Source organism: Nocardioides acrostichi, from assembly GCF_015319165.1.
GTDB lineage: Bacteria > Actinomycetota > Actinomycetes > Propionibacteriales > Nocardioidaceae > Nocardioides > Nocardioides acrostichi.
In genome coordinates this window covers 511,294-611,457 of record NZ_JADIVZ010000002.1, presented here as the reverse complement: position 1 = coordinate 611,457, position 100,164 = coordinate 511,294, and the positions used below count along the sequence as shown (strand labels likewise).

The following is a 100,164-nucleotide window of genomic DNA, read 5'->3' as shown; positions in this document are numbered from 1 at the left end:
GTACAAGTCGACGGCCTGACGACGGAACTCCTCGGAGTAGTTCTTCCTGGCCATGATTCTCGGATCATCTCGCTTCCCCAGCACCAGATGCTGGATTCAGCGTGTCCAAGAACCGGGGTCAGGCCCCGACCTCCGTGGTGATTCAGGTGTGGGTGCGTGGTAGCTCCACACCTCACCCGGAGGTCTTCGTCATCGTCCAGCAGCCACGCCGGTGCCTAACGTCCGTGATCAGAACAGCTAGCGCTCCTCACGGCTCAACCACCGAACCCACCGGGTTTCGACACGCTCGTCGCTGGCGCTCCTCACGGCTCAACCACCGCACCCACCGGGTTTCGACACGCTCGTCGCTGGCGCTCCTCACGGCTCAACCACCGGTGGGGCTCGGTGGCACACGCACAACCGCAGGTGCAACCTGATCTGCGACCTCTAGCGTCGGCGGCGTGCCGGCGAGGGCCGGTGCCCGTCGCCTGCGAGAGCGGGGGCGGACTCAACCGAGAGGGAACAGCAGAGAACACGACCATGGAGAAGATCAACGCGAAGCTCATCAGCTGGGCTTCGATCCTCGAGCAGGGCACCCGCGACCAGGCGGTGACGACGGCACGCATGCCGTTCATCCACCCCCACGTCGCGCTCATGCCCGACGCGCACCTGGGCCTCGGCGCCACCGTGGGGTCGGTCATCCCGACCCTGGGCGCCGTGATGCCGGCTGCCGTCGGCGTCGACATCGGCTGCGGCATGATCGCCGTCCGCACCGAGTACAGCCGCGAGCAGCTGCCACAGAACCGGACGCCGGTGCGTGAGGCCATCGAGCGCGCCGTCCCGCTGTCGGCCGGTGCCTTCAACCGCAAGGTCAGCCGCGACCACACGCGGGCGCGGCTCGAGCAGCTCACCGTGCAGGCCGAGCAGGCGGACTTCGAGCCCGGTCGGTACGCCAAGCGGTGGGAGCTCCAGCTCGGCACCCTCGGCGCGGGCAATCCCCACTGAATCGAGCAGGGCATCGAGGTGACCGCTGACGAGGAGGAGCGGGTCTGGCTGTTCCTGCACTCGGGCTCCCGCGGCGTCGGCAACCGGATCGCGCAGCACCACATCGGCATCGCCCGCGAGCTGTGCGAGAAGTGGTGGATCGAGCTGCCGCACCGCGACCTCGCCTACCTCGTCGAGGGAACGGACGAGTTCGGCGCCTACATCGCGCAGATGCAGTGGGCGCAGCACTACGCCCTGCTCAACCGCGAGGAGATGATGGATCGAGTCGTGCGGCAGTTCGCCGAGTGGGTCGGGGCCACGTCTGCCGACGAGGTCGTGCGCAGCGAGGAGATCAACTGCCACCACAACTACACCGAGCGCGAGCGGCACTTCGGTCGTGACGTGTGGCTCTCCCGCAAGGGTGCGATCAACGCCGAGGCGGGTCGGCCCGGGCTGATCCCGGGCTCCATGGGGACGGCGTCCTACGTCGTGGTCGGCAAGGGCAACCCGGTGGCCCTGCAGTCGGCGCCGCACGGTGCGGGCCGGGCCTACAGCCGCAGCAAGGCGCGGCAGGCGTTCACCCGTGAGCAGCTGCGGGAGTCGATGGTCGGCATCGAGTACCGCGACACCGACGCCTTCCTCGACGAGATTCCGGCGGCCTACAAGCCCATCGACCAGGTGATGGCCGACGCCGCCGACCTTGTGGAGGTGCGGCACACGCTGCGGCAGCTGGTGAACGTCAAGGGCGACTGACGGCGGCTTCGACCCTCGGCGCGACGAACGGGCGGGCCCTCCCCCAGGAGAGCCCGCCCGTTCTGTGCGCGTCCAGACCGGTGCCGATCAGACCGGTGCCGACCAGACCGGTGCCGATCAGTGCATGAGCACGGGTGCGGCCTCGTCGTCCTCGTCGGGCACGGACTCCATGCCACGGGGCAGGAAGGCGATCGGCACACACGCCGCCACGAGGAGGGCGAAGCCGACCCACAGCGCGTGGCTGTAGGCGTCGGCCATGGCCACGGTGACGGCGTGGGCGAAGCCGTCGCCGAGCCGCTGCACCAGCTCGAGCGCGGCCTGGGGCGGAGTGCTGCCGCTCTGCTGGGCGGCGTCCACCGCGGAGGCGGCCGAGATGACGTCGGAGTCCCGCATCGAGCTCGTGAGCACGACCGTGAGGATCGCGACGCCCATCGAGGCGCTCACCTGCTGGGCAACGTTGAGCAGCGTGGACCCACGCGCGACCTGACTGGCCGGGAGCGTCTTCAGCGCCGAGGTGAACAGCGGCATCATCGTGCCGCCCATGCCCAGGCCCATGACGAAGAGGCAGAGCATGACGTGCCAGTAGGGCGTGTCCGCACCCGTGTTCATGGTCAGGCCACCCACGCCGAGCAGGATGCCGAGCATGCCGAACGGGACGATGCGCCCGATCGGCAGCCGGTCGGTGAGGTTGCCGGCGATCGGCATCGTGAGCATGGCGCCGAGACCCTGCGGCGCCACCAGCAGCCCGGCCTTGAGCACCGACTCACCACGCACCTGCTGGAAGTAGGTGGGCACGAGCAACTGGGTGCCGAAGAAGGCCATGATGAACAGGACCATCGTGAGGATCGAGACCGTGAGGTTGCGGTCGCGGAACAGCCGCAGGTCGAGCAGCGGGTGCCGCGGCTTGAAGCTGTAGAAGACGAACGTCACGAGGAGCGCCAGCCCGATCAGCGTGGGCACGAGCACGCGGGTCGCCTCGACGGTGCCCTTCTCAGGGATCGAGGAGACGCCGAAGAGGAAGAGCGCCAGCCCGGGCGACATCAGCAGCATGCCGACGAGGTCGAAGGTCTCGGTGGGCTCGGGGGCGTCCTTCGGCAGCACGGTGAACGCGTAGCCGAGGGCGACGACGCCGATGGGCAGGTTGATGAGGAAGACCCAGTGCCAGGAGAGGTTCTGGATCAAGACGCCGCCGAGGATCGGCCCCAGGATCGGGCCGAGCAGCATGGGGATGCCCAGGATGGCCATCAGGCGACCCATCCGGTGCGGACCGGCCGCCCGGGTCATGATCGTCATGCCCAGCGGCATCAGCATGCCGCCACCGAGCCCCTGAAGCACCCGGAAGGCGACCAGGCTCTCGATGTTCCACGCGGTGGCGCACAGCAGGGAGCCGAGCGTGAACAAGGCGATGGCGCTCATGTAGAGGCGCTTGGTACCGAACCGGTCGGCCGCCCACCCCGTGACCGGGATGACGGTGGCCAGCGCCAGCGTGTAGCCGGTCGCCGTCCAGGCGACGGTCGAGAGGTTGGGCTCGTCGAACACCTGCATGAAGGTGCGCTGGGCGACGTTGACGACGGTGATGTCGAGGATCGACATGATGGCGCCGAGCACGACCACGCCGGAGACGAGCAGGATCTCCTTGGTGATCTTGTCGTCGTCGGGGTCGACCACGACGGGGGATGCGGTGGCCTCAGCCATGAGTCTCCTTCGGGGGAAGGTGCAGGACGTCGCCTGCGAGGATGGGGCGCAGCGCGTCGATCAGCGCCTGCGCTTGCGGGTCGGGGATGCGGCGCACGATCGCGGCGAGCACGCGACGCTTGCCCTCCTTGTGCTCGTCGGTGATCTGCCAGCCGAGCGCCGAGAGTCGAATGTGCTTGACCCGCCGATCCTCGGCGCTCTCGTTGCGTTCGACCATGCCGTGCCGCACGAGGTGGTCGACCGCGCGACCGGCCGTGGCCGGTGAGATGCCGAGAGTGCGCGCGACGTCGCTGATGGGTACGGCCGTCTCGCGCTGTGCCAGCACGAACAGCGCTCGCACGTGGGTGATCGAGAGCTCCTTGTCGAGCAAGGCGTCGACCGACTCCGCCTGAGCCTGGGCGAAGACGCGGCCCATGAACGTCTCGAGGCTCTCGAGAAGCTCGTCGGCGATCGTGTGCACGTGTCAACGTTATCGATCATGCAACCATTTCACCAACGGAAGCATCTGTGACATGGGACACCCCGTCGGGCAGGACGTCCGGGCCTCACGTGCGGGCACGGCCGGGGCCTCGCTAGTCGGCCGCCCCGGATACGACCTGCCGCTCGTGATCGCGCGCGAAGCCGTGGTCGATGCCCCACAGCACGGCCTGGGTGCGGCTCTCGACGCCGATCTTGCGGTAGAGCGAGCGCACGTAGCTCTTGACGGTGTTCTTGCCGAGGAACGCGCGCTGACCCACCTGCTCGTTCGAGAGTCCCTGGCAGATGAGGGCCAGCACCTCGCCCTCGCGCGGGCTGAGCCCCTCGCGGTCGCCGGGCCAGCGGCCGACGTCGCCGTCGACCGGCTCCTCGTCGGCGGACGGAGGCCGCACGATGTCGCCCCGGGCGACGGCCTCGATGGCCGCCACGAGCTCCTCCGGAGAGGCGGACTTGGCGACGTACCCGTGAGCCCCGGCGGCGAGGGAGTCCTCGACCAGGCGTCGGTCGGTGTTCCAGCTGAACACCAGCAGGCGGGCCTGGCTGCCGGCCAGCATCGCGTCGGGACGCAGATCGCCCCCCTGAGCCTGGCCGAAGGTGTCGTAGAGGACGACGTCGACGTCGCTGAGCACGGGCATCGCGCTGTCGACCTCGACGACCTCGACCCGATCGGCGAAGGCGCTGAGCACGCTCGCCACCCCGGCCACCACGAGCACGTAGTCGTTGACCACCGCCACGCGCACCCGCTCACCGGCCTCCATGCCTGGCGAGCATAGGGCGACGCCGGGGGCGTACCTCAAACACCCCTGAGGGTGCATCGAGTCGACCACGCCGCCACACAGGATCGAGACGTGAGCTCACTTGTCGTCGAAGCCTGCCCTGCGACCGTCGTCCTGCCCGGGGCGGAGGGCTGTGTCGACTTCGTGGCGTCCCTGGCCGAGGAGGTGCCGACGGGTCCGGCCGACCTGAGCGCCGCCGTCGACTGGGCACGCGAGGTCGGACGCCGAGTGCCCCGCCCCGGCGAGGGTGCGACGGCGGTGCGCTGGTCGGTGCTGGCGACCGTGGCGGCCCGCGATCTGACCTGGGCACGGGTGCTCGAACCACATCTCGACGCGCTCGCCATCCTCGGCGAGGCCGACGAGCTGCACCTCTCGGGTCGCTACGAGACGTGGGGCGTGTGGGCCGCCGAAGGCGGCGACGCGCCGCTGGCGGCCCGGTGGGACGAGCGCTCGCGTAGCTGGCTGCTCGACGGCGTCAAGCCGTGGTGCTCGCTGGCCGCGGTGGTCGACCGCGGTCTGGTGACGGCCTGGGTCGACCACGGCAGTGCCCGCCGCATGTTCGCGGTCAGCACGAGCCACCCGGGTCTCTCGCACGTGGCGCAGTCATGGGTCTCGCGCGGCCTGGCTGACCTGCCGACGGCGTCCATCCGGTGCCGCGACGTGACCGCGCAACCGGTCGGCCGCACCGGCTGGTACCTGGACCGCCCCGGCTTCGCCTGGGGTGGGATCGGCGTCGCCGCGGTCTGGTACGGCGCCGCACTCGCACTGCTGGCCCGGTTGCAAGCCGCCTCGCGCGCTCGGCAACCCGACCAGATCGCGCTCATGCACCTCGGCGCCTCAGACGCCGCACTGACCGCCGCCGGCGCCCTGCTCGGCGCCGCCGCGCGCGAGGTCGACCACGAGGGACGGCACGGTGCGGACGGGTCAGAGTCCGCGATCCGGGCCGCCAGGGTGCGACACGTCGTGCACGACGCCGCCGAGGACGTGCTCGACCGGTGCGGCCACGCCCTCGGACCGGCGCCGCTCACCTACGACGAGGAGCACGCCCGGCGGGTCGCCGACCTCACCGTCTACCTGCGCCAGCACCACGCCGAGCGGGACTCCGCCGCGCTCGGCCGCGCCCTGCTCGAGACTCCTCACACCCTCGACCCCGGCGGCCGGTGACCGCGCAGGTGACGACGTTCGACCACCGCGACGCGGGCACCGCGCGGGAGTCGTGGCGCGGGGCACCGCAGTGGCAGGCCATGCCCGCCCTGGCGCCCGACTGGCTCGCCGAGCACGACCTCGTGTTGGTGGTGGCCGCACACCCCGACGACGAGACGTTGGGAGCGGGCGGGCTCCTGGCCCGCGCGGCCGCCGACGGCGTCCGCACCGAGGTCGTGGTGCTGACCGCCGGCGAGCGCAGCCACCCGGACTCTCCGACCCACTCCCCCGAGAGACTGGCCCGGCTGCGCCGCGAGGAGCTGCACGCGGCCGTGCGTGCCCTCTCGCCGCGGTGCGCCGCCGTGCTGCTCGGCCTGCCGGACGGCGAGGTCGCCGCCCACCTCGACCTCATCACCGCCCACGTCGTCGAACGCTTGCGCGGGGCCCGACGACCGCTGGTGGTGGCGCCCTGGCGGGGCGACGGGCATCCCGACCACGAGGCAGCCGGTCGGGCCGCCGCCACCGCCGCCCAGCGCACGGACGCCGACCTGCTGGAGTACCCGGTCTGGTTCTGGCACTGGGGCTCGCCGACCGACGCCCCGTGGGACGTCCTGCGTGCCCTGCCGCTGCGAGGACCGGAGCGCTCCGCGAAGTCGCGGGCCATGCAGGCCCACCTCACCCAGGTCGCCCCGCTCTCCTCCGCGCCGGGTGACGAGGTGCTGCTCTCCGAGACCTTCCTCGCGCACTTCTGCGACGACCACGAGGTGTTCGTGCAGGCGACACCGGGCGATACCGACGACACGGCGCTCGACGACCTGCACCATGAGGGCCGGGAGCCGTGGGGCGTCGACGAGCGCTGGTACGAGGAGCGCAAACGCGCGCTGGTGCTCGCCTGCCTGCCGTGGCGCGACCTGGGCGACGTGCTCGAGGTCGGGTGCTCCACCGGCTCGCTGGCCGAGTCGCTGGCCGGCCGCGCGGAGCGGGTACTGGCCATCGACTCCAGCCCTCAGGCCGTGGCTTCCGCCCGACGTCGGCTGCAGGCAGCGCCCCAGGTGCGCGTGGAGCGCCGTCGCGTGCCCCACGAGTGGCCGGAGGGCCGCTTCGACCTCGTCGTCTGCTCCGAGGTCGGCTACTTCCTCAGCCCCGTCGAGCTGCGAGGCCTCGTGGCGCGGGTACGGGACTCGCTCACGGCGGAGGCCGTGGTGCTGCTGTGCCACTGGCGGCACCCGGTGTACGGCTGGCCCCTGGACGCCGACGCCGTGCACACGGCGTTCGTCGACGACCTGACCGGGGACGGCACCGCCCGGGTCGCCGTGCGACACGTGGAGCGTGACGTCGAGGTCGTCGTCCTCGCCACGGGGGGCTGGCCGGTGGCCGATGAGTGAGCCGGGCGCGGGATTCTGGCACATCGGCGTCGTGGTGCCGGCGCACGACGAGGACGAGCTGCTGCCCGGCTGCCTGGCCGCTCTGGGCACCGCCAGCGCGTACGCGCAGCGGGTGCTGCCGGGCACGCGGGTCACGGTGCTCGTGGTGCTCGACCGTTGCACGGACGACTCGGAGGCCGTCTGCCGACGCGCTGCCGTGACCACGCTGGCGGTCGATGCCGGATCCGTGGGCGCGGCCCGACGTCTCGGTGTCGAGGCGGTCCAGTGGCCTGGCCCGGCGCACCGCGGCTGGCTGGCCTGCACGGACGCCGACACCGAGGTGCCCGCGGACTGGCTGGTCGCCCAGCTCCGCGCCGCCGACACCGGCGCCCGACTCCTGCTGGGAGCCGTCGAGCCGGATCCCACCGGCGTCGATCCCGCGCTCCTGCTGGCCTGGCACCGGCTGCATCCGGAGCCGGCCGGCGCCGCAGACCTGCGGGTGCACGGAGCCAACCTCGGCATCCGTCTCGACACCTACCGCCGACTCGGCGGCTTCCGCGACCTGGCCGAACACGAGGACGTCGACCTGGTCCGGCGTGCCCTCGCAGCCGGCGTCCGGCCGCGGCGGGGGAACACGGTGCGCACGTCGGCCCGGACGGCCGGGAGGACGCCCGGAGGGTTCGCGGGCTACCTGCGGGCTCTCGCCATCACCGCGTCCGGCGGCGGGGACGACCTGGAGCGGCCCGCCTGATCCGACTGGGCCGTGTCGTCAGTCGAGCAGGTGCCACTGCCCGTCGGAGACGACCTCGACCCGACCGTCGACGACGGTGAGCGCCGAGGCGTCGTCGAGCACGTACCCAGGCACGCCCACCTCGGCCCGCCAGCCGTGTGCCGTCTCGAGGGTGTTGGAGGGGAACACGTCGAGGTGCGGGAAGACCGAGAAGTCGACCAGGCCCAGGCCACGGTCGTCGTCGGACCAGTGCGCGAAGTCGCTGCCCACCCGCGGCGTGAGTGCCATGCTGCCGGCGCTGAGCCCGACCCACACGGTGTCGTGCAACTCGGGCAGCAGGTCGGCCAGGCGGGACTCGCGCAGCCAGTGGGTCAGATACGTGGCGTCACCCCCGTCGACGAGCAGGACGTCGGCCTCGCGCACCCACGGCATCCACCTCTCCGCGCCGATCGAGGGCAGCGCGGTGAGCTCCAGCAGACCCACCGACGCCCAGCCGAGCTGCGTCAACGTCGTCGACGTGCCGGTCACGAACCGGAATGCGGTGCCGGGGTCGCAGAACGGGTGGCCGTACGTGCCGGTCGGGATGCACAACGCCCTCGCCTGGTCGATCGGCTTGCCGAGCAGGTCGGCCAGGGCCGTCCGGATGCTCGGGGTGGTCACGCCGCCGGAGGTGAGCAGGAGCTTCATGCGCTCATTGTTGTCGCGCGGCCAGCGGCCGCAAGGCCGTGGCGATGACCATCATCGCGAGCTCGGCGAGCGTCTCAGCGGAACCGGGCGCCTCAGCGGAACAGCGGGAGTCCAGGCCGCTCGATCACCGGCCGTGCCTGGCGCGGGTTCGGCGGCGCGAGCGGCGGGCACTTCTTGTCGGCGACGCCGTCTTGTTCCGACCGCGGCGGCAGGGAGCCGTCCTTGAGCAGGTTCTTGACGGTGTCGTCGGTGCATGCGACGCCGTAGAGGCTCACCGCGTGCGAGGTGCCGCCGACGCCCTCGACCAGCGAGGCGGTCGGGAACAGCTGACGCACCTGGAGCGCACCGGAGAACGGCGTGGCCGCGTCGTAGGTCTCGTTGAGCAGCAGCACGGGGCCGGTGTACTCCGAGCCGTCGACGTCGACGGGGTCGGTCGAGGCGACCGGCCACGTGCGGCACGGCGCGTTGAACCAGGTGTTGCCCCACGCGTAGAACGGCGCCTGGTCGTGCACGGCCCAGGTGTCGTCGGCCCACGTTTGCCAGTCGCTGGGCCACGGCGCCTCGGAGCAGATGGTGCCGAGGTACATCGCGTAGCCGTTGTCGTCGCCCTTGGGCGCCCCGCCTCGGTAGATCCGCTTGACCGGATGCGCGTTGCCGTCGTGCTTGAGCACGTCGAGAGCGTGGCCCACCTGGAGCCAGGTGAGGTTGTAGTAGCCGGCGTAGAGGATCGCGTCGTCGAGCTCGTCGGGCCCGACGCCGATGATCGGCTTGTCGGTCAGTCGCGTACGGAGCGCGGCGATCCGCTTCTCGACCATCGCGCGGGTGCTACCGAGCCGGTAGGTGCCCTTGTGGTCGGCCAGCCAGGCGTAGAACTTGCGCACGGTCTTCTGGAAGGCGATGTCCTGGTCGAAGTTCGCCTGGTACCAGACACGGGTGGGGTCGACCACGCCGTCCATCACGATCGCCTTGAGCGAGTCGGGGTGCTCGGTGGCGTAGACCTGAGCGATGTAGGTGCCGTAGGAGAACCCGTAGAAGGTGATCTGCTCCTCGCCGATGGCCCGGCGCAGCATCTCGTAGTCCTCGACGTTGTCGGTGGTGCGGACGTGATCGAGCAGCTTGCGCCCGGAGCCCTTCTCGCCGCTGGCGCAGTCGGCGGCGTAGGTGTCGGTCTTGTCGCGCCACCAGGAGAGGATCGCCGGGCTCGAGGGCACGTAGGGCTTGCGGTCGAGGGTGTTGTAGTCGGGGTCGCAGGAGAGCACCGGTCGGCTGGAGCCGACGCCGCGGGGGTCCATGCCGTACCAGTCGTAACGGCTGGCGACCTTGCCGGGCACGTAGGCGCCCAGCACCGAGAGCGTCAGGCCGGACCCTCCGGGCCCGCCGGGGTTGGTGAACACCGCGCCCTTGAAGATCTTGGAGGTGTGCTTGACCCGCGAGACGGCCAGGTTGATCGTGCGCCCGGTCGGGTCGCTGTAGTCGAGCGGCACCGTGAGCACGCCGCACTGGGCACCGATGTCGTGCAGGTAGCCACCGGCGCAGCGGGTCCAGTGGATCGGCACCACCGGCGGCTCGGGTGCCTGCTTCACGTTCACCCCGGTCGACGGCGCGGGCGTGGCGGACGACGGCGCGAGACCGCCGAGACCCAGGGCCAGTGCGGCAGTGGTGACGGCGCAGGTGGCTGCGGCGAGGACGGACCGGATCGATCGAGTCGACATGGGGGCTCCCGAGGTCAGGCGGTGGCTGATGCTCTCACGACCCGGGCCGCCGGTCGAGAGCCTCGCAGGAGCGGGGTGCCCGGGCCGGCCGACACCACCTCAGCCGCGGCCGGCCACCGGCAGCGGGTCGGGGCCGAAGGGCTGCCGCTCACACGCGGCGACCCCGTGGCACGCGGCGAGGCGTTCGTAGCGCGCCCGGAGCTCGTCGCGCACCGGCACGTAGGCCGGCTTGCGCAGCGACCCGTCGGGCCGGATGAGGTTGTGCAGCTCGTGGGGGTCGAGGCGGTGGTCGTAGAGCTCCTCGACGCCGGTCCAGCGCACCAGCCACGTGTAGCGCGGCGTACGGACGCCGCGCCAGGCCCAGCCCATCGCGTCCAGCGCCCGCTCATCGGCGGTGCCGGCCTGGATCAGCTGCGTGCTCGACGTCTCTGCACTGCCGGTCAGCATGCGCAGCAGGGACTCGCCGTCCGTGCGCCCGCTCGCGCGCACGTCGTCCAGCGCGCCGGCGGCGTCGAGGAACGTCGGCGCGAGGTCGACCGTGGTCGCCGGCAGCAGGCTGGTGGCGCCTTCGGCGATGCCGGGCCCGCGCATCAGCAGCGGGATCTGGAGGTTCTCGGCGTAGGGCAGGTTCTTGCCCCACAGCCCGTGCTGCCCGAGCTCGTAGCCGTTGTCGGAGGTGTAGATCACCAGCGTCCGGTCGAGCACGCCGGCCCGCGCGAGCGCACGGACCATGCGCGCGTTGCTCTCGTCGATCGCCTGGAGGGAGCGCACCCGCTGCCGGAACCACTCGGTGCGCTCGGCGAGGTCGTGCTGGGGGGCTCGTCGCACCGACAGCGGCTTGTCGGAGACGTCCTCGGTGAGACCCGGGTCATGCCTGCTGGGGAGCTTGAGGTTCGCGAAGAGATCGGCGTGCCGGTCCGCCGGCACCGGCGGACCCCACCCGCGACCATCGACATAGGCGTCGTGGGGACCGACCTGGGAGATCCAGATGAAGAACGGACGACGCTTGACCGACCACCGCTGCACCATGCGCTGCGCGAGGGCCGTGTTGGTGTCGGTCACGTAGCCGGGCAGCACCTTGTCACCGACCGGCAGCTCGTAGTCGACGTCGGTGTACCCGTAGGAGCGCAGCAGTGTCGGGTTCCAGCGGTCCCAGCCCTCGGGCCGGGCACGGTGCTCCACGTAGCCGTTGAGCGGCTTGCCGATGAAGCCGGTGCGGTAGCCGGCCTGTTGGAGCCAGACGCCCAGGTTGTCGTCGAGATTGTGCCGCTTGAACGCCGAGAAGCCACCGAACGGGCCGTCGTTGTGGCGCACCCCGTTGTTCTGGGCGTACTCGCCGGTGAGGATCTCCGCACGCGCCGGGCAGCACAGCGGGTGCGGGTTGATCGCGTCGGTGAAGTCGATGCCGTGTCTGCCGAGCAGCCGCCGTGTCTTCGGCATCCACCTCATCTCGAGGTCGGTCTGGTCGTCGCTGCTGATGAAGAGGATGTTGGGCCGACCGTCCTCCAGCCCGGGGGCGGTCGGCGGCTCGTCGCCGCGGCGCTCGCCGGGAGCGCCGGCGCCGGGCTCGCCGTCGCGCCGACCCGCGGCCTGCGCACGGCGCTCGGCGGCGTCGTCGAGCGCCTCTCGCTGGCGCTGCTGCGCCCCGGCGTCGGCGCCCGGCTGCTGCGCCGAACCGGTGTCGTACTGCCAGATCACGAGACCGCCGCCGGCGACCCCGGCCAGCAGCAGGGTCACGAGTACGAGCCCGAGGGCGCGGCCTCGCGCGTCGACGATCCGGACCGCGGCGCGCCGGAGCCTGGGGAGGGAGTGCACGAAGAGAAGACGCACGGGAGGGGCCGGAGGTTGCAGTGAACCGTCTCTCGACCCGGGCCACTACCCTGGAGGGGTGAAGGCGCTCCTGCTCGAGAACATCCACCCGCTGGCCGTCGAGATCCTCACCGGTCGAGGCTTCGAGGTCGAACTGCTGTCGCACTCGATGAGCGAGGACGACCTCATCGCGGCGCTGCCCGGCGTGCACCTGCTCGGCATCCGTTCCAACACCCACGTCACCGAGCGGGTGCTCGACCACGCCCCCGACCTCCTCGGCCTCGGCTGCTTTTGCATCGGCACCAACCAGGTCGACCTGGCCGCGGCCGCAGCACGAGGCATCGGCGTCTTCAACGCGCCGTTCTCCAACACTCGCAGCGTGGTCGAGCTCGTCATCGCCGAGATCGTCATGCTCGCGCGGCGGCTGGCCGAGAAGACCGAGAAGATGCACGCCGGCGTGTGGGACAAGTCGGCCAAGGGCAGCCACGAGATCCGCGGGCGCACCCTGGGCATCGTGGGGTACGGCAACATCGGCACCCAGCTCTCCAACCTTGCCGAGGCGATGGGGCTGCGGGTCATCTTCTTCGACACCGCCGACCGTCTGGCCCACGGCAACGCCCGCCGCATGCGCACCCTCGACGAACTGCTCGAGCAGGCCGACGTCGTGTCGCTGCACGTTGACGGGCGACCCGGCAACGCGGGTCTCTTCGGCGCCGAGCAGTTCTCGAAGATGAAGCCGCGCTCGCTGTTCGTCAACGCCGCTCGCGGCATGGTGGTCGACACGGAGGCGCTGCGCGAGCAGATCCTCTCCGGGCACATCGCCGGTGCGGCGCTCGACGTGTTCCCGATCGAGCCCAAGGCGCAGGGCGACGCGTTCGAGTCGCCTCTGCGTGGCCTCGACAACGTCATCCTCACCCCGCACGTCGGCGGCTCGACGCAGGAGGCGCAGGAGGAGATCGGCTACTTCGTCGCCAACAAGCTCGCCGGGTTCGCCCTCGAGGGCCGCACCGAGCTGTCGGTCGACCTGCCCGCCGTCGCGGCCCCGGCCCTGGAGTCCGGGCACCGGATGGGCTTCCTACACGTCAACGTGCCGGGGGTGCTCGCCGAGGTGAACCAACTCGTCGCCGACTCCGGCGCCAATGTCACCGGCCAGTTCCTGGCGACCCAGGGAGAGCAGGGCTACGTCGTCACCGACACCTCCGACCCGCTGCCCGACGCGGTGATCGAGAAGCTCGCGGCCTCTGCCCAGGCGCTGTGGGTGCGGCGCTGGTCGGCATGAGCGAGCAGCCGGTACCTGCGGGCCAGCGGCCGGGCGATCCTCCCGTCGGCTGGATCGACTTCACGGTGCAGGGCAACCCCATGACCGCCAGCATGGTCACTCCGAGTGTGACCGTGAACGGCTACCCGGTGCCCATCCGCAACTACTCGACGACCCCGATCCCGATGCCGCCGGGACGCCACCGCGTCGAGGTCTCCTGCCAGTGGTTGCGGCGCTACGGCCAGGCCTCGCTCGACGTCGACGTGGCCGAGGGCCAGACCGTGCCCGTCTTCTACGCCCAGCCGCTGCACCAGTTCACAGCCGGTGCGATGGGGTTCGAGAAGCAGAAGCGACCCGGCAGGGCGAGCCTGTTGGCCCTCATCGCGGTCATCACCCTCCTGGTCGTCGGTGTCGTGCTGCTCGGGGTCTTGTAGATGCCGGGAGCGGTGTTCGGATCCGCCCGCCAGCAGCTCGGCGCGGCGCTGTTCGCCCGGGTCGCCGGGCCCGACGGCGACCGCGAGCGCGACCGCATCCACGGTCGCCCCGGGCCGCGATGGTTCCCCGCCGGCTCGGCCATCACCCGGGTGCACGGCGACGCCTCGATGTTCGTCGGCGGCGTGCGCGCGCTCCTGCTCCAGACCCTCCATCCTGCGGCGATGCGCGCCGTGGCCGAGCACAGCGGCTACCGCGGCGACCCGTGGGGCCGACTCGCCCGCACCTCGACGTTCCTGGCCACCACCACCTTCGGCCACGCGGCCGACGCCCAACGGGCCGTCGACGTGGTGCGCGCCGTGCACAGCACGATCGGCGGCACCATGCCCGACGGCAGCCCGTACGCCGCCTCCGACCCGCACCTGCTCCGTTGGGTGCACGTCGCCGAGGCCGAGTCCTTCCTGCGGGCCCACCAGGTCTACGGGGCGCGACCGCTCGACCAGGCGGGTCGCGACGAGTACGTCGCCCAGGTGGCCGAGGTCGGTGCCCGCCTCGGGGTGGTCGACCCGCCCCGCACGGAGGCCGACTTGGGTGCCGCCCTCGACGAGTTCCGTCCCGAGCTCGCCGGCACGCCCGAGGCGAGGGACGCCGTCCGGTTCCTGCTGCTCCAGCCTCCATTGCCGCTGCCCGCGCGAGCGCCGTACGGCGTGATCGCCGCCGCCGGTGTCGGCCTGATGCCGGCCTGGACCCGCTGGCCCCTGCGGTTGCCGTGGCTGCCCGTCAGCGAGCGCACCACCGTGCGCGCCCTGGGCACCCTGGCCACCGGCACGATCCGCTGGGCGATGGCCGAGCAGCCCGCCGCCCGCGCCTCCCGCCGCTGACCTGCCACGAGTTTTCCGCTGAGCCGTCACCAGTTTTCACGTGACCTGCCACGAGTTTTCCGCTGAGCCGTCACCAGTTTTCACGTGACCTGCCACGACTTTTGACGCTGGTGAAACTCGTGGCAGGTGGGTTGCAAACTAGCGACGGGTCACGTGAAAACTCGCGGCAGGTCAGCGGAAAACGGGTGGCAGGTGGGTGGGGTGGAGGCCTAGGGTCGATCGAGTGCCTGCTGATCCTGACGATCTGATCCGGGAGCGCGAGCACCTCGCGGAGTCCCGCCGTCAACTGCACCGCATGCGTGAGCGCACCGCCTCCCTCGACGCCTCGGCCGCCGCCGACTGGGTCTCGCGCGAGGTGCTGGAGTCGAGCATCGCGCGGCGCATGAAGGAACTGGCCGACGACCCCGCGGTGCCGATGTTCTTCGGGCGGCTCGACTACACGCACGGCGAGCACGGTGGCGAGTCGTTCCACGTCGGACGGCGCCACGTGACCGGCCCGGACGGCGACGCGCTCGTCGTCGACTGGCGGGCGCCGGTGAGCCGGCCCTTCTACCGCGCCAGCAGCGCCGAGCCGATGGGCGTGGGCCGACGGCGGCGCTACGGCTTCAACGCCGGGCTGCTCACCGCGTTGGAGGACGAGCACCTCGACCGCGGCGAGGGCACCGCGCACAGCGACATCTTGGAGTCCGAGATCGAGCGTCCGCGCGTCGGGCCCATGCGCGACATCGTGGCCACCATCCAGCCCGAACAGGACGACATCGTGCGCGCCGACCTCGCGTCGTCGCTGTGCGTGCAGGGCGCACCGGGCACCGGCAAGACCGCGGTCGGGCTGCACCGTGCCGCCTTCCTGCTCTACGCCCACCGCGAGCGACTGGCCCGCCAGGGCGTGCTGGTGGTCGGCCCGAACGACTCCTTCCTGCGCTACATCGCCGACGTGCTGCCCGCCCTCGGCGAGGTCGAGGCGACCCAGGCGACCATCACCGAGCTCGTGACCGCGGCCCTGCCCGAGGGAAGGCGAGTGCGGGGTTCGGACGACGCGGCGGTCGCGGTACTCAAGGGCGACGCCCGGATGGCCGAGGTGCTGCGGCGTGCCGTGTGGAGTGGTGTCGGCACGCCCTCCGAGGCGCTGGTCGTGCCGCGTGGGTCGCGCCGCTGGCGGGTGCCGGCCTACGAGCAGGAGGAGGTGCTCGCCGGGCTGCGCACCCGCGGGGTGCGCTATGGCGCCGCGGGGGCGATGCTCGCGCAGTCGCTCGCGCACCGGGTGCTGCTGCGCATGGAGGCCGGCGGTGAGTCACCCGACGACCGCGTGCAGGACGCCGTCGCCCGCTCGGCCCCGGTCAAGAAGCTGGTCAAGCAGCTGTGGCCGGCCGTGGTTCCCGAGCGCACCCTGCACGCCCTGCTCTCGGACGCCGAGACGCTGGCGGCTGTCTCCGACGGCGTCCTCAGCGCCGGCGAGCAGGCGCTGGTGCTGTGGGCCCAGCCGCCGCGCGGCCCGGGCACCGCCCGCTGGAGCGAGGCCGACGTGGTGCTGCTCGACGAGCTGCGCGACCTGATCGAGCGCACCCCCTCGGTGGGGCACCTCGTGGCCGACGAGGCCCAGGATCTCTCCCCCATGATGCTGCGCGCCCTGGCCCGCCGCTCGAGCACGGGCTCGGTCACCGTGCTCGGTGACCTCGCCCAGGCGACCACCCCCTGGGGCGCCCGCTCCTGGCACGAGGCGCTGACCCACCTGGGCAAGCCGGACGCCGTCGTCCAGCAGCTCACCCGCGGGTACCGCGTGCCCGCCCAGGTGATCGAGTACGCCGCCCGGCTGCTGCCGCACATCGCTCCCGACCTCGAGCCACCCGTCTCGGTGCGCCGCTCGCGCGGCGAGCTGGAGCTCGACCGGGTGCCGGACGTCGTCGCGGCGCTCCCGGCCGCGCTGACCCGGGTCGTGGCGCGCGAGGGGTCGGTGGGCGTCATCACGCCCGACGCCTTGGTCACGACCCTCGACCGAGCCCTGACCGGCAGCGAGCACCGCCTGCTCGGCGGGTCGGACGATGGGTCCGCACGGGTGGAGCTGGTGCCGGCCTCCCTGGCCAAGGGCCTGGAGTTCGACCACGTGCTGCTGGTGGAGCCGGCCGGCGTGGTGGCCGGCGAACCCGACCTGGTGACCGGGCTCAGACGGCTCTACGTCTGCCTGACCCGAGCGGTCACCTCGCTCACGATCCTGCACACCGACGACGTACCCGCGCAGCTCGGCGCGCCCTGAGGCGCAGCGGCCCTGCTCGACCTCGCTCAGCGCCATGGTCCGGGAAGCAGCACCTCGCGCCGCTCGACAGATCGGGGTTCAATGGGCGCGATGACTCCCCCGCAGCCTGCTGACGACGACCCCGACCCTCGAGCGTGGTGGCCGCTGGCCGACGCCGACGACCTGCGAGACGAGCTGGTCGCCGCGTGGCGCCGCGACGGCTACCACGATCTGCGGCACCTCACCGAGGTGCTGCGCCGACTCGACGAGCTGGACTCGGCCGGAGCCGCGTTCGAGCGGCTGCCGGTGTTGCTGGCGGCCTGGTTCCACGACGCCGTCTACGACGGCGAGCGCGACGCCGAGGAGCGGTCGGCGTGCTGGGCCGAGCGTGCACTCGACGGCCTCGTCGACCTCGCGACCGTCGACGAGGTGGCGCGGCTCGTGCGGCTGACCGAGACGCATCGACCCGACCCCGACGATGCCGAAGGCTGCGCCCTCTCCGACGCCGATCTGGCGATCCTGGCCTCGGACCCGGTGCGCTACGCCGAGTACGTCGCCGCCGTGCGCCGTGAGTATGCCCATCTCGACGACGACACCTTCGCCGCGGGCCGCGCCGAGGTACTGCACCACTTGGCCGCGAAGCCCACGCTGTTCCATACCGCACCCGCCCGGCGTCGGTGGGAGGAGCCGGCCCGTGCCAACCTGCGGGCAGAGCTCGATCGGCTCATGGCTCGCGTGGGCTGAGTCCCTGCTGCCGAGCCTGCTTCTGGCCCCGCTTCGCCCCGCGTCGCCGCAGCCCGGCGGCGTGCAACCGCCGCACGAGCTCGCGACTGCTCACGGGCTCGGCCCCGGCGGCCACGACGGCGTCGTAGCGCTCCGCGGGCACGTCGTAGTGGTCGCCGTCGAAGGCCCGCCTCGGCCAGCCGAGCGCCCCCGCGAACGCGTGCAGCTCCTCGAACGAGAGATCGCTGGCCAGATGCGACCACAGGCGTCCGTGCCCGCTCGCGTTGGGCGGATCGATGATGAGGCCCACCTGCGCAGGGTAGTGCGGCGGGTGTCGGCCGGGCGCGCCGCACCGGGGCTCCCCCGGTCGGCGCCCCTCGTCAGGTCCAGTCGATGTTGAGGTACTGGGTCTCCATGTACTCCAGCATCCCCACGCGTGCGCCCTCCCGGCCCAGCCCGCTCTCCTTCATCCCGCCGAAGGGTGCCGCCGGCTCGGAGATGAGGCCGCGGTTGATGCCGACCATCCCTGCGTCGATCGACTCCGCCAGCCGCAGGGCCCGCCCCAGGTCTCGGCTGAAGACGTAGGAGGCGAGGCCCAGCTCGGTCCCGTTCACCCAGCCGAGCAGCTCGGCATCGTCGCTCCACCGGACGATCGGGGCGACGGGCCCGAACAGCTCACGGTCGAGGATGGCCGCGTGCGGGGGCACCTCGACCAGGACGGTCGGCGCGAAGAACGAGCCGCTCCCCTCCGGGATCCGCGCACGGTGCGAGACACGTGCCCCCGATGCCACCGCGGCGTCGACGGTCCGTTGGAGCTCCTCCACCGCGAGCGCCGAGATCAGCGGACCGATCTCGGCGCCGGTCGCGGCGGGTCCGACCCGCAGCGCAGCGACGGCGGCTCCGAACCGGGCGACGAACTCGTCGTGGACCTCGCGATGGATGTAGAAGCGGTTGGCCGCGGTGCACGCCTGCCCGCTGTTGCGGAACTTCGCCGCGAGGGCACCGGCCACGGCGGCGTCCATGTCGGCGTCCTGGGTCACGACGAAGGCGGCGTTGCCGCCCAGTTCCATCGAGGGGTTGACGATGCGGTCGGCCATCTGCCTGAGCAGGATGGTCCCGACGCGGGTCGACCCGGTGAAGGACAGCTTGCGCACCGCGCGGCTGGCCAGCCAGGTCTCGGCGACGCCGGCGGCATCCGTGCTGGGCACGACGTTGACCACCCCGGGCGGCGCACCCGCCTCGTCGAGGAGACGCGCGATGGCCAGGGCGGTCAGCGGGGTCTCGGAGGCGGGGCGGAGCACGGTGGTGCAGCCCGCGGCGAGGGCCGGCGCGATCTTGCGCGTGACCATCGCAGCGGGGAAGTTCCAGGGCGTGACGAGGGCGGCGACCCCGACCGGTCGGTGGGTGACGACGATGCGGCTCGACCCGCCCGGCGCCGCGCCGTACTCCCCGCCCGCGCGCACGGCCTCGGAGGCGAACCACCGGAAGAACTCCGCCGCGTACTCGACCTCCGCGCGGGCGTCGTCGAGGGACTTGCCGTTCTCGCGCGAGATGAGGTCGGCCAGTTCCGGGAGATCGCGATGCATCAGCTCGAAGGCCGCGGACAACACATCGGCGCGCTCGCGCGCCGGCACCCGCCGCCAGTCCTCGAAGGCCGACTGCGCGGCCCGGACGGCGGCTTCGGCGTCGGTTCGGTCGCCGTCGGCGACGTGCGCGATCACCGATCCGTCGCTGGGGTCGGTGACCTCGAACGATCCGGCGTTCCCGGGGCCCCACCGGCCCCCCAGGTACAACCCCTGGACCTCGCCGGGGGGCGCGACTCCTCGTCTCATACGAACCGACCTCTCTGCATCGGGCGTGCACGGTGTGGTGGGGCCGCCGTGGGCGGTCCTGCCGACCGGCGTGACGGGGCGCGGCCCGCGGCCGCACGACGCTGCTTCGTGCTCACGCCGATCGACAGCCGGGGCACCGCTATGCCGTCTCCATGGCGTCGAGCACCTCGGCAGCGAGCCTGAAGGCCTCGAGCGCCGCCGGTCCGCCGGCGTAGAAGCCCACCTGCATCAGGACCTCCTTGATCTGGTCCCGGGTCACGCCGTTGTTCACCGCGCCGCGCACGTGCACCTTGAACTCGTGGCCCCGATTCAGCGACGCCATCATCGCGAGGTTGATCAGGCTGCGCTCCTGGCGGGTCAGCCCGGGCCGGTTCCACACGTCACCCCAGCAGTTGCGCGTGACGTACTCCTGGATCTCTCCGGTGAAGTCGGTGGCGGCAGCCAGGGACGCGTCGACGTGCGCGTCGCCGAGTACCGCCCGCCGGGTGGCCATACCTCGCTCGTAGAGGTCGTCGGTCATCTCTGTTCTCCTTCTCGTAGGGGTGGTTGGGTGTCTCGTGGGATCTGCGCGCCGGGAGCAGACCCCGGTGGACGGCCAGGCGGTGGCCCGGTCGCCGGGCTGGCTCTCACCAGTAGGAGCGGCCGCCGTCGACGACGACCGTCGACCCGGTCATGTACGAGGCGGCCGGGCCGCTCACCAGACAGATCACCTCGGCGATCTCCTCGGCGGTCGCAGCGCGTCCCAGCGCGTACTGCTCGAGCCGGCCGGTGTCTGCCTCGCCGAGCTCGGCGCGGGAGGGTGCCATCGGGGTCTCGACGAGGCCGGGGCACACGACGTTGACGCGGATCCCGTCGGGGCCGACCTGCTGGGCCAGCGTCTTGGAGAAGGCCACGACCCCGCCTTTGCTCGCCGCGTACGCGGTCAGGGTCGGCAGCAACGGCCGGAGGGCCACGCCCGAGGCGACCGTGACCACGGAGGGCCGGTCCCCCGACCTGAGGTGACCCAGCGCGGCACGGCAGACCAGGAAGGTGCCGGTCAGGTTCACCGCGATGACCTCCTGCCATCGTGCGAGGGAGGTCTGCTCCAGATCGAGGCGCTCCCCGAGGACGCCGGCCGTCGTCACCAGGGCATCGAGCCCCCCGAGCCTCGTCGCGGCCTCGTCGATGGCCCTTCCCACCGAGGCCTCGTCGGAGACGTCGATCTCGCCGGCCACGCCATCGATCTCCCCCGCGACCGCGCGGGCGCCCTCGAGGTCGCGATCGAGCACCGCCACGAGGCCGCCGGCCTCGGCGAGCCCACGGGCCACCGCCGCTCCGAGTCCTCCCGCGCCACCGACCACGACGCTGCGCCGCCGGCGCGGCTCCATGGTGCTCACAGCGCCAGGAACCCGCCGTCGACGGGCAGGTCGATGCCGGTCACGTAGGCCGCGTCGTCGGAGGCGAGGAACAGCGCCGCGCCCGCGACGTCCTCGACGGCTCCGACGCGGCGCAGCGGTACCCGGCCGAGCAGCGCGGCCAGCTCGTCCGCGTCGGTGCCGAGCCGCGACCCGCGCATGGGCGGGAACACCCCGGGGACGATGCAGTTCACCCGCACCCCCCGGGCTGCCGCCTGAACGGCCAGGGCCCTGGTCAGCTGTCGCACGGCGCCCTTGGAGGCGTGGTAGCCGACGTCGATCGCCGCGCTGCTGGTCGCGACGACGCCCGCGATGGAGCTGATCGTGATGATCGAGCCCCCGCGATCGCCCATGAGATCGAGCGCCGTGCGGCAGGCGAGCATCGTCCCGGTGGCGTTGACACCCATCAGCCGCTCCCAGGCCGTGCCCTCCTCGGTGTCGCCCGACACAGCGGTGCCCAACCCCGCGCTGCAGACCATGACGTCGAGGCGACCGTGAGCGGCGCGGACGTGAGCGCCCAGGCGATCCCACTCCGCGCTCGCGGTCACGTCGAAGCACAGCTGCTCGGCGCTGCCGCCGGCCTCGCGGACCGACTCGACGACCGCCCGCGCCTCCGGCTGCAACCGGTCGGTCACGACGACGTGGGCTCCCTCGGCGGCGAACCTGCGGACGATGCCGGCACCGAGCCCACCGGCTCCGCCGGTCACCACCGCCACCCGGCCCTCGAGACGCCCCGGTGCGGTCACCGTCACCTCGCGGCCGCCTCGACCTCGGCGAGGAACGGCTCGATGGTGGCCCACGTGAGGTCCGGGTGCGAGATGTTCGGCGAGTGCATCGTGTCCAGGGTGGCCGTGCGCACCTCGGGCGCCTCCTTGACGATGCGCTCCATCCAGTCCGGCTCGACGAGGTCGTCGCGGGATCCGTAGACCAGGAGCGTGGGGACGCCCGTGCCGTCCAGGTCGGCCGGATAGGTCGAGGGTGGACGCTCGGTCCTCAGGGTCTCGGGCACGGCGGTGTGGGGAGCGACCACGCTGGCGTAGTGACCGGGCTGAGCGGCCCACTGCAGGCGGTCGGCGATCTGCTGCTCCATCCCCTCATAGGGGTCGATCACCAGCTCCAGGATGCGGCGCATGTCCTCGGCCGTCCCGTCGAAGTGCCCGAGCTCGCTCAGCGCGCGGGCCGACCTCCACGGGCCCCCGGTGCCGCTGATGCTGGTGACCGAGGCGAATCGGGGGGCCCATCGCGGAGAAGTCTGTGCCTGCAGCAGGACCGAGCCCCCGAAGGAGTTGCCGATGGTGTGGACGGGTCGGTCGATCTCCAGGGCGTCGAGCAGCGCGAGCAGGTGTCGGGCGCGGAACTCGTAGGGCGACTGGTCGAGCTGGACGGCCTTGGCGCTCCCACCGAAGCCGAGCATGTCCGGGGCGATGACCCGGTACCGACGCGCGACGAGCGGCATCATCTCGCCCCACGTGACCTCCGCGCTCGCGCCCCATGCGCCGTCGTGGACGAGCAGGACGACGGGCGCGTCCGACGGGCCGGCGGTGAGGTACCGGGTGACGAATCCGTTGACCTCGAGGGTGTGGGCGTTGCTCGTCATGCCTGCTCCTTGGTGTGATGAATCGGGTGATCGTGTCGAAGGACGTAGTGCGCGGGATCGACGACCCGGGTACCTCTCCAGAAGTCGGCGGTACTGAGGGGCCACATGATCGGCGAGCGACCGTGCGCGTTCTTGTACCAACTGCTGACCGACGACCAGCCCCAGGCGCGCTGGGCGTTCGCGGCCACCAGCTCGCGCTGGTGCTCCTCGAAGATCTCCTCGCGCAGGCAGAGCGATGTCGCCCCCGTCTCCAGCAGCAGCCGGATCGACTCCGTGAAGTAGCGGACCTGCCGCTCGATGAAGTAGACGAGGTTGGCGTGGACCAGCACGCTGGTGTTGGGGCCGAAGAGCGTGAAGAAGTTCGGGAACCCGGGGATGGCCACGCCCATGTACGCCGCGGCGTCGCCGTCCCACTGGGAGTGCAGGTCGCGGCCGTCCTCGCCGACGACCGACATCGGCATCAAGAACTCCGAGGCCTTGAAACCCGTGCCCCACAAGAGGACGTCGGCCTCGATCAGCCGACCGTCTCGCAGGACGACGCCCTCGGGCACGATCCGTTCGATGGGGTCGCTCACCAGGTCGACGTCGTCGCGGGAGAGGAAGCGGATCCAGGTGCCGTCGTCGCGGACGATGCGCTTGGACGCCGGCGGATAGGCGGGCACGACGGCGCCGACGAGATCGGGCCGGTCGACCATCTGGTCGGTCAGGTAGGTGGTGAGGGTCTCGCGCAAAGCGTCGTTGGCAGCCGACACGGCCCGCTCGGTGGGCGGGTAGTCCGGGTCGACCGTCGCGGCCTCGAGATTGCCTCGCAGCTTGGGCAGGAAGATCGAGAACCGGTACCACCCTCGGTAGGTCGGCAGCTCCGAGAGCAGCCACCGCTCGTCGGCTCCGATGTCACGGCGCAGCTCCGGGGTCGGCTGCAGCCAGGGCGGCGTGCGCTGGAGGACGGTGACGTGGGCCGCGGCGTCTGCGACCGCCGGAGCGAACTGCAGGGCGCTGGCGCCGGTGCCGATCACCACGACCCGCCGATCGGTCAGGTCGACGCCGTGGTCCCACTCGGCGGAGTGGAAGGCGGGTCCGGCGAAGGTCTCCCGGCCCGGGATGTCGGGGATGGCGGGCCGGTTCAACTGCCCGACCGCACTCGCCACCGCCGTGAACGACTCCACTCGCTCGCCCGCCTGGTCGCGCAGCCTCATCTGCCAGGCGGCCTCCTCGGCGTCCCACTGAGCCGAGACCACCTCCGTGCCGAACCTGATGTGCTCCACCAGTCCCTCGGCCTTCGCGAACTCCTGGAGGTAGTGCAGGATCGCCTCTTGGCGGCAGAAATAGGAGGGCCAGTCCGAGGGCACGAACGAGTACGTGTAGATGTGGCTGGGCACATCGATGCGGCAGTCGGGGTAGGTGTTCTGGTACCACGTGCCGCCGAGATCCTCGGCACGCTCGAAGATCACGAACGGTACGCCGGCCTGTTTCATGCGCAGCGCGCCGAGCAGACCGGAGATGCCTGCTCCGATGATGGCCACCCGCACGGGTCGCTCGCCTGCCAGCTCGCGGTAGTCCCAGTCCGGGGCGTCGGGATCCTCGTCGTCCATGACCAGCACGCCGTCGAGCAAGGAGACTTCGTCCTCCTCCAGGGGCCCGGTGATCCACTCGGCGATCCCGCGCAGCACCTCGCGCGTCGGCCGAGCCGGCATCGACCCGCCCTGGTCGGCCAGGGACTCCAGCACGGAGAGCGCGTGCTCCCGAATCGCTCGGTCCACCTCCTCGGGGAGGCCGCTGAAGGGCAGTGCGAGCGGGTCCGGTCGCCACTCGGGCCGGAGCAGGCTCGTGTCCCCGGTGGCCTGGGCGACCAGCATCAACAGCGCGGGGGTCTGCGCGGCGTCGAGTCGACGTCGGACCTGGTCGAGGTCGGGTAACGACAGATGTGTGGGCGCCATGGTGGGCTCTCCTCTTCCGGGGCGTGGCTAGACGGCCACGCCGAGATGCTTTTCCTGGACCGAGGCGTCGGCGGCGAGAGCCGCCGCCGTCCCCGCGTAGGCGATCTGGCCGCGGCTGGACATCACGTAGGCGGTGTCGGCCAGCGCCAAGGCGAACCCGACACTCTGCTCGGTGAGCAGCAGCGACACGCCACTGCGCTTGAGCTCCTGGAGCATCCCCAGCAGCGACTCGGTGATCGCCGGGGCCAGCCCCTCGGTCGGCTCGTCCAAGACGAGCACGGTCGGATCCGTCACCAGTGCGCGCCCGATCGCGAGCATCTGCTGCTCACCGCCGCTGAGTCGGCCGGCCACGGAGCTACGGCGCTCGTGCAGCCGCGGGAAGCGCTCCCAGACTTCGGCGACCCGGGCACGATCGACCGCGGCGACCTGGAGGTTCTCCTCGACACTGAGGTTCTTGAACACCCGGCGCCCCTGGGGCACCACCGCCAGCCCTTGGCGAACGATGCGGTGGGCCGGCATCGCATCGATGCGCTCGCCGCGCAGGCGCACCTCACCCCTGCCTGGAGGCGTGAAGCCGCAGATGGTCCTCACCAGGGTGGTCTTGCCGACCCCGTTGCGGCCCAGGACCGCCGTGCACTGGCTCTCCGGTACCTCGATGCTCGTCCCCTGGAGCACGTAGCTCGTGCCGTACCAGGTGTGGACGTCGTTCGCCTGCAGGATCATGATCCGGCTCCCGCCGCGTGCTGGGTGCCCAGGTAGCGCTCACGGACGAGGTCGCTGGAGCGGACCTCCTCGGGAGTGCCCTCGAGCAGGATCGTCCCGTGGTCGAGCACGAGCAGCCGATCCACGGTGTTGAACATGACGTCCATGTCGTGCTCGATCAGCACGATGGTCAGGTCGCGGTCGAGGCGCTCCAGCAGGGGGATCATCCGCAGGCTCTCCTCGCCGGAGAGGCCGGCCGCCGGCTCGTCGAGCAGCAGGACGCGGGCCCGCGAGGTCAGCGCCATGACGATCTCGAGGACGCGCCGATGACCGTAGGCGATGGCCTTGACCTTGTGCTCGCGCAGGTCGATGAGCCCTGCCTCCGACAACAGCTCCCGGCTCCGCTCCACCAGGCCTCGTCGGCCTCGCAGTGACCCCAGCAGGCGCCACTCACCGCGGTTGCTGGCCACGAGTCCCAAGAGCACGTTCTCCTCCACGGTGAGCTCGTCGCAGAGGGCCACGATCTGGAAGGTCCGCCCCAGCCCCATCCGGGCCCGGCGATGCGCGGGCAACGTGGTCACGTCGCTCCCGCACAGCCGCACCGTGCCGGCGTCGGCAGGCAGGTAGCCGCTCAGGACGTTGAAGAGGGTCGTCTTGCCGGCGCCGTTCGGGCCGATGATCCCGCGGCGCTCGCCTCTGGCCACCGAGAAGCCGACGTCGCTGAGCACGCTGATGCCGCCGAAGGACTTGGAGAGGCCCGAGACCTCGAGCACGGGCTCAGCCATGGTGGGCCCCTTCCGTTTCGGTGACCTCGGCCTGTGCTGGCTCCACCCGTTGCTCGATGGCCTGCTCGGCGGCACGACGCCTCGGTCGCACCGTGTCGCCCAGCGACTGGGCGAGGCCCGCGAGCCCCCTGGGCAAGAAGATGGCCACGAGCACGAACAAGATCCCGAGGATCATCAGGTAGCGATCGGTGTAGGAGCCGACGACGTCCTCGAGCAGGCCCACGACCAGTCCGCCGACCAACGGTCCCGCCACGGCTCCCCCACCCAGCGCGACCGCGAGCAGCCCGTCGCCGGAGGTCGTGGCCGCGAGCACGTCGGGTCCGACGTACCTCTCCTGGTAGGCGTAGAGCACACCGCCGAGGCTCGCGATGACGGCAGAGATCACCAGGGCCAGGTGGCGGATGCGGTCGACGTCGACGCCGACCGCGCGCATGCGCTGCTCGTTGTCGCGGACCCCGCGCAGGACGTAGCCGAAGGGCGAGCGGGAGATCGCCGTCAGCAGCACGAAGACGCCGGCCACGACGACGAGCACGACGTAGTAGTAGGTGACGGTCGAACCGAAGTCCCAGCCCAGGATCGAGGGCGAGGAGATCCCGAACAGTCCGTCGTCACCGTTCGTCACCGCCTTCCACTGAGTCGCCAGGCCCCAGAAGACCTGCGAGGCCGCGAGGGTGATCATCAGGTAGGCGGTGCCACGCGCCCGGCGGACCAGGAAGCCCACGACGAGGGCCAGCAAGGCGGCCGCGGCGAGCCCGACGAGGAGCGAGAGCGCGAAGCCGGAGTCTCGATGGAAGCTCAAGAGTCCGACCGCGTAGGCGCCGGCACCGAAGAACAGCGCGTGACCCAGCGAGGCCATGCCGCCGAAGCCGACGAGCAGGTTGAGGCTCATGGCGAAGATCCCGAAGATCAACATCGCCGAGAGCAGGTGGATCTCGTTGAGCGTCAGCGCGTAGGGAATCATCGCGAGCGCTCCGAAGCCGAGCACCGGAGCGACCAGCTTGGCGCCGCGCAGGCGCAGGGAGACGAGGGTCGAGGACACGGAGTTGCTCATGCCAGGGCCTTCCCGGCGATGCCCTGCGGACGCAGGGTCAAGATCGCCAGCATCACGCCGAACATGGAGAACAGCGCCAGGCCGGGGGCGAAGGCGATCGTCACGGTGTTGACCAGCCCGATCACGACGGACCCGGCCAGCGCGCCCCCGATGCTGCCGGCGCCGCCGACGATGACGACGACCAGCGCGAACAGCAGCACCTGCAGGTCGACGCCGGGGAAGGCGCCGAGGAGCACGCCGCCCAGCGCCCCGCTCAGTCCGGCGATGCCGGCGCCGACCACGAAGGTCACGGCGGCGAGCACGGTCGGGTTGATGCCGACCCCTCGAGCCATCTCGGGGTCGTCGACGACGGCGCGCAGCATCATGCCGGCACGAGTGCGGTACTGGAACCAGAACAGCAGGCCAGCCATCCCGAGACCCACCGCCACCAGGAACAGCCGGTACTTGGGGTAGTCGAGCAGCCCGAGGTCGAGGGTGCCCTCCAAGAAGCCCGGCCTGGGCAGGATGGCGGGGTCACCGCCGACGATCACCAGCGCGGCGTCCGCGATGACGAACAGCACCCCGAAGGTGAGCAGCGTCTGACGCAGATGGTCCTCCCCGGTCGGGCGCAGTAGCACGAAGACGACCGCACCGCAGAGGGCTGTGGCCAGCACCGCGGCTCCCCACGCGAGTGCCAGGTCGACCCCGTGGCGCTCGAGCTCGAAGGTCACGTAGGCACCCACCAGGAAGAACGACCCGTGCGTGAGGTTCAGCAGACGCATGGTCCCCAGGGTCAAGGTGAGCCCCGCCGAGAGCAGGAAGAGCACCATGCCGAACGAGATGGCGTTCAGTAGCAGTGCGATCCAGTAGTCCACGACCGTGTCTCCCTTCCGGCGCTACTGCACCGAGGTGATGCGGTCGAGCGCGTCGTCGACGGTCTCGTCCTGCGTGACGTCGCGCACCACCGGACCGACCGGCACCTGGGCGGGGCCGTCGGCGGTCTGCTCGACCTCGGTCAGGTACACGTTCTGCGTGAGCGCGTGCCGGGCGTCGAAGTGCACCTGCCCCAGCGGGGAGTCGACCTTGGCCGACTCGAGGGCGGTCACGAAGGCGTCCTTGTCGAAGGCCTCACCCTCCTGCTCGGCCAGAGCCGCGTCGATCATCTGCATCGCGGTCCAGGTGGTGGCCGAGAATCCACCGGGCAACCGGTCGTAGGCAGCCTGGTAGGCGGCCACGAAGCTCTGGTTCTCGGGGTTCTTCAGGGCACTGCTGTACAACCAGTACAGCTTCATGCCGATCGCCTTGTCTCCCCACACGTCGAGGGACTGGGTCTGCTCGGCGAAGTTGCCGATCGAGTAGATGGGCAGCTTCAGGCCGAGATCGCGGTACTGCTCGACGAGGCGTGCGCCGTCGGTGCCCAGCACGATCGGGACGACGGCGTCGACGTCGGAGTCGCGCTGCAGCTTGGCCAGGTAGGAACTGAAGTCGGCCGTGCCCAGGGGCGGCTTCTGGTAGCTGACCACCGTGCCCCCGAGCTCCTCGAAGGCGGACTTGAACGCATCGCTGACGCCCGTGGCCCCCGGGAAGTCGGATGCCATCAGTGCGATCCGACGGTAGCCCAGCTCCTTGTAGGCGTAGACGGCGCCCACGGGCTCCATCTGGCCGATGGTGTAGCCGGTGCGGAAGATCCAGTCGCTCTTCGCCTCGTTGGTGATCTCCCTGGCTCCGGCGATCGGGATGACCGTGGGGATCTGCTTCTCGTCGAGGTAGTCGCGCAAGGCCAGCGCGGCACCGCTGTTGTCGATCCCGACGATCGCATCGACGCCGTCCTGCTCCACGAGTTGTCGGCCCTTGGTCACGAAGGCTTCGGGGTCGGTCTCGCCGTCTCCGGTGACCACCTCGACCTTGCGTCCCCCGAGCTCGTTGTCGTGCTCCTTGAGGTAGAGGTCGACGGTCGCCGCCTCGACCTTCTCCCCGGAGGTGGCGAAGGCGCCCTTCAACGAGACGAGCACGCCGAGCTTGAACGTGTCGTCTGATGCACTGGACTCCCCGCGGCTGCCGGGCGCTCCACATGCGGCGGCCAACAGCGCGGTGACGACGACCCCCGACGTCACGGACCAGAATCGGCGTGGTGTGGACATGACACTCCTCTGGATTGCATGGATGGAAGGAACTGACTTTTCCGAGCTGTGGGCCGCGTGGCGGCGAGGGACTACGCAGCGGTCCCGGCGAGCAGGTCACGCAGATGAGGGGCCACGAGGTGCGGTGACTCCAGTGCCACCAGGTGCGGTCCCTCGACCATCACCAGGTGCGCACCGGGGATTCGCGCGGCGAGCAACTGCTGGACCGCCGGGGGCATGGACACGTCGGCTCGCCCCCCGACCACGACCGTCGGCGGCGGTGTCCACCCACTGGTGGCGGGCGGCAGGAAGTCCAGCTCCTTCATGGCTCGCCAGTAGGCGGCGTGCTCAGCGGGCCGCACGGCGCTCAGGCAGGCTCGCGCCTCGGCCACGACCGAGGTCTCGGCCGCCAAAGCCGCGGGAGAGAACCAGCGTTCGAGCGTGAGGTCGATCAGGGTGCTCATGTCCCGTTCGGCGAGGGCCGCTCGTTCGACGAGGGCGTCGCGAGCCTCGGGAGCGAACTGCGAGGTCGTGCAGATCAGACCCAGGCCGGCCACACGCTCGGGCTCTCGCATCGTGAGGCCCTGGGCCACCATGCCGCCCAGCGAGACCCCGACGACCACGGAGCGCCGCACCCCGGCGGCATCCCACATGGCCTGCATGGTGGCCACGAGATCCTCGAGGTGCAGCCGACGGTGCGGGAACGGTGAGTCTCCGTGACCCGGGAAGTCGGGGCGCAGGACGCACGCGTCACTCAGCAGCTCGACCAGCGGGTCGAGCGAGCGCCCGTTCAGCCCCACCGGGTGCAGCAGGGTGACCGGCACCGTGCTCGCATCGAGCTCTCCGGTGACCCACGTGTTCACGCCGCCGAGCAGCTCACGCGTGGTGTTGCGCCGCATTGCATCTCCCTCGAACAACACCCCCCGACGGGGTGACGCCGGTCACGTTAACGACGCGGAGCCTTCCGCACAAGTGTTCGTTCAATATTTGTTCTGAACGAACACTGGTACGGTAAGGCGCCGCACGAATCTCGTGCGGGGAGCCGACGATCCTGCCTTCGGGCAGCGAAAGGAGACAGCCGTGGCCACCCCCGCTTGGAGGGACGTCCTCCGCAACCTCGACCCCCGTGGGCTCGAGGCCGTCACCGCAGCACTGCACAGCGCCAACCAGACCAGCGCCCTCTCGACCATGGAGGCGGAGCTGGTGACGATCGCCGCAGCGCTCGTGGCGCGGGCGCCGGCAAACGTGACCCCGCACGTGCGCAAGGCCCTGGAGTGCGGCGCCACGACCGAGCACCTCACCGAGACGTTGCTCCTGGCCTCGACCATCGGCGGCATGGCCACCCTCGTGGAGGGCCTCCAGACCTACGCAGCCCTGGGCATCGGTAGCCAGGCGCCGGACGCCTGACGGGGGCGGGGCTGTGCCACGGCGTCCTGCGGCGCGGCCCCGAGGCGCCTCAGGCGGCCCTAGGCACCCTTGACGATCCGCAGGACGTACTCGCCCCACAGGTAGGCGACCTGGGTGGTGGAGAGGTCTCGCTCGGGCGAGTACCACTCGGCGACCGACTCGTACAGCTTGATGATGGCGGTCGCCGCGATGCTGACGTCTTCGACGACGAAGCGTCGATCCTCCACGCCGGCACGCAGGAGATCCTCGACGCAGCCACGGAAGGACTCGCGGCGAGCGGTCACGATCGCGAGCCCCTCCCCCTCGGCCAGCGACCAGTCTCGCGACACCACGCGCGCGGCCCTCTGGTTCTTGATGAAGTACAAGACCATGTCTTCGGTGACGCGGCGCAACTGCTGGGTCACGTCGGCTGTGGCGGCGATGGCAGACGCCTGGATCGCCACCAGATCCTCCATGGTGGGGATCAGGATCCCGTTGAGCAGGGCCGCCTTGGACTCGATGTGGCTGTAGACGCTCGTGGGCCCGATGTCGAGTGCTTCGGCGATGTCACGGATGCCCGTGGCTCGGTAGCCCCGCTCGGCGAACAGGGTCAGGGCCGCCTCGCGCACGTCGTCGATCGTGTTGGAGGTACGGCGCCGCGGACGGCGTCTCTGTTGGGGCGCGGCGCTCTCCGAGGACATGGCGGGCAGCGTACCGTAAACGTATTACTTCGTACGAACGCTCGTTCTACTTCACCACGCCCCACACCGACCCGGGCGCACGTCTGCGTCACCCCCCACGCACGACCGCCACCACCGCACGGCGCACCGCCTCGACACCGTGCGGGCCGTGGGCGATCGGGTCGGCCAGCAGGTCGGGCCAGGCGAGCCGGCCGTCTTCGACGTCGTGCGCGAGGCCGCCGAACACCGGGTCGCTGTGGCACACCGCGGCGAGCGCCGCCTCGAGCATCGGGTCGGCCGGCTCCGTGCGCGCGTGTGCCTCGAGGTCGCGCAGGGTGTCGTCGACCGCCGAGAGCCGACGCAGCAGCCGGCTCTCGGCGCCCTCGACCGGCATCGACGAGGTCACGACAACGCCTCCTGGAGTCGCCGCGGCAGCTCGGCCAGCACGCCGAGTCGATGCTCGCAGTCCTCAGCCCAGGCGATGGCGTCGGCCTTGAGGTCGAGGAAGTTCATGATGCCGTCGTAGACCATCTCGACATCGTCGATGACGTCTTGCACCACGCCCCAGCCCTTCTGCGCGATCTCCAGCCCGAGCGCGGCCCACGCCGCGGGGCCGGCGAACCGGGTGGCGACCTTGCGCACCAGCCGCGCCAAGGCGGTGCCGACCTGCACGACGAGCTTCTCGACGCGCACCCCGAGCTGCTCGGAGACACGCGCCATGCCGTCGAAGAGCACACTGCCGTGGCCGAGCAGCTCGCCGACCGCCGCGACGCCGGCCGAGGCGCCGGCCAGCCGGGCACTGCACGCGGCGCCCGCGAGACCGTGCCACTCACTGGCGACGGACCGCGCGACCGAGGCCGTGTTGAGGCCGATCACACCCAACGCGTCGTCGACCTCGTGCAGGGCGAGGCCGTTGCCCCGGATCGCGCCGTAGTCGCCGGTGAGCGGGGCGACGACGAGATCCTCGAGCGATCCCTCCGGCAGCGTCGGCAGCCCCGCCCCGAGACCGTTCAGACCGTGGATCGCCACGTTGATGGTGTCTCGAGCGAGAGAGAAGGCGAAGTCCCAGCTCTCGAAGGTCGCGTCGTGGGTCAAGGTGGCCTCGCCGTCGACCGGCGGCGCGAGGTCCAGATCGACCAGCGCGTGCGGCGTGGCGCTCATCGCAGCGCCCCCGCAGCATCGAGCAACGCGTCGGGAACGCCGAAGGTCGCGGCCACCAGGTCGCTCATCAGCCGCTCGGCGGCACCGACCGCAGAGGAGTCGGCGTCCTCGATGAGACTCGTGGCCCGGCAGGTGCTCTGCTCGAGCTCGGCCCACTCGTGTGCCCAGAGCGCACCGAGATCCTCGAAGGCGCCAGCGAGCCGGGTCATGGCGCCCGCGAGCGGGCGCAACACGCACAAGGGGCTCGGCTCGAACGGCTCCCTGCGGCACACGTAGGTGGTGGCGTAGTCGACCACCTGGCTCATCTGCGTGGCGAGATCCTCCATGGCCGGCGGCACACCGTGCAGCCGGCCCAGATCCTCGACGTACACACCTTCGTCGACACTCATGTCTGACCTCCCGAGACGGTCCGGCGGCTCAGGCGCCGGCTCCGCTACGAGCATCGTCAGGTGGGGCGATCACCGCAACGGGGTCACACTTGACCTGTGGACAACCTGCTGCTCGAGGCTCGCGCCCGCGTGCTGGCCGACCTCCAGGCCCGCTCGTTCGCCACCGCGGACGCCGTCTCGGTGCTCGAGGACGCGCTCTCACAACGCGCGTGGTGGGCCGAGCAGTGGCCCGAGGGCGCCGTCTACGTGGCCGGACTCGTGGCCCAAGACGTGCAGGACGTGCTGCTGGAGACGGCCGGGCGCTGGCCGGCGTGCCCTGACTGCGAGGTCGAGCACCCGCTCTACATCGAGCCCGACCTCGGCGGCCCGGACCCGGTCTGGGTGTGCGAGGAGCGAGGCGCCGAGGTGGCGGCACTGGGTGCGCTCACGCCCCTGGCGTGAGCAGCGCCGACCGAGGGTCGGTCAGTCCTCCTGACCGAGCTGCACCCAGAGGGTGAACCGGTCGGCGCGGAAGACGCCGCGCGAGACCTCGACGATCTTCTCGCGCGCGAGGGCCCGGCGGGAGTGCCGCATGACGATGCCCTGCGGCTCGATCTCGAGCAGCGAGGCCTCCTCGGCGGTGGCCCGGTCCGCGCTCACGGAGTCCTCGACCCACGTCGGACGCAGGCCGCGCGACGTGAGCAGGTCGTAGAGGCTGGTGGGCATGCCACCCTGGAGGAAGCCGGGCAGCAGGATCTCGTTGAGGTAGGCGTCCTCGATGCACATCGGCACGCCGTCGGCGCGGCGCAGCCGTCGCCAGTGGATGACGGAGTCGCCCTCGGTGAGACCCAGGGCGCGGGCGACGCCGGGGCCCGCGTGCTCACGACGCGCGAGCAGGGTCTGGGACTCGGCCAGCATGCCGCGGCGGGTCATCTCCTCGGTGTAGCCGGTGATGCGGCTCGCGCTGCGCTTGGGTCGGGCCACGAAGGTGCCGCGGCCGGGGATGCGCTCGAGCAGACCGTCGGCGACCAGCGCGTCCATCGCCTGGCGCACGGTCATCCGCGCGACGCCGAACTGCTGCACCAGCTCGCGCTCCGAGGGCGCGGGCGAACCGGGGGCGGCACCCGAGACCAGGCCGCGGACGTACTCGCGGACCTGGACGTGCTTGAGTGCCCGGCGGTCGAGGGCGGTGTTGCTCACAGGCAGCAGACTAGACATCGATGGCGCGCGTCGTCCGCGGAATGAGATCATTGCGGGCCGACTCACCCCTTTCGACGTGATGGTCGAACACATTTTCGATCGCGTCGGCTATCGTCGCCCTGTGGACTTCCAGGCCTCCCTCTTCGCCTCCACCGGCGACTCGGTGACGAACGGCGGTCCCGACACCGCGGTCGCGATGGCACAGTCCCTCGCCCGCTCCCTGGCCGACGCCCAGCGCACACCGCTCTCGCACGGCGCGTGGGTCGACCTCGCGCACAGCTGGCTCCCCGAGCCCGACACGGTCTTCGAGACGCTGGCGCGCGAGGTTCCGTGGCGTGCCGAGCGGCGCCAGATGTACGACCGGCTGGTCGACGTGCCACGACTCGTACACACCTACATGATCGGCGAGGAGCTGCCCCACCCGTCCCTGGGCGAGGCTCGCGAGGCCCTGAGCGCCCACTACCAATCCGAGCTCGGCGAGCCGTTCCGGACGGCCGGCTGCTGCTACTACCGCGACGGTCGCGACTCCGTCGCCTGGCATGGCGACACCATCGGCCGCGGCTCGACCCACGACACGATGGTGGCCATCGTCTCGGTCGGCGACCCGAGGCGGCTGCTGCTGCGCCCGCGCGGCGGCGGCGACTCCGTCGCCGTCGAGATGGGCCACGGCGACCTGCTCGTCATGGGCGGCAGCTGCCAGCGCACGTGGGAGCACGCCGTGCCCAAGGTCGCCCACTCCGGCCCCCGGATCTCCGTGCAGTTCCGGCCGTTCAACGTCTTCTGAACGACCGGCTCGAGGCACGAGAGACGGTCTGGCTCAGAAGAGGTCGAGCGAGCGCCGCGGCCGAGGCACGAGGACGCGACGCGCGTGTCGAGACCCGGTCGATCCAGCGTGCAGCACCCACCGGGGTGGAACACCATCGCGGCGAGCGCGGTTGGGTCGTGACATGAGCGACGCACGCGCCACCATCGGACTCACCGGCCTCGCAGTGATGGGCAGCAACCTGGCCCGCAACATCGCCTCGCGCGGCACCACCATCGCGGTGCACAACCGCAGCACGGAGAAGATGACCCGGCTGCTCGATGAGCACGGCGACGAGGCGAGGGAGCAGGGCGGTGAGCTCGTCGGCTGCGAGAGCCTCGAGGATCTCGTCGCCGCCATCGAGAAGCCCCGCACCGTCATCGTCATGGTCAAGGCCGGTGAGGCCACCGACGCGGTGATCGAGGATCTGGTGCCCCTGCTCGAACCCGGCGACGTCGTCGTGGACGCCGGCAACGCGCACGTCGACGACACCCTGCGCCGCCAGTCGGCACTCGAGGAGCACGACCTGCACTTCGTCGGCATGGGCGTGAGCGGCGGCGAGGAGGGCGCGCTGAACGGCCCCTCGATCATGGTCGGCGGGTCGGAGCACGCCTACGCGAACCTCGGCCCGGTCGTCGAGTCGATCGCCGCCGTGGTCGACGGCACGCCCTGCGCCGCCCACGTCGGCCCCGACGGCGCCGGACACTTCGTCAAGATGGTGCACAACGGCATCGAGTACGCCGACATGCAGCTCATCGCGGAGTCCTACGACCTGCTGCGTGGCGTCGCGAGGCTCGAACCGGCCCAGATCGCCGAGGTGTTCCACGGTTGGAACGAGGGCGACTTGGAGTCGTTCCTCATCGAGATGACCGCCGACGTTCTCTCGCACACCGATGCCGACACGGGCCAGCCGTTCATCGACGTCGTGGCCGACGCCGCGGAGCAGAAGGGCACCGGACGCTGGACCGTCCAGATCGCACTCGACCTCGGCGTCCCCGTCACGGGCATCGCCGAGGCCACGTTCGCGCGGTCGCTCTCGGGCCACACCGACCAGCGCAAGGCCGTGCGCGAGACGTTCGGCAGCGACACCCACGACGTCGAGGTCGACGTCGAGGCGTTCGTCGACGACGTCGCCTCTGCCCTCTACGCCTCCAAGGTGGTGGCGTACGCGCAGGGGTTCGACCAGGTGATGGCGGGCTCGCGAGAGCACGACTGGGATGTCGACCCCGGTCAACTCGCGACCATCTGGCGCGGCGGCTGCATCATCCGCGCCCGCTTCCTCGACCGGATCCGCGAGGCCTACGCGGAGAACGGCGACCTCACCAGCCTGCTGGTCGCCCCCTTCTTCGCAGACGCCGTACGCGACGGCCTGGCGGCCTGGCGGCGGGTGGTCGTCATCGCCGCCCAGGCGGGCGTACCGGCACCCGCGTTCGCCTCATCCCTGGCCTACTTCGACGCCTTGCGCCGCGATCGACTGCCGGCCGCGCTGGTCCAAGGGCTGCGCGACAACTTCGGCGCCCACACCTACCAGCGCATCGACAAGGACGGCACGTTCCACACCACGTGGGCGGGCGACCGAACCGAGCACGAGGCCTGAGCCGTGAGGCCGTCCACGCCCGAACCCCCTCACCGGTGGTTGAGCCGAGAGACCGGCCACGGCCGAACCCCCTCACCGGTGGTTGAGCCGAGAGGCCGGCCACGGCCGAACGCGTCGAAACCCGATGACCCCAGAAGCAGGGCTGCCTCCCATCTCACCGGGTTTCGACACGCCTCCGCCTTCGGCATCCGGCGGCTCAACCACCAGCAGGCGCCAGCGGCCGAACCGTGAGGCCGTCCACGCCCGAACCCCCTCACCGGTGGTTGAGCCGAGAGGCCGTCCACGGCCGAACGCCCCTCACCGGTGGTTGAGCCGAGAGGCCGTCCACGGCCGAACGCGTCGAAACCCGGTGACCCCAGAAGCAGGGCTGCCTCCCATCTCACCGGGTTTCGACACGCCTCCGCCTTCGGCATCCGGCGGCTCAACCACCGGAAGGCGCCAGCGGCCGCCGCCTCCGCCTTCGGCATCCGGCGGCTCAACCACCAGCAGGCGCCAGCGGCCGCCGGCAGGCGCTAGCGGGCGAGCAGTCGTTTGAGCAGGAGCAGCAGTCCGAGGACACCGAGGCCCGCCGCGATCTGTGGGCCGTAGGACTTGACGAGCACCGGCAGCACGGTGGCACCCAGGTCGAGCGCGTCGTCTCCCCCATCTGCCGGCGGGCGAGACGACGCGGGCCGGGGTGCCGCAGCCGGCGCCGGGGCGCTCACCGCCGCCACAGCGGCAGCCTCCCGCTCCGCTCCCGCGGCAGGCTCCGCTGCGCTCTCGGGCTGGGTCTCGGGCTCGGCTTCGGGCTCCGGCTCGGGTGCGCTCAGCCGCTGCTCGAGACAGGTGACGAACTGACCGAGCAGCTTGTCGGAGACGTCCTGCATGACGCCGCGGCCGAACTGGGCGGGCTTGCCGGTGACGGCCAGGTCGGTGGCGACATCGACCGTGGTCGCGCCGTCGGCCTCGCTCATCGCCAGCCTCACGGTGGCACCGGCCGTGCCGTTGCCCCGCTTGTCCTTGCCCTTGGCCTCGACGGTGAAGGTGTGCGCGGCGTCGTCCTTCTCGGCGAAGGTGCCCGAGCCCGCGTACTGCAGGGCGATGGGCCCGAGCTTCACCTTCACGGTGCCGCGGAAGGTGTCGCCCTCGACGCCGGTGACGACGGCGCCGGGAAAGCACTCGGCCAGACCGGCGATGTCGCCGAAGTGCTCCCAGGTCTGCTCGACCCCGATCGGGACGGTGAACTGGTGGGTCAGCTCCACGGTGTGGCTCGCTCCTCTTCGTCGTTCCCGCTCACGCGCCGGCCGCGGCGAGCACGGCGCGGCGGGTCAACACGGTGGCCAGGTGGTTGCGGTAGTCGGCGTCGCCGTTGAGATCGGACGGCGGGTTGGCGCCCTCCGCGGCGTGTGCGGCGGCCGCTCGCACGGCCTCGTCGGTGGCCGGCTGCCCCTGGAGGGCCGCCTCCACCGCGCGGGCACGCAGCGGGGTGGAGCCCATGTTGGTGAGTCCGACCCTGGCCTCGGCGATCGTGCCGCCCTCGACCCGCACCGCCGCGGCGACCGCGACGATCGGCCACTGGTGGGCCACGCGTACGAACTTCTCGTAGTGCGCGCCCCAGCCGGTGTACTTGGGGATGCGGATCTCGGTGAGCAGCTCACCGTCGGCGATCGCGGTCTCGAAGAGGTCGACGAAGAAGTCGTCGGCCGCGACCGAACGGGTGCCGCCGGAGCCGGCGATGGTGAACTCGGCCCCGAGGGCGAGCGCCGGGGCACCGACGTCGCCGGCCGGGTCGGCGTGCGCGAGCGCCCCGCCGAAGGTGCCGCGGTGCCGCACCTGGGCGTCGGCGAGGTGGTGGGTGGCGCGGGCCAGCAGCGCGGCGTGCTCGGCGACCAGCGGGTCGGTGAGCACGTCTGCATGCTTGGTCATGGCCCCGATGACGAGCGCGTCGCCGTCGTCGCGCACCCCGCGCAGCGACTCGATGCGGCCGAGGTCGACGACGACCTCCGGAGCGTTGAGCCGCAGGCGCAACACCGGCAGCAGGCTCTGCCCACCGGCCAGCACCTTGGCGTCGTCACCGTGCTCGGCGAGCGCGGCCAGCGCCTCGTCGACGGACGTCGGGGCGAGGTAGTCGAACGCTGCGGGGATCATGCGCCTGCTCCTTCGGTGCTGTGGGTGCCGGCTTCGTCGCCGTCGAAGTGGGGCATCGACGCACCCTCGGTGGTCCCGCCGGCCGCCACCCCCTGGATCGCCTTCCACACCCGCTCGGGCGTGCACGGCATGGTGATGTCGTCGATCCCGAGGTGTCGCACGGCATCGACGACCGCGTTGACCACGGCGGGGGTCGAGGCGATGGTGCCGGCCTCGCCGACGCCCTTGGTGCCGAGCGTGTTGGTCAGGCTCGGGGTCGTGGTGTGGTCGACGTCGAAGGAGATCGTGTCGGCCGCAGTGGGCAGCAGGTAGTCGGTGAACGAACCCGAGACCAGCGTGCCGGACTCGTCGTAGACCGCCTCCTCCCACAGCGCCTGCGCGATGCCCTGCACCAGGCCGCCGTGCACCTGACCGGCCACGATCAGCGGGTTGATGATGGTGCCGATGTCGTCGCAGCAGGCGTACTTGCGCAGTTGCACCTGACCGGTCTCGGTGTCGACCTCCACCGCGCACAGGTGGGTGCCGTGCGGGTAGTTGAAGTTGATCGGGTCGTAGGTGGCCTCCGCGTCGAGCGAGGGTTCCATGCCCTCGGGGTAGTCGTGTGCTGCGAACATCGCCGAGGCGAGCTCGGGCATCGTGATGCCGGCGTCGGTGCCCTTGACCCCGAACCGGCCACCCGCGAACTCCAGATCCTCGGCCGAGGCCTCCAGGAGGTGGGCGGCGAGCTGCTTGGCCTTCTCGACGACCTTGTCGGTGGCCCGCACGAGCGCCTCGCCACCGACGACGAGGGAGCGCGAGCCGTAGGTGTCGAGACCCTTGTGGCTGCTCTGGGTGTCGCCGTGCAGCACCTCGACGTCCTCGAACGGGACGCCGAGTCGATCGGCCACGATCTGGCTGAAGGCCGTCTCGTGCCCCTGGCCGTGGGCGGAGGCGCCGGTCACGACCTCGACCTTGCCGGTGGCCAGCATGCGCACGCTCGCGTGCTCCCAGCCGCCGGCGCCGTAGTTGAGCTGGCCGAGCACCCGCGAGGGCGCCAGGCCGCACATCTCGGTGAACGTGGAGACGCCGATGCCGAGCTGCACCGGGTCGCCGGCGTCGCGGCGACGCTGCTGCTCGGCGCGCAACTCGTCGTAGCCGAACATCTCCATCGCCCGGTCGGTGGCCAGCTCGTAGTTGCCGGAGTCGTACTCCAGGCCCGCCACCGTGGTGAACGGGAACTCCTCGTGCGTGATCCAATTGCGTCGGCGCACCTCGAGGGGATCCTCGCCGAGCTCGGCGGCCAGCTCGTCCATGAGGCGCTCGATCGCGAACGTCGCCTCCGGCCGGCCGGCGCCGCGGTAGGCGTCGGTCCAGGTCTTGTTGGTGAGCACGGTCTGGCAGTTGAACTGGTAGGCCGGGAACTTGTAGATCGCGTTGAACATGAACGCGCCGAGCACGGGCACGCCGCCGCCCACGAGGGAGACGTAGGCGCCGAGGTCGGCCAGCAGGTCGACCTTCAGGCCGGTGACGGTGCCGTCCTTCTCGGCGCACAGCGTCAGCTTCTGCCACTGGTCGCGGCCGTGGTGGGCGCTGAGCAGCGACTCGCTGCGGGTCTCGGTGTACTTGACCGGCTTGCCCAGACGGCGGCCGACCGCGAACGCGATCATCTCCTCCGGCGTCTGCTGAAGCTTGCCGCCGAAACCACCGCCGACATCCGGCGCGATGACCCGGATCTTCGACTCCGGCACGCCGGTGGTCGCCGCCAGCGCGAAGCGCAGGATGTGCGGGATCTGCGTGGCCGACCACACGGTGATCTGCTCGCCGGTGGGGTCGACGACCACCGAGCGAGGCTCCATGAAGGCCGGGATGAGTCGCTGCTGGCGGTACTCGCGCTCGATGACGATGCCGTCGCCGCGGGCCTTCTCGATGGCGGCGTCGACATCGCCACCGGTGCCGGCCTCGGCTGAGTCGAACTTCCAGAACGCGGACTTGTTGGTGCCCAGGTCGGGGTGGGCCAGCACGGTGTCCTCGGCGGCCTCCTTGAGGTCGAGTGCGGCCGGCAGGTCGTCGTACTCGACGTCGACCAGCTCGGCGGCGTCGCGCGCCTCGGCGGCACTGCGGGCCACGACGACGGCGACGATCTCGCCGGCGAAGGCGACCCGGTCGGTGGGCATCGGCAGGTGCGGCGGGGTGACCTGGTCCTCGGTGATCGCCCAGGCGTTGATGCACGCACCCTGCGCCTCGCCGAGATCGGCTCCGGTGAGGACGGCGACCACGTTGGTCGCGTCCTTCGCCTCGCTGGTGTCGATCGAGGTGATGGTGGCGTGTGCGAAGGGGCTGCGCACCATGGCCAGGTGCAGCATGCCGGGCAGCGTGATGTTGTCGGTCCAGCGGGTGCGGCCGGTGATGAGGCGCATGTCCTCCTTGCGACGGCGGTCGCGGCCGATCTCGCTGGCAGCCTGCTCCTGGACGGCGGTCATGCGGTCACCTCCGCGGTGCTGGCCCCGACGTCGGCGCGGTGCGCTCGGGCGCCGTTCGAGGCGCCGGCGGCGGTCTGCACCGCCTTGACGATGTTGTGGTAGCCCGTGCAGCGGCAGAGGTTGCCCTCGAGTCCGAGCCGGATCTCCTCCTCACTGGGGGAGGGGTTCTCCTCGAGCAGGGCCACCGACTGCATGACCATGCCGGGCGTGCAGAAGCCGCACTGGAGTCCGTGGCACTCGCGAAAGGCCTCCTGCACGGGGTGCAGGTTCTCGCCGTCGGAGAGTCCCTCGATGGTCGTGACCTCGGCGCCGTCGGCCTGTACGGCCAAGACGTTGCACGACTTCACGCTGGTGCCGTCGAGGTGCACGGTGCAGGCGCCGCAGTTGCTGGTGTCGCACCCGATGACGGTGCCGGTCTTGCCGAGCCGCTCGCGCAGGTACTGCACCAGCAGCATCCGCGGCTCGACGTCGTCGGCGACCTTCGCGCCGTCGACGATCAGGTTGATCCGGGTCATGGACTCTCCCTCGAGGTCTCGAACAAGGACGGACTCGTGAACGAAGTCGTCGCCACCGAAACGCATCCGATGTGGCGTAGGTCACGCTAGGCATCGTCAGGTTGGACAGTCGTTGGTGCGCACCGATGCGCTGGCCGCATCGCCCCGAGCAGCGGGGCTCGGTGCGCGTGAGAGCAGGCGCCGCGAGCGGCGTCCTCACCCCCCGTTCACCCCCACGCGCAGCCAAAGGTGCGTAAGGTGCGGGGCGTTCCCGACCCGGCCAGGGGCGGTTGCACCCGCAACGCACGCAACCAGGAGAGGCACCGCGTGGAATCCATCCAGAACTGGTGGGACTTCGTCCAGACCCGTCAAGACGACGTCATCAAGGAGTCCCTGGTCCACCTACGGCTCGTGGCGATCACCGTCGTGATGGCCACGATCATCGCGGTCTCCGTGGGCATCTTGGTCTCGCAGCGACCGCTGTTGCGCGCCTTGGCGCTGTCGATCAGCAGCACCTTCTTGACCATCCCGTCGCTGGCGCTGTTCGCGCTGTTCGTGCCGTTGGTGGGCACCGGCAACATGCCCGCGATCATCGCCATGACGATGTACGCCCTGCTGCCGATCCTGCGCAACACGGTGACCGGTCTGGACGCCGTGAGTCCGGCCGTCGTCGAGTCGGCCAAGGGCATGGGCATGAACGGTCGCCAGCAGCTCGTCCGCGTCCGGCTGCCGCTGGCCTATCCGCTGATCATGGCCGGCATCCGCGTGGCCACCCTGCTCACCGTCGGGATCGCCGCCATCGCCGTGCTCGTGGGCGGCGGCGGCCTCGGCGACTTCATCCGCCTCGGCATCAACCAGCAGGGCTTCCCGTTCGCCAACTACGCGGTCGTGACGGGTGTCGTCTTCATCGTCCTCATCGGGCTGGTCCTCGACATCGCGCTCGCCACGTTCCAGCGGTTCACCACCGCGCGCGGCCTGCGCTCCTGACCACCCCGACCACCGCACCTGCACGCGTTCCACGAGAGGAACCCATGACCACAGCGTCCGAGACCCACCTCGATAAGGACAGCGCCTCCGGTGGTGGCAGCAAGATCCACCTCGACAGGGTCGGCAAGACCTACCCCGGCAGCAAGGTGCCCGCGGTCGAGGAGCTGACCCTCGACGTGCCCGAGGGCGAGATCCTCGTGCTCGTGGGCCCCTCGGGCTGCGGCAAGTCGACGACGCTGCGCCTGATCAACCGGATGATCGAACCGTCCACGGGGCGGATCCTGCTCGACGGCGAGGACGTCACCAGGGCCAACCCCGACAAGCTGCGTCGTCGCATCGGCTATGTCATCCAGCAGATCGGTCTCTTCCCGCACCAGACGATCGCGCAGAACATCGCCACCGTGCCGAAGATGCTCGGCTGGGACAAGACGCGCATCCAGGAGCGCACCACCGAGCTGCTCACCACCGTCGGCCTGGACCCCGAGCAGTTCGCCCACCGCTACCCCAGAGAGCTCTCCGGCGGTCAGGCGCAGCGCGTCGGCGTGGCCAGAGCGCTCGGGGCCGACCCCGACATCATGTTGATGGACGAGCCTTTCGGCGCCATCGACCCGATCACCCGCGACCGGCTCCAGAACGAGTTCCTGCGGCTGCAGGCCGAGTTGCACAAGACCATCGTGTTCGTCACCCACGACATCGACGAGGCGATCAAGATGGGCGATCGGATCGCCATCCTGGGTGAGCGCAGCATGATCCGGCAGGTCGACACCCCGGAGCGGATCCTCGCCTACCCGGTCGACGACTTCGTCAGCGACTTCATCGGTACCGGCGCCACGATCAAGGGCCTCAACTTCTTGAAGGTCAGCTCGCTGACGCTGGCAGACTTCCCGACCATGGCGGACGGCGACTCGCCGGAGGCCGTGCGCGGCAAGCTCCAGCAGGCCGGCTACCAGTGGGCCGTGGTGCTCGACGCCGAGAGGCGGCCGAGCGGCTGGATCCACCAGGACGCCCTGGGGGGCTCCGGGGAGCAGGCGCCCATCGAGGGCACGCTCGACAGCGACGGCACGCTCTTCCACGCTCTCGAGCAGATGGTGCAGAGCGAGTCCGGCATGACCGTGGTCACCGGCGCCTCGGGGCGGTTCGAGGGGGTCGTGCGCATGACGGATCTGGCCAAGGCCATCCGACGAGCACAGGTCGAGGCCAGACGGCACTACGACGATCTGGAGGCGAACTCGTGAGCGAGAGCGCTGCACCCCCGACCGCGGCGGCAGCGACAGGTGGCCGCCGCCGCCAACCGGGTGAGCTGTTCGGCGTCGTCAGCCTCGTCGTCGCACCGGTGCTCATCGGGCTGCTCGCCCTCGGCCTCTACCTCTTCTACCAGCACCTCGACCTCGAGAACGCGGTGCAGCAGCAGCGCTCGGCGCTGGCCTGGCGGGGAAAGCTGCTGCCCCAGACCCAGCAGCTGATCCTCATCGCGTTCTACTCGACGCTGCTCGTCATCGCGATCGCCGTGCCCCTCGGCATCCTGCTCACCCGGCCGGCGTTCCGCAAGATCGCGCCTGCCGTCCTGGCCGTGGCCAACGTCGGCCAGGCGACACCCGCCTACGGGCTGCTCGCCGTGGGCCTGATCCTGCTGGGGCAGGGTGCCATCACCGTCATCTACGCTCTCGCGTTCTTCGCGCTGCTCCCGGTGCTGCGCAACACGATGCTGGGCTTGGAGAGCGTCGACCGCAACGTGATCGAGGCCGGTCGCGGCATGGGCATGACCCGGCTGGGCATCCTGCTGCGCATCGAACTCCCGCTCGCCGTCCCGGTCATCACCGCCGGTGTGCGGACGGCCATGGTCATCAACATCGGCATGGCCACCTTGGCCTACACCATCGCGGGCGGCGGGCTCGGCATCACGATCAGCTCGGGTCTGAAGCTGAGGCAGAACGACGTGGTGCTCGTCGGCACCATGCTGGTCGCCCTCATCGCGCTCACGTTCGACTACGTCGGCGCGCTGCTGGAGCGGTTCCTCAAGCCCAAGGGCATCTGAACGCGGCGCAGCACCCCGCAGACGACGAACGCCGCCGCCCTCTCGAGAGGGCGGCGGCGTTCGTGCCTGTCGGCACGCGGCTCAGACTCGAGGCCGCGGGCCGGCAGATCCTACTGGTGGTCCTTGAGGTACTCGGCCATCTTCTCGAGGTCGAAGGGGCCGTCGGAGTCGTTGAGGTCGCCGTTGACCGCGAAGCCGTAGGTGTCGTTGAAGGGCGAACGACCCACCCACTTGATGCCGTTCTGCTTGAGATCGAGTGTAGAGGTCTTGTCGAACAGTTCCTGCGGGTCGCTGCTCGGGTCCTCCTTGCCCAGGTGCACCGTCCAGCCGGTGCCGTTGTACTCGGGGTAGACGTCGATGTTGCCGTTGAGCAGCGCGTCGCGGGCCACCGAGGTGCCGCCGAGGTTGGTCTTGTCGTTCACGTCGGCGCCCTGGGCCTCGAGCGCCTGGCTGAGCATCTCGCCCACCAGGATGTTCTCGGTGAAGTCCTTGGAGCCCACGGTCAGCTTCACGCCGTCGAGCTCGTTGCCACCGTCGAGCATGCCCACGCTGTCGAGGTACTCCTCGGCGACGTCCTTGACCGGCTCGCCCTCGACGTCGACCTTGCCGTTCAGCTCGGCCATCTTGTCTTCGTCGAGACCGTCGAAGATGCCGTCGGCGATGGCGTCGTAGGTGTCGGCGTGCTGCTCGTAGACCTTGTCCTGCCAGGTGAAGGAGAGGTTGTAGAGGATGAAGACGCCCGGGTCGTCGACCAGGTCGATGTTGAGGGCCTGGATGCGGCCGTCGGTGGTGAAGACCTCGCCGAAGTCGCAATTGCCCTTGTCGGTCTCGGTGTAGATCAGACCGGTGTCGAGGATCTTGATCTGGCTCTGCGGGATCTTGTAGCCGGTGGCCTTCTCGAACAGCACCAGGCCGTCGGGGCGGTCGGGGAACTCGGTCTCCATGCACACGGTGGCCTTGCCACTCGCGCTGTCACCGTCGTCACCGGAGTCGCTGACGCCGCAGCCGGCGGAGGTGATGCCGAGGGCGAGGGCGGCGGTCGAGAGTGCGAGCAACTTGTGTCTACGCATGTTCTTCCTTCGATTGGGTGCAAGAGCGCCCAAGTCGTGGGCGGACCGGTCACGGTTCGCAGCACGGCCGTCGCGGCCGACGTCTCGGGTCACCCGAACCGTAAGAAAACTCAGCCGATTTTGCGCCCCTGATACTCCCCGGCGAGACAACGATTCAGTATCATCCGGCCGATTTCGACATCATCGCGTCTGCGCTACACCCCAATGAGTGAGAGATCCGTGAGCATCGCGTGGGGCCATGCGCCACCGCATCGCCCGACCCTCCGACCTTCCCCGGGCCGCGGGCTCAGGCGCGAGCAGCGGCGAGGCGCCCCTTGAGCAGCGGGACGGCGGGGTGCGCGCGGCCTTCGAGCCGGGCCAGGCAGTGCTCGACGACCTCGGTGTCGTACGGCGCGAGCTCGCTGTAGCGGATGACCGCCTCGGGGTCGGGGTCGGCCATGAGCGCCTCACGCAACGCGACCGCGACGTACTCGGCCCACTCCTGGAGGGCCGGCGAGTCGGTGCCCGGCAGCAGGTCGCCGCCGTAGGCGTCGACCGCGGCCCGCACCCGACCCCGGCGCAGCAGGGCGAGCACCCGCTCGACGTCGGTGCTCACGGGCATCATCAGTCGGTAGGGCCGTGACGCGAGCTGGCCACCCAGCGCACGACGCAGGTGCGAGACCTCGGCCTTGAGGGTCGAGAAGGTCACCGCGTGGTCGCCGTAGACCATGGCGTGCAACTGGTCGAGGGAGAGCCCCTGCTCGTGCAGTGCGAGCAGGGCGAGGATCTCGGTCTGCCGGCGGTTGAGCAGCAGCCGTTGCCCGTCGAGCCGCGTCTCGGCGGTGCCGAGGAGGCTGAGCACCAGACCGGGCTCGCCGCTTCCCTGGGCCGGTGCGGCGCCGAGAGGCGTGGCGCTGGCGGGCATCGCCTGCTCGATGAGCCGGGCCATCACCTGGGCGGTGGCCAGGCCGATGGGGTGGGTCCGGTCCCAGGTGGTGGAGAGGTCGAGCACGCCGAGCTGCACCCCCGTGACCGGGTCGTGCACGGGCGCGGCCCAGCACACCCAGTTGTGCACCATCGAGGCGTAGTGCTCGGCGCTGAACACCATGCTGGCGCGGTCGTGCCGATTGGCGAGGTCGAGCGCGTTGGTGCCCGCGGACCGATCGTCCCACTGCGCACCGGCCACGAAGTTCACGCTCTCGGCCTTCCGGCGCATGATGCGCCCGCCGTAGGTCCACAAGATGCGCGTCTGCGGGTCGGTCACGGCGACCACGAGATCGCCGTCCTCTGCGGTGCGCCGCAGATCGGACTCGACCCGCTCGACCGCCGTCTGGAGCGGGGAGTCGCGCCAGTACGACGCGGTCTCGGACTCATCGCCCAGTGGCGCGTAGCGCACATCGGGCTTGACCGTGGGCTCCGAACGGGTCCAGCTGGTGAGGATCTCGGGCCGTACGAACTGCTCGGCGTGGTCGCCGTGCTCGACGAAGCAGGTCCATGCCTGCATGCTCCGGCGCTTGCGCTCAGCGAGGTCGTCGACAGCGCTCATGGCCTCTCCCGAAAGGAGCAAGTGGTCCGGACGGCGCAAAAGTAGCACCGCGTGTGATAGGGGTCACCCTCACAAGGGGGGCGTGGCGACGTCCGTGGAAGCGCCGAGGACGCGGCTCGACCGGGTCGCCCGCCGGTGGGCGGCTCACCGGGCCTCGGGGTCGTGCAGGGCGTAGGCGAAGAGCACGGCGACGAACTCGAGGACCACGATCACGTGCACCCCGGTGCACCAGAGGCAGATGGCGTGGATCCGGTAGAGCTCGGCCCACACCAGGTAGAACACCGCGACCAGCCCGGCCACCACGGCCGCCCAGCGCAGCGCATCGACGGCGCGGTGACGCGAGCGCCACGCGGGCGGCGATGTCAGCGCCACCAGGGCGACGAAGAAGCCCAGCCCGAGGAGCTCCACCGGTATCCCGAGGACGCTGGAGTAGCTGCTGCTGGTCACCTTGGCGCAGTCGATGCGTCCCGTGGCCGGGCACGCCAGGCTGGTCGAGCCGGTGACGTGCTCATAGGTCAGGTAGGCAGCGATCCCGAGCCCGGCCACGGCCAGGACGAACGTCGTCCACCGCAAGGGGGCGGGAAAGCGCGAGGTCACGAGCCGAGCTTCGCGGCGGCGGCCTCGACGCCCGCCGAGTCGCACACCGAGCCCGGCTGGCCGTCGGTGAGCCGGCAGAACGCGGCGCTGAACACGTTGGCACTGCCGAGGATGGCCTGGCCGACCTCGCTGCTCGGGTCGTTCATGGCCTCGGCGACCTGCTCGTGACTCATGCCGGCGAGCAGTCCCGGGTCGAGACTCGCGCCGGAGGAGACGAACGCGCCGCCGAGGTCGATGAACGGGATGCTCCCTGCCTGTCCGGAGACGTACGGCGGCTGGTCGTAGGTGCCGAAGGTCTTCTCGTCGTCCTTCGACAGCGTGTCGAGGGGCGCGTACCCGTTGCCCTGTCGTTGGTTGCTGGAAGTCTCGACGCCGGTGAAGGCCAGGTACTTGCTCGTGTAGGAGGAGCCGTGGAAGCTCAGCGTCGAGGTGTCGGGGTACACGTCGTCGTGCGCCGACGCGGTCTGCCCCAGATCCTCGAACGTGCCGAACCGCGACAGCGCCGCCACGACGGCCCACCGCTCTGCGGCGCAGTAGGGGCAGTACTCCGCGCCCACGTAGAGCACGCGCGGCTTGTCGTCCTGCGTCAGCGCCGGGGCCTGGATGGCGCTCGGCGGATTCTGCGCCGTGCCGGCCCCGACCTGGTCGAAGGCCGAGGCCGAGACACCCGTGGCCCGCGCGAGCACGTCGGCCGACGCCGCACCCGTCTGCTGGCTGGCGCCCGCGTGCCGGTGCAGCCCGATGCCGACCAGGGCCGAGCCCACGATGACCAGCGCCACCACGGTGAACGACGCCAGCATCAGCCGGGAGCGGCGTCGCTCACGTGCGCGTTGTCTGGCGACCATGGTGGCCGCCTCGGTGCGGCGGGTCGCGGACTTGGCCTGCTTGCGGGCCACGAGGCTCCTCTCTGGTCGAGGTCTATTGCGGACGACGCGACAGCGTCGGGTGCTCCACCTCGCGCGAGGCCGCGTGCTGCGCGAGCCAGGCGATGCGCTCGAGATCGCGCACCAGCATCACCGCCTCGCGGCGAGGGGTGACCCACTTCATCGGCAGCAGCACGGCCATCGTGATGAGCACCGTGAGGACGGGCGACCACCACGTGTACCAGGTGAGGTAGGCGCCCCAGCCGATCAGACCTCCCGCCACCAGGGCGAGCACGAGCCCGACGCGGTTGAACCGGGTCGCGGTGGAGGTGAGGTCGAGGCGCAGCACGCGGCGATCGACGTCGACGGTGCCGACGTAGCTCATCGGGTAGGACCACGGGCCGTAGTAGGCGATCTGCGGATTGGGCCGCACGACCTTCTCGCGACGCCCGTTCACCAGCCGGCCCGTCTTGACCAGCGAGACCGCGCCCCAGTAGAGCCAGGGGTCACTGAGGCCCAGCTCGGGAGCGTCGAGGAACGACTGCGAGACCGGGACATCGGCGGTCCGGCAGCCGGTGGCGAGGACGGCGACCGCGGCGTCGCGGTCGTCGTCGCTCATCTGGTGCGTCACGCGTGCGACCTCGGCGCCCGTCTGCGACACGCTCATCCGGCGGCCTCCAGTTCGCGTTCCAACTCCTCGCTCAGCTCGTGGTGGTGCTTGAGCCAGTCCTTGACGAAGTCCTGGACACCGTCGTAGGTGACGGTGGCCTGCCGGGGCGTCTGGGCCAGCTCTCGCCAGATCTTGCGGGTGATGCCGGGCGGCAGGTTGAGGTCGTGCGCGACCTGGGTGAGCTGCTGGTCGGCCGCGAGCACTCGGTTGACGGCCTGCGGATCCCGCGAGAGCACCTGCGCGAGGTTCGGCATGTCGATGAGGATCGTGGGGTCGGAGTCGAAGAGCTGCTGGTACTTGCCGGCCAGGTCGCGGATGTGCTGGCTCTGATACGGGTCGTCGCGAAGCGCGGCGAGGCTCTCGGGGTCGTCCTTGTAGAGGGCTGCGAAGTCGATCGCGAGCTTCCGGTCACCCGCGATCTGCGCCTCGGCCTGCTTGATGGCACTCGCCTCTCGGCCCAACGCTCCCTCGAGGGCGCCGCCGCCACCACCGAGCAGGGCGGCCACGAGGAGTTCGTTGATCGAGGGCATGCCCTCGCCGCTGATCTCGGATCCGGCGATGTCGCCCGCGCCCATGACGCCGCCGCCGAGCAGAGCCCTGGCCGGGATGCCGAGCTCGAGCAGCTCCGCGACGTCCATCGCTCCACCGAAGATGCCTCCGGTGAGCGTCGCCACCCCGAGCTCCTCGTAGTTGAGGTCGGTCACGGTGAGACCCTTGCCCTCGCCGACGTGGGCGCCCTCTTGGAGGGAGACGGAGAACTCCAGGCTGAGCCAGGCGCCCCCGACCGCGCTGCCCATGACACCGGCGATGCTCTCGGCCGCGATGGTGACGCCCAGCTCCTCGAGCAGGCTCGCGATGGCGGTCGCGGCGGCCCCGATGGCGGCGGTGTCGGCGACGGCGTCACCGATGCCGAACGTGAAGATGCCGACCACGATGCCGACAGCGGCCGCCGCGGCGAGACCCTCCATGATGTGCTCGTACTTCGTGTGCGCCTCGTCGATCTTCTCCGCCACCGTGCGCAGGTTCTCCGCGATCGTGCGGGCGTTCTCGGCCCCGGTGCGCTGGTTCTCCGCGTAGGTGTCCCAGATCTTGACGAAGCCGTTCTTCGCCGCCCCCTTCTGCTGCTCGAGCTCGGCGACGATCACCTTGTCTGCGGCATCGACGGCCTGCGAGATGTCGTCGGCCAGCGCGTCCCAGGCCCGGGCCGTCTCGCGAATCCCCTCCGGGTCGCCCCCGGGCCAGCCGGGCAGTCCGAAAGCCATCAGTGGCCACCCTTCTTCGACGCGTCGCTCGCGAGCTTGCGGTCCTGGTTGCGCATGACCTGGGCGGCCACGGCGAAGGCGTGGCCGAGCTGCCCGTAGCCGGAGTGGGTGTGCTCGAGGAACGTCAGCATCTCCTCGCGCTGTTCGTCGTACTCGCCGTACATCTTCTCGCCCTTGTCGGTGAAGTCGCCGTCGCTCAACTGGTGCGCGCTGGTGAACGCCGACCTCGCGGTCTCGATGCTCTCCTGGGCGGTCGCCATCGCCGTGGCTGCCCGGTCGAGCGCGGCGTAGTCGATCTCGAGGTCGGCTCCCATGGCCCTCAGTGACCCTCTCGGAACAGTCGGTGGACGCCGGAGACGGGGCCCAGGAAGTCGCGCAGCGCCGCGTCGAGGGACGCATCACCGGTGTCGATGGCCGGCACCGGTCCGTTGCCGGCGTCGAAGTCACCGAGTCCGCCGGGCCGGTGACTGTGCACCTCGCTCTCGAGCGAGCGTCGAGCTGCGTCGGCCTCGCGCGCGGCGTCGCGCAACTGACCCTCCAACGCGGCGGCGCGACGCTGCTTGTCGGCGTGGCGGGCGGCCGCGCCGTCGTCGGTGCCGGTCTCGGCGGGGGCGGTCACGACGACGCCCTCGTCGATGCCGCTCACGTCGAAGCCTTCGCTCAGCGCCTCGTGCCAGAGGCTGCGCCACCGGGTCTCGCACCGGTCGAGCGTGCCGGCGAGCCGGTCGACCCCGTCGGCCACCACGTAGGCGTCACTCACCATGCGGGTCACGACGCTGTGGGCATCGGACCACCGGCCCGCCAGCGCCGCGGCCGAGGCGCGCTCGTAGTGGTCGGCCGCCGCGTGCACGTCGTCCATCCGGCGTTGGGCACGGGCACCGGTGAGCTCGGTGTCCTCGGCGTCTTGCCTGGTGGTGGAGGCGAACCGCCTCAAGGTGGCGCTGTCGCCGAATCCGGTCACGGCTGGTGGATCCTTCTGGTCGAACGCTGGGGGTGGGGGACCGCGGGTCGTCGCGGTCGCGTCACCGAGAGGGCCGACGTGCCGGGCAAGATCAACGGTAAAGAGCAGGTACCCACCGTTCCTGACGGAAGGCGAAGAGAAGCCTGAGAAAGTTGCCGAGGTCTACGAACGGGGCGCCCGCCCTGGGATCAGGCCGACGGCACCGCGAGGTCGCGGTGGATGCGGCCCGCGGTGGTGCCCAGACGCTCGCCCGAACCGCCCCAGCGGCCCGCGATGATCTCCGCCGCGATGCTGACCGCGGTCTCCTCGGGCGTGCGCGCGCCGAGGTCGAGCCCGATCGGGCTGGAGAGCCGCGCCAGCTCGACGTCGGTGAGACCGGCCTCGCTCAGCCGCGCCATCCGATCGTCGTGCGTGCGTCGTGACCCCATGGCGCCGATGTAGGCGACGCGCGGCAACCGCAGCGCCACCTCGAGCAGCGGGACGTCGAACTTGGGGTCGTGGGTGAGCACGGCGAGCACGGTGCGCTGGTCGATGCGACCGGCCTGCGCCTCCGCCTCGAGGTAGCGGTGCGGCCAGTCGACGACGACCTCGTCGGCCTCGGGGAACCGGGTGGCGGTGGCGAAGACGGGTCGGGCGTCGCACACGGTCACGTGGTAGCCGAGGAACGACCCCACCCGCGCCACCGCGGCGGCGAAGTCGATGGCACCGAACACGAGCATGCGGGGCTTGGGCGCGAAGGCCCAGACGAAGACCCTCATGCCCTCACCGCGACGCTCACCGTCGGGGCCGTAGCCGAGCGTGGCGGAGTGGCCGCTGGCGAGCAGGCCGAGGGCATCGTCGCGCACGGCGTCGTCCATGCGGGGCGAGCCGAGGGAACGCGACAGCGCCTCGACGCCGGGCCGCACCAGCACCCGGCGTCCGAGGACAGCGGGGTCGGGATGCTCGACCACGGTGGCCAGCGCGACCGGCCGGCCGGCCTCGATGTCGTCGGCGATCTCGCCGAGCTCGGGGAACGTCTGCTGCGAGACCTTCTCGACGTACACGTCGAGGATGCCGCCGCAGGTCAAGCCCACCGAGAACGCGTCGTCGTCGGAGACGCCGTAGCGCTGGAGCACCGGGCCTCCGGAGCCGACGACCTCCTGCGAGAGCTCGTAGACCGCGCCCTCGACGCAGCCGCCCGACACCGAGCCGACCGCGGAGCCGTCGGGTCCGAGCAGCATCGAGGCCCCGGCCGGGCGGGGGGCCGACTGGAAGGTCGCGACGACCGTGGCGACGCCCACGGTCTCGCCCGCGCGCCACCACTGCATCAGCTCGGGCAGGACCTCACGCACGGGCGATCACCTCGCACAGCTCGGAGTAGGTCGCCAGGGAGTGCCCGGCGAGGAAGTCGTCGACGTGCGGCAGCACCGCCACCACCCCCGCCTGCACCGGCTCGTAGCCGGACTTGCCGCGATGCGGGTTGACCCACACCACCCGGTGCGCGAGGCGGTGCAGGCGCGCGACCTGCTCGGCCAGCAGCGAGGGGTCGCCCCGCTCCCAGCCGTCGCTGAACACGACGACGACCGCTCCGCGGGCCATGCCGCGGCGTCCGTACCGGTCGCCGAACGCGGCGAGGGTCTCACCCAGGCGCGTGCCGCCGGACCAGTCGGGCACGGCCTGCCCGGCCGCCACCAGCGCGCGTTCGGCGTCACGGCTGCGCAGGGCGCGGGTCAGGTGAGTGAGCCGGGTGCCGACGGTGAACGTCTCGACGTGACCCGGGGCGGTCTGGGTGAGCCGGTGCGCCAGGCGCAGCAGCGCGTCGGCGTACCCGCTCATCGAGCCGGAGACGTCGACGAGCAGGACGACGCGGCGCGGCCGGGTCGCGCGCCGCCGCCACGCGATCTCGGCGGGCTCGCCGAGACGGCGCAGGCTCGCGCGCACGGTGTGGCGAGCGTCGACCTGACCGCGGTGCCAGCGCTGGTGGCGTGAGGTGCGGCGTCGCGGCGCCCGGGCCGGCAGGGTGTCGAACAGCGCCGCGAGCCGTGCCTTCTCCCCCGGCGTCAGCGACGCGACGTCTCGTCGGCGCAGCACCTCGGCGTCGGTCGACATCGCGCGCACGATGTCATCGTCCAGGTCGTCGTCCAGGTCGTCGCTCTCGCCCGCCTCCTGGTCGCGCTGCGAGAGCGGCATCGTGGCGAGCACCGGCCGGGACGCCGCCGCCGGACGCGTCCGGGGCAGCTCACCGCGCTTGTCGAACCACGCCTCGAACACCTGGTCGTGCCGCACGAGATCCTCCGGGGTCGCGCAGAGCGTGGCGTGCCCGGCGGCACGCACCGCGCGCGGGTTCTCGGCCCCGACGAGCACCGTGGCCTGCAGGAACGCCTGGGAACGATCAGGAGTCACGGGCACGCCGGCCGCGCGGCAGGCGGCGGCGAACCCGAGCAGGATCTCCTCGGCCGGGTGGTCGGTCGTCACGGGGTCGGTCGTCACGGGGTCAGCATCCGGTCCAGCGCCTGGCGCACGCGGTCGGCGTCCTCGCGGTACTTCACGAGTGCGCCCAGGGTGCGGGCGGCGGTGGCGAGGTCGAGGTCGGCGCACCCGAGGTGAGTCAGGGCTCGCGCCCAGTCGAGGGTCTCGGCGACGCCGGGGGGCTTCATGAGGGAGACGTCGGTCCGCAGCCGCTGGGTCACGCCGGCGACCTGGCGGGCCAGCTGCTCGGGCACCTCGGGCAGCCGGGACCGCACGATCTCGACCTCGCGGTCGAGACCGGGGTGGTCGATCCAGTGATAGAGACAGCGGCGCTTGAGCGCGTCGTGCAGCTCGCGCGTGCGGTTCGAGGTGAGCACCACGAGCGGCGGGGTGGCGGCGCGCACGGTGCCCAGCTCGGGGATGGAGACCTGGTAGGTCGAGAGCACCTCGAGCAGGAACGCCTCGAACTCGTCGTCGGCGCGGTCGACCTCGTCGACGAGCAGCACCGCGGGCGCGCGCTGGAGCGCTGCCAGCACGGGTCGGGCGAGCAGGAATCGCTCGTCGTAGAGACTCTTCTCGGCTTCGGTCGCATCCGTGCCGCCAGCCGCCTCGAGGGCGCGCAGGTGCAGCACCTGCCGCGGGAAGTCCCAGTCGTAGAGCGCCTGCGTCGCGTCGATGCCCTCGTAGCACTGCAAGCGCAGGAGCGGCAGGTCGAGGGTCTGCGCGAGCGCCTCCGCCAGGGCGGTCTTGCCGGTCCCGGGCTCGCCCTCGAGCAGCAGGGGCCGAGCCATGGCCAGGGCCAGGTACGTCACCGTGGCGAGCTCGTCGTCGCAGAGGTAGCCGGTGGCGCCGAGTTGCTCGGCGACCGCAGCGGCGTCCTGGAGGTCCGTGGCCATGGCCTCCAACCTACGGGCTGTGGCGTTGGTCACGGGTTGGGCTCGGCACCTTCCGGGGGTGGGGTCCGTGCTGGGCGCCGGTCAGGCTGGAGCCATGCCCGAGCCCGAGCCCAAGACGTGCGCCTCCTGTGGGCGCCGCATCGAGTGGCGCAAGAAGTGGGCGCGTGACTGGGAGAACGTCCGTTACTGCTCCGAGGAGTGCCGGCGCCGCAAGGTCACCGCGGTCGACCAGCACCTCGAGCGCACCGTGCTCGACCTGCTGGAGCAGCGGCGCGGCGGCGCCACGATCTGCCCCTCCGAGGCGGCCCGCGCCGTGGCCGGCGACGACGCGGACTGGCACGACCTCATGGAGCCCGCCCGACGGGCGGCCCGGCGGCTCGTGGCGGCGGGCGAGGTCGAGATCACCCAGGGCGGGTCGGTCGTCGACCCCTCCACCGCCAAGGGTCCGATCCGGATCCGGCTGACCCCCTGACGGCTGTCGTCTGCGCGGGGGTCTCCTTGAGCGGACCACCTCAGAGGAGGGCGGCCGCGGTCTCCAGGAACGGGGCCCCGACTCGCGGCGCCCCGAACGAGGTGACGTAGAGCCCGGTGGAGACCCGTTCGACGAAGGCCCACGCCCACACCCGCTCCGCATCGACGCCGGGCCAGTCGGCCCGCTGCGCCACGTGGCGGCTCCAGGCCCGCAGCGTGGCGCGAGCCTCGGGCCGCCGCAGCCGGGAGGACCAGTCGCGCAGGGTCACGCCCAGGTCGTGGGCCGGGTCGGCCCGGAACCCGTCGGGGTCGACGAAGACCCACCCACTCCCTCGGCCATCCGGTGCGCGCAGGCAGTTGGCCGGGTGCGGGTCGCCGTGCGCCACGACCGTCGGGCCGCCCCACCCGGCCAGCGCCTCCGCGTGGTCGAGAGCCGTCCGGATCACCTCCGGGCTCGCGGCGTGGTCGAGCCGAGCGTCGAGATCGCGGATCATGTGGAACAGGGACACGGCCTTGTCGTCGGTCGCGGCGGCGTTCCCGGCCTCGTCATCGAGACCCGGCCCGATCGCCGCGGTCCATGCCTCGCGCAGAGTGTCGGCGAGGACGTCGAGACGGGCCAGCGGCTCCGCGAGATGGTGCTCGAGCTGGCCGCCGAGGTGCTCGAGCAGCACCGCGTCGGACTCCGTGTCGTGGCCGAACAGCCGGGCGTAGCCTCGCCCCCCGGCCGCCGCGAGCACCCGCGCCTCGTCGGCGAGGGCGGCGTCCGGCACCGGGATCTTGACCACGCGACGCTCCCCGGTAGCGGTGCGGGCCGCGACGACGTAGGACGCCGAGCCGCCCGGCAGCGCTCGCCCCCAGGTCAGCGACCAGACGGCCGCCAGCCGGTCGAGGGTGCCCGGCAGCGCCTCGTGCCACCTCTGGCCGGCCTCGCCGAGGGTGGCCACCCGCGCCCGGGTCAGCGGCTGGAGCCGGAGTCGGTCAGCGGGAGTCGACGTCACGGCCGGTGGCCAGGTCACCGCACTCCACGAGCGCGGCCTCGTGCTCGACGAGATACCCCCGGGCGCCCTGGTCGCCGTGCGCGGAGCGGGCGGCGGCCGTCCAGTGGTCGCGGCCCAGGAGCACGGGATGTCCGGGCACCCCGCCGTAGGCGGCGCGGGCCAGGGCTCCACGCCCGTCGTCGGCGGCGAGCAGGCGGACGACGACGTCGGGCACCAGGTCGGGCAGGTCGACGAGCGAGACGACGGCGATGTCGGCCGGGCCCGCCGTCAGCCCCGCGAGGCCCGCTCGCAACGAGGCGCCCATCCCGGCCTCCCAGTTCTCGGCGATGACCACGGCCACGCCGTCGAGGCCGCCGAGCAGTCGCACCGGCTCGGCCACCGCGGCCCCGAGCACGACCGTGACGCCCTCACAGCCGCCCTCGGTCAGGGTGCGCACCCCGCGCTGGAGCCACGATCCGGCGTCGTCGTGCACGAGGGCCTTGGGCTGGCCCATACGCGAGCCGGCCCCGGCGGCGAGCAGGAGTCCGGTAGCCGTCATCGAGGTGCGCTCACTGGTTGAACGCGGTGGCGTAGAGCTGCTCGATGTCGGGGCTGTCGGCACCGGAGTAGCCGCACAGCATCAGGTCACCGCCGGTGGCGGCGACGTAGTAGCGCTGGCCTGCTCGGAAGTCGACGGACTCCACGAGCCCGCTGAGGTCGGAGCTGGGCGCCTCGATCTCCACCACGTCGGTGGCCTTGCCGGCGTAGAAGTCACCCGGGTCGAGGGTCACGATGCCGCCCTCGAGCGAGGTGACGGTGCCCGAGAACGCGATGTCGGCCGCGGCGAGCCGGTCGGCCGTGGGCGTCATGCAGCGACCGTCGACGCCACTCCCGGCCCGGATCGTGGTCACCGTCTCGTCGCCGGGCTGGACCGTGCTCGACCCGGCGACCGGTGAGGAGTCGTCGTCGCCACCGAACACGGCGATGCCGCCGACCCCGGCGATCACCACGGCGGCGGCCGCGGCGAGCACCCAGGTCAGTGGGCCGCGCCCGGTGCGGATGATCGGCTCGGACGGCGTCTCGAGGGTGTCGCGCTCGGTCTCGGTGCTCGGGTGGTGGCTCATGGCTTCCTCCAGCAGTCGGGCCACCCGGGTCGGGTCGGCCGGCGGCAGGTCGGCAGCAGGGTCGGCTCGTCGCAACGCCGCGCGCAGCTCGTCGTCGGATGGCTGGTCAGTCATCACTGCTCCCTTCCTCTCACACGTTCATGTCCGCCCGCGCCGTCGTTCTTACCGCCCTGCTCGAGAATCTCCCGCAGCCGCCCCTTGGCGCGGTGCAGCCGGACCGAGGCCGCGTTGGCGCTCACCTCGAGCACCTGCGCGATCTCCGCGGCCTCCAACTGCTCCCAGGCCCAGAGCCGCAACACCTCGGCGTCGTCGCTCCTGAGCTCTTCCCACGCCTGGCGGACGGCCCACGCGAGGTCGTCCTCCGCGCCGTCGAGCGGGCCGGGCTGGATCTCACGAGGCGGATCGAGCGTCGCCACCTTGCCCTGGACCCGTCGCTGACGCCGGGCGGCGCGCTCGAGGTTGGCCAGACAGTGACGTGCCACCCCGTACACCCACGGCAGCGCCGGTTCCGGTACCTCCTCGAGCCGTCGCCAGCACACCAGCAGCGTGTCGGCGAGCGCATCGTCGGCGCTGTCGGCGTCGCTCCGTCGGGCGAGGAACCGGCGCACCGGCTCGAGCACCTCGCTCGCGAGCGCCTCGAAGCGCGCCGCCCGATCGGCATCCATGCATCGATCCTGACAGAACCGCGGGTCCAGGGTCTCGACCGGCCCGCGACCCCCGAGGGAGGCGAGTCCTCGCGGGGGTCGCGCGGGGTGTCCGGGGTGGGGTCGAATGCGATGATGGGGGCAGTGAGCACGCTGTCAGCCGGACGTCACGCCGGCGAACGTCCCCCGGAGCGGGTCCGGCTCCTGGTGCTGGAGCTGCTGGACCGACTGCGCGCCTCCGATCCCGGCCTGGGAAGGATGCGGCAGGGCCTCAGCGCCGTGGTCTGTGTCGGCACGGCGCTGCCGGTGCAGCTCGGTGTCGGGCGTCTGCTCGACTACCCCTCCCAGATCTCCTTCGCCGTGACCATGTTCGGCGCCGTGGTCGCGATGCTCGGGTCCAACGCGCTCATCGGCGCGGAGCGGCGCGCCCGGGTACGGCTGGCGGCGTGCTTCCCGATCGCGGTCGCGGTCGGCCTCGTCCCGGCCACCCTCGCGGAGGGCCGCGATGCGCTCAAGATCGTCGGTTTCACGGTGGCGCTCTTCCTCGCCGTGTGGGTGCGCCGGTTCGGGTTCGACTGGTTCTTCTACGGGTTCATGGCCTGGATGGGCTTCTTCTTCGCCACGTTCCTGCAGGTGACCTGGAGCCTGGTCCCCCACCTCATCGTGGCCGCCGTGGTGTCGAGCGCGTGGGTGCTGCTGCTGATGAGCACCGTCTTCCGCGGCGACCCCGGGGCCGTGCTCCGGTCGACCCTGGCGGCCTTCTTCGCCTCGGGCCGGTCGGTGGCCCGCGAGTGCGCCGATCTGCTCGAGGTGGCGCCGGACGACGTGCGCCGTCGACGCCGCGCGTTCCGGGCGGTCTCGCGGCGGCAGGCGTCGATGGCCGAGGCCGGACTTCTCGCCGACGCATGGTCGGCCGAGCGCGGCGGCGTCCCCGAGGGGTGGTCTGCGACCGCGCTGCGCCGGCGTCTGCTCGAGACGCACCAGGCCGTCGAGCGCTTCGCGGCGGCCTCGCGCAACCTCGTCGACGGTCCGCCGGCCCTCGCCCAGGAGGCTCGTCGCACGCTCGACCACGTGGCGCGTCGCCGCGACCACGCGGCGTTCGTGGCCGCGCAGCGTCTGCGACGCGCTGCGGACGCCGACCGCGAGCGGGGCGGCGAGTACTGGTGGCCGGCGCGCTTCGTGGCGCTCGGGGTGCAGGAGTTCCTGGCCTTCGACTCCGCGGCCGACCGGCCACCCGAGGTCGACCCCGGCGAGGTCGAGTTCGAGACCGCCAGCACGCTCGTCTTCGGCGGTCTGGCGGGCTCTCCGGCGGTGGCGCGCGACGTCCGCGCGCGGGCCGGCCGCTACAACCCGCTGGCGAGGGTCTCGATGACGACCCGGCAGGCCGTCCAGGTGGCGATCGCCGGCGCGCTGGCGATCGCCCTGGGGCTGGCGCTCTCACCCACCCGCTACTACTGGGCGGTCATCGCGGCGTTCGTGACCTTCACCGGCACGGGCACCCGCCTGGAGACCTTCCGCAAGGGAGTCGCCCGCGTCGTCGGCACCCTGGTGGGCCTCGGGATCGCGATCGTGCTGGCGCATGTGACCGCCGGCCACCCGGTGCTGGTGTTCACCGCGATCCTGGTCTCGATCTTCTTCGCTTTCTACCTGATGAAGGCCTCCTACACGCTGGCCACCTTGTTCATCACCGTGCTGCTGGGGCAGCTCTACACCGTGCTCGGCACCTTCAGCGACGGGCTGCTCGCGCTCCGTCTCGGCGAGACGGCCCTGGGGGCGGGCGCCGGGGTACTCGTCGCGCTGCTCTTCGCGCCTCTCTCGACACGCGACACCGTCGTGGCTGCCCGCAATGCCCTCTTCGACGCCATGGCCGACCTGCTCGACGGCGCCGCCCGCTACGCGGACTCGCCCACACCGGCCGGGGCCGTACGGCTCGACAGCCGATCGCGCGTGCTCGACGACCGGGCGCGCGGGCTCTCCTTGGTCACCCAGCCGCTGACCCGCTCCTCGCTGGTCGGCCACTCCAGCCGGAGCACCCGGATCCGCCTGAGCCGGATCGTCGCCGCCGTGCACCAGTGCCGGGCGCTGGCGTTGGATCTGCAGAGCCAACCGGCCCACCTGCTCGGTCAGTCGGCCGCCGCATGCGCGTTGCTGGCCGACGCGGTCCGCAGCCTGCGCGCCCAGGGCCTCGGCGAGGGTGCGCCCGAGGCGGTCGACCCGCTCACGCGCAGCTCTCGGGCGCTGCTGCCCGAGCGCGACGGCGACCCGATGCGCGACGACGACCCCGTCGTCCGACACCTGCACCATCTGGCCGCCACCCTGGCGCAGCTGGCCGAGGCCGACCCCGCCACCGTGCTGGCCCCTCAACCCCATCGGACCTGACCCCGGCTGGGTCGCACGCCCACCAACGAGCACCGGCCCCGACTCCCTGTGCGGGAGCCGGGGCCGGCTGGCTGCTCTCAGCGAGCGATCGAGCGGTGGATCAGAAGTCCATGCCGCCCATGCCGCCCATGTCGCCGCCGCCGGGCATGGCGGGCGCCTTCTCGGGCTTGTCGGCCACGACGGCCTCGGTGGTGAGGAAGAGCGCCGCGATGGAGGCGGCGTTCTGGAGCGCCGAGCGCGTCACCTTGGCCGGGTCGATGATGCCCGAGCCGAGCATGTCGCCGTACTCGCCGGTGGCCGCGTTGAGGCCGTGGCCCGGGGTCAGGCCGCGGACCTTCTCGGCCACGACGCCGCCCTCGAGGCCGGCGTTGATCGCGATCTGCTTGAGCGGGGCCTCGATCGAGACCTTGACGATGTTGGCGCCGGTGGCCTCGTCGCCGGTCAGGTCGAGCTTGTCGAAGGCGTTGGCGCCGGCCTGCACGAGGGCCACGCCACCGCCGGCGACGATGCCCTCCTCGACGGCCGCCTTGGCGTTGCGCACGGCGTCCTCGATGCGGTGCTTGCGCTCCTTGAGCTCGACCTCGGTGGCCGCGCCGACCTTGATGACGGCCACGCCGCCGGCCAGCTTGGCCAGGCGCTCCTGGAGCTTCTCGCGGTCGTAGTCGGAGTCCGACTTCTCGATCTCGGCGCGGATCTGGTTGACCCGACCCTCGATCTGGGCGGCGTCGCCGGCGCCCTCGACGATGGTGGTCTCGTCCTTGGAGATCGTGACCTTGCGTGCCTGGCCGAGCAGCTCGATGCCGGTGCTCTCCAGCTTCAGGCCGACCTCCTCGGAGATGACCTGGCCGCCGGTGAGGATCGCGATGTCCTGGAGCATGGCCTTGCGACGGTCACCGAAGCCGGGGGCCTTGACGGCCACGGACTTGAAGGTGCCGCGGATCTTGTTGACGACCAGGGTCGACAGCGCCTCGCCGTCGGTGTCCTCGGCGATGATCAGCAGCGGCTTGCCCGACTGCATGACCTTCTCGAGGATCGGCAGCAGGTCCTTGACGTTGGAGACCTTCTGGTTGGCGATGAGGATGTAGGGGTCCTCGAGCACGGCCTCCATGCGCTCCATGTCGGTCGCGAAGTACGCCGAGATGTAGCCCTTGTCGAAGCGCATGCCCTCGGTGAGCTCGAGGTCGATGCCGAAGGTGTTCGACTCCTCGACCGTGATCACGCCCTCCTTGCCGACCTTGTCCATCGCCTCGGCGATGGCGTCGCCGACGGTGGTGTCGCCACCGGCGGAGATGGTCGCGGTGGCCGCGATCTGCTCACGGGTCTCGATGTCGGTCGCCATGCCGAGCAGCTGCTCGGAGACGGCGGCCACGGCGGACTCGATGCCGCGCTTGAGACCCATCGGGTTGGCGCCGGCGGCCACGTTGCGCAGGCCCTCGCGGACCATGGCCTGGGCCAGCACGGTGGCGGTGGTGGTGCCGTCGCCCGCGACGTCGTCGGTCTTCTTGGCGACCTCCTTGACGAGCTCGGCACCGATCTTCTCGTAGGGGTCCTCGAGCTCGATCTCCTTGGCGATGGACACACCATCGTTGGTGATCGTGGGGGCGCCCCACTTCTTCTCGAGCACGACGTTGCGGCCCTTGGGGCCGAGGGTGACCTTGACGGCGTCAGCGAGCGTGTTCATGCCGCGCTCGAGACCGCGCCGGGCCTCCTCGTCGAATGCAATCAGCTTGGGCATAACTCTCAGCGATTCCTTCGCATGTCAGAGCTGTGGACGGCCCGGTTCGTCGCCCGCGACGGTACGGCCGCCAGCCGCTCGCCGAACCCTGCTCGACGACGCTGCCGACCTCGACTCCCCAGACCGGGGATCTGGCACTCTCGCATGGAGAGTGCCACCGCCATTATTAGCACTCGCCTCCAGCGAGTGCAAACAGTTCTCGCGCCCGCAGCACGACGGCTCGGAGCACGACGGCTCGGAGCACGACGTAGTGAGCGTGCACGAAGTCGTAGGTGGCACGCGCCCGCCGATCGCGCGTGAGCAGCGTCGCCGAGTGGTGCACGGCGGTCGCCGCGATCAAGGCGTCGTACACCGGGGCGATGCGGTGCGGCGCGGGAAGGCGGGTGAGCACGGAGTAGGTCTCGAGCAGTACGTGCGCCGACACCGCGCCGACCGGGCGAAGCGCAGCGCGGCACGCCTCGTGCGCGGAGTGTCAAGCAGCCACGGCCGGCACCAGCACGCTGGTGTCGCAGGTGTGGCTCACCGACGCGTGGCCTCGCTCGCGTTGCGCACGTCGTCGTCGGACAACGCCGGCAACTCATCTGCCGGCACGATCCGGGGCAGATCTCCCGAGACGTCGACCGAGACGTCCGCTGGAGCCGACTCGATCTCGATGCGTCCGTCGGTGAACACCACATCGACCACCTTCCCCGCCGGGAGACCCATCGCGTCTCGCACCGACTTCGGCACCACCAGACGGCCGGCGAAATCGATGGTAGTGCGCATGGCGAGAACCACCTTGCCTCATCCAGGGGCCGGACCGTTCGTCGGTCAGGTCAAGGACGCACGATCAGGTCGAGGGCCTGCGGGTCGCGGCGTCCGGTGTGCAGCTCGACGAAGCGCACCGTGATGCGTCGCTTGGTCACCACGTGCGGGTGCCCCTCGAGGACGCCGTCACTGGTCAGCTTCAGGCCCGCGGGCAGGCGGCCCTTGACCAGCTTCCAGGAGCCGGCGCGCTCGACGTCGGGGATCGGGGTACCGTGCACGTTCTCGATCGGAGCGAGCGCGAGGTCGGCGCGGTACCACTGGCCCTTGTGGGCCACCGGGAGGCTCGTCGTCGCGATCTCGGGGTCGCTGGTCGGCGCGACGCGGTCGACCAGGTACTCGTCGTCATACCCCCCGGCGTCGTTGCTCGCCCGGATCGTCGGGTGGCGCATCACGTCGCGGCTGCGCTGCGGCACCCCGAAGATGCGGCCGGAGTCGGGGTCGAGGTGGATGCCGTAGGGCAGCCGGCCCTTGACCACCTTCCACGAGGTGACCGGGCCGTCGCTGAGCACGGGCCACGGTGGGGCGTCGACGCGGACGCCCTGGTACAGATCCGAGCTGAGCACGGTGAAGAAGGACTGGTACGAGTGCGGCTCGACCCCGAGCATCGCGGGCGGGATGTCGGGATCCTGCGGTCGCAGGGAGACCTGGATGTCGAAGTCGACGACGGTGTGGAAGTCGCGACCGTCGGGCTTGAAGTCGATCGACAGCCACGACCAGTCCCCGTCGTCCTTCGCCACACCGGAGATCAGCCCCGTGCGCGGGTTCAGCGAGAGCCCGGAGGGCAGTCCGGCGTCGTTGAACTTCTTGCCGCCGGGCGTGATCGACCAGGTGCCGTCCAGGTCACCGAGGGTGTGCAGCTGGAGGTGCACCTCCTCGCCCACCTGGAACTGCTGGTCGGGCACCTGCTGAGGTGTCCACGGGCCGTACTCGCCCTGCTCGGTCGCCGGCGTCGTCACGCCCACCGGGTTCTGGTTGCGGATCGCGTCGTCGCGGTTGTCGTAGAGCACCACGCGCTGCGCGTTGCCGCCCTCGTGCAGGCTGACCACGAAGTCCTCGTCGGCCGGCTCGCACTCGCTGTTGTTGCCGCGATCCCACTGGCCGGGCACCATGCGGGTGTAGATGCAGTGCCAGGCGCCGTCGGCCGGGGCGTCGTCGTAGGTCACGTCGACCGGGTAGCCGAAGGACGCGGGGACCACGTTCTCGACGTAGCCGTGGTCGGGCGCGTCGAGGTGTCCGACCGTCGGGGCGTCGTAGATCGGCGCGGACTGCGGTGCGCCGACGTAGGCCGACTCGTCGGCGGTGGCCGGCATGACCACGCGCACCTGGTGGTAGGTGAGCCAGGTGGCGTCGGTCGGTGCGGTGAAGTCGGCGTACCAGTGCTCGTAGGTGGGCTTGAACGGGTAGGTCTGGGTCTCGTCGACCTGCTCCCAGCCGGAGTCGGTGAGGCGCTGGAGCTGGGCGGTGCGCTGCTCGTTCGCCGGCACCTCGAAGCTCATCGAGTAGGTGTCACCCACCAGCACGGGCTGGTTGTGGAACCAGACGCCCTGCTCGGGGACCGTGTCGGCGCGGGCCGCTCCGAGAGGGACGGCGAGGCACACGGCAGCGGCGAGGGCGAGTGAGAGCGCACGGAGGCGGCGGGGGTACGGCACGAGAGACTCACAATCACGGCCGGGGCCGTCCGGCCCCGGTGGCCGATCCTTGCCCGCGACAACTTCACGCTACGTCTGCCCCTCGCGTGAGTAAAGCCCCCGGGGCCCCGGCGGCAGGTGTCCTGGCGGCAGCTCGTCGACGAGCCCGAGAGCTGCGAGGAGGGAGGGCAGCACCGCCTTCGCGGTGCGCTTGTAGCCGGCCGCGCTGGGGTGGAACCGGTCGAGGCTGAAGGCCTCGTCGGGGTCGGTGATGAAGAAGTCGCCCACGACGTCGGCCAGCGACACCACGTGCGCGCCCGCCCCCAGCGCGGCCGCCGACTGCGCCGCCGCGAGTTGGCGCGAGGCACGCGAGCCCAGCGAGCGCAGCGGCTGCGGCACCGGCCGGAGGGCGCCGAGGTCGGGGCAGGTGCCGACGACGACGACCGTGCCCCGCTCATGCAGCCTGGCGATCGCCTCGACCAGATGGCGGCACGACTCGCTCACGGGCACCCGGTGGGTCACGTCGTTCCCGCCGACGACGACGAGCGCGACGTCGGGCCGGTAGTCGACGGGCAGGGTGTCGAGCTGGCCCGCCAGGGCGGCGGACTCCGAGCCCACCACGGCCGCAGTGCGCAGCCGCACCGAGCGGTGCGCCCGCCTGGCCAGCCCCTTGCTGAGCCGACCGCCCAGGGTGTCCTTGCGGCGCTCGGCCCCGAGCCCGGCGGCGACGGAGTCACCCAGCACCAGCAGGTCGAGGGGCTCGCCGTACGCGCGTTTCCACACCCGGTCGGCGTCCGGAGCCTGCTCACCGAGTGGCTTGCCGATCAGCCGGCGGGCGTGAGCGGCCTGGCGAGTGAGCAGCACCTTGGCGCCCAGGCCCAGCCCGACGCCGGCCGCGCCGAGCGCGGTGGTGCCGGTGAGCAGGGTCAGCGCGCGTCGGTCCACGGCTGCGGTTCTAGCCCGGCTCGTTGAACGCCCGGCGAGGAACAGGTTGAGCGCCGATGTCGATCCCCGTCGATCCCCGTCGATCCCCGTCGATCCCCGTCGATCCCCGTCGATCCCCGTCGATCCCCGTCGCTCCCGGCGGGCGCGGCCGTCATTACCGTGGCACCGGCCGAGACGACCCCGGGAGCATGCATGCGATTCCTCGTCCGACGGGCCGAGCCCGACCACTTCGAGAGGTGGGCGACCGCCGACGACGCCGAGCGGACGGCGTTCTTCGACGCCCTGCGCGCCTCCCACGAGGCGGTCTCGGCGCGCGGCGCCATCGTCGCCCGCGAGGGGCTGGCCGCGCCGGACCGCGCGGTGACGCTGCGCAAGGGCGCCGTCACGCAGGGGCAGGCCGAGGTCGGGGCGGGCTCACGGTAGAACGGTGACGACCAGCGGCCGAGTCGCGATGCGTCCCGTGCCGGACTCGGTGAAGCGGACCGTCACCGAGAACGCCCCCGCCTTCGTGGGTTGGCCCGTGATCACGCCGTCCGGGCTCAGCCGCAGGCCGGGCGGGAGCGAGCCGAGCGCGACACGCCACGTGCCGTCGCGGGGCACGGTGACCGAGGTACGACCCCGCTCGACCCGCAGCGGCGCCACCACGCGGCCGGCGTAGCCCTCGTCGACCCGACCGACGGGCAGCTGGCGCAGCTGCACCACCGGCGCCGGGCTGCTGGTGCAGGCGGGCAGCCGTACCGTGCGGCGGGCCAGCACCTCGCCCGCGTCGTCTCGACCGTCGAGGCGCACCAGACGAGGCGCGCCCGGGTGCTGCGGTGCACCCGAGACGACGGCGCTGGCGCCGTCGAGCTCGAGACCGGGCGGCAGCGCGCCCGAGGTGAGGGTCCAGCGCAGCGGCGTGGCGGTGTCCATCCGGAGCGCGCTGCGCACCGCGAGGCCGAGCAGGCAGTAGTAGTCGGCGTCGACGTGCTCGACGTCGGCCACCGGCGGTTCCGTCGCCGTGTCCGAGGGCGAGGGAGCGCTCCCCGCGGACGCCGTGGGCGAGCCGCCGGCGCTCGGGGCGGCGGCCTTCGCCGCGGCGACGCCGAGACGCCGCGACACCAGCACGGGTCGTCCGTTGCGGGGCGTGAACTGCACGAGCAGGCGCTGGCGCCCGGCCGTGCGTGGCGTGCCGGTGAGGTGGCCGTCGCGGGTGATCCGGGCCCACGCGGCTACCGGCGTCGAGTCGCGCGTCGAGTCGGACAGCGATGCCGCCGGTAGCAGCCGCCAGGTGCCGGGGAGTGCGGGGGTCGTGTGCAGCTCGACGTCGAGGCGGCGGCCGACGCGGGCGCGAGGCAGGGTGCCCGGGCGCACCACGGGCAGGACCGTGTAGTCGGGCTGGGTGGCGACGGCCGCCGGGGTGGTCGCGACCACGCGGCCGTCGTCGAGCAGTGCGCCACGCACGAGCCAGGCCCCCGCCTCGCAGGCGCGCGTCTGCGCCGACGGCTCGTGGCAGCCGCGGTCGAAGCCGGGCAGGGTGCCCCACCCGTTCTCGTCGAGCGCCACCGGGGCCGCCCGCGTGGTCGGTGTCCACACACCGTCGCGCAACACCTCGAGCCGGGCTCGGGCCCCGGAGGCTGCGTCGGCGAAGACGACCTGACCGGTGATGAGCTGGTTGCCGGCGAACGACCGTGACACGTCGATACTGCCGGTCTGGATCGACGCACTGCTCGCACTGACGCTGGTCATCACCGGCGGCGTCTGGAGGGCCGGCTTCGTGGAGCCCAGGGGGCGCACCGTGCGGGCCAGCAGCGAGATCGGCCCCGTGAACCCGCTGGGCACGGAGAGGTCACCTCGCCACCGTCCGCGGCCGTCGGTGCGGCCGCGCAGCACGGCCACCGGCCCGCGGTCGGTGCCGACCAACAGCTGTACGGGCCGCTCCTTCGCAGGGAGCGTGACCTCGAACGCGAGGTCGTCACCCCAGGCGAGCGATGTCCTCGAGAGGGTCAGCTCACCACGCTGCACCGGGTGTGGGATCGCCTTCTTCCGCAGAGGGCGGTCGGCTCGCCTGCCCTCGTGCACGGTCGGGGCCCTCGAGGAGGCAGGCGAGCGATCGCGCTGCGAGGCCTGCGGGTCGTCGTCTCGGCAAGCGCTGAGCAGGGTGCCGGTGAGCGCGAGCGCGAGCAGGCCCGCCGCACTCCCTCGCCGCACGACTCGCATCCCCACCCCCCCGGGGCCTCAGTGGTCCCAGCAGTCACACTGGTACCGGATCGAGTGTAGGCGTGAGGGCGGGTGTGCGTCAGCGGGCGAAGCGTTGGTCGGTGTAGCGGCGCAGGTTGCGCAGGAACCAGCGGAAGGCCAGGTTCTGCACCGGACCCGACAGCCGGGCGACCACCCTCTGGGCTCCGGTGGGCCAAAGAGCCAGGGTCCAGGTGAGTCGGCAGCCCTCGGCCGTGGCCACCACCTCGTAGTACTCACCGAACGCGTCGGTGTCGGGGATGTTGGCGCTGGTGAAGTGGAAGCCCATGGTGCGGGGCGGATCCCAGTCGAAGAACTCCTCCTCCCCCACGATGCCGCCGCGCATGCCCACCGTGCGCGTGCTCCCGACGCCGATGTCGCCGTCCGCGGCGCCGGGGCTGGTCCAGGTGACCTGCGTGATCGCCTTGGCCCAGTGCGGCCATGCCTCGGCGTCGGCCAGCACCTCGAAGAGCTGCTCGGGGGTGATCGCGAGGTCGACGGAGTTGGCGAAGCGCAGTGGGGCATCCGCGATCTCGGCGGCGCCGACGGGGCGGCAGGGCGTCATCGTGCGAGGCATGGGGGTGATCCTGCCCGAGTTCGCCCCGAAGTGGAACGTGTTCTCGTTTGCTGAGCGGCCGCGCTCAGCCGCCCGCGACCGCCGGGATGATCGAGACCTTGGTGCCATCCGGCGTCGGGGTGGCGAGGTCGTCGAGGAAGCGCACGTCCTCGTCACCCACGTACACGTTGACGAACCGACGCAGACGTCCGTTGTCGTCGAGCACACGCGCCCGGATGCCCGCGTAGTGGGCCTCGAGGTCGTCGAGCACGGCGCTGAGCGTGTCGCCGCTCGCGGAGACCTCGGAGGCGCCCTGGGTGTAGGTGCGCAGGATCGTCGGCACCCGGACCTCGACGCTCATCGAGCTCAGACCAGGCCGGTGGAGACGAAGGCGCCGTACGACGGCTTGATGGTGGCGGCCGGCCCGACCTCGTCGGCGACGGCGTCGAGCGTCTTCAGGCCCATGCCGGTGTTGATGACGACGGTCTCGAGCGTGGTGTCGAGCTGGCCGGTCTCGACCAGCTTCTTCAAGACCCCGACCGTGGTGCCGCCGGCGGTCTCGGTGAACACGCCCTCGGTGCGGGCGAGCAGGAGGATGCCCTCGCGCACCTCGTCGTCGGTCACGTCCTCCACCGCCCCGCCGGTCTCACGGCAGATGTCGAGCACGTAGATGCCGTCGGCGGGGTTGCCGATGGCCAGGGACTTGGCGATGGTGTCGGGCTTGACCGGGCGGATCGCGTCGGTGTCGGCCTTGTAGGCGGTCGACACCGGGGAGCAGCCGGTGGCCTGGGCGCCGAAGATCCTGACCGGCTTGTCGTCGACGAGCCCGAGCTTCACGAGCTCCTGGAACGCCTTGTGCACCTTGGTGAGCTGCGAGCCCGACGCGACCGGGATGACGACCTGGTCGGGCAGCCGCCAGCCGAGCTGCTCGGCGATCTCGTAGCCCAGCGTCTTGGACCCCTCGGCGTAGAAGGGGCGCACGTTGACGTTGACGAACGCCCACCCCTCCTCCTCGCCGGCGATCTCGGAGGCCAGCTTGTTGACGTCGTCGTAGTTGCCCTCGACCGCGACGAGGGAGTCGGTGTAGACCGCGGAGTTGACCTGCTTGGGCTTCTCGAGGTTGCTGGGGATGAACACGACCGTCTTGATGCCGGCGCGGGCGCCGGCGGCGGCCACGGCGTTGGCCAGGTTGCCCGTCGAGGGGCAGGCGAAGACCTTGGCGTGCAGCTCGCGGGCGGCGCTGAGCGCACACGCGACGACGCGGTCCTTGAAGGAGTTGGTGGGGTTGGTGGAGTCGTCCTTGACCCAGAGCTTGTCGATGCCCAGTTCGGCGGCGAGATTGCGCGCCTCGAGCAGACGGGTGAAGCCGGGCTCGGTGTTCGGGCTCTGCTCGATGTCGGTCGGCACCGGCAGCAGCGCCTTGTAGCGCCAGATGTTGCGCGGACCGGCCGCGATCTCCTCGCGGGTCACGGTCGGGAAGTCGTAGGAGACCTCGAGCGGACCGAAGCACTCCGGGCATGCGTAGTGCGGGCCGAGAGCCACCTCGTGGCCGCACTCGCGGCAACACAGCGCGCGGGCGTTGCCGAACGCGCCGTCGCGCAGCACCGTGCCCTGCTCGGTGACGGTGAGACCTTCGGGTGCAGCGCTCATGGAGTCCTCCTCCTCATCTTTCCCTGGCGCGTCTCTCGCACCGGGCCGGAATCGGCACCTTTTCCACGACCAGCCAGGACGGGCCGGGCGGAGGTTCGTGGCGGTTGCCGGGACGTCGTCGGGCCGTTCCCTCAGTCCCTCTTGATGAGCAACGCCAGCCTACGGGCGCCGTGGTTGCACCCGGAAATCGAGATCCCAACATCCGGACTTTGCGTCCGGATGGCGAGACAGTCCGAGGGTCAGGCGCAGACCGGAGCGCCGGTGGTGGGCGCGCCCGCGGCGAGGCGGGCCAGCAGGTCGACGACGCCGGCGGGCCCGGGCACCACGAGATCGGCGGACTGCCGCAGCGCGGACTCCTCCGACGAGGCCGAGCAGACCCGCAGCACCGGGAGACCGCCATCGGCCAGCGCGGTGAGCGCCTCGAACGCCTGGACGTCGCCGAGGTCGTCGCCGGCGAAGAGGAAGCCGGAGGGCGAGAGCCGCTCGACCAGGTGCTGCACGACCTGGCCCTTGTCCATGCCCCCGGTGCGGACCTCGACCACGTTGCGGCCGGGCTCGACGATGAGATCGTGCCGCTCGGCGAGCTCGGTCAGCAAGGGCAGCACGGCTCGGAAGGCTCCCGCGGGATCTGCCAGCCGCCGGGTGTGCACCGCCACCGCCAGGCCCTTGTCCTCGACGAAGGCGTCGTCGGCACCGGCCTCGCCCAGCACGTGGGGCAGCTCGCGCTCGAACGCGACCAGGCCTCGCGGCGGGCGGGGCGCGTCGATGCGCCGGGCCGACGACGTCCAGCGCTCGTGGCCGTACTGGCCGAACACGTAGAGCTGCGAGCCCGCGGCCTCGACCGCGTCGCCGATCTCCTCCAGCCCGCCCAGGTCGAGCACCTGCCGGGCCGGGCGCCCGGTGATGACCGCGATCGCCCGCACGTGCGAAGCCAGGGCCACCAGAGCAGCGCCCGCCTCGGGATGGATGTGCGCCTGTTCCGGGTCGTCGACGATCGGCGCCAGGGTGCCGTCGAAGTCGAGCCCCACGACGACGTCGTCGAGCACGTCGAGCAGCGCCGTCCACCGGCGTTCACCATCGGCGGTGCAGTGCAGGGAGCCAGGCATGCGACCAGCCAACCACGTCGGCGCCACCCGCGGAGGGGAAGCCCCCCTGCGCCGCCGAGCGCACCCGGTCGACCGACGAGGCCCACTCAGGCGGACGGCGACTTCTTGCGCACCAGCGTGACGAGATCCGCGACCGAGTCGACGACGTGGCTGGCCCGGTAGGGATAGCTGTCGACCTGGCTCGCCTTCGTCGAGCCGGTGAGCACCAGGAACGTGCGCAGCCCCGCCTCGAGTCCGGCGATGACATCGGTGTCCATGCGGTCGCCGATCATCACCGTGGTCTCCGAGTGGGCCTCGACCTTGTTCAGCGCGAACCGCATCATCAGCGAGTTGGGCTTGCCCACGAAGTAGGGCTCCCGCATCGTGGCGCGGGCGATGAGCGCCGCCACCGACCCCGTGGCCGGCAGCGTGCCCTCGGGACTGGGGCCGCTGGGATCGGGGTTCGTGGCGATGAAGCGCGCCCCGCTCTCGATCAGGCGGATGGCCTTGGTGATCGCCTCGAAGGAGTACGTGCGGGTCTCGCCGAGCACCACGTAGTCGGGGTCGCGGTCACTGAGCACGTATCCGATGTCGTGCAGGGCCGTCGTGAGCCCGGCCTCACCCACGACGAAGGCCGAGCCGCCGGGTCGCTGGTCGTCGAGGAACGTGGCCGTGGCCAGGGCCGAGGTCCAGATGTTCTCCTCCGGCACGTCGATGCCGCTGGCCAGCAGCCGGGCGCGGAGGTCGCGTGGGGTGTAGATCGAGTTGTTCGTCAAGACCATGAACTGTCGATCGTGCGACTTCAGGGCCTCGATGAAGTCGTCGGCTCCCGGGATCATCTGCTCCTCGCGGACCAGCACCCCGTCCATGTCGGTCAGCCAGGTCTCGATGGCACGCGCGTCGGTCATGCCTGCAATCAAGCAGATCCGGCGTCGCGGGATGCTCCCCCGACCGGTCACGATCGCCGGATGCGCGACCGCGCCGCGCGTGCCTACTCCAGCGGACCGGTGAGGATGAGCGTGAGCCGATCCATCTTCATGGGGTCGACGGCGGGAGCCGTGCGGCTGACCCCGAGGTCGAGGGCCAGCTGCTTGCCGGCGCGTGCGAGCTGCGGCGGGTAGTAGACGGTGGTGGTGGGGATGGTGCCGTACCAGTTGTCGGCGCCCACGACCTGCCAGCCGGCGTCACCCACCCGCTGGGCCACCCGGCCCGCGAGGCCGGTGACCGAGGAGTTGTTGAAGACCTCGACGTAGATCTTGCCGCGCTGGATCGCCGGCGGCTTCTTCTTCGTGGGCCGCGGGGAGGCGGAGGCCGAGGCCGAGGTGCTGGGCGTGGCCGCCGGAGAGGTCTCCGTGCCGCGAGCGGCGGGCGTGATCTCCTTCTCGGCCGGCGCGTCACCGCGCGTGGCGACGAACGCCACCGCGGCGAGGAAGACGGCCACGACGGAGAGGATCACGACCGGCGAGGGGAACACGGCGCCTCGCTGACCACGGCGACGCACGGCTCAGACCTCGAAGCCGAGACGGCGGGCCGAGCGCTGACGCTGGCGCGCTGCGCGCAGCCGCCGCAGCCGACGCACCAACAGCGGGTCGACCTCGAGCGCCTCGGGGCGGTCGATGATCGCGTTGAGCACCTGGTAGTAGCGAGTGGCGCTCATGTCGAACTTCTCGCGAACGGCGGTCTCCTTGGCGCCCGCGTACTTCCACCACTGACGCTCGAAGTCGAGGATGGCGCAGTCGCGTTCGCTCAACGCGGGCGCGGTCTCGTCGGAGAGGGCGTGAGCGTCGTGGCGCTGGTCGTCGCGCTGGGGCTCCATGGCACGCTCCCGATCATCTCGACATGGGGGACGCCCTCACTGTAGACCATGGAATGACACCCGTGTCATTACCCGGCGCCGGTGGTTTCGGTGCGTCGCCGCCGCATACGGTGGCGCCATGACCGACATCGGGGGGTCCGAAACGAACGCGCCGGTGCGTTTCGGCTTCCTGGCCACCGGCAAGATCGCGCGCAAGGTCGCCGCCGACCTCCCCCTCGTGCCCGGTGCCGAGCTCGTCGCTGCGGGCGCCCGCAGCCTGGAGTCGGCCCGCGCGTTCGTGACCGAGCACGCCCCCGGCGCCCGCTCCCACGGCTCCTACGCCGACCTCGTCGCCGACGAGGGCGTCGACGTCGTCTACGTCGCGACTCCGCACGCCTTCCACCTCGAGCACGTACGCCTGGCCCTGGAGGCGGGCAAGCACGTGCTCTGCGAGAAGCCGGTCACGCTCACCGCGGCCGACGCCGAGGAGATGGTCGCGCTCGCCGAGCAGCACGACCGCTTCCTCATGGAGGCGATGTGGACGGCGACCCATCCGGTGGTCACCGAGGTCGCGGCCCGCCTCGCGACGGGCGAGTTCGGCACGCCCCGGCACCTGCGCGCCGAGCTCGGCTTCGTCGTCCCCGACGTGCCCGACGACCGGCTGCTCGACCCCACCCTCGGTGCGAGCGCACTGCTCGACATGGGCATCTACCCCCTCACCCTGGCGCACCTGCTGCTCGGAGAGGCCGATGAGCTGCGCGCCACGGCCCACCTCTCGGGGCGCGGCGTCGATCTCGACGTGGCGATCGCCGGGCGCTACCCCGGCGGCGCCACGGCGTCCTTGTCGGCGTCCATGACGTCGTGGTCGGACCGCTCGGGCGCCCTGGCCACCGACACCGGACGCCTCGACCTCCTCGGCCAGTGCCACCACCCCGACGGCGCCGCGTTCACCCCCCACGACGGCGGGCCCGTGGTCGAGATGCGCGGGGTCCAGCCGGTGATCGGCGCCGGCTACGGCAACGAGCTCGCCGAGGTGGTGCGCTGCGTGCGCGCGGGCCTGCGCGAGAGTCCGCTCGTGCCGCACGCGCAGACCCTGGCCCTCATGCGTCAGATGGACGACGTGCGCGCCCAGGTCGGCGTCCGCTTCGCACAGGAGCCGAGGTGAGCCCTCGCTGGTCGCCACCGCGCCTGCGACCGGCCGTGCCCTCACCCGTGCGCGCAGCCGTGGCGGCGGTCACGCCGGATAAGGTCGACGGCGTGTCCTACGACCTGGTGATCGTCGCCAACCGGCTGCCCGTCGACCGGGTGGAGAACGCCGACGGAACCCGCGGCTGGCGCACCTCGCCCGGTGGCCTCGTCACGGCGATCGAGCCGGTGATGCGAGCCAACCACGGGGTGTGGATCGGTTGGCCGGGCGGCACCGAGACCGACCTCGAGCCGTTCGAGCACGACGGCATGAGCCTGGCCCCGATGACCATGACGCCCGAGGAGATCGAGGAGTTCTACGAGGGCTTCTCCAACGGCACGCTGTGGCCGCTCTACCACGACGTCGTCGGCAAGCCCGAGTACCACCGCGAGTGGTGGGAGCGCTACGTCTCGGTCAACGAGCGGTTCGCCGAGAAGGCGGCCGGGCTGGCCGCCAAGGGCGCGACCGTCTGGGTGCACGACTACCAGCTCCAACTGGTGCCGGAGATGCTGCGTCGGATCCGCCCCGACCTGCGCATCGGCTTCTACCTGCACATCCCGTTCCCCCCGGCCGAGCTGTTCCAGCAGCTGCCGTGGCGGCGTCAGCTGCTCGAGGGCCTGCTGGGCGCCGACCTGGTCGGCTTCCAGCTGCCGGGCGGCGCCCAGAACTTCGTGCGTCTGGTGCGTCAACGCGTCGGCCACCGCACCCAGAGCGGCACGGTGTTCCTCCCCGACGGCCGCGAGGTGCGCGCCGCGGCGTTCCCGATCTCCATCGACGCCAAGGGGTTCGAGGAGCTCGCCCGCAAGCCGGCCGTCGAGAAGCGGGTCGAGGCGATCCGCACGGCCCTGGGCAACCCGAAGAAGATCTTCCTCGGCGTCGACCGGCTCGACTACACCAAGGGCATCTACGCTCGGCTGCGCGCGTTCGCCGAGCTGATGGGCGAGGGCCACATCGACGTCGAGGACGCCGTGTTCGTGCAGGTCGCCGTGCCCTCGCGGGAGCAGGTGGAGCAGTACCGCATCCTGCGTGACGACATCGATCGGCTCGTCGGTCGCATCAACGGCGACCACGGCCGCATCGGCCGCCCCGCGATCCACTACCTGCACAACTCCTACCCGCGCGAGGAGATGGCGGCGTTCTACCGACTCGCCGACGTCATGGTCGTCACGCCCTACCGCGACGGCATGAACCTGGTGGCCAAGGAGTACGTCGCCACCCGCTACGAGGACGACGGCGCGCTGGTGCTCTCGGAGTTCGCCGGCGCCGCCGACGAGCTGCGTCAGGCGTGGCTGGTCAACCCCTACGACATCAACGGCATGAAGGCGGCGCTGCTCGAGGCCTACCGCGCCGACGACCGCGAGACCACCCGCCGCATGCGCGCCATGCGCCGTCAGGTCACCCAGCACGACGTCGTCGCCTGGGCCGAGGCGTTCATGACCTCGTTGACCGACCTCGACGGCGACGGCCCGCACTCCACCATCGTCAAGCCGCCCAAGCGCTGAACGGCGGCCCGGGCGGGGCCGGATGCACCGTCGCGTGATGAACAGCACCGTGACCAAAGGCGCCGACGGTAGTTTGGTGACTCGGAGGTAACGACGTGGACCTGATCCCCAAGCCCGATCAGATGGTGTCGGCGGCCAGCAACGTGGCCCAGAAGACGCTGTACGGCGGACTGGCCGACTTGCGACCGATGCCGCGCACCCTCATCGACGAGGGTCAGCTCAGGGAGGTGTACCACTACCGACCGCAGGCGACGGTCAAGGAGCAGGGCGACCCCGTGCTGCTCGTGACGCCGCTCGCGGCGCCGTCCTTGTGCTACGACCTGCGGCGCAGCTGCTCGCTGGTGGAGCACTTCGTGACCCAGGGGCGGCCGACCTACCTGGTCGAGTACGGCGAGGTGTCGTTCAAGAACCGCTCGCTCGGCCTGGAGCACTGGGTCGACGAGGTGGTGCCGACGGCGATCCGCGAGGTGTCGAAGCACGCGGGCGGGCGGCCGGTGCACGTGGTGGGCTGGAGCCTGGGGGGCATCTTCATGATGCTGGCCGCGGCCGACGACCTCGACCTGCCCATCGCCTCGCTCACCGTCGTCGGCTCGCCGTGGGACGTCTCGCAGGTTCCGATGATCGCTCCACTGCGACCGCTGCTGAACATCGCCGCCGGCAAGGGCCCCATCACCGGCGCCTACCGGTTGCTCGGCGGGGCCCCCAAGCCGCTGGTGCGCTGGGCGTTCCAGCTCAGCTCCTTCCAGAAGCTCATCACCAAGCCGCTCGCGGTCGCGACGCACCTCGACGACACCGACTTCCTCGCCCAGGTCGAGGCGGTCGACCGGTTCACGGCCAACATGATCGCCTACCCCGGCCGCAGCTTCGGGCAGCTCTACCACCGCTTCATCAAGGGCAACGCGCTCATGGGCGGGGTCTTCGAGCTCGACGACCGCGAGATCGAGATCGGCGCCATTGCCGCGCCGGTGCTCGTCTTCGCCGGCTCGACCGACGGCATCGCGCCGGCGAACGCCGTCAAGGCGATCGTGCCGCAGCTGACGAAGGCGGCCGAGGTCCGCTTCGAGATCGTGCCCGGCGGCCACCTCGGCATGCTCACCGGCCGCGCGGCCCGCACCACCACCTGGCAGGTGCTCGACGAGTGGGTCGACCAGTGGTCGACCGATGCCGAGCAGGACGCCGGCACGCGGCCGCCGACCAGCACCGGCAAGGCCGCCGCCAAGGCCGTCAAGGGGGCCCGCAACTCCGGCTCCGGCAAACCGCGCAAGAAGGCCGCCAGCCGCCAGGCCATCGGCTCCAACCCCAGCCGCCGCCACTCCTCGGCCTCCTCGCGCTCGCTGGCGAAGTAGGAGTCACCACCTCCCGCTCGCGCGGGTCACCAGACCAAACAGCAGTCAACGCGTAGGCGTGGCCTCGGCGAAGGCACGCACGGAGTCGAGGTCGTAGGAGCCGGCGTCGGTGCCGAGCCCGGCGGCGACCTGGGCGGCGGCCGCGCAGCCGAGCCGGGCGGCCTCGGCGAGGGAGAGTCCCTCGAGACGGCCACGCAGGAACCCGGCAGAGAACGCGTCGCCGCAGCCGGTCGTGTCGACGACGTCGATCGCGAACGCCGGCACCTCGATCGTCTCCTCGGCGGTGACCACCACGGCCCCGCGGGCGCCGGCGGTGACCGCCACACACCCGGCACCCGCCTGCACCAGCGCGAGCGCTCCGCTCGCCAGGTCGCTCGCACCGGTGAGGCCGAGCACCTGCTCGTCGTTGGGCAGCAGGTAGTCGCACTGCGGCAGGGCGTCGGCGACCCACGCGAGCAGATCGGGGTCGCCCGGCGCGAGCAGGTCGAGGGACGTCGTGGCACCGACGGCGCGGGCCCGCGCGAGCAGCTCGCCCGCGGCCGGTCCGCCGAGGAACTCCGGCCCGCCCAGGTGCAGATGGGCGACGTCGTCCAGCGCGTCGGGCGCGAGGTCGTCGAGAGCGAACGCACCGTTCGCGCCGATGCAGTGCCACGCCGGCCGGTCGCCGTTCGGGCGCACCGGCAGCACGGAGGCCGAGGTCTGCACGTCGGCCCTGCGCAGCAGCCCGCCGACGTCGATGCCCTCGGCTCGCAGCAGCGCGAGCAGCGTCTCGGCGATCGGGTCGGTACCCACCGCCCCGAAGGAGCGCACCGCACAGCCGAGTCGCGCGAGCACGAGCCCGGTGCCGCCGGCCGTGCCGGCTGCCGACATCCGGATCGTCTCGACGAGCTGGCCCTGCGAGCCCGAGGGGATCGACTCCACGCCGATCACGTGGGTGTCGAGCACGTGCACACCGGCCACGGCGACGCTCACAGCAGCACTCATCGGGTTCCTCCGTATCCGCGGGCCAACGCGGCCCTGATCACGTCCGCCTGCTGCTCCTCGGTGAGCAGCCGCGGGGGTCCGAGCACGCTCGCCCGGTGGTGCAGCGCGGCGAGCCATTCCAACAGCACGGCCCGCTCGACGGCCTGGTCGAGGCTGTCGCCGATCGTCACGGCGCCGTGGTTCGCCATGAGGACGCCGCTGCGCCCGGCCAGCGCCTCTCGCACCGAGGCCGCCAGCTCCGGCGTGCCGAAGGTGGCGTACGGCGCCACCCGGATCGCGCCGCCCAACAACAGCTGCTGGTAGTGCAGCACCGGCAGCTCCTCGAGCACGCAGGCGACCGCGGTCGAGAACGGCGCATGCACGTGCACCACCGCCGCCGCGCCGGTGTCGGCGCGCACGCCCAGGTGCAGGGCGAGCTCGGACGTCGGGGTGCCCACCGCGTCCGAGCTCGCCTCTCCCTCCCCACCCGCGGGCGCGTCGACGGCGACCACGTCGCCGGACGCGCACTCCGCGAGGTCGATCCCCGAGGCGGTGACCCAGGTGGTCCCACCCACGGCCAGGCTCACGTTGCCGCCGGTGCCCACCACGAGCCCCTCGGCCGCGAGCCGCCGTGCGGCCGCCGCGACATCGGCCCGCACCGTGTCGGTCGCCTTCACCACGGCACCCCCGCGAGCCCGGCCGGGGTGGCGTGCCGCTCGAGGTACGCGGTGACCATGGCGATGCCCTCCTCGACGAGCGCCTGGTCGCCCGCGGGGTCGTGCTCGTAGGCGAGCTGGAAGACTCGGTCGCCGACCTCGACGGCGAGAGTCACCGCGGCGAGGCCGAGATCGTCGTCCGCGAGGCCGAGCTCGAGGGCCAGCGCGTGCAGGTCGCGGGCGATGCGCGCGTTGTGCTCGCGGCCGAAGCGGGCGAGGGCGAGGTTGCTGCGCCCCCGCAGGTAGATCTCGACGAACGCGGGGCGCCGCGCGTACACGCGTACGAACGACGTCATCGACGAGCGCACGAGCCCCGCCACGCTCACGCGCTCGAGGGCGGCGAGATCCTCGGCCACCTGGCGGTCCATCTCGTCCATGTCGCGGCCGGCCAGGGCCAGCAACACCGACTCCTTGTCGCCGAAGTACTGGTAGAGCGAGGCCACCGGGACGCCCGCACGCTCGGCGATGTGCCGCGTGGTGAGCGCCTCGACGCCGACGTCGACGACGAGATCCTGGGTCGCGTCGAGGATCGACTCGACCCGGCGACGACTGCGCTCCTGGGTCGGGATGCGGCGCACTCCACTGGTCGAGACGGCTGACATGTGGGCCACCCTAGGGTAGATTTCCCGAATCTGACACATGTTCACGTTACTGCCTGGGAGTACCGATGACCGACGCGCCCTTGACCGACCTCAGCCGACGCAGCGTCCTCGGCGCGGCGGGAGTCGCCGGGCTCGCCGCCCTCGCCGTCCCCGCCACCCCCGCCGACGCCCAGCCGCTCGGGCGGCAGGGTCGCCTGCCCAAGCGGGTCGACGTCGTCGTCGTGGGCGCCGGCCTCGCGGGGCTCGTCGCCACCGACGGCCTGGCGCGTGCCGGCGTCGACGTGCTGTGCGTCGAGGCGCGCCGGCGAGTCGGTGGGCGCGTGCTCAACCACCACCTCGACGGCGGTGGCGTGATCGAGTCGGGCGGCGCCTTCATCGGCCCGACCCAGGACCGCATCGCCGCGCTGGCCAAGCGGTTCGGCGTGCGCACGTTCCTCGAGTACAACGACGGCAACAGCGTCTACGTGTCCTCGACCACCGGCCGCATGGAGTACTCCGGCACCGTGCCGCCCGACCCGACGATCCTCCCGGACGCCGCGACGCTGCTCACTCGCATCGACCAGATGGCGTCCGAGATCGACGTGAGCGCGCCCTGGGCGCACCCGAGCGCGCGCGACTGGGACGCCATGAGCCTCGGTGAGTTCATCCGCCGCAACGCCGTGAACTCCTCGGGAGTCGGCAACCTCATCAAGTCCTGGACCCAACCCGGCTTCGGCGCCGACCCCGACGAGCTCTCCCTGCTCTACACGCTCTGGTACGTCGCCTGCTCGGGCAACGAGGAGAACGTGGGCACCTTCTCGCGCAACTCCGACACCGCGGACGGCGCCCAGGAGCGCCGGTTCGTCAAGGGTTCGCAGACCGTGCCGATCCGGCTCGCGCGAGAGCTCGGCGACCACGTCGCACTGGGCGCTGCCGTCCGCACCATCGAGCAGAGGCACGGTGGCGTGCTCGTGCACACCCGCCGCGGCACGGTGCGCGCGAAGCGGGTCATCGTGGCCGCTCCCCCGCCGCTCGTGCTCGACATCGAGTGGTACCCGCGTCTTCCGACGCGACGTCTGCAGCTGATGCGCCACCTCGACATGGGTCAGCTGATGAAGTGCGACGCCGTGTACAAGACGCCGTTCTGGCGCGACGCCGGCCTCAACGGCTTCGGCGTCAACGACTCCGGCGCCGCGCGCGCGGTGTTCGACAACTCCCCCGCCTCCGGCGACCCCGGCGTCCTGCTCGCCTTCGTCGGCGGCCAGACCTGGCGCACGTACGGCCCGATGAGCAAGGACGAGCGGCGCGAGGCCGTGCTCGCCGGGTTCGCCGCCATGTTCGGCGACGAGGCACTCGAGCCCCTCGACTACGTCGAGCACGACTGGACCAAGGAGCAGTGGACCCGTGGCGGCCCCACCGCCTTCCACGCCCCCGGCACGATGGTCGACTTCGGGCCGGCGATCCGCACCCCCTTCGGGCGCGTGCACTGGGCCGGCACCGAGACCGCCACGTACTGGAGCGGCTACATGGACGGCGCCGTGCGCTCGGGCGAGCGGGCCGCACGCGAGGTGCGGGCGACGCTGTGAGACGGCTGCTCGCGGCGCTCACCGCGCTGGCTCTCGGCGTCCTGCTCACCGGCACGCCCGCGCGGGCCGCGGAGCGGGAGAAGTGGGACACCCGCGTCTTCGCGCTCGTGCCGCCGCCGGGAGCGCCCGCCTACGTGCACGTGCACACGAACGGCCACGTGTACGCCGGCACCTACGCCGCGCCGAGCGACCAGCGCTCGGCGGTGTTCGAGTGGACGCGCGACGGCCGGTTGCTGCACTCCTGGCGAGTGCCGGGCCAGGATCCCTCGGGCGAGCACGGGGTGCAGGTGGCCGGGCAGACCCGCGCCGGGCGGCTGATCGTGCTCGACACCTCGACCTCGCGCATCCTGCTGCTCTCGCCTACCACGGGACGGTGGCGCACGGTGGCCACCCTGCCCGAAGGCTCGGTGCCGAACTACGTGTCGTGGGGTCCGCGCGGTCTGTTCGTCACCGACTACGCGAACGGCGTCATCTACCGGGTGGCGCGCTCGGGTCGGGTCCGGGTGTGGCTGCGCGACCCCGCCCTCGACGGCGTGGCCGGCTTCGGCACCACGGGCATCCGCTACCTACCGGGTCAGCACGCGTTCTACGTGACCCAGCAGACCGACTCCACGGGGGGCACCGCACCCACGAACGGCGTGCTGCTGCGCATCGGCGTCGACGACCGCGGCCGGCCCGACGGCATCGAGCCGGTGTGGTCCAGCGCCCCCACCGACCTCCCCGACGGTTTCGGCATCGGCCGCTCCGGCCACGTCTACATCGCCATGGCCGGGCTCACCAACCGACTCGTCGAGGTCGACCCCCGCACCGGGGAGACGATCGACTCGTTCCCGGACTCGTCACCGGACTCGTCACTGGGCTCGTCAGTGGGCTCGTCAGTGGGCACGCCCGGCACCGGCGACAACGGCTCGACCATCCCGTTCGACACCCCGTGCAGTGCCACGTTCCTCGGGCGGTCGGTGCTCGTGGCCAACCAGTCCGCCGTCGCCGAGGACTCCACCCACATGGCCGTGCTCGACGTCCACGTCGCCGAGCGTGGGCGGGCGCCCTACCTGCCGTCGTCCGCGGGCTTCTCGGCGCGGCGCTGAGAGTTTTATCGGGGAGCCGACAAACCTTCGGGTTCACCGATGAAGCAACATCGGGGAACCCGAAGGTTCATCGGCGCCCCGATGAACCTCGCGCCCCGCAAGGCCCATCCCACCACTAGGTTCGAGCTCATGGGATCGCTGGACAGCCTGGTCGAGAAGCAGTTGATGGCGCCCGACTGGGCGCAGACGCTCATCGAGGTCGACCCCGAGATCGACGAGCGCATCGCGGCGATGGGTGCGTTCTTGCGCGAGGAGCAGGCGGCGGGTCGCCCCTACCTCCCCGCGGGCGAGAACGTGTTCCGGGCGTTCCGGCGTCCGCTCGCCGAGGTCAAGGTGCTGGTCGTGGGTCAGGATCCCTACCCCACCCCGGGCCACCCGATCGGCCTCTCCTTCGCCGTCGAGCCCGACGTGTGGCCGCTCCCCCGTAGCCTGGTGAACATCTACGTCGAGCTGCGCGACGACCTCGGCGTGACCCCGCCCAAGCACGGTGACCTCTCGGCGTGGTCGACCGCTGGCGTCATGTTGCTCAACCGATGCCTCACGGTCAGGCCCGGCACTCCGGCCTCGCACCGCGGCCAGGGCTGGGAGCAGATCACGGACGCCGCCATCACGGCCCTGGTGAACCGGGGCGGTCCACTCGTCGCGATCCTCTGGGGGCGCGACGCGCAGTCGCTCGCGCCGCGCCTGGGCGAGGTGCCGATCGTGCAGTCGGCACACCCCTCCCCGCTCTCGGCCCGACGCGGCTTCTTCGGCTCCCGGCCGTTCAGCCGGGTCAACGAGCTACTGGTCCAGCAAGGTGGCGAGCCGGTCGACTGGACCCTCGCACCCGGCGACGCCAGCCCGTCGCATCCGAACGCTTGACCCTCACACGATGTGAGGCCCTAGACCAGGGGTCGCCATGATGAACATCGGAGACTTCGCCCGCCGCGCCGGCCTCAGCGTGCGCATGCTGCGCCACTACGACGCCCTCGGCCTGCTCGCCCCCGAGCGGGTCGACCCGGTCACCGGCTACCGCTCGTACTCCGCCGCCCAGTTCCCGCGCATCAACCGACTGGTCGCCCTCAAGGAGCTCGGCTTCGGGCTCGACGAGGTCGGCCGGATCCTCGACGGCGGGCTACCCGCCGACGAGCTGCGCGAGATGCTGCGACTGCGGCAAGGCGAGCTCGAGGCCCGGGTGGACGCCGACCGGCGCCGCCTGGCCGACGTGGCGGGTCGTCTCCGAGCGATCGAAGGAGAAGGACGCATGTCCGACCTGGAGTACACCGAGAAGCACCTGCCCGCCGTCCGCTTGGCCGCCCTGGTCGAGACGGTGCCCGACGTGGAGTCCATCGCCGCCGTCGTCGGCCCGATGTTCCCTCGCGTGAGCGCCCTGCTCGCAAGAGCGGGAGCACCGGTGGACGCCCCGCCGCTGGCCACCTACGACGAGGGGGCCGACGGTGGCATCCGCGTCACGGTCGGCTGGCCCACCGTGCGCGACAGCCTGCCGGGCCTCGAGGTCGTCGACCTCACGCCCACCCCCGGCCTCACCACCCTCTACGAGGGAGCCATGACCGGCATCGGAGTCGCCTGGCAGAGCCTGGCCGGTGAGGCCGAGCAGCGCGGTGCACCGATGGCCGGACCGTGCCGAGAGGTCTACCTGCACACCCCTGACGGCGATCAGACCGACTGGATCACCGAGCTCCAGCAGCCCATCGGCTGAGGGTGCGGCCGGGCCGTGTCGGGCCATGTAACGCGGTGTTGCACGCACTGGTGCGGTGCTCTAGCACGGTCCCAGTCATCACAACACCGCGTTACATGCGCAAGCCCGGTCTACCGCACCCGCAGCCGCTTCATCAGCTTCAGGCTCGAGAGCATCTGCTTGACGTAGGCATCCTGACTCTGGCCGGGCCGCGCACCCATCACCTGCTTCTTGAGCACGGCCAGGTTCTGCACGTCGGTGTACTTCAGCAGGCCCTGGTCACCGTGCCGCGCACCCACACCCGAGGCCTTGACGCCGCCCGAGGGCGTGGCCTTGGAGGCGAAGGCGGTGGCGAGGATGTCGTTGACGTTCACGTTGCCGCTCTGGATGCCGCGACCGAAGGCGCACGCGGCGTCGAGATCGGTGCCCCACACCGAGGCGTTCAGCCCGTAGTCGGTGTCGTTGGCCAGCGCGAGCGCCTCGTCGAGGGAGTCGTAGGCGTAGAGCGACACGACCGGGCCGAAGGTCTCCAGGGTCGCGTGGATCGCGTCGGGCGGGGTGTTCTCGAGGATCGTCGGCTCGAAGAAGGCCGGCCCCAGGTCGGGGCGAGCGCGGCCGCCCGTGAGCACGGTCGCGCCCTTGGCCACGGCGTCGTCGACGTGGGCCTGCACTCGCGCCAGGTGTTGCGGCGAGACGAGGGATCCGACGTCCGGGGTGAAGTCGTAGGCGGCGCGGACGTCGAGAGCCTGCGTCGCGGCCACGAACCGGTCGCGGAACTCGGCGTATCGGGAGCGGGGCAGGTACATGCGCTCGACGTGCATGCAGATCTGGCCGGTGTTGCCGAAGGCGCCGAAGATGGCGCCGGGCACGACCTCGTCGAAGTCGGCGTCCTCGAGCACCACCATCGGGTTCTTGCCGCCGAGCTCGAGACAGCAGCCGATGAGGTTGCGCCCGCACCGCTCGCCGATGGTGCGGCCGGTGGCGGTGGAGCCGGTGAACATCACGTAGTTGGCGTGGTCGATGAACGTCGGACCGACGTCGGGGCCCTCACCGCACACGACCTGGAACAGCCCGCGCGGCAGCCCGGCGCGCTCGAGCATCTCGATGCCCCACAGGGGCGAGAGCGCCGTCTTGTTGTCGGGCTTGAGCACCACACCGTTGCCGGCCATCAGCGCCGGGATCGCATCGGAGATACCGGTGGCGAACGGGAAGTTCCAGGGGCCGATGACACCCACGACGCCCTTGGGCACGCGGATCTCGGTGGAGGAGGACACCACCGGCACCGGTCCGCCGTGCCGCTTCGGGGCGAGCAGCCTCTTGGCGCGCGTGAGGTAGTGGCTCATCACCATCGGGGGGTCGCAGGACTCCTCGATGGCCATCCGCCGGTTCTTGCCGCTCTCGACCTGGATCAAGTCGGTGGTCAGGTGCGCGTTGTCGACGAAGATCCTGTGCGCGCGGTCGAACACCGCGAGTCGCTCGGCGACCGGCCGCGCGGCCCACTCGACCTGCGCCGCGCGAGCGGCCGCGAACGCCCGCTCGATGTCGTGCGGGGTCGACTGCGGCAGGTCGACCACGTGATCGCCCGTGTAGACCTCGGTGAGCGGCCACGGCGCCGACGAGTCGTCGGAGGAGACCCGGCGCACCAGCCGGCGCACCAGCTCGTCGGTGACCGACGCCGGGCGCCGCAGCGGCGTCGACCCGGCGGCGGGAGAGGCGGGTGCGGCCGTGTCGGCGCTCATCTCAGGCACGCCCCAGCACGAGGTCGGAGCCCCGCTCGCCGATCATGATCGCCGGCGCGTTGGTGTTGCCGCCGGTGATCGACGGCATGATCGAGGCGTCGCACACGCGGAGCCCTTCGACGCCGCGCACCTTCAGCTCGGGGTCGACCACGGCGGTCTCGTCGACGCCCATCCGGCACGTGCCGACACCGTGGTAGACCGATGTCGCCCGGTTGAGCACCTCCTGGCGCAGCTCGCTGCCCTTCAACCGGGTGCCGGGGTGGATCTCACCGCGCACCGACTTCATGGCCGGCGAGGCCATGATCTCGCGGATCAGGTCGGTGCCTTCCATCAGCACGTCGAGGTCGGCGCTGTCGGCGAGGTAGCCGAAGTCGATGAGCGGCGCCGCCGCGGGATCGCCCGAGGCCAGACGGAGCGTGCCGCGGCTGCGGGGGTAGATGAGCGTCGACATGATCGTGATCGACGGGCGCGGGTCGACGTCGTGGCGGATCGGCTCGTCCTGGTTCGGGGACACATAAGCCCACGGCAGCATGTGCAGCTGAAGGTCGGGCACGCCGTTCTGGGCCTGCGAGGTCTGCAGGAAGCCGAGCACCTCGAACACGGAGTTCGCCAGGAAGGTCGAGCCGGGCCGCACCGTCTCCTTGGCCAGACCCTTGCCGAAGTAGAAGGCACTGCCTCTGTTCTTGGAGCCGGTGGAGTGGAAGGTCAGGGCGTGGAACATGTGGTCGTGCAGGTTGTCACCGACCGGCAGATCCGCGACCACCTCGATGCCGTGGTCGCGCAGGTGCTGGGCGTGGCCGATGCCCGAGAGCATCAGCAGCTGCGGCGAGCCGACGAACCCGGCCGAGAGCACGACCTCCCGGCCGGCGCGGACGACGCGCGTGCCGCCGTCCTTGTCGCGCAGGCGGACCCCGACCGCGCGACCGTTCTCGATCTCGATCCTGGTCACCAGCACCTCGGTCTGCACCTGAAGGGTGCGAGGTGCCAGGTGGTGGATGTAGCCGCGTGAGGCGGAGTAGCGCAGCCCGTCGGCGGCGTTCTGCTGCATGCGCGCGATGCCCTCCTGGGTGGCACCGTTGTAGTCGTCGAGGATCGTGCAGCCGGTGACGTCGGAGGTCGCCTGGATGAACTCCAGCGACGCCTCCTGCGGCTGCTTGTTGTAGGTGACCTTGATCGGGCCGCCGGCGCCGCGGTAGTCGTCGGCGCCGCCCTCGTAGTCCTCCATGCGCTGGAAGGCGCGGTTGGTGGAGTCGGCGTCCCAGCCGGTACAGCCCTCGGCCGCCCAGGAGTCGTAGTTGGCGCGGTTGCCGCGCACGTAGACCATGCCGTTGACCGAGCTCGAGCCGCCCAGCACCTTGCCGCGCGGCACCGGCATCTTGCGGTCGAGGATGTGCTTTTGCGGTACCGAGTAGTAGCCCCAGTCGTTGAGCTTCTTGATCTGCGGCACCGCGTGCATCGGGCCGATCATGCCCGGCTTCTTGGTGAGGAGCTGCTCGTCGGACTTGCCGGCCTCCAGCACGATCACCGACGCCCCGGACTGCGCCAGCCGGCCCGCGATCGCGGCCCCGGAGGAGCCCGAGCCGACGACCACGTAGTCGGCCTCGTTGGAGTAGGGAGCCTTCTTGGCCATGTGCACCTCGACATACCGGCGGAATGTGTTCACCCTCACCCTAGAGCAGAAGTGAAACGTGTTCTAGATGTGGTCGCCGTCGGGCTCCCTGGGAGGATGCGGGGCGTGCGCATCCTCTCCGTCCAGTCGTCGGTGGCCTACGGCCACGTGGGCAACTCCGCTGCCACGTTCCCGCTCCAGCGGCTGGGTCACGACGTCTGGCCGGTGCTCACCGTGCACTTCTCCAACCACACCGGCTACGGGGCGTGGCGTGGCCCCGTGCTCGATCCGACCGACGTCGCGGCGGTCATCACCGGCATCGAGGAGCGCGGCGTGCTCGGCACCGCCGACGCCGTGCTCTCGGGCTACCAGGGCGACCCGGCCGTGGGGTCGGTCGTCCTCGACGCCGTCGCGCGGGTCAAGGCGCTCAACCCGAGCGCCGTCTACTGCTGCGACCCGGTCATGGGCGACGTCGGGCGCGGCATGTTCGTGCAGCCGGGCATCCCCGAGTACTTCCGCGACACCGTCGTGCCGCGCGCCGACATCCTCACGCCCAACCACTTCGAGCTCGACTTCCTCGCCGGAGTCACGACCCGCACCCTCCCCGAGGTGCTGGCCGCGGTGGACGGCGTGCGGGCGCGCGGCCCGCGCAACGTGCTGGTCACCAGCGTGCTGCACGACCAGGTGCCCGAGCACCACCTCGACGTCGTGGCCGTGGGCGACGACGGCGCCTGGGCCGTCACCACCCCGCAGCTTCCGATCACGCCCAACGGCTGCGGCGACCTCACCGCGGCGCTCTACCTGGCCCACCTGCACGAGACGGGCTCGGTGTCTGCGGCCCTGGAGCGCACCACGGCGACCGTGTTCGCCGTCCTCGAGGCCACCGTGGCCGCCGGCAGCCGCGAGATCCGCCTGGTCGACGCCCAGGACGCCATCGCCCAGCCACCCGCGACCTTCACCGCCCGCCGCCTCCGCTGACCCGCGAGGGGTCGCGAATCGTCCCGCGAGGGGCCGCGAATCGTCCCGCGAGGGGTCGCGAATCGTCGCCCGAGGGGTCGCGAATCGTCCCGCGAGGGGTCGCGAGTCGTCCCGCGAGGGGTCGATTCTCCTCACGCCGTCGACCTACGGTGAGCCATGCCCGCCTTCGCCTGGCTCCCGGCCAACCGCGCGACCCGCGACGACGTCGCGGCGGTGCTCGGCGCGGGCGGCGCCGCGAAGTGTCGCTGCCAGGCCCTCAAGGTGGCCGGCTGGATCTGGCGCGACACCACGCAGCAGCAGCGCGATGCCGCCCTGGTCGAGCAGACCGCGTGCGGCACCGACGGCCCGACCGCAGGGCTCATCGGGTACGTCGACGGGGAGCCGGCCGGCTGGGTGGCGGTCGAGCCGCGTGAGAACTACCCACGCATCTGGAGCCGCAGGCAGCCGTGGATGCGGCAGGATCCCGAGCTCAAGGGCGTGTGGTCGGTGACCTGCTTCGTGGTGCGCAGGGGCTGGCGCAAGACCGGGCTGATGTACGAGCTCGCCGCCGCCACGGTCGAGTACGGCGAGCAGACCGGCGCCCAGGTGCTGGAGGGCTACCCGATGGAGCCGGCGCCGGGCAAGACGGTGATCTGGGACGAAGCCTCGGTGGGTCTGCTGCCGGTCTTCCTCGAGGCCGGCTACGAGGTCGTCGCCTCCCCCACCCTGCGCCGACGCGTGGTGCGGCGCAGGCTGCGTGAAGGCTGAGGGACGCCGCGTCAGCCCTTCCAACCGATGTCGTCCGGACCGCTCTCGCTCGCGCGAAGCCTTCGCGGTCGGCGAGGGACGTGCGTGCCTGCGGGCTCCTCAGCCTCGGGATGCCGCCAACAGCTCATCCCAGGTGGCGAGCTTGGCGCGCACCCCGCCACGACTCTCCCCCGCCGTGATCTCGGCGCGGTCGATCTCCAGCCACCCGTCGTGGTCGACCGTGGCCAGACCCGCCTCGTGCAGATGCGCCACGACGTCCCACACCTCGACGTCGGGCAGGTCGTCGCCCAGCATCAGCTCGACGACCCGGCCGGCGTCGGACTTGTTGCTGCCGATCACCCCGGTGGGCCCCCGGCTGATCCAACCCGCGGCGTACTCGCCGACGCACGGCACGCCGTCGCGCAGCACCCGCCCGTGGTCGTTGGGGATCGTGCCGGACTCCTCGTCGAAGGGCACGCCGGGTAGGGCCAGGCCGCGGTAGCCCACGCAGCGCACCACGAGCTCCGCCGGGATCGTCGTCTCCCGCGCTCCGTCATCCGAGCGGGCCGACACGACCACACCGGTGACCGCCTCCGAGCCCTCGATGGCGATCGGGCTGGTCCAGAAGTGCACGTGCAGCCGCCGCTGTGCGCCCGTGGGCTCGCGCAGGGCCCACTCGCGCAGCACGTCGACGCTGCGCCCGAGCATGCGATCCTCCGCGATCGCGTCCAGATCGGCCTCGGCCAGCTCGAGGGCCTCGGAGGGCACGAGCACGTCGACGCCGTCGATCTCGCCGAGCTCGCGCAACTCCTTGGCCGTGAACTTCACCTGGGCCGGGCCGCGACGGATGAGCATGTGCACGTCGGTGATGGGCGAGGCATGCAACAGGGCGAGGACCTCGTCGGGGACGTCGGTGCCGTGCAGCTCTTGCGCCGACTTGATCAGGATGCGTGCGACGTCGACGGCCACGTTGCCTGCACCCACGACCACGGCATGCTCGGCCTCGACGGCGCGACCGTCGGGGAGCGCAGTGGTGTTGTCGGGGTGACCGGAGTACCAGCGCACGAACGAGGCCGCCGAGGTGCTGCCCGGCAGATCCTCGCCGGGGATGCCCAGGGTGCGGTCGAGCGCTGCACCGTAGGCGTGCACCACGGCGGAGTACTTCGAGCGCAGCAGGTCGACGTCGAGGTCACGGCCGATCTCTAAGTTGCCGATGAAGCGCACCCGGGGGTCGGCCACGACCTTGGCCAACGGCTTCGCGAGCGCCTTCATCTTGAGATGGTCCGGCGCGACACCGTAGCGGAGCAGGCCGAAGGGCGTGGGCAGTCGGTCGAAGACGTCGACCCGCACCTCCCGCCCCTCGTGTCGCAGCAGCGCATCGGTGAGGTAGAGCCCGGCGGGTCCGGCCCCGATGACGGCGACACTCAACACGGGGGTACTGCTCATGGACGTGAGACTCCTTGCTGGATGCGGGGCCGGCCCATCACTGTGTCGGATGCCACAGGATCAGTCGGCTCGACAGCATGTCGTCTCACGGCGCCGCTGGCTAGTGCCGTCATCGAAGGAGACGTGGGCGGCCACCCGGGCAACACCGCAGCCGACGCCGCGCCTCGCACCCGCCGGAGGCGGGCTGCGACCGGCCGAATCGAGACGTCTCAGCCTTCGATCGCCTGCCCCCTGGCGTCGAACTCGCGCTGCCGGTCGACGATCTCGTCGGCATGGGAGACGGTCCATGCGTAGAGGCCCGCGAACGGCTGCTGGAGCGAGCGACCGAGCGGCGTGAGCTCGTACTGCACCCCCACCGGAGACGTGGGCAGCACGGTTCGAGTCACCATGCCGTTGCGCTCGAGCCGTCGCAGCGTCCGGGTCAGGACGCGCTGGGTGACGCCCTCGAGCTGTCGCTTGATCTGGTTGAAGCGTCGCGGCTCCTCGGCCAGCACCGCCAGCGCGAGCATGGACCACTTGTCGGCGATCTGGTCCAGGATCGGCCGGCTCGGGCAGTCCACCCGGTAGACGACCGCCGGGGGGTGCGCCTCGCCGTCCCCGCCGTGCTCACCAGGTCGCGCCGCGTCGTCGCGGGTATCACTCAGGTGCCCTGGTATCGCAGAAGTGCGTTCTTGACCGTTCTCGCTCACCCGCCAAGTCTAGGTATCCGAAGAACACCGGTCCTCTCGCTGACCCATGGGGGGCCGCCGACCAGTCTGGAGCAGAGCCGTGAACACGCCGTATGAGTCCCTCGTCGTCGAGCTGGAAGGCGGCGTGCTGCGCGTCACGGTCGACAACCCGCCGGTGAACGTCTTGGACGTGAGGCTGATGGAGGATCTGACGTCGCTCCTCACCGCCGTCGCCCCGCGCCCAGACGTGCGAGTCATCGTCTTCGACAGCGCGGATGCCGACTTCTTCATCGCCCACGTCGACATGTCCTTGATCGACGACCCCCATGCCTTCGACGAGATCGCCGCCCGGGCTCCGGCGGGGCTCAACCCCTTCCAGGCCCTGGGCGAACGGCTACGGCATCAGCCCCAGGCGACCATCGTGAAGCTGACCGGAACGGCACGAGGCGGGGGCGCCGAGTTCGTCGCCGCAGCCGACATGGCCTTCGCGGCGATCGACGGCGCGGCCCTGGGGCAGATCGAATCGCTCATGGGGATCGTGCCCGGGGGCGGCGGCACCCAGTACACCCGGGCACGGATGGGGCGCAACCGCGCCCTCGAGGTGGTGCTCGGCGGCGGTCTCGTCGACGCCCGGACCGCGGAGCGCTACGGGTGGGTGAACAGAGCCTTACCGGCCGACGAGCTGGACCGGTTCGTCGACGAGCTGGCCCGGAACATCGCCGATCTCCCACCGGGAGTGCTGGCGGCCGCCAAGCGAGCACTGCCCCCCACCTCGCTGCAACTCGGCCTGCTCGCCGAGCACGATGCCTGGGCCGAACAGTTCGCGCGCCCGGCAACCGAGCGACTCATCCGCGAAGGCCTGGCCACGGGCGCGCAGACCCGCCAGGGCGAACGCCGGCTCGAAGAGCTGCTGCGCGCGGTGGCCCTCGACTGAGAGAACGGGCCCGGCCTGGGGAGCAGACGAGCGGACTCGCGTGCACTCAGCGGATGCCGCGCATCACGTGTCGCAGCAGCGTGTCGGCGAATCCGCTCCCGAGAGGGAGGTCGGGGATGAGGAGTCGGTGGTAGCAGGCGCCCCAGAGCTGGTCGACGACCGCCTCGGCATCGACGTCGGCGCGCACCTGACCGGCCGCTCGCGCCACCTCGATGCGGTCGACGGCCAGTTGGCGGCGCGGGCCCGAATAGGTCGAGCGGTAGGCGTCCATGAGCACCGGGTCGCCTTGCGCCTCGGCGATCAGCCCGCGCAGGACCGTGCCGGCAGGCGTAGCGGTGAGCAGGTCGACGAACGCGTGGAGCTGCGAGCGGAGATCTCTCTCGAGATCGCCGGTGTCGGGGAACGCGAGCAGGGGCTCGACGGTGGTGAAGTACCCCTCGAGCGCCAGGGCGCCCTTGCTCGGCCAGAGCTTGTAGATGGTCACCTTGCTCGCACCGCTCTCGGCGGCCACGCGCTCGACCGTGAAGTTGTTCATGCCCTCCGTGAGCAGCATCCTGCCCACGGCGGCGAGGACGTCGCGACGGACCTCCTCGGTGGGGCGGCGTCCTCGAGCCATACGGTCATCCCATCATGACGCGCCGCGAGGGGCGACGGACCGCCACCGAGCGGTGACGGCCCGCGACGCGGGGCGCTCGACGCGCGGCGCACTCCGGGTCGAGCCCCACCCCGTGATCACCGCGCGGGCGTGAGCAGATCCTCGAGCCCGACCCGGCGGTAGAACTCCGTGCGCACCCGGTCTCCGACCGCGTTGACGACCTCGGCTCCGTCGTCCGCGGGGTCGACGTGCACCCGGAACGGGCGCGAGCCCTTGGGAGTGTCGACCACCTTCACGATGGCCCGGGCGACCTCGGCCGGATCCTGGTCGGCAGGAGCGAGCTCGGCGAGCTTGGACGCGACCTGGTCCATCAGGCCGGCGTACTCCACCTCGTAGGCCGCGACGACGCCCTCGTCCTCAGCGTGCCCGGCGTTCGCGAAGTGCTGGGTGCCGACCGTGAAGGAACCTGGCACGACGATGGAGGTGTCCACCCCGAAGCGGGCGAGCTCGGCGGCGTAGCTGACGGCCAGGGCGTCCATGCCGGCCTTGGCTGCGAAGTACGGCGCGAGGTAGGGCGGCGTCCCGCCCCGGGTGCTGGAGGAGCCGACCCAGACGACGAGGCCGTCGCGCTGCTCGCGCAGGTGCGGCAGGACCGCCCGGTTGACGCGCTGGGTGGAGAGCACGTTGACGTCGTAGGCGGCGGCCAACTGCTCCACGCCGAAGGCCTCGGTCGGACCGAGCACCATGTGGCCGGCGTTGTGCACCACGACGTCGATCCGTCCGCATTCGTCGACGACCCGGCGTACGGCCGCGTCGACGGAGGACTGGTCGACCACGTCGAGCTCGACGGGCCGCAGGTCCACGCCGTGCTCCCCAGCGTAGTCAGCGGCATCCCGAGCCGCGTCTCGGTTGCGCTGGCCGAGGTCGCGCATGCCGGCGAAGACGCTGTGGCCGGCCGCGGCGAGGGCGCGCACGGACATGGCACCGAACCCGCTGGATGCTCCGGTGACGAGGACGACCTTGGTGTCTGCTGTGGGAGTGGACGAGGTGTTCATGGACTGCTCCTTCGGTTCGGGAGGTCGGGCGTGGTGGCGGGGCGTGGCGGCGGCGTCGATCAGGCGTCGATCAGGCGTCGATCAGGCGATGCCACCGTTGGCGTAGAGGATCTGGCCGTTGATCCAGCGGGCCGGACCGGCGAGGTGTGCCACCGTCTCGGCGATGTCCTCGGGCTGCCCGAGGCGCTCCAGCGGCGGCATCGCGGCGAGGTCGTCGATGGCCTCCTGCGGCTTGCCGTCGAGGAAGAGCGGCGTGGCCGTGGGGCCGGGGGCCACCGCGTTGACCGTGATGTCGCGGCCGCGCAGCTCCTTGGCCAGGATCATGGTGATCGCATCGACCGCCCCCTTTGTGGCCGCGTAGGCGCCGTAGGTCGGCAGCGCCAGCTTCACGACGGTGCTGGAGAAGTTGATGATCGCCCCGCCGTCGCGCAGCCGGCGGGCGGCCTCGCGGACCACCACGAAGGTGCCTCGGACGTTGGTGCGGTGCATCGCGTCGAACTCGTCGAGATCCAGCTCGGCCAGCGGCGAGAGCCGCATCACGCCGGCGGTGTTGACCAGGACGTCGATGCCACCCATGGCCTGCTCGACCTCGTCGTACATCGCGGCGACCGCCTGCTCATCGGCGACGTCGGCGCCGACCACCATGGCCGGCACCTCGAACGCCCGCGCGCTCTCGGCGACCTCCTCGGCCTTCTCCCGGTTGCCGGCGTAGTGGACGGCCACCGAGAAGCCGTTGGCGGCCAGGCGCTCGACGATCGCGGTCCCGATCCCTCCCGAGGCCCCGGTCACCAAGGCGACCCGCCCACCGGTCGGGCTGGTGGTCTGGCCGGTGGTCTGGCCGGTGGTCTGGTTGCCGGTCGCGTTGCTGGTCATCGCTACTCCTCGCGTCGTTTGTGTACGTGTCGTTCATATAACCATATATGTACGCGAAGTTCAATACCGTGCGGACGCCTTGCCGAGTTCCCGCGAACGGCAGGAGCCCAGCCGCTTCGAGGGAGACGAGGTCGCAGCGAGCAGGGAGGACGAGCCTCGAAGTCCACGCCGCACGGGCGCGGCCTCGCGAGGGGGCGTCGAGGGGATGGTGGCCTGCTCACCCGCGGGCCGAAGGCACGTGGTGGAGCCGCGTGACGGGATCGAACCGACGACCTTCCGTTTACAAGACGGATGCTCTACCAGCTGAGCTAACGCGGCCTGCCCGCGTCGGTCGGACCGCTGCGGAACCCGTCGATCCTATGCTGCTGGCGTGACGTTGCTGACCATCGGGGAGATCGCCGAACGCTCGGGTGTGCGGCACTCCGCGCTGCGGTTCTACGAGGAGCGCGGGCTCATCGCGTCGGTCCGGACGGCGGGCAACCAGCGCCGCTACGAGCAGGCGACTCTGCGGCGCATCGCGTTCGTGCGCAGTGCCCAGCGGGTCGGGCTGAGCCTGGAGGAGATCGCCGAGGCCCTGGCCACGTTGCCTCAGAGCCGCACCCCGACCGCGACCGACTGGAAGCGGCTCTCCCGCTCCTGGCGGCCGCGGCTGGACGAGCAGATCGAGCGCTTGCAGCGACTACGTGACAAGCTCGACGGCTGCATCGGCTGCGGCTGCCTGAGCATGCGCAGGTGCGCGCTGTTCAACCCCGACGACGCGGTGGCCGAGCGCGGGCCGGGCGCGGTGTTCCTCGAGCCGGACGCCGGCTGAGCGTCGGTGGTTGAGCCGGGAGGAGCGCCAGCGACGAGCGCGTCGAAACCCAGCAACACGACAAGCAACGCCGCCTAGCACCTCACCGGGTTTCGACACGCCTCCGCCTTCGGCATCCGGCGGCTCAACCACCGGGAGCACCGGGTTTCGACACGCCTCCGCCTTCGGCATCCGGCGGCTCAACCACCGGGAGCACCGGGTTTCGACACGCCTCCGCCTTCGGCATCCGGCGGCTCAACCACCGAGTCCGTCGGTGGTTGAGCCGGGAGGAGCGCCAGCGACGAGCGCGTCCGTCGGTGGTTGAGCCGTGGGGAGCGCCAGCGACGAGCGCGTCCGTCGGTGGTTGAGCCGGGAGGAGCGCCAGCGACGAGCGCGTCGAAACCCAGCAACACGACAAGCAACGCCGCCTAGCACCTCACCAGGTTTCGACACGCCTCCGCCTTCGGCATCCGGCGGCTCAACCACCGAGTCCGTCGGTGGTTGAGCCGTGAGGAGCGCCAGCGACGAGCGCGTCCACCGGTGGTTGAGCCGTGAGGAGCGCCAGCGACGAGCGCGTCGAAACCCAGCAACACGACAAGCAACGCCGCCTAGCACCTCACCAGGTTTCGACACGCCTCCGCCTTCGGCATCCGGCGGCTCAACCACCGGACGCCTCGACCGGCTCAACCACCGGACGTCTCGACCGGCTCGACCACCGCTCGGATCGGTCAGGGCTTGCAGACCCGGCAGGTGGTGAGGTGGGCGTTGTTCTCCCCCACCGGAGCGAGGTCGCTGCGGTGGGCGATGAGGGTGCAGTCGCGACGGTGCATGGTGGAGCCCTCCCCGGCCACCACGGGCAGGCCGGAGACGTCGACCCCCTGGTCGTTCGAGGCCGCGGCACGTGAGGTGACGTCGGCCAGCACGAGCAGGGTGTCGGCGAGCCGCTTGGAGGACTCGCGGCCGTCGTCGGCGATGCGGGCCAGCCAGGCACCGAAGTAGAGGAACCCGCCGGCGAAGGTGAGACCGAGCCCGAGCAGGCCGCCGGAGACCAGATAGGAGATCTGGTCGTACTCATACGGCGTGTTCGACGCTCCGTACCAGCCGAGCACGATGACGACCAGGCCGAGCGGGAGGAGTACCGCGCCGGCCCAGAACAACACCACCTGGAGCAGCCGGTAGTTGTTGTTGACCAGCGGCGCGGCCCCGGAGTTCTGGCCGCCGCGGCTGGCGGCACGCGGCATGGCCGCGCCGCTGCCCAGACGGCTGCCCGAGGCGGGTGCGGTGGCGGTGGTGTTGCTCATGGTGGTGCCTTCCGGATGCGGGTGGTGGGGGTCAGGCCTTGCGGAGGTCGGGGATGCCGGACTGGAGTCCGTGGGCGCACGCAGCGCCGTTGCCGAGCACCAGCACCCCGATGCGGCGCAGGTAGCTGCCCACCGCGCTGGCCAGGATGATGCCGCCGAAGAACAGCGCCCCCGGGATGGAGAACAGCGGCGGCAGACCCGCGCCCATGGGTGCGGCGTCGAGGGTGCCGTCGGCCAGGGCCGGGCTGCTGTCACCGGCGGGCGGACTGGCGGCCGACGGTGCCGCCGGAGTCGTCGCCTCGCCACCACCGGCGTCCGCGCCACCGCCGGCCGCGGCACCGCCACCGTTGTCGGTCGGGGTGGACGGCGTGTCGGTGGTCGCCGGCGGTGGGATGTCGATCGGCGCGCTGGTGTCGACCGAGCCCCAGGAGTTGCCCAGCGTGATCACGAACTTCGGCGAGAGGAACAGCACGCCGGAGAGCGCATTTTGGAGTGTCTTCGCCTGGTCGGGCAGCGGGATGTCGTTGATCGCCTGCGACAGTTCGTTGAACGGGATCGCGCTCAGCTGCTGACGCAGCACGGTGGCATCGATGACGACCTGGATGCCCTGCGAGACCGTCGAGGCCGCGTCGCCGTCGATCTCCTTCGAGGGTTGGGGCAGGAGGAGCTCGATGCCGAGCGCCTTGAGCGCCTGGTTCGGGTCGGCCGGCAGCCCCGGGAGCGGCTGGCTCTGGCCGACCGCCTGGAACCCGTCGTCGCCGAAGCGGAACTTCTGCCCGGCCACGGTCAGGACGCCGTAGTCGGTGCTCGCTTTCGAGGAGCCCTTCTTGCCGTCGGAGGCCGCGGTCGCCTTCGTCGCCACGCTCGAGAGCGTGATGATGCCCCCGGCGATGCTGATGTCGGAGGCCGCGCTGCGCGCCGTGGAGCGCACCTCGGTCGGGGAGGAGGTGGTGCTGGTGCTACCGCTCATCCCGCCCACGTCGACCAGCGCCGCCAGCTCGGTCGGGAAGGCGCAGTCGGGAGCGTCGTCCGCCTTCTGCTTGCCGGTTCGGGTCGACTTCTTGCTGGTGGTCGTGGACGACGTCGACTGGTCGCCGGCGGACGTCGCCGTCGGGGCGCTGGTGCCGCCGCCCGAACCGCCCGGCAGACCGGTCGGGGTCGGGACGGGGATCTCGGGCACGCCCGGCAGACCACCACCACCGCCGCCACCACCGCCGCCGCCACCGGAGGGGTCGGAGGGCGCGGGCTCGCCGAGCTGGCAGTCGGTGGAGTAGCCGATGTAGGAGGCCGTGCGGTTCTCGGTCGCCGACGTGCGCTGCACCATGCCCGGCAACGGCTCGTCGCTCTGCTGGTTCTCACCGGTGGGCTGGGCCGAGTTCACCTGGAACGGGTAGCCGTTCTCGCCGACGGGGCCGGCGATCTCCGGCGGCAGGCCGAGGTTGTCGACGACGGTCTTGAAGCCGCCTCCGAGCGCGTCTCCGGGCCAGAGGTAGGAGGCAGTGCCCTTGGAGCTGGTGGAGTCGGCACTCACCGTGGCGTACCCGACGTTGAGCTCGGCCTGCGGCGTGGCCGGCAGTGGGATCGTCGGCTCGTAGATCTCGACCCGGACGGGCGTCGCCGTCGAGCTCGACACGAACCCCGCGAAAGGCGGGTCGTCGGCCATCGGGGCCGTCGCCGCGGACGCCGAGCCCTGCGGCAGCGCCGCAGCGACCAGGAAGCCCGCGGTGAGGGCGAGAGGGAGCCGCGCACGGCGGCTCCGGGTGGTGGTGTGGCCGCTCATGCGGCACCTCCCAAGATGACGTCGGACATGGTTTCGAGGATCTCGTCGGGCTCGCCTGTGGCGACGATCCGTCCGCCGCTCATGACCGCGGCGTAGTCGCTGACTCGCAGGGCGGTGCGGGCGAACTGCTCGATGCAGAGGATGGAGATGCCGGTCTCGGCGATGCCGGCGACCGTGTCGTAGAGCTCGTCGACGATGAGCGGCGCGAGCCCCATCGACAGCTCGTCGAGGATCAACAGCGCCGGGTCGGAGGAGAGCGCCCGCGACATCGCGAGCATCTGCTGCTCACCACCCGACATCGTGCCGGCCAGTTGACGACGCCGCTCCTTGAGGCGAGGGAAGTACGCATAGGCCGTCTCCATGACCGCGGATGCCGAGACGCCGGCGTACGACATCAGCTGGAGGTTCTCCTCGACCGTCAGGTTCGGGAACACCGAGCGGCCTTCCGGCACGGTGCACAGCCCCAACCGCGCCAACTGCTCGGGCGAGGCGTCCGTGACGTGCACACCACCGAGGTGGATGTCACCGGAGGTGGCCTCCTTCTGTGCGCACACCACCTTGGTCAGGGTCGACTTGCCGGCTCCGTTGGGCCCCAACAGCGCCATCACCGCGCCCTTGGGCACGATCAGGTCGACGCCGCGCAGCACCTCGATGCGCCCGTAGGCGGCGTGCAGGTCGACGATCTCGAGGATCGGCACTCCACTCATCGTCGCTCTCCTCGGCCGATGCCCGATCCCACGGCGGGCAGCGTCATGGTCGCCTCGACCGGCGGCAGGTCGGTGGAGGTGTCGTACTCGTCGCCGGGGTACCCGCCCGACTGGGCGTGGTTCTCCCGGACCGGGTGACCCTCGTCGGCCTCGTCGGAGTAGCCGAGGTAGGCCTTCTGGACGGCCGGGTCGTTGCGGATCGCGGCGGGGTCGCCCTGGGCGATGATCGAGCCGAAGTCGAGCACGTGGATCGTGTCGCACACACCCATGACGAGGTCCATGTCGTGCTCGACCATGAGGATCGCGCAGCCCTCGGCGGCCAGGTCGCGCAGCAGGTCGCCGAAATCGTCGGTCTCGGTCTCGTCGAGCCCCGACGACGGCTCGTCGAGGAGCAGCAGCTTGGGCTGGCTGGCCAGGCAGCGCGCGAGCTCGAGGAGGCGCGCGGTGCCGGTCGGTATCGAGTCGGCTCGCTCTCGGGCGTACTCGGCGATGCCGACGCGTTCGAGCAGTGCGTCGATGTCGACCTTGCCCGCGCTCCGGCGCCGCAGCGGCAACGCACCGCTGTGGATGTCGGCGGCCACCCGCACGTTGTCGCGCACGGTCAGCGACCCGAACGCCTCCAGACGCTGGAAGGTGCGCCCCATACCCATCTTCGAGCGACGGTGTACCGGGGTGTTGGAGACGTTGCGACCGTCGAACCAGACCTTGCCGCTGGTGGGCCGCTGGAGACCGGAGATCACGTTGAAGCACGTGGTCTTGCCAGCGCCGTTGGGTCCGATCAGGCCGGTCACGGTGCCGGCTTCGACGTCGAAGCGAGCCTCGTTGACGGCCACCACCCCGCCGAACCGGACGACGACGCCGTCGACCTCGAGCAGCGCCCGGTGGCCTCCCCTGGAGGCGATGGACTCACTGTGCGACACGGGTGCCCTCCTCGAGCAGTTCCTCGTCGTCGGCCAGACCGACGGAGCCCAGCGACCGTTCGGCGTCCTCGTTGGCCTGGTGCTCCGAGCGCGCGTGCTGCCGGGCGCCGGCCAGGCTGCCGCCCGGCACCGGTAGCTCGGGAAGCCGCTGGCGGACGACGTCGCCGAGGCGCCGGTCGGCGAGCCGGCCCAGCGAGAAGAGGTAGATCGAGAGTCCGTTGGGGTTGCGGGCCAGCAGGATCGCGCCCACGGCGATGACCACGAACAGCAGGCCACCGACGGCCGGGTAGCTGCTCTGGAGCACGGGCAGCAGCATCAGGCCGGTGCCGCCCAGTGCCGCACCGGTCATCGAGGTGACACCGAAGACGACCGCGAGCAGGAGCAGGATCAAGGACTGGAAGTAGAGGAAGTCGTTGGCGCCCACGGTGCCGCGCAGGCCGGCGTACAGTGCACCGGCGACGCCGGCCATGCCGGCGGAGACGGCGAACAGACCGATGCGGAACCAGCGTGCGTCGAGCCCGAGGGTGCCGCAGGCTGCCTGGCTGTCGCGCAGCGCGATGAGCATGCGGCCCAGGCGTCCGCGCCGCGCCAGGAGCAGCAGCCAGGCCATGCCCACGAAGAACACCGCCATCAGCCACACGTAGACGCGGGTCGACTCGATCGAGGTGCCCAGTAGGGTGAGTCGTTGCGCGTTCAGCGACCCGTTGGAGCCGAAGCCGATGTCGGCGTTGAAGACCAGCTTGTCCATGATGACGCCGAACGCGAG

At 71.3% G+C, this 100,164-nt stretch carries 100 protein-coding genes, 1 tRNA gene, 1 pseudogene and 1 riboswitch (1 of these 103 only partly in view); of the genes and pseudogenes, 30 read left to right on the top strand and 72 right to left on the bottom strand.

Going from position 1 to position 100,164, the window contains the following annotated elements; all coding sequences use genetic code 11:
* Positions 1–519 precede the first annotated feature (519 nt).
* A pseudogene (locus ISG29_RS07800) lies at positions 520–1,716 on the top strand (RtcB family protein).
* A 117-nt stretch (positions 1,717–1,833) separates the two neighbouring features.
* Here ISG29_RS07800 and ISG29_RS07795 read toward each other — a convergent pair.
* From ISG29_RS07795 to ISG29_RS07785, 3 genes are all read right to left on the bottom strand, one after another.
* Positions 1,834–3,411, bottom strand: coding sequence for a DHA2 family efflux MFS transporter permease subunit (locus tag ISG29_RS07795; RefSeq protein WP_194502786.1), 1,578 nt, complete (start codon positions 3,409–3,411; stop codon positions 1,834–1,836).
* Positions 3,404–3,871, bottom strand: coding sequence for a MarR family winged helix-turn-helix transcriptional regulator (locus ISG29_RS07790; protein WP_194502785.1), 468 nt, complete (start codon positions 3,869–3,871; stop codon positions 3,404–3,406). Before ISG29_RS07790 ends, ISG29_RS07795 begins: the two co-directional genes overlap by 8 nt.
* 112 nt (positions 3,872–3,983) lie before the next feature.
* The gene (locus ISG29_RS07785; protein ID WP_194502784.1) at positions 3,984–4,646 is read right to left on the bottom strand and encodes a LuxR C-terminal-related transcriptional regulator; all 663 of its coding nucleotides are present in this window, start codon (positions 4,644–4,646) and stop codon (positions 3,984–3,986) included.
* Positions 4,647–4,736: 90 nt separating this feature from the next.
* Between ISG29_RS07785 and ISG29_RS07780 the strand changes: the two genes are divergently transcribed.
* Genes ISG29_RS07780 through ISG29_RS07770 form a run of 3 tightly spaced genes read left to right on the top strand, consistent with a single transcriptional unit; the run spans position 4,737 to position 7,922 of the window.
* Positions 4,737–5,828 carry an acyl-CoA dehydrogenase gene (locus tag ISG29_RS07780; RefSeq protein WP_194502783.1) on the top strand — a complete coding sequence of 364 codons (1,092 nt, stop codon included), beginning with the start codon at positions 4,737–4,739 and terminating at the stop codon, positions 5,826–5,828.
* A complete protein-coding gene (locus ISG29_RS07775; RefSeq protein ID WP_194502782.1) occupies positions 5,825–7,192 on the top strand; it encodes a PIG-L family deacetylase in 1,368 nt (455 codons plus the stop codon). Before ISG29_RS07780 ends, ISG29_RS07775 begins: the two co-directional genes overlap by 4 nt.
* Entirely contained in the window at positions 7,185–7,922 is a 738-nt protein-coding gene (locus ISG29_RS07770; RefSeq protein ID WP_194502781.1) for a glycosyltransferase, read from the top strand. The genes ISG29_RS07775 and ISG29_RS07770 overlap by 8 nt, the downstream gene beginning before the upstream one ends.
* A gap of 18 nt (positions 7,923–7,940) precedes the next feature.
* Here the strand turns inward: ISG29_RS07770 and ISG29_RS07765 are convergent, their stop codons facing one another.
* The 3 genes from ISG29_RS07765 to ISG29_RS20745 form a co-directional block, all read right to left on the bottom strand.
* On the bottom strand, positions 7,941–8,588 hold the full coding sequence (locus ISG29_RS07765; RefSeq protein WP_194502780.1) for a Type 1 glutamine amidotransferase-like domain-containing protein: 648 nt from the start codon (positions 8,586–8,588) through the stop codon (positions 7,941–7,943).
* A gap of 92 nt (positions 8,589–8,680) precedes the next feature.
* Entirely contained in the window at positions 8,681–10,300 is a 1,620-nt protein-coding gene (locus tag ISG29_RS07760; RefSeq protein ID WP_194502779.1) for an alpha/beta fold hydrolase, read from the bottom strand.
* A 99-nt stretch (positions 10,301–10,399) separates the two neighbouring features.
* The gene (locus tag ISG29_RS20745; protein WP_194502778.1) at positions 10,400–12,130 is read right to left on the bottom strand and encodes a sulfatase family protein; all 1,731 of its coding nucleotides are present in this window, start codon (positions 12,128–12,130) and stop codon (positions 10,400–10,402) included.
* A 58-nt stretch (positions 12,131–12,188) separates the two neighbouring features.
* Here ISG29_RS20745 and serA point away from each other — a divergent pair, with 58 nt between their 5' ends.
* The 5 genes from serA to ISG29_RS07730 all read left to right on the top strand — a co-directional run bounded on the left by serA (position 12,189) and on the right by ISG29_RS07730 (position 17,654).
* The gene (gene serA, locus ISG29_RS07750; protein WP_194502777.1) at positions 12,189–13,388 is read left to right on the top strand and encodes a phosphoglycerate dehydrogenase; all 1,200 of its coding nucleotides are present in this window, start codon (positions 12,189–12,191) and stop codon (positions 13,386–13,388) included.
* Positions 13,385–13,801 carry a hypothetical protein gene (locus tag ISG29_RS07745; RefSeq protein WP_194502776.1) on the top strand — a complete coding sequence of 139 codons (417 nt, stop codon included), beginning with the start codon at positions 13,385–13,387 and terminating at the stop codon, positions 13,799–13,801. The genes serA and ISG29_RS07745 overlap by 4 nt, the downstream gene beginning before the upstream one ends.
* Positions 13,802–14,680: an oxygenase MpaB family protein gene (locus ISG29_RS07740; RefSeq protein WP_194502775.1), complete on the top strand. Its 879-nt coding sequence runs from the start codon at positions 13,802–13,804 to the stop codon at positions 14,678–14,680.
* 223 nt (positions 14,681–14,903) lie between these two features.
* Complete coding sequence (locus ISG29_RS07735) at positions 14,904–16,931, top strand: HelD family protein (RefSeq protein ID WP_194502774.1); 2,028 nt, start codon at positions 14,904–14,906, stop codon at positions 16,929–16,931.
* Positions 16,932–17,021: 90 nt separating this feature from the next.
* The gene (locus ISG29_RS07730) at positions 17,022–17,654 is read left to right on the top strand and encodes an HD domain-containing protein (protein ID WP_235958609.1); all 633 of its coding nucleotides are present in this window, start codon (positions 17,022–17,024) and stop codon (positions 17,652–17,654) included.
* Here the strand turns inward: ISG29_RS07730 and ISG29_RS07725 are convergent.
* The 13 genes from ISG29_RS07725 to ISG29_RS07665 form a co-directional block, all read right to left on the bottom strand.
* On the bottom strand, positions 17,635–17,943 hold the full coding sequence (locus tag ISG29_RS07725) for a DUF4031 domain-containing protein (RefSeq protein WP_194502772.1): 309 nt from the start codon (positions 17,941–17,943) through the stop codon (positions 17,635–17,637). The genes ISG29_RS07730 and ISG29_RS07725 overlap by 20 nt on opposite strands.
* Positions 17,944–18,013: 70 nt before the next feature.
* Complete coding sequence (locus ISG29_RS07720) at positions 18,014–19,465, bottom strand: NAD-dependent succinate-semialdehyde dehydrogenase (protein ID WP_194502771.1); 1,452 nt, start codon at positions 19,463–19,465, stop codon at positions 18,014–18,016.
* A 139-nt stretch (positions 19,466–19,604) separates the two neighbouring features.
* Positions 19,605–19,985 carry a 4-carboxymuconolactone decarboxylase gene (pcaC, locus tag ISG29_RS07715; RefSeq protein WP_194502770.1) on the bottom strand — a complete coding sequence of 127 codons (381 nt, stop codon included), beginning with the start codon at positions 19,983–19,985 and terminating at the stop codon, positions 19,605–19,607.
* Positions 19,986–20,091: 106 nt separating this feature from the next.
* Positions 20,092–20,832 carry an SDR family NAD(P)-dependent oxidoreductase gene (locus ISG29_RS07710; RefSeq protein WP_235958830.1) on the bottom strand — a complete coding sequence of 247 codons (741 nt, stop codon included), beginning with the start codon at positions 20,830–20,832 and terminating at the stop codon, positions 20,092–20,094.
* Between the two features lie 5 nt (positions 20,833–20,837).
* The gene (locus tag ISG29_RS07705) at positions 20,838–21,611 is read right to left on the bottom strand and encodes an SDR family NAD(P)-dependent oxidoreductase (RefSeq protein ID WP_194502768.1); all 774 of its coding nucleotides are present in this window, start codon (positions 21,609–21,611) and stop codon (positions 20,838–20,840) included.
* The gene (locus ISG29_RS07700) at positions 21,608–22,456 is read right to left on the bottom strand and encodes an alpha/beta fold hydrolase (protein ID WP_194502767.1); all 849 of its coding nucleotides are present in this window, start codon (positions 22,454–22,456) and stop codon (positions 21,608–21,610) included. Before ISG29_RS07700 ends, ISG29_RS07705 begins: the two co-directional genes overlap by 4 nt.
* Positions 22,453–24,393 carry a flavin-containing monooxygenase gene (locus tag ISG29_RS07695; protein ID WP_194502766.1) on the bottom strand — a complete coding sequence of 647 codons (1,941 nt, stop codon included), beginning with the start codon at positions 24,391–24,393 and terminating at the stop codon, positions 22,453–22,455. Before ISG29_RS07695 ends, ISG29_RS07700 begins: the two co-directional genes overlap by 4 nt.
* Positions 24,394–24,420: 27 nt before the next feature.
* A complete protein-coding gene (locus ISG29_RS07690) occupies positions 24,421–25,116 on the bottom strand; it encodes an ABC transporter ATP-binding protein (RefSeq protein ID WP_207792836.1) in 696 nt (231 codons plus the stop codon).
* Positions 25,113–25,880, bottom strand: coding sequence for an ABC transporter ATP-binding protein (locus ISG29_RS07685; RefSeq protein ID WP_194502765.1), 768 nt, complete (start codon positions 25,878–25,880; stop codon positions 25,113–25,115). Before ISG29_RS07685 ends, ISG29_RS07690 begins: the two co-directional genes overlap by 4 nt.
* The gene (locus ISG29_RS07680) at positions 25,873–26,931 is read right to left on the bottom strand and encodes a branched-chain amino acid ABC transporter permease (RefSeq protein ID WP_194502764.1); all 1,059 of its coding nucleotides are present in this window, start codon (positions 26,929–26,931) and stop codon (positions 25,873–25,875) included. Before ISG29_RS07680 ends, ISG29_RS07685 begins: the two co-directional genes overlap by 8 nt.
* Entirely contained in the window at positions 26,928–27,785 is an 858-nt protein-coding gene (locus ISG29_RS07675; RefSeq protein WP_194502763.1) for a branched-chain amino acid ABC transporter permease, read from the bottom strand. Before ISG29_RS07675 ends, ISG29_RS07680 begins: the two co-directional genes overlap by 4 nt.
* 21 nt (positions 27,786–27,806) lie before the next feature.
* A complete protein-coding gene (locus tag ISG29_RS07670; RefSeq protein ID WP_194502762.1) occupies positions 27,807–29,051 on the bottom strand; it encodes an ABC transporter substrate-binding protein in 1,245 nt (414 codons plus the stop codon).
* A 71-nt stretch (positions 29,052–29,122) separates the two neighbouring features.
* A complete protein-coding gene (locus ISG29_RS07665) occupies positions 29,123–29,929 on the bottom strand; it encodes an alpha/beta fold hydrolase (RefSeq protein ID WP_194502761.1) in 807 nt (268 codons plus the stop codon).
* A gap of 181 nt (positions 29,930–30,110) precedes the next feature.
* Between ISG29_RS07665 and ISG29_RS07660 the strand changes: the two genes are divergently transcribed.
* The gene (locus tag ISG29_RS07660) at positions 30,111–30,437 is read left to right on the top strand and encodes a carboxymuconolactone decarboxylase family protein (RefSeq protein ID WP_194502760.1); all 327 of its coding nucleotides are present in this window, start codon (positions 30,111–30,113) and stop codon (positions 30,435–30,437) included.
* 59 nt (positions 30,438–30,496) lie between these two features.
* Here the strand turns inward: ISG29_RS07660 and ISG29_RS07655 are convergent, their stop codons facing one another.
* The 4 genes from ISG29_RS07655 to ISG29_RS07640 all read right to left on the bottom strand — a co-directional run bounded on the left by ISG29_RS07655 (position 30,497) and on the right by ISG29_RS07640 (position 32,646).
* Complete coding sequence (locus ISG29_RS07655; protein ID WP_194502759.1) at positions 30,497–31,117, bottom strand: TetR/AcrR family transcriptional regulator; 621 nt, start codon at positions 31,115–31,117, stop codon at positions 30,497–30,499.
* A gap of 88 nt (positions 31,118–31,205) precedes the next feature.
* The gene (locus ISG29_RS07650) at positions 31,206–31,502 is read right to left on the bottom strand and encodes a hypothetical protein (protein WP_194502758.1); all 297 of its coding nucleotides are present in this window, start codon (positions 31,500–31,502) and stop codon (positions 31,206–31,208) included.
* Entirely contained in the window at positions 31,499–32,257 is a 759-nt protein-coding gene (locus tag ISG29_RS07645) for a hypothetical protein (protein ID WP_194502757.1), read from the bottom strand. The genes ISG29_RS07650 and ISG29_RS07645 overlap by 4 nt, the downstream gene beginning before the upstream one ends.
* The gene (locus ISG29_RS07640; RefSeq protein ID WP_194502756.1) at positions 32,254–32,646 is read right to left on the bottom strand and encodes a hypothetical protein; all 393 of its coding nucleotides are present in this window, start codon (positions 32,644–32,646) and stop codon (positions 32,254–32,256) included. Before ISG29_RS07640 ends, ISG29_RS07645 begins: the two co-directional genes overlap by 4 nt.
* 96 nt (positions 32,647–32,742) lie before the next feature.
* Between ISG29_RS07640 and ISG29_RS07635 the strand changes: the two genes are divergently transcribed.
* Positions 32,743–33,087, top strand: coding sequence for a hypothetical protein (locus tag ISG29_RS07635; RefSeq protein WP_328828363.1), 345 nt, complete (start codon positions 32,743–32,745; stop codon positions 33,085–33,087).
* A 21-nt stretch (positions 33,088–33,108) separates the two neighbouring features.
* Here the strand turns inward: ISG29_RS07635 and ISG29_RS07630 are convergent, their stop codons facing one another.
* Positions 33,109–33,825, bottom strand: coding sequence for a GntR family transcriptional regulator (locus tag ISG29_RS07630; RefSeq protein WP_328828360.1), 717 nt, complete (start codon positions 33,823–33,825; stop codon positions 33,109–33,111).
* Between the two features lie 196 nt (positions 33,826–34,021).
* Between ISG29_RS07630 and ISG29_RS07625 the strand changes: the two genes are divergently transcribed.
* A complete protein-coding gene (locus ISG29_RS07625; protein ID WP_194502864.1) occupies positions 34,022–34,609 on the top strand; it encodes an alpha-ketoglutarate-dependent dioxygenase AlkB in 588 nt (195 codons plus the stop codon).
* Positions 34,610–34,772: 163 nt separating this feature from the next.
* Positions 34,773–36,224, top strand: coding sequence for an NADP-dependent phosphogluconate dehydrogenase (gene gndA, locus ISG29_RS07620; RefSeq protein WP_194502754.1), 1,452 nt, complete (start codon positions 34,773–34,775; stop codon positions 36,222–36,224).
* 512 nt (positions 36,225–36,736) lie between these two features.
* Here gndA and ISG29_RS07615 read toward each other — a convergent pair.
* From ISG29_RS07615 to ISG29_RS07600, 4 genes are read right to left on the bottom strand one after another with little or no spacing between them, the layout of a single operon-like run.
* Entirely contained in the window at positions 36,737–37,465 is a 729-nt protein-coding gene (locus ISG29_RS07615; protein WP_194502753.1) for an SRPBCC family protein, read from the bottom strand.
* A gap of 31 nt (positions 37,466–37,496) precedes the next feature.
* A complete protein-coding gene (locus ISG29_RS07610; RefSeq protein ID WP_194502752.1) occupies positions 37,497–38,351 on the bottom strand; it encodes an FAD binding domain-containing protein in 855 nt (284 codons plus the stop codon).
* Positions 38,348–40,810, bottom strand: a complete 2,463-nt coding sequence (locus tag ISG29_RS07605; protein WP_194502751.1) for a xanthine dehydrogenase family protein molybdopterin-binding subunit — start codon at positions 40,808–40,810, stop codon at positions 38,348–38,350. Before ISG29_RS07605 ends, ISG29_RS07610 begins: the two co-directional genes overlap by 4 nt.
* A complete protein-coding gene (locus tag ISG29_RS07600) occupies positions 40,807–41,325 on the bottom strand; it encodes a (2Fe-2S)-binding protein (protein ID WP_194502750.1) in 519 nt (172 codons plus the stop codon). Before ISG29_RS07600 ends, ISG29_RS07605 begins: the two co-directional genes overlap by 4 nt.
* Before the next feature lie 306 nt (positions 41,326–41,631).
* Here ISG29_RS07600 and ISG29_RS07595 point away from each other — a divergent pair, with 306 nt between their 5' ends.
* Genes ISG29_RS07595 through ISG29_RS20740 form a run of 3 tightly spaced genes read left to right on the top strand, consistent with a single transcriptional unit; the run spans position 41,632 to position 44,326 of the window.
* Complete coding sequence (locus tag ISG29_RS07595; protein WP_194502749.1) at positions 41,632–42,291, top strand: ABC transporter permease; 660 nt, start codon at positions 41,632–41,634, stop codon at positions 42,289–42,291.
* Positions 42,292–42,335: 44 nt separating this feature from the next.
* Positions 42,336–43,526 carry an ABC transporter ATP-binding protein gene (locus ISG29_RS07590; RefSeq protein ID WP_194502748.1) on the top strand — a complete coding sequence of 397 codons (1,191 nt, stop codon included), beginning with the start codon at positions 42,336–42,338 and terminating at the stop codon, positions 43,524–43,526.
* On the top strand, positions 43,523–44,326 hold the full coding sequence (locus ISG29_RS20740; RefSeq protein WP_207792835.1) for an ABC transporter permease: 804 nt from the start codon (positions 43,523–43,525) through the stop codon (positions 44,324–44,326). The genes ISG29_RS07590 and ISG29_RS20740 overlap by 4 nt, the downstream gene beginning before the upstream one ends.
* A gap of 110 nt (positions 44,327–44,436) precedes the next feature.
* On the opposite strand, the gene ISG29_RS07580 is transcribed toward ISG29_RS20740, so the two are convergent.
* From ISG29_RS07580 to ISG29_RS07530, 11 genes are all read right to left on the bottom strand, one after another.
* Positions 44,437–45,396: a glycine betaine ABC transporter substrate-binding protein gene (locus ISG29_RS07580; protein WP_194502747.1), complete on the bottom strand. Its 960-nt coding sequence runs from the start codon at positions 45,394–45,396 to the stop codon at positions 44,437–44,439.
* 286 nt (positions 45,397–45,682) lie between these two features.
* A complete protein-coding gene (locus tag ISG29_RS07575; protein WP_194502746.1) occupies positions 45,683–46,921 on the bottom strand; it encodes a sigma-54-dependent transcriptional regulator family protein in 1,239 nt (412 codons plus the stop codon).
* Positions 46,922–47,065: 144 nt separating this feature from the next.
* Entirely contained in the window at positions 47,066–47,518 is a 453-nt protein-coding gene (locus ISG29_RS07570) for a vitamin K epoxide reductase family protein (protein ID WP_328828355.1), read from the bottom strand.
* Positions 47,515–48,414 (bottom strand): DUF929 family protein, encoded by a 900-nt coding sequence (locus ISG29_RS07565; protein WP_194502745.1) that lies wholly within the window; start codon positions 48,412–48,414, stop codon positions 47,515–47,517. Before ISG29_RS07565 ends, ISG29_RS07570 begins: the two co-directional genes overlap by 4 nt.
* Positions 48,415–48,436: 22 nt before the next feature.
* Positions 48,437–49,048 (bottom strand): hypothetical protein, encoded by a 612-nt coding sequence (locus tag ISG29_RS07560; RefSeq protein ID WP_194502744.1) that lies wholly within the window; start codon positions 49,046–49,048, stop codon positions 48,437–48,439.
* The gene (locus ISG29_RS07555) at positions 49,045–50,313 is read right to left on the bottom strand and encodes a WXG100-like domain-containing protein (protein WP_194502743.1); all 1,269 of its coding nucleotides are present in this window, start codon (positions 50,311–50,313) and stop codon (positions 49,045–49,047) included. The genes ISG29_RS07560 and ISG29_RS07555 overlap by 4 nt, the downstream gene beginning before the upstream one ends.
* Positions 50,313–50,627 carry a hypothetical protein gene (locus tag ISG29_RS07550; RefSeq protein WP_194502742.1) on the bottom strand — a complete coding sequence of 105 codons (315 nt, stop codon included), beginning with the start codon at positions 50,625–50,627 and terminating at the stop codon, positions 50,313–50,315. Before ISG29_RS07550 ends, ISG29_RS07555 begins: the two co-directional genes overlap by 1 nt.
* A gap of 5 nt (positions 50,628–50,632) precedes the next feature.
* Positions 50,633–51,274, bottom strand: a complete 642-nt coding sequence (locus ISG29_RS07545) for a hypothetical protein (RefSeq protein WP_194502741.1) — start codon at positions 51,272–51,274, stop codon at positions 50,633–50,635.
* A gap of 188 nt (positions 51,275–51,462) precedes the next feature.
* A complete protein-coding gene (locus ISG29_RS07540) occupies positions 51,463–52,605 on the bottom strand; it encodes an XdhC family protein (RefSeq protein WP_194502740.1) in 1,143 nt (380 codons plus the stop codon).
* Positions 52,598–53,743, bottom strand: coding sequence for a vWA domain-containing protein (locus ISG29_RS07535; protein ID WP_328828350.1), 1,146 nt, complete (start codon positions 53,741–53,743; stop codon positions 52,598–52,600). The genes ISG29_RS07540 and ISG29_RS07535 overlap by 8 nt, the downstream gene beginning before the upstream one ends.
* Complete coding sequence (locus tag ISG29_RS07530) at positions 53,740–54,618, bottom strand: AAA family ATPase (protein WP_194502739.1); 879 nt, start codon at positions 54,616–54,618, stop codon at positions 53,740–53,742. The genes ISG29_RS07535 and ISG29_RS07530 overlap by 4 nt, the downstream gene beginning before the upstream one ends.
* Before the next feature lie 94 nt (positions 54,619–54,712).
* On the opposite strand from ISG29_RS07530, the gene ISG29_RS07525 reads away from it, so the two are divergent.
* The gene (locus ISG29_RS07525) at positions 54,713–55,090 is read left to right on the top strand and encodes a DUF2256 and DUF3253 domain-containing protein (RefSeq protein WP_194502738.1); all 378 of its coding nucleotides are present in this window, start codon (positions 54,713–54,715) and stop codon (positions 55,088–55,090) included.
* A gap of 40 nt (positions 55,091–55,130) precedes the next feature.
* Here ISG29_RS07525 and ISG29_RS07520 read toward each other — a convergent pair whose 3' ends face one another.
* From ISG29_RS07520 to ISG29_RS07505, 4 genes are read right to left on the bottom strand one after another with little or no spacing between them, the layout of a single operon-like run.
* Entirely contained in the window at positions 55,131–56,087 is a 957-nt protein-coding gene (locus ISG29_RS07520; protein ID WP_194502737.1) for a phosphotransferase, read from the bottom strand.
* Positions 56,068–56,625, bottom strand: a complete 558-nt coding sequence (locus ISG29_RS07515) for a nucleotidyltransferase family protein (protein ID WP_194502736.1) — start codon at positions 56,623–56,625, stop codon at positions 56,068–56,070. The genes ISG29_RS07520 and ISG29_RS07515 overlap by 20 nt, the downstream gene beginning before the upstream one ends.
* 10 nt (positions 56,626–56,635) lie before the next feature.
* Entirely contained in the window at positions 56,636–57,304 is a 669-nt protein-coding gene (locus ISG29_RS07510) for a hypothetical protein (RefSeq protein WP_194502735.1), read from the bottom strand.
* Positions 57,304–57,855: an RNA polymerase sigma factor gene (locus ISG29_RS07505; protein WP_194502734.1), complete on the bottom strand. Its 552-nt coding sequence runs from the start codon at positions 57,853–57,855 to the stop codon at positions 57,304–57,306. The genes ISG29_RS07510 and ISG29_RS07505 overlap by 1 nt, the downstream gene beginning before the upstream one ends.
* Positions 57,856–57,978: 123 nt before the next feature.
* Here ISG29_RS07505 and ISG29_RS07500 point away from each other — a divergent pair, with 123 nt between their 5' ends.
* On the top strand, positions 57,979–60,213 hold the full coding sequence (locus ISG29_RS07500; RefSeq protein ID WP_194502733.1) for an FUSC family protein: 2,235 nt from the start codon (positions 57,979–57,981) through the stop codon (positions 60,211–60,213).
* Between the two features lie 100 nt (positions 60,214–60,313).
* Here ISG29_RS07500 and groL read toward each other — a convergent pair whose 3' ends face one another.
* The 5 genes from groL to ISG29_RS07475 form a co-directional block, all read right to left on the bottom strand.
* The gene (gene groL / locus ISG29_RS07495; protein WP_194502732.1) at positions 60,314–61,948 is read right to left on the bottom strand and encodes a chaperonin GroEL; all 1,635 of its coding nucleotides are present in this window, start codon (positions 61,946–61,948) and stop codon (positions 60,314–60,316) included.
* Positions 61,949–62,114: 166 nt separating this feature from the next.
* On the bottom strand, positions 62,115–62,372 hold the full coding sequence (locus ISG29_RS20470) for a PIN domain-containing protein (protein ID WP_207792834.1): 258 nt from the start codon (positions 62,370–62,372) through the stop codon (positions 62,115–62,117).
* A 95-nt stretch (positions 62,373–62,467) separates the two neighbouring features.
* The gene (locus ISG29_RS07485) at positions 62,468–62,713 is read right to left on the bottom strand and encodes an AbrB/MazE/SpoVT family DNA-binding domain-containing protein (RefSeq protein WP_194502731.1); all 246 of its coding nucleotides are present in this window, start codon (positions 62,711–62,713) and stop codon (positions 62,468–62,470) included.
* 50 nt (positions 62,714–62,763) lie between these two features.
* The gene (locus ISG29_RS07480; RefSeq protein ID WP_194502730.1) at positions 62,764–64,404 is read right to left on the bottom strand and encodes an Ig domain-containing protein; all 1,641 of its coding nucleotides are present in this window, start codon (positions 64,402–64,404) and stop codon (positions 62,764–62,766) included.
* Between the two features lie 69 nt (positions 64,405–64,473).
* Entirely contained in the window at positions 64,474–65,328 is an 855-nt protein-coding gene (locus ISG29_RS07475; protein ID WP_194502729.1) for an SGNH/GDSL hydrolase family protein, read from the bottom strand.
* Positions 65,329–65,520: 192 nt separating this feature from the next.
* On the opposite strand from ISG29_RS07475, the gene ISG29_RS07470 reads away from it, so the two are divergent.
* The gene (locus ISG29_RS07470) at positions 65,521–65,751 is read left to right on the top strand and encodes a hypothetical protein (RefSeq protein ID WP_194502728.1); all 231 of its coding nucleotides are present in this window, start codon (positions 65,521–65,523) and stop codon (positions 65,749–65,751) included.
* Here ISG29_RS07470 and ISG29_RS21560 read toward each other — a convergent pair.
* The 8 genes from ISG29_RS21560 to ISG29_RS07430 all read right to left on the bottom strand — a co-directional run bounded on the left by ISG29_RS21560 (position 65,743) and on the right by ISG29_RS07430 (position 72,652).
* On the bottom strand, positions 65,743–67,518 hold the full coding sequence (locus ISG29_RS21560) for a putative Ig domain-containing protein (protein ID WP_194502727.1): 1,776 nt from the start codon (positions 67,516–67,518) through the stop codon (positions 65,743–65,745). The genes ISG29_RS07470 and ISG29_RS21560 overlap by 9 nt on opposite strands.
* Before the next feature lie 88 nt (positions 67,519–67,606).
* The gene (locus tag ISG29_RS07460) at positions 67,607–68,122 is read right to left on the bottom strand and encodes an SRPBCC family protein (protein WP_207792833.1); all 516 of its coding nucleotides are present in this window, start codon (positions 68,120–68,122) and stop codon (positions 67,607–67,609) included.
* Between the two features lie 64 nt (positions 68,123–68,186).
* Entirely contained in the window at positions 68,187–68,462 is a 276-nt protein-coding gene (locus tag ISG29_RS07455; protein ID WP_194502726.1) for a MoaD/ThiS family protein, read from the bottom strand.
* A 5-nt stretch (positions 68,463–68,467) separates the two neighbouring features.
* Positions 68,468–69,751, bottom strand: a complete 1,284-nt coding sequence (gene thrC, locus ISG29_RS07450; RefSeq protein ID WP_194502725.1) for a threonine synthase — start codon at positions 69,749–69,751, stop codon at positions 68,468–68,470.
* A 10-nt stretch (positions 69,752–69,761) separates the two neighbouring features.
* A riboswitch (SAM riboswitch) is annotated at positions 69,762–69,902 on the bottom strand.
* 88 nt (positions 69,903–69,990) lie between these two features.
* Positions 69,991–70,857: a trehalose-phosphatase gene (gene otsB, locus ISG29_RS07445; RefSeq protein WP_194502724.1), complete on the bottom strand. Its 867-nt coding sequence runs from the start codon at positions 70,855–70,857 to the stop codon at positions 69,991–69,993.
* An 86-nt stretch (positions 70,858–70,943) separates the two neighbouring features.
* Positions 70,944–71,777, bottom strand: coding sequence for an HAD-IIA family hydrolase (locus ISG29_RS07440; protein WP_456237958.1), 834 nt, complete (start codon positions 71,775–71,777; stop codon positions 70,944–70,946).
* Positions 71,778–71,827: 50 nt separating this feature from the next.
* The gene (locus ISG29_RS21555) at positions 71,828–72,310 is read right to left on the bottom strand and encodes a LytR C-terminal domain-containing protein (RefSeq protein WP_328828341.1); all 483 of its coding nucleotides are present in this window, start codon (positions 72,308–72,310) and stop codon (positions 71,828–71,830) included.
* A 30-nt stretch (positions 72,311–72,340) separates the two neighbouring features.
* The gene (locus ISG29_RS07430; protein WP_235958608.1) at positions 72,341–72,652 is read right to left on the bottom strand and encodes a DUF3263 domain-containing protein; all 312 of its coding nucleotides are present in this window, start codon (positions 72,650–72,652) and stop codon (positions 72,341–72,343) included.
* 118 nt (positions 72,653–72,770) lie between these two features.
* Between ISG29_RS07430 and ISG29_RS07425 the strand changes: the two genes are divergently transcribed.
* The 3 genes from ISG29_RS07425 to ISG29_RS07415 all read left to right on the top strand — a co-directional run bounded on the left by ISG29_RS07425 (position 72,771) and on the right by ISG29_RS07415 (position 76,665).
* Positions 72,771–73,796 (top strand): Gfo/Idh/MocA family protein, encoded by a 1,026-nt coding sequence (locus tag ISG29_RS07425; protein WP_194502721.1) that lies wholly within the window; start codon positions 72,771–72,773, stop codon positions 73,794–73,796.
* Positions 73,797–73,855: 59 nt separating this feature from the next.
* Positions 73,856–75,319 (top strand): alpha,alpha-trehalose-phosphate synthase (UDP-forming), encoded by a 1,464-nt coding sequence (locus tag ISG29_RS07420; RefSeq protein ID WP_407940172.1) that lies wholly within the window; start codon positions 73,856–73,858, stop codon positions 75,317–75,319.
* Between the two features lie 95 nt (positions 75,320–75,414).
* A complete protein-coding gene (locus ISG29_RS07415; RefSeq protein ID WP_328828337.1) occupies positions 75,415–76,665 on the top strand; it encodes an alpha/beta fold hydrolase in 1,251 nt (416 codons plus the stop codon).
* A gap of 45 nt (positions 76,666–76,710) precedes the next feature.
* Here the strand turns inward: ISG29_RS07415 and ISG29_RS07410 are convergent, their stop codons facing one another.
* From ISG29_RS07410 to ISG29_RS07400, 3 genes are read right to left on the bottom strand one after another with little or no spacing between them, the layout of a single operon-like run.
* Positions 76,711–77,649, bottom strand: a complete 939-nt coding sequence (locus ISG29_RS07410) for a carbohydrate kinase family protein (protein ID WP_194502720.1) — start codon at positions 77,647–77,649, stop codon at positions 76,711–76,713.
* A complete protein-coding gene (locus ISG29_RS07405) occupies positions 77,646–78,305 on the bottom strand; it encodes a class II aldolase/adducin family protein (RefSeq protein ID WP_207792832.1) in 660 nt (219 codons plus the stop codon). Before ISG29_RS07405 ends, ISG29_RS07410 begins: the two co-directional genes overlap by 4 nt.
* A complete protein-coding gene (locus ISG29_RS07400; RefSeq protein WP_194502718.1) occupies positions 78,302–78,946 on the bottom strand; it encodes a TetR/AcrR family transcriptional regulator in 645 nt (214 codons plus the stop codon). Before ISG29_RS07400 ends, ISG29_RS07405 begins: the two co-directional genes overlap by 4 nt.
* A gap of 65 nt (positions 78,947–79,011) precedes the next feature.
* On the opposite strand from ISG29_RS07400, the gene ISG29_RS07395 reads away from it, so the two are divergent.
* The 4 genes from ISG29_RS07395 to ISG29_RS07380 all read left to right on the top strand — a co-directional run bounded on the left by ISG29_RS07395 (position 79,012) and on the right by ISG29_RS07380 (position 83,298).
* Positions 79,012–80,511, top strand: a complete 1,500-nt coding sequence (locus tag ISG29_RS07395) for a flavin monoamine oxidase family protein (RefSeq protein ID WP_194502717.1) — start codon at positions 79,012–79,014, stop codon at positions 80,509–80,511.
* Positions 80,508–81,599, top strand: coding sequence for an SMP-30/gluconolactonase/LRE family protein (locus ISG29_RS07390; protein ID WP_194502716.1), 1,092 nt, complete (start codon positions 80,508–80,510; stop codon positions 81,597–81,599). The genes ISG29_RS07395 and ISG29_RS07390 overlap by 4 nt, the downstream gene beginning before the upstream one ends.
* A 129-nt stretch (positions 81,600–81,728) precedes the next feature.
* Positions 81,729–82,460: a uracil-DNA glycosylase gene (locus ISG29_RS07385; protein WP_194502715.1), complete on the top strand. Its 732-nt coding sequence runs from the start codon at positions 81,729–81,731 to the stop codon at positions 82,458–82,460.
* 37 nt (positions 82,461–82,497) lie between these two features.
* Complete coding sequence (locus ISG29_RS07380; protein WP_194502714.1) at positions 82,498–83,298, top strand: MerR family transcriptional regulator; 801 nt, start codon at positions 82,498–82,500, stop codon at positions 83,296–83,298.
* Between the two features lie 110 nt (positions 83,299–83,408).
* Here ISG29_RS07380 and ISG29_RS07375 read toward each other — a convergent pair whose 3' ends face one another.
* The gene (locus tag ISG29_RS07375; RefSeq protein WP_194502713.1) at positions 83,409–85,016 is read right to left on the bottom strand and encodes a succinic semialdehyde dehydrogenase; all 1,608 of its coding nucleotides are present in this window, start codon (positions 85,014–85,016) and stop codon (positions 83,409–83,411) included.
* Between the two features lies 1 nt (position 85,017).
* A complete protein-coding gene (locus ISG29_RS07370; RefSeq protein ID WP_328828333.1) occupies positions 85,018–86,679 on the bottom strand; it encodes a GMC family oxidoreductase in 1,662 nt (553 codons plus the stop codon).
* 72 nt (positions 86,680–86,751) lie between these two features.
* Here ISG29_RS07370 and pdxY point away from each other — a divergent pair, with 72 nt between their 5' ends.
* Together pdxY and ISG29_RS07360 are read left to right on the top strand one after the other, a co-directional pair.
* On the top strand, positions 86,752–87,603 hold the full coding sequence (pdxY, locus tag ISG29_RS07365; RefSeq protein ID WP_194502712.1) for a pyridoxal kinase PdxY: 852 nt from the start codon (positions 86,752–86,754) through the stop codon (positions 87,601–87,603).
* A gap of 156 nt (positions 87,604–87,759) precedes the next feature.
* A complete protein-coding gene (locus ISG29_RS07360) occupies positions 87,760–88,350 on the top strand; it encodes a GNAT family N-acetyltransferase (RefSeq protein ID WP_194502711.1) in 591 nt (196 codons plus the stop codon).
* 99 nt (positions 88,351–88,449) lie between these two features.
* Here ISG29_RS07360 and ISG29_RS07355 read toward each other — a convergent pair whose 3' ends face one another.
* Together ISG29_RS07355 and ISG29_RS07350 are read right to left on the bottom strand one after the other, a co-directional pair.
* Positions 88,450–89,775, bottom strand: coding sequence for an FAD-dependent oxidoreductase (locus ISG29_RS07355; protein WP_194502710.1), 1,326 nt, complete (start codon positions 89,773–89,775; stop codon positions 88,450–88,452).
* A 209-nt stretch (positions 89,776–89,984) separates the two neighbouring features.
* Entirely contained in the window at positions 89,985–90,464 is a 480-nt protein-coding gene (locus ISG29_RS07350; RefSeq protein ID WP_328828329.1) for a winged helix-turn-helix transcriptional regulator, read from the bottom strand.
* A gap of 79 nt (positions 90,465–90,543) precedes the next feature.
* On the opposite strand from ISG29_RS07350, the gene ISG29_RS07345 reads away from it, so the two are divergent.
* Positions 90,544–91,377, top strand: coding sequence for an enoyl-CoA hydratase/isomerase family protein (locus ISG29_RS07345; RefSeq protein ID WP_207792830.1), 834 nt, complete (start codon positions 90,544–90,546; stop codon positions 91,375–91,377).
* Between the two features lie 46 nt (positions 91,378–91,423).
* On the opposite strand, the gene ISG29_RS07340 is transcribed toward ISG29_RS07345, so the two are convergent.
* From ISG29_RS07340 to ISG29_RS07325, 4 genes are all read right to left on the bottom strand, one after another.
* The gene (locus ISG29_RS07340; protein WP_194502708.1) at positions 91,424–91,993 is read right to left on the bottom strand and encodes a TetR/AcrR family transcriptional regulator; all 570 of its coding nucleotides are present in this window, start codon (positions 91,991–91,993) and stop codon (positions 91,424–91,426) included.
* A 116-nt stretch (positions 91,994–92,109) separates the two neighbouring features.
* Positions 92,110–93,027: an SDR family oxidoreductase gene (locus ISG29_RS07335; protein WP_194502707.1), complete on the bottom strand. Its 918-nt coding sequence runs from the start codon at positions 93,025–93,027 to the stop codon at positions 92,110–92,112.
* A gap of 81 nt (positions 93,028–93,108) precedes the next feature.
* Positions 93,109–93,900, bottom strand: coding sequence for an SDR family oxidoreductase (locus tag ISG29_RS07330; RefSeq protein ID WP_194502706.1), 792 nt, complete (start codon positions 93,898–93,900; stop codon positions 93,109–93,111).
* Positions 93,901–94,142: 242 nt separating this feature from the next.
* Positions 94,143–94,218 (bottom strand) — tRNA-Thr (locus ISG29_RS07325).
* 52 nt (positions 94,219–94,270) lie between these two features.
* On the opposite strand from ISG29_RS07325, the gene soxR reads away from it, so the two are divergent.
* Positions 94,271–94,711, top strand: coding sequence for a redox-sensitive transcriptional activator SoxR (soxR, locus tag ISG29_RS07320; RefSeq protein WP_194502705.1), 441 nt, complete (start codon positions 94,271–94,273; stop codon positions 94,709–94,711).
* Between the two features lie 707 nt (positions 94,712–95,418).
* On the opposite strand, the gene ISG29_RS07315 is transcribed toward soxR, so the two are convergent.
* The 5 genes in view from ISG29_RS07315 to ISG29_RS07295 are tightly spaced (at most 31 nt apart) and all read right to left on the bottom strand, a layout consistent with a single transcriptional unit that may run on beyond the window.
* Positions 95,419–95,991, bottom strand: a complete 573-nt coding sequence (locus ISG29_RS07315; RefSeq protein ID WP_194502704.1) for a hypothetical protein — start codon at positions 95,989–95,991, stop codon at positions 95,419–95,421.
* 31 nt (positions 95,992–96,022) lie between these two features.
* The gene (locus ISG29_RS07310; protein ID WP_194502703.1) at positions 96,023–97,771 is read right to left on the bottom strand and encodes a hypothetical protein; all 1,749 of its coding nucleotides are present in this window, start codon (positions 97,769–97,771) and stop codon (positions 96,023–96,025) included.
* Positions 97,768–98,478, bottom strand: a complete 711-nt coding sequence (locus tag ISG29_RS07305) for an ABC transporter ATP-binding protein (RefSeq protein WP_194502702.1) — start codon at positions 98,476–98,478, stop codon at positions 97,768–97,770. The genes ISG29_RS07310 and ISG29_RS07305 overlap by 4 nt, the downstream gene beginning before the upstream one ends.
* Positions 98,475–99,398 carry an ABC transporter ATP-binding protein gene (locus tag ISG29_RS07300; RefSeq protein ID WP_328828320.1) on the bottom strand — a complete coding sequence of 308 codons (924 nt, stop codon included), beginning with the start codon at positions 99,396–99,398 and terminating at the stop codon, positions 98,475–98,477. Before ISG29_RS07300 ends, ISG29_RS07305 begins: the two co-directional genes overlap by 4 nt.
* A protein-coding gene (locus ISG29_RS07295; RefSeq protein WP_194502701.1) for an ABC transporter permease crosses the window boundary here: on the bottom strand, positions 99,385–100,164 show its end. The gene runs 1,242 nt beyond the window's last position; the window shows 780 of its 2,022 coding nt (coding positions 1,243–2,022); the start codon falls outside the window, past its right edge — the gene reads right to left on this strand; it ends in the stop codon at positions 99,385–99,387. The genes ISG29_RS07300 and ISG29_RS07295 overlap by 14 nt, the downstream gene beginning before the upstream one ends.

Excerpts from the sequence above, each read along its gene's own strand:
- ISG29_RS07795 (WP_194502786.1), bottom strand. The coding sequence starts at position 3,411 with ATGGCTGAGGCCACCGCATCCCCCGTCGTGGTCGACCCCGACGACGAC.
- ISG29_RS07785 (WP_194502784.1), bottom strand. The coding sequence starts at position 4,646 with ATGGAGGCCGGTGAGCGGGTGCGCGTGGCGGTGGTCAACGACTACGTG.
- ISG29_RS07770 (WP_194502781.1), top strand. The coding sequence starts at position 7,185 with ATGAGTGAGCCGGGCGCGGGATTCTGGCACATCGGCGTCGTGGTGCCG.
- ISG29_RS07765 (WP_194502780.1), bottom strand. The coding sequence starts at position 8,588 with ATGAAGCTCCTGCTCACCTCCGGCGGCGTGACCACCCCGAGCATCCGG.
- ISG29_RS07760 (WP_194502779.1), bottom strand. The coding sequence starts at position 10,300 with ATGTCGACTCGATCGATCCGGTCCGTCCTCGCCGCAGCCACCTGCGCC.
- ISG29_RS07745 (WP_194502776.1), top strand. The coding sequence starts at position 13,385 with ATGAGCGAGCAGCCGGTACCTGCGGGCCAGCGGCCGGGCGATCCTCCC.
- ISG29_RS07740 (WP_194502775.1), top strand. The coding sequence starts at position 13,802 with ATGCCGGGAGCGGTGTTCGGATCCGCCCGCCAGCAGCTCGGCGCGGCG.
- ISG29_RS07730 (WP_235958609.1), top strand. The coding sequence starts at position 17,022 with ATGACTCCCCCGCAGCCTGCTGACGACGACCCCGACCCTCGAGCGTGG.
- ISG29_RS07720 (WP_194502771.1), bottom strand. The coding sequence starts at position 19,465 with ATGAGACGAGGAGTCGCGCCCCCCGGCGAGGTCCAGGGGTTGTACCTG.
- pcaC (WP_194502770.1), bottom strand. The coding sequence starts at position 19,985 with ATGACCGACGACCTCTACGAGCGAGGTATGGCCACCCGGCGGGCGGTA.
- ISG29_RS07710 (WP_235958830.1), bottom strand. The coding sequence starts at position 20,832 with ATGGAGCCGCGCCGGCGGCGCAGCGTCGTGGTCGGTGGCGCGGGAGGA.
- ISG29_RS07700 (WP_194502767.1), bottom strand. The coding sequence starts at position 22,456 with ATGACGAGCAACGCCCACACCCTCGAGGTCAACGGATTCGTCACCCGG.
- ISG29_RS07695 (WP_194502766.1), bottom strand. The coding sequence starts at position 24,393 with ATGGCGCCCACACATCTGTCGTTACCCGACCTCGACCAGGTCCGACGT.
- ISG29_RS07690 (WP_207792836.1), bottom strand. The coding sequence starts at position 25,116 with ATGATCCTGCAGGCGAACGACGTCCACACCTGGTACGGCACGAGCTAC.
- ISG29_RS07685 (WP_194502765.1), bottom strand. The coding sequence starts at position 25,880 with ATGGCTGAGCCCGTGCTCGAGGTCTCGGGCCTCTCCAAGTCCTTCGGC.
- ISG29_RS07680 (WP_194502764.1), bottom strand. The coding sequence starts at position 26,931 with ATGAGCAACTCCGTGTCCTCGACCCTCGTCTCCCTGCGCCTGCGCGGC.
- ISG29_RS07670 (WP_194502762.1), bottom strand. The coding sequence starts at position 29,051 with ATGTCCACACCACGCCGATTCTGGTCCGTGACGTCGGGGGTCGTCGTC.
- ISG29_RS07665 (WP_194502761.1), bottom strand. The coding sequence starts at position 29,929 with ATGCGGCGCAACACCACGCGTGAGCTGCTCGGCGGCGTGAACACGTGG.
- ISG29_RS07655 (WP_194502759.1), bottom strand. The coding sequence starts at position 31,117 with ATGTCCTCGGAGAGCGCCGCGCCCCAACAGAGACGCCGTCCGCGGCGC.
- ISG29_RS07645 (WP_194502757.1), bottom strand. The coding sequence starts at position 32,257 with ATGAGCGCCACGCCGCACGCGCTGGTCGATCTGGACCTCGCGCCGCCG.
- ISG29_RS07640 (WP_194502756.1), bottom strand. The coding sequence starts at position 32,646 with ATGAGTGTCGACGAAGGTGTGTACGTCGAGGATCTGGGCCGGCTGCAC.
- ISG29_RS07625 (WP_194502864.1), top strand. The coding sequence starts at position 34,022 with ATGGCACAGTCCCTCGCCCGCTCCCTGGCCGACGCCCAGCGCACACCG.
- gndA (WP_194502754.1), top strand. The coding sequence starts at position 34,773 with ATGAGCGACGCACGCGCCACCATCGGACTCACCGGCCTCGCAGTGATG.
- ISG29_RS07610 (WP_194502752.1), bottom strand. The coding sequence starts at position 38,351 with ATGATCCCCGCAGCGTTCGACTACCTCGCCCCGACGTCCGTCGACGAG.
- ISG29_RS07605 (WP_194502751.1), bottom strand. The coding sequence starts at position 40,810 with ATGACCGCCGTCCAGGAGCAGGCTGCCAGCGAGATCGGCCGCGACCGC.
- ISG29_RS07600 (WP_194502750.1), bottom strand. The coding sequence starts at position 41,325 with ATGACCCGGATCAACCTGATCGTCGACGGCGCGAAGGTCGCCGACGAC.
- ISG29_RS07590 (WP_194502748.1), top strand. The coding sequence starts at position 42,336 with ATGACCACAGCGTCCGAGACCCACCTCGATAAGGACAGCGCCTCCGGT.
- ISG29_RS07580 (WP_194502747.1), bottom strand. The coding sequence starts at position 45,396 with ATGCGTAGACACAAGTTGCTCGCACTCTCGACCGCCGCCCTCGCCCTC.
- ISG29_RS07575 (WP_194502746.1), bottom strand. The coding sequence starts at position 46,921 with ATGAGCGCTGTCGACGACCTCGCTGAGCGCAAGCGCCGGAGCATGCAG.
- ISG29_RS07560 (WP_194502744.1), bottom strand. The coding sequence starts at position 49,048 with ATGAGCGTGTCGCAGACGGGCGCCGAGGTCGCACGCGTGACGCACCAG.
- ISG29_RS07555 (WP_194502743.1), bottom strand. The coding sequence starts at position 50,313 with ATGGCTTTCGGACTGCCCGGCTGGCCCGGGGGCGACCCGGAGGGGATT.
- ISG29_RS07550 (WP_194502742.1), bottom strand. The coding sequence starts at position 50,627 with ATGGGAGCCGACCTCGAGATCGACTACGCCGCGCTCGACCGGGCAGCC.
- ISG29_RS07530 (WP_194502739.1), bottom strand. The coding sequence starts at position 54,618 with ATGGCCACGGACCTCCAGGACGCCGCTGCGGTCGCCGAGCAACTCGGC.
- ISG29_RS07525 (WP_194502738.1), top strand. The coding sequence starts at position 54,713 with ATGCCCGAGCCCGAGCCCAAGACGTGCGCCTCCTGTGGGCGCCGCATC.
- ISG29_RS07515 (WP_194502736.1), bottom strand. The coding sequence starts at position 56,625 with ATGACGGCTACCGGACTCCTGCTCGCCGCCGGGGCCGGCTCGCGTATG.
- ISG29_RS07510 (WP_194502735.1), bottom strand. The coding sequence starts at position 57,304 with ATGACTGACCAGCCATCCGACGACGAGCTGCGCGCGGCGTTGCGACGA.
- ISG29_RS07505 (WP_194502734.1), bottom strand. The coding sequence starts at position 57,855 with ATGGATGCCGATCGGGCGGCGCGCTTCGAGGCGCTCGCGAGCGAGGTG.
- groL (WP_194502732.1), bottom strand. The coding sequence starts at position 61,948 with ATGCCCAAGCTGATTGCATTCGACGAGGAGGCCCGGCGCGGTCTCGAG.
- ISG29_RS07485 (WP_194502731.1), bottom strand. The coding sequence starts at position 62,713 with ATGCGCACTACCATCGATTTCGCCGGCCGTCTGGTGGTGCCGAAGTCG.
- ISG29_RS07470 (WP_194502728.1), top strand. The coding sequence starts at position 65,521 with ATGCGATTCCTCGTCCGACGGGCCGAGCCCGACCACTTCGAGAGGTGG.
- ISG29_RS07460 (WP_207792833.1), bottom strand. The coding sequence starts at position 68,122 with ATGCCTCGCACGATGACGCCCTGCCGCCCCGTCGGCGCCGCCGAGATC.
- ISG29_RS07455 (WP_194502726.1), bottom strand. The coding sequence starts at position 68,462 with ATGAGCGTCGAGGTCCGGGTGCCGACGATCCTGCGCACCTACACCCAG.
- thrC (WP_194502725.1), bottom strand. The coding sequence starts at position 69,751 with ATGAGCGCTGCACCCGAAGGTCTCACCGTCACCGAGCAGGGCACGGTG.
- otsB (WP_194502724.1), bottom strand. The coding sequence starts at position 70,857 with ATGCCTGGCTCCCTGCACTGCACCGCCGATGGTGAACGCCGGTGGACG.
- ISG29_RS07430 (WP_235958608.1), bottom strand. The coding sequence starts at position 72,652 with ATGGAGCCCCAGCGCGACGACCAGCGCCACGACGCTCACGCCCTCTCC.
- ISG29_RS07425 (WP_194502721.1), top strand. The coding sequence starts at position 72,771 with ATGACCGACATCGGGGGGTCCGAAACGAACGCGCCGGTGCGTTTCGGC.
- ISG29_RS07410 (WP_194502720.1), bottom strand. The coding sequence starts at position 77,649 with ATGAGTGCTGCTGTGAGCGTCGCCGTGGCCGGTGTGCACGTGCTCGAC.
- ISG29_RS07400 (WP_194502718.1), bottom strand. The coding sequence starts at position 78,946 with ATGTCAGCCGTCTCGACCAGTGGAGTGCGCCGCATCCCGACCCAGGAG.
- ISG29_RS07395 (WP_194502717.1), top strand. The coding sequence starts at position 79,012 with ATGACCGACGCGCCCTTGACCGACCTCAGCCGACGCAGCGTCCTCGGC.
- ISG29_RS07385 (WP_194502715.1), top strand. The coding sequence starts at position 81,729 with ATGGGATCGCTGGACAGCCTGGTCGAGAAGCAGTTGATGGCGCCCGAC.
- ISG29_RS07380 (WP_194502714.1), top strand. The coding sequence starts at position 82,498 with ATGATGAACATCGGAGACTTCGCCCGCCGCGCCGGCCTCAGCGTGCGC.
- ISG29_RS07375 (WP_194502713.1), bottom strand. The coding sequence starts at position 85,016 with ATGAGCGCCGACACGGCCGCACCCGCCTCTCCCGCCGCCGGGTCGACG.
- ISG29_RS07360 (WP_194502711.1), top strand. The coding sequence starts at position 87,760 with ATGCCCGCCTTCGCCTGGCTCCCGGCCAACCGCGCGACCCGCGACGAC.
- ISG29_RS07355 (WP_194502710.1), bottom strand. The coding sequence starts at position 89,775 with ATGAGCAGTACCCCCGTGTTGAGTGTCGCCGTCATCGGGGCCGGACCC.
- ISG29_RS07340 (WP_194502708.1), bottom strand. The coding sequence starts at position 91,993 with ATGGCTCGAGGACGCCGCCCCACCGAGGAGGTCCGTCGCGACGTCCTC.
- ISG29_RS07335 (WP_194502707.1), bottom strand. The coding sequence starts at position 93,027 with ATGAACACCTCGTCCACTCCCACAGCAGACACCAAGGTCGTCCTCGTC.
- ISG29_RS07330 (WP_194502706.1), bottom strand. The coding sequence starts at position 93,900 with ATGACCAGCAACGCGACCGGCAACCAGACCACCGGCCAGACCACCGGC.
- ISG29_RS07315 (WP_194502704.1), bottom strand. The coding sequence starts at position 95,991 with ATGAGCAACACCACCGCCACCGCACCCGCCTCGGGCAGCCGTCTGGGC.
- ISG29_RS07310 (WP_194502703.1), bottom strand. The coding sequence starts at position 97,771 with ATGAGCGGCCACACCACCACCCGGAGCCGCCGTGCGCGGCTCCCTCTC.
- ISG29_RS07305 (WP_194502702.1), bottom strand. The coding sequence starts at position 98,478 with ATGAGTGGAGTGCCGATCCTCGAGATCGTCGACCTGCACGCCGCCTAC.